We start from the raw sequence: 112,907 nt of genomic DNA, 5'->3' as shown, positions 1-112,907 counted from the left end.
CAAGCCGGACCAGATGATCAAGTCGATCGAGGACCTGGTTGCCAGGAACGTCGACGGCATCATTTCCGTTGGATACTGGTCGACAGGCGCCAAAACCATTCTCGCTGCGCAGCGCAAGAAGATTCCGGTCATCCTGACGGACTCGTATCCCGATTTCGCGCCACAGTCAGAAAAGTACCCGAACTATCTGGCCTTTGTCGGTCCGAGCGATGAAGACGCGGGCTATCGCATGGGCAAGGCCCTGTTCGCTGCGATCAAGCCGGGAGCTGATGGCAAGAAGGTCATTGGCGTCGTCAACGGCACAGCGGGTACTTCGGTCGCTATCGATCGACGCAAGGGGCTGGCAAGGGCGATCGGCGAGGAAGGGAATATCAAGGTTGCCGGCGAGGTTGACGGCAATTTCGTTCGCGACGCGTCTCAGACGGCGTTTGAATCGCTGTATCAGGGCAACCCAGATATCACGGGCGTCTGGTGCGGCAACGATGCCGAGGCGATGGGCGTGATCGCCGCACTCAAGAGCAAAGGCAAGGTTCCGGGCAAGGATGTCATGGTGTCCGCGATGGATCTCAATCCGGAGAATGTCGACAGGGTCAAGGCCGGCGAGCAGCTGTTCTCCATTGGCGGTCATTGGGTCCAGGGTGGCATCGGTCTGGTCATCATGTACGACTACCTCAATGGCGTTAAGCTGCCTGCGGCGGATGCGACCGTAAAGCTCAAGTTGCTGCCGATGGCTCAGAACCAGGTGGACCAGTACGTGAAGGACTATCCGGGTGGTCAGCCGGCGTACGACTTCAAGGCGCACTCCAAGTTTCTCAATAAGGATGCGCCCCCCGTTGCCCTCGAGTTGAAGTATTCCAACTGACGTTCTGATCAGTCTGGGTCGGTATGTCCGCTGCAAAGGCTGGGCATATCGACCTGCTTACGCCCTATTGCGGGTTGCGTCATGACCCTTGTTGCCGAGCATCTCAATAAACACTACGGGCGGACTCACGCTGCTCGCGATGTGTCGCTAACGCTGCATACGGGGGCGGTTCATGCGGTCGTCGGCGAAAATGGTGCCGGCAAGTCGACAACACTGCGCATGCTTGCCGGAGCCATATCCCCCGATAGTGGGACGATGAGGCTCGACGGGGCGCCCTACGCTCCCCAGTCCCTCGCCGAGGCGACGACGCGCGGCGTCGCGCTCGTCCATCAAGAGATCACGATCAACCGCGCGCTGGGCATCGCCGAAAACATCTTCATAGGCAATCTGCGCGGCTACGCGCGCCGCTTCGGCTTCATGAAGCGGAAGCAGATGGCAGACGCCGCCCAGGCAGTTCTAGATAGCATTGGCGTCAAGATATCTGTGTCGACCAACATCGACCGGCTCAATCTCGGTGAACTGAAATGCGTTGAGATCGCCCGCGCCATTTCGTCGTCCCCGAACACTCTCCTGCTCGACGAATCGACGGCCTATCTCGATCATCGCGAGGTGGACGCCGTGCTCAATGTGCTCCGTAAGCTCAAATCTCAGGGCCTGACGATAGGTTTCGTCTCGCATCACCTCCAGGAAGTTCTCGCCGCCGCCGACGATCTCACTATTCTCAAAGACGGACAATTCGTCGGCTCGTTCAAGACGGCGGAAATGACGCCGAACGAAATTCATCGCCTGATGGTCGGACGGGATTTTTCGCAAGGCACCTATCCCCCCCGTCCAGCTCGGCAATTGGACGACGTGCCACAGGCTCCGCCCACTCTTCGCGTTCGTGACGTGGCGGTCGGCCGCGAACTTAAGCGCGTGAGCGTCGAGGTCCGGCGCGGGGAAATACTTGGGCTTGCGGGCCTGAAGGGCGCCGGAGCTGAAGCATTGCTCGCAGGCATCGCCGGTGACGAGCCCTTGAGCGGCGGCGCCATGCAGTTGGAGGGACAAGACTACCGGCCCAGGAATCAGAGAGCGGGATGGCAGCACCGCATCGCGCATATGCCGGGAGATCGCGGCAATGAGGGCCTGATTACCGAATTCAGCGTCCTCGACAATTTGGTCATGGCGCGCCCGCCGTCTCGCGGGCCGTTCTTCGACAAGGTACACGCGCGTTCATTGTCTGAAGCGTTGATTCGACGGATCGGAATCCGCGCGGAAAGTCCTGACGCCCAGTGCCGCTCGCTGTCAGGCGGAAATATGCAGAAGGTATTGTTAGGCAAATGCTTGGCGATCGGTCCGCAATTGCTCCTATTGAACAACCCCACGCGCGGCGTCGATGTGGGCGCCCGTGTCGATATTTATCGGCTCATCCGCCAGAAGGCAGCGGACGGCCTCTCGATCATTTTGTCGTCGGAAGATATGCCGGAACTTATCGGCATGGCAGACCGTCTCATCGTTCTGCGGCAGGGTGTGATCGCTTACGAATTCCGCTCGATGGCCAATGTCGAAGAGCATGAGGTGGTGAGGTATATGACGTGAAGCACGATGTCGAACCAATCAAGATCAGCGAAGCGATTGGCGCAAGCACTTCAGACGATGTACCCGTGCGCGATGCCAGAAGCATCGTGCTGGTCGACCTGCTGAGGCGCTCGTTTCCGTTCCTGTTTCTCGTCGTGCTGATCGCAGTGTTTTCGGCGTTTTCTTCCCGATTTCTTTCGTTTGACAATCTGATGACGGTGCTCGAGCAGGGCACCGTTCTGCTTGTCGCCTCGCTTGGCATGACCTTCATCATCATGGCCGGGTCGATCGATATTTCGGTCGGGTCGATCGTCGGGATTGCGGCGCTGGTCGCGGCGGTGACCGCAGGCAAGCTTGGTGTCTGGGCTATCGTTCCAGCCGTCATGATCGGTGCCGCGTGTGGGACGATCAACGGCTTGCTGCTGGCGCTAGGGAAGGTTCCATCGTTTATCGCGACGATGGGTACGATGGTCGTCTATCGCGGATTCGTACTGCTTTTTACCCGTGGCGCGCCAGTCTCGATCGAAGATGACGGGTTCATGGCGAGCTATTCCGGCTATTCCATGGGCATTTCGCATGCGGTGATCGTCGGCCTCGCCCTGGCGCTCGTGGCCTGGGTCATCATCAACTATACTGTTTTCGGCCGTGAGGTTCGCGCTATCGGTGGCGGCGAGCGCGTCTCGATTCTCACCGGGATCGCGGTCACGCGCGTCAAGATCTGCATGTATGTCCTGCTCGGTGCGCTGTGCGGTATTGCCGGCCTGCTCCAGGGCGCGCGTACAATGGCGGCTTCCGCCCAGCTTGGAGCCGGGCTCGAACTTGACGTTATCGCCGCCGTCGTCGTCGGCGGCACGCCGCTGACCGGTGGCCTCGGCAGCATTGTGAACACCATGCTCGGGGTACTCATCATCACCCTGTTGTCGAACGGCATGAACATGACAGGCGTCGACCCCTATTTGCAGAGCATCATCAAAGGCATCGTGCTGATCTGTGCGGTCTTCATCACGATCGATCGCAAGAAGATCGGAATAATCAAGTGACACCCGTCAATCCCGCGCGCATGGCGCCGTGAGAGGAGGCGCCGATGGCCCAACCGCATCAAGTTCTAAGACTTCATCCCGACGACAATATCGCGATCGCGCGGGCAAGAATCGCCGCGGGCTCGCCTCTCGACGATACCAACACCATGGCAGCCGAGGAGATACCCGCGGCTCACAAGGTTGCTTTGACTGCGATCGCCCGAGGCGAGCACGTACGCCGCTATGGGCAGATTATCGGCTTTGCGACTGCTGACATTGCGCCGGGTCAGCACGTTCACGTCCAAAATCTCGCGATGGCCAGCTTCGAACGAGATTATGCCTATGGGCAGGGGGCCGTCGCGGTTGCGCCATCTTCCGAAGCATTGACTTTTATGGGCATTAGGCGCGCGGACGGTCGAGTTGCGACCCGGAACTACATCGCCGTCATCAGTACGGTGAACTGCTCGGCAACGGTGGCCAAGAAGGTTGTCCAGCATTTCAACAACTCGTCGATCTTGCGCGACTATCCCAACATCGATGGCATCGTGCCGCTTACGCACGGCTTCGGCTGCTGCATCGACCACCATGGCGAAGGCCTGCAGCAGCTACGCCGTACGCTGGCCGGCTTCATGACCCACCCAAACTTCGCCGGAGTTGTTCTGGTTGGGCTGGGATGTGAAGCAAATCAGCTGAAGCCGCTTTTCGCTTCAACAGGAGTCGGACCGAGCGTCAGCCTCGTTCCGCTCGTGATGCAGGAACTCGGCGGTACTCAGAGGACGATCGACGCGGCAATCACAGCGGTGTGCGCGATGTTGCCTGGTGCCAATGCGGTCAAGCGCGAGCCCCTTCCACTATCGCACCTGAAGGTCGCCCTGCAGTGCGGCGGATCCGACGGCTATTCCGGCATCACTGCGAACCCAGCACTCGGCGTTGCCGTAGACAAGCTGGTCGCGCATGGTGGTACCGCAATACTGACTGAAACGCCGGAGATCTATGGTGCGGAGCATCTCTTGACGCGGCGCGCTATCAATCGAGTCGTAGGCGAGAAGATCGTCGAGCGGATCCATTGGTGGGAGGCCTACGCTGAGCGGGAACGCGGCAGCATCGACAACAACCCAACGCCCGGCAATAAGGCGGGCGGTTTGACGACGATCCTCGAAAAATCGCTCGGAGCCGTCGCGAAGAGCGGTACGACCCCGCTGATGGAAGTGTATCGCTACGCCGAGCCCGCGACTACGGCAGGCTTGGTTTTCATGGATGCGCCCGGATACGATCCGATAGGTACCACTGGGCAGATCGCCAGCGGGGCCAATATTATTGCCTTTACCACGGGGCGAGGATCCTGTTTCGGCGGAAAGCCTGCGCCGTCCATCAAGATCGCGACGAACACGCCGATGTATGACCGAATGCGGGACGATATGGACATCAATTGCGGTCTGATCATGGATGGGAACGCCACAGTTGAAGAGAAAGGTCAGGAAATATTCGAGGCGATCGTCCGTGTAGCATCAGGCGAGCAGAGCAAGAGCGAAGCGATTGGCGTCGGCGACGAGGAATTCGTTCCGTGGATGATCGGCGCACAGATGTAACGCGATCTCATGCAGGTAACGCTTTGGTGCCAGCCGGAAATGGTGCTCCGGGCGTTGATTTGCTTGGCTGGTTGCGTTCTGGGGTCACTGTAGAACGTCATGACGCCGGCCGTCCGAAATCCGATTCGAGCAAAGCGAGGCGATCGTCAGGTAGTCGGAGACGATCGCGCGTTGGATACCAAGGAAATGCCGAATGTTTGACCTCAAGGGAAAAGTTGTCGCGATTACGGGCGCGTCCAGCGGAATTGGCGAGGCCGCCGCAAGGCTGTTGGCCACAGCAGGAGCCAAAGTCGTCCTCGGTGCGCGGCGGACAGACCGGCTCGAAGCTATTGTTGCCCATATTCGACGCGAGGGCGGAGACGTAGACTTCCTTACAATCGATGTCAGCAAGCGTAGGGATCTTGAACGGTTCGTGAAAAAGGCCGCGGATCGCTTCGGACGTCTCGACGTCTTGATCGGAAATGCCGGCCTGATGCCGTTATCTCCTCTCGATCAATTGAAGGTCGATGAATGGGAACGGATGATCGATGTCAACATCAAGGGTGTGCTCTATGGGATCGCCGCAGCATTGCCGATATTCCGCAAACAAGGGTGTGGGCATTTCATCAACGTCTCGTCCGTGGCCGGCCACCGGGTCAGTCCGAACGGGGCAGTTTACGCCGGGACTAAATTTGCCGTGCGCGCCATTTCCGAAGGCCTACGGCAGGAAGTGGGCGATAAAGTCAGGGTCACGGTGATCTCACCCGGCGCGGTCGAGTCTGAATTGTCATCAACGATATCCGACCCGGACGTCAAACAGCGAATTGACGATTATCGGAAGATGGCTATTCCCGCAGAAGCGATTGCTTCAGCAATGGCTTATGCCATCGGACAGCCGACCAACGTGGACGTCAATGAAATCCTCATCCGGCCGACGGCGCAACCCACGTAGCGTCTTTGCTATCTGCGACACCCAAACTATGCATTTCGTTCGAACCGTCTGATTGACGAATCACTCAAACAGGCCAGGCGGCCCGAGGGGTTTGGATGACCTCGTTTTGAAATTCGAGGCCTTAGCCGCTGCGGTAGACAACGCGCCTGTTCGTTGCTCTCGATCCGAGGATCTGGTATGCCAGATTTATGGACCAAACTGTAGATCTGAGCGCACAAGCGGAGAAGACGATCCGCGAAGGTATCATCCGTGGAACATTCGGATTCGGTGAGAAGCTGTCCGATCGCGTGCTCGCGTCGTCTCTGGGGATCAGCCGAACGCCGGTGCGAGAAGCTCTTGCCAGCCTCGCGCGGGAAGGACTGGTGGTGATCCGCCCCCAGAGCGGGACGTTCGTTATGGTCTTGGACGAGGAGTCCGTGCGCGCCTTGTGTGAGATGCGCACGATCCTCGAGCTAGGCGCCCTTCGCATTCTTAACGATCATCCCGAGCGGCTCGCCAGTGCGGTTTCGAAGCAGATTGCTGGCGGTGCGCTGGCAGTCGAGGAAAAGGACGTCGAAGAGGCCGAGCGAATGGACTCGGCATTCCACCAAGCTCTTGTGCGCGCGGCGGAAAATCCTCTCCTGACCCAAGCATATCAAATCATCACGCATAAGCTCGATGCCATTCGCCATCGGTTGCCTCCCGACCTCGCACGAATGCGCCGGGCTGTGGAGCAGCATCGGCGGATCGTCGATTTGACGGTGACGGGCCGCATCGCTGAGGCGAATGAAGAACTCGCCTCGCATTTAAAGATCGTCCAGCAACTTGCCATGCGCATCATCGGCCCCGCCGAAGAGAAGGCGAGCCGAGGCTCCCGGAATCGGGGAGCTGCGTAAATCTGGAATGACAGTTGACGCCAAATACCCAATTTGCCATAAACTGGAATGCCAGTTTGTGAGGTATTCGCGTGGCCAAGTTCGAGACAAAGGTCCTGATCATCGGTGCTGGACCCGCCGGCTATACGGCTGCGATTTACGCGGCTCGCGCAAATTTGAAACCGGTGCTGGTCAGGGATTCAGCCGGGCGGCCAGCTCACCACGACAACGGGCGTCGAAAATTTTCCCGGATTTGCCCAGGGGGTCCAAGGGCCGGAACTCATGGAGCAAATGCGGCAGCAGGCCGAGCACGTGGGTGCCGGCATCGTCTACGACACCATCACGTCGGTTGACCTCTCGCCGGATCCAATCGTCGCCGAAGGCGACTCGGGCGACGTATATCTGGCTGACACTCTGATCATCGCGACGGGCGCTCAGGCAAAATGGCTCGGGCGCCCGGGCGAAGCCGACTATTCTGGCTACGGCATCTCGGCTTGTGCCGTTTGCGATGGATTCTTCTATCGCGGCAAAGAGGTCGTCGTCATAGGGGGCGGCAACACGGCCGTCGAAGAAGCCCTCTATCTGACCAATCACGCTTCCAAGGTAACGCTGGTTCATCGGCGCGACAGTCTGCGCGCCGGGCCGATCATGCAGGATCGCCTCTTTGCCCACTCGAAGATTGACGTGATGTGGAATACCGAGGTCGTCGCTTTCCTCGGAAAAGATGGGCCGTCGCCCCGCCTGACCGGAATCCAGCTGCACGACAGAATAACGGGAGCTGAATCTGTGATCGCGGTCGATGGCGCGTTCGTGGCCATCGGTCATGACCCCGCGACGGCGCTCTTTCGAGGTCAGTTGGACATGACCGACGACGGCTACATCAGGATTGCTCCGTGGTCGACGGCGACATCGCGCAAGAACGTCTGGTCGGCGGGTGACGTGAGCGACGACCGTTACAAGCAGGCCGTCATCGCAGCTGGCATGGACTGCATGGCGGCGCTCGAAGCAGAAAAATATCTAGCTGATCGCGCGTCATCTACCGCGACCCGACCGCAGGTTCGAATCCCGCAACCGGTGGCCTAATCAGGAGACCCTCCTTCTCATCGATAATCCGGCATTCCGTGCAAGCAAACATCCAAGAGAAAGCTCCGATGACGACATTGCTCCGAAAGCTATCGAAGAATCTCACCGTGCAGGTCGTGCTGGCACTCTTGTTGGGCGCGACCCTGGGTGTGCTTTGGCCCGCTGTCGGGGTCTCGATGCAGATGTTGAGCGACATCTTCATCAAGTTGATCAAGATGGTCATTCCGCCAATCGCGTTTCTCACGATCGTTATCGGCGTTGCGGAAGTGCGTGACTTGCGTCGGTTGGGGCGAGTGGGCGGACAAGCGCTGATCTACTTTGAGGTGGTCTCGACGATTGCTCTGGTCGTCGGCATGATCGTTATGAACGTCCTGAAGCCGGGCGCCGGCTTCGACCGGGCAGCCGTCGGTAGCCAGCCCGTCGACATATCGAAATATAAAGCGGCTCCCGTCGGGTCTTATTTTTTCGACTTCCTGTCTGGCATCGTTCCTGACAATGCGGTGGCGGCCTTCGCGAAGGGCGACCTGCTCCAGATCGTCTTCTTCGGTGTCTTGTTCGGCTGCGCCGCGGTATTGGTCGGGGAACGGGCGAGGCCATTTGTTTCACTGGCCCAGTCAGCCAACGACATTCTCTTCAAGATCGTCGGGATGATTATGCGGCTTGCGCCAATCGGCGCATTCGGCGCCATGGCGTTTACCGTTGGCCGCTACGGCCTAGGATCAATCCTCGTCCTGGGCCATATGCTGGTCGCGGTCTACACGACCTGCATCATCTTCATGTTCGTCGTGCTCGGCGCGGCCGCCCGATTGAATGGCTTCAGCTTCGTTCGCTTTCTGCGTTACATGGCCGACGAGGCCCTCATCGTCCTCGGGACCTGCTCCTCAGAAAGCGTGCTGCCGCGGCTAATGGACAAGCTCGCCCACTTGGGATGCTCGCGGTCGAGCGTCGGACTCGTCCTTCCGATCGGTTACTCGTTCAATGCCGATGGCACGGCGATTTACCTTTCGATGGCCGCTCTCTTTATTGCGCAGGCTTATGGGATCGAAATGACCGTATTGCAACAGATCGGACTTCTGTTGCTGCTTCTCATCACCTCCAAGGGCTCCGGCTCGGTCGCAGGATCGGGGTTTGTGGTTCTCGCAGCGACACTCTCTGCCACGCATGTGTTGCCCGTGGAGGGGCTCACGTTGCTGATTGGCATCGATCGCTTCATGTCGGAAGCCAGATCCGTGACGAACATCATCGGAAATGGTGTCGCGACCGTCGTTGTTTCAAAAATGAGCGCAGAATTCGATCCGGTGCAGGCCGATGCTGCTTATGCGCAGCGGTTTGGTGCGGGGGTGAAATTTAACCTCAAACCCTTTGAGACTTCTGCCGACCAAGAGGTGGTCCCGGCGGCGTCAATGATATCGCCGCAGCCCGACTAAAAAATATTGTCGACTTTGTAATTGACCAAGGGCGGTGATCTTGCGGCAATCGCGAGTGGACACCCCCGATCTAAGAGTAGGGAGACCATGACCGTGGATATCAGCGAGCGACAGCAGGATGGTGTTTTGATCTTCGCCAAACGCGAATGCGAGACCTGTCAAATGGTCGAACCGGTATTTGGGCAGATTGCCGACAACCTACCGACCGTCATCTATACCCAGGACGACCCGACCTTTCCGTCGTGCGTCGCAGCAATTGACGATACATCGCTCGAATCGTCTTTCTCGTTCGATATCGAAGCCGTTCCGACACTCGTCCGCATGAAAGATGGCAAGGAGATCGCGCGAACCTACGGTTGGAACCGTCATGATTGGGAGACGATTACGGGTCTCAAAGCTCTCGGAGAGGGCTTGCCGGACATGCGGCCCGGGTGCGGCTCGAAATCACGGGAGCCGGGCGTTCATGACGCCCTGCGCGCGAAGTATGGCAAGCTTGATTTTAAGTCGCGGCAGATCCGGCTCGGCGAGTGGGATGACGATATCGAAGCTTGCTTCGATCGCGGTTTCAGCGATGGGCTGCCGGTAGTTCCACCGACCGACGTTCGCATTTTGCGCATGCTTGAAGGGACGACACGCAAGCCCGACGAGATCATCGGCGACGTTCCCCCGAATCTCTCACCCATCACCGTCGAGAAGGTCGCAATCAACGCGGTGATGGCCGGCTGCCGGCCCGAATATATGCCGGTCGTTCTGACCGCACTCGAGGCAGCGTTGGATCCGCTCTTCACGATGCACGGTCTGTTGTGCACGACATGCTTTTCGGGCCCTATTGTCGTTGTAAATGGACCGATCGCTCGCGAGATCGGCATGAACTCCGGCATCAATTGTCTTGGCCAGGGTAACCGCGCCAACGCAACCATCGGCCGGGCGCTTCAACTGATCATTCGCAACGTCGGGGGCGGCCGCCCGGGAGAGCTCGACCGTGCAGTGCTGGGAGGGCCTGGCAAATATACATTCTGCTTCGCAGAGGATGAGTCCGATCCAACATGGATGCCGCTCTCGGTCGCGCGTGGGATCGGACGTGATAAGAATGCGGTTACGCTCTTCCAAGGCGACGGCATTCAAGGGTTCCTAGACCAGCGATCCCGAACTCCCGAAGAACTCACGAAATCGCTGGCCATGTCCTTGCTGGCGGTCGGGCATCCCAAGCTGTGCGAATTCACAAACGCCATGCTGGTTCTGGTGCCCGAGCACTATGCCATTTTCCGCGAAGCCGGATGGGACCGCGGACGCATCACCGAGGAACTTCACAAGGCAATGATACGTCCCGGAAAGGATGTGATCCAAGGCGCTCATGGTGTCGGCGAAGGCATTGACCGAAAGCGGGTCGACGAAATGGTCAACAAGTTCTGGCCCGAAGGCCTTCTGATCGTCCAGGCTGGCGGACAGGCCGGCTTATTCTCAGCGATCTGCGCCGGTTGGACCGGCGGTCGCTTTCGAAATGAATCAAAGCCTGTCACCAGGGAGATTGTAATATGAAATACGGAGTGAGTTTTCGCGACCCCACGGCGGAGGCGACGTCAGCGTTGCGGGACCGCGTGGCCCCACTCGAAACCGTTAGCGGCAAGACCATTGCGCTCATGGATATCGGGAAGATGCGTGGCGACGAGTTCATCGACCGTCTCGAGCAGCTCTGCACCGAACGCGGCATCAAGACCCGCAGGTACAAGAAGCCCACGAATACCCGGGTCGCCCCTCGTGAAATGATCAAGGACATTGCCGAAAACTGTGATGCGGTCATTATTGCGCTGTCGGATTGTGGATCGTGCACGTCATGCTCAACGCATGATTTGAATGATCTCGATAAAAAGGGCCTCGCCGGCGTTAGCGTCCTGACGACTGAATTTCGGCAGGCGTTCGAGTCCCAGAAAGCATCGATCGGTCTGGATGGTGCCGCGGTGTACGTGGCGCATCCGCTTCAGAATAGAACCACGGCAGAGCTCCATCGGTGGGCCGATGCTGCTGTAGACGAGATTCTCCAGATGATTGCGTGTGACCAGTCCAAGAGGAAATGCGCGAAAACGGCCTAAGGGGGCGCGTGCATTGAAAGACTGCCATTTTCCGCACTCGGCTCCTGGCTGAGTTCGGCGGGCGGTCACCTGCTCTTTGAACGAAAAACGGCGGCCTCGGTGGCTTCTAGCGTGGCTGCCCATTGTTCCAGTTTCTGGAACAGAACCTGCCGGACAATGGCCATTCGGGGTGTGCTCAACTCGCATTAGCTTTGCTGCATCAGACGTGGACCGTCTGGCGGATGGTAATCACGTCGTCCGCTGAAAGGTGAGGCAGGCATGGGAACAGAGCAGAAGGTCGTCGTCATAACCGGTGCATCGCAAGGCTTCGGCGCCGGGCTCGTAAGCGGATATCTCGACCGCAATTACCGCGTGATTGCCAACTCACGCTCGATCAAGCCCAGCACGAATGCAGACGTCTTGACGATCGCGGGCGACGTGGCGGATCCGAAGACGGCTGATCGCATCGTCGAGGAAGGCTTGGCACGTTTCGGACGTATCGACACCCTAATTAACAACGCGGGTATCTTCATCGCCAAGCCGCTGATCAATTATACCGAGGAAGATTATGCTTCGGTCGTAGCGATCAATCTTGGAGGCTTCTTCCGGATTACCAAACGCGTCGCGGCCGAAATGTTGAAGCAAGGCTCCGGCCATATCGTGCAGATTACGACCAGCCTTGTCGATCACGCCAACAGCAACGTCCCCTCGGTCCTGGCCTCACTAACCAAGGGGGGGCTAAACGCAGCCACGAAATCCCTGGCGATCGAGTACGCAAAAAAGGGAGTCCGGGTTAACGCCGTTGCTCCCGGCGTGATGAAGACACCGATGCATGCCCCCGAAAAGCATGAGTTCCTTGCGAAACAGCATCCCATCGGGCGAATGGGAGAAATCAAGGACATCGTCGACGCGGTCCTTTTCCTAGAGAACGCTCCCTTCGTCACCGGCGAGATACTGCACGTCGACGGCGGCCAGAGCGCCGGTCGTTGATCTGTATCGAGTCGCGGCCGGTGGCAGTGCTCCGGTCCGCTCGCCTTGGCGGCGAGCCGGGCCTCGAGGATTATCGGCGGACTCAGGCCTTTCAATCGGACCGGTACTTCACCGGGCCGGCATCCGGGTTGGATGATTGAGGTTCGCCACTTTTGGCTGAAGAAGCCATCCGTTTGGCGAGGGCGACCGTTGATCGTTTCGCTGGCCAGAAGGCCGGAGCTTGAGCCGGCGCGAACGCCAATGGACCGGAATTCTCAGGGCTCGTTCGCGACTGCAGCGCGCCGGCCAATGTTTTGGGAGGAGCTATCATGCAGGGCGCAGCTGACCAGGCTCCGAAGAAGGGGCCCCTCGAAGGCATTACGGTCCTCGATTTCTCACGGGTATTGGCTGGACCTTATTGCACCATGGTCCTGGCTGATCTCGGTGCTCGCGTCATCAAGATCGAGAAGTTTGGCACCGGTGACGATACGCGCGCATTTGGTCCGTTCATCGACGGAGAGTCGGCCTATTTCATGTGCTTCAATCGGGGCAAGGAGAGCATTGTTCTCGATATCAAGTCACCGCGCGACAGGGAATTGCTTGAGCGGCTGCTGGACCGCGCCGATGTGGTCGTCGAGAACTTTCGTCCCGGCGTTATGGACCGTCTCGGCTATGGCGCCGAACGGCTCGCCAAAACGCACCCCCACATCGTCTATGCATCAATTTCGGGATTTGGCCATACCGGTCCGTTCAGTGACCTGCCTGGATACGACATGGTGGTGCAAGCCATGGGCGGCGTGATGAGCTTAACGGGATGGCCTGACGGGCCGCCCTCGCGCGTTGGGACCAGTTTTGGCGATCTCGGTGCCGCCCTATTCGCGACTGTCGGAATCCTCTCCGCGCTCTTCAAACGCGTGCAAAACGCTCAGGGAACACGTGTGGATATCGGTATGCTTGACTGCCAGGCAGCGCTGATGGAGACGGCGCTCGCTCGGTATGACGTGGAAGGTAAGATACCTGGCCGCACCGGCGACAGTCACCCTTCATTGGCTCCGTTCGAAAGCTTCGCGGCCAAGGATGGACGCGTCATCATAGCCGCGGGCAACGACACGCTTTTCATGCTGATGGCAGACGCGCTTGGATCGCCGGCGCTGGCACTGGATCGGCGTTTCATGAGCAATGATCTGCGGTGCAGCAATCGCCCTGCCATGATCGCAGCCATCGAGGCGATCACCACGCGCGAGCCTGTTGAGCACTGGGTCGCTAAGCTCAATGAGGCCGGCGTCCCCTGTTCACCGATCAACACGATCGACAAGCTGTTTGATCACCCGCAGCTCAAGGCCCGGAACATGATCGTGAAGGTCAGGGGTGAGGGGGGCCGCCACATCCGTACTGCCGGCAACCCGATCCGTCTAAGCGGATACGCCCAAAACGATATCGAAACGCCCGCCCGTTCGCCGGGCCTTAATCAGCACCGCGAAGCAATTCTGAACGAGCTCATGGCGACACACGGCGCTTATGCGACCGCAGTGGCCGGAGACGTCAACCCTGACGATGTCGATGGAGTCGGCTCGCTGCCGCGAGCGGCCGAATGACGCGGGCATCTCCCAAACGTAGGAAACAGGCCATGAGCAATACTGTCGCGCCCATCCGTAAGGACGACCCATCCTCCTCCGAACAGCCTGCCGTAACGCCCGGGACGAGCTCGCCGCAGACGATTATCGTGGAGCGCCGCGATCGTGTAGGTCTCATTACCTTGAACCGGCCAAAGAGTTTGAATGCCCTGAACGGTCAACTGGCGATCGAGACATTGGCAGCATTGAAGGCGTTCGATGCCGACGATCGGGTCGGAGCGGTCGTGATCACCGGCAGTGCGCGCGCCTTTGCGGCCGGGGCAGATATCGCAGAAATGGCCGAGAAGCCCTTTACCGATTTCTACATGAACGATTTTCTCGGACCGTGGGATGACGTCAAATCTATTTCCAAGCCCATCATAGCGGCGGTCGGCGGGTTTGCGCTTGGTGGCGGCTGTGAGCTGGCGCTGCTCTGCGATTTTATCATTGCATCGGAAGACGCACAATTCGGTCAACCAGAGATCAAGCTCGGTATCTTGCCGGGTATTGGAGGGTCACAGCGGCTAACGCGTGCGGTCGGAAAATCACTTGCCATGGATCTCGTTCTGACCGGCCGTACCATTGGAGCAGCCGAGGCAAAGGCTGTCGGTCTCGTTGCGCGTGTCGTGCCGAGCAGCGATCTTTTGCAGGTCGCTCTGGAAGCCGCGCATACGATTGCCGGCTACAATGCGCCGGCAGTCAAGATGGCCAAGGAGGCAGTCAATCGTGCGTTCGAAGGACCTCTTTCAGAAGGATTGCGACATGAACGCCTTCTGTTTCAGGCGGCGTTTGCGACCGAAGGGCAGAAGGAAGGCATGAACGCCTTCGTCAACAAGCGGGCGCCGATCTTTCGCCACCGGTGACCGCCCGCTGTTCCGGGCGGGTCTGCGGTCTGTGATCCGGACGCGCAAGGCCTACGTGGGCGCACCGCAAACCCCCAACAATGGAGAAAACGGTGGTTTCCAGCACTGAACTGGATGGCGACTACGACTACATTGTCGTGGGAGCTGGGTCTGCCGGCTGCGTCGTCGCCAACCGATTGTCGACCGATAAAAGGAAGCGAGTTCTTGTCCTGGAAGCCGGCGGCAAGGACAACTGGATCTGGTTTCACATTCCGGTTGGCTATCTGTTCGCGATCGGCAATCCGCGTTCGGACTGGATGTTCGAGACAGAAACCGAGGCGGGGCTGAACGGCCGTTCCCTTAAATACCCCCGCGGCAAGGTGATTGGCGGCTCGTCCGCGATCAATGCCATGATTTCCATGCGCGGACAGGCGTCAGACTATGATCACTGGCGCCAACTCGGTCTCACCGGCTGGGGGTGGGACGATGTCAGTCCGGTGTTCAAACGCCTTGATGATCATTTCCTGGGTGAAACTGAACATCATGGAGTCGGCGGGGAGTGGCGCGTGGAACGCCCCGGCGTGCGGTGGGATATCCTCGATAGCGTGGCGAAAGCGGCCGTCGAAATGGGTATCCCGGCAACGACCGATTTTAACACCGGAGACAACACCGGTGTGGGCTACTTCCACGTGAATCAGAAGCGCGGCTTTCGCTGGTCGTCAGCGCGCGGGTTCCTGAAGCCAGTCCTGCATCGCGCCAACCTACGGCTCGAAACAGGGGTTTTGGTCGAAAGAGTGCTGTTCGACGGCAAGCGTGCCGCGGGGGTCCGATTTCGGCAGCATGGACGCACGATCAATGTTCGCGCGAAAGGTGAGGTCATCCTATGTGCCGGATCTGTCGGTTCGCCCCAGATCCTTCAACTATCCGGCGTGGGGCCGGCTGAGTGGCTTGGCGAACTTGGCATTGCGACCGTAGTCGACAGATCTGGTGTTGGCCGCAATCTGCAAGACCACCTGCAGCAGAGAGCGATTTACCGGGTCCATGGTGTCAAGACACTCAACGAGACTTACCACTCGCCGATTGGGCGAGCGCTCATGGGCCTCGAATATGCATTGTTTCGTCGCGGGCCGCTTACGATGGCGCCATCGCAACTCGGAATCTTTACGACCTCATCGCCTGTCTTCGATCGAGCAAACATAGAATTCCACGTGCAGCCCCTCTCACTCAATAAGTTTGGGGAGCCGCTGCACCGCTTTCCTGCGATCACGGTTGCGGCCTGCAATCTTCGGCCGACATCCCGCGGTACCATTCGCTTGCGCTCGACGGACCCATCAGCGAAGCCTGTCATTGCGCCGAACTATCTTTCGACCGACGAAGATCGCCGGGTGGCGGCGGACGCCATTCGCGTTACGCGCCGCTTGATGAAGCAACAAGCGCTTCGCCGCTTTCGCCCGGAGGAGTATATCCCAGGGCCGTCGGTCGATGACAGCGAAGCCGCTCTTGCCAAGGCCGCCGGCGACATCGGAACGACCATCTTTCATCCGGTTGGCACCGCGAAAATGGGCCTAGAGCACGATCCGCTGGCCGTTGTGGATCGGCACCTGCGCGTCATCGGCTTGGATCGATTGCGCGTTATCGATGCATCGGTGATGCCGACGATTACTTCGGGTAATACGAATACACCGACAATCATGATTGCCGACAAAGGCGCGAACTTTGTTCTGTGGGATACCGCCTAGATTGCTGCTGACGGTCTTTCAAAAATGAACCAAGCCGAAGCCGGGTTCAGGTGCTCCTGGGAAAAGGTCATTCTTCGCGGAGAGGAGCTGCAAATGACCCCTGCCGAGAGCCGCCGCCCACGAGATCGACCGTGTCGATCTCGTGGGCGGCTCGGGCAGGTCATAAATCAGCTGTGAAGGTGGAACACCTTGTTCATAATTTGCCACTTCCCATCTGTCTTCAGCAACGTGAACATGTCGGTAAAGCGCGAGCCCTTCCAGTTGTCGATTTCCAGGCGCACGTTTGCGATCGTCCCGACGATGTCGATTTCCGAAATGCGGGATTGGATTCCAGTGGCGGCACCGTTCGAGTCGTTCCAGTCGAACAACCCCTGAATAGGTCCTGCAAACAAGTCGGATCCGACATATCCGAAGATCGTAGCGTCCTTGTGGAAGGCGGGCTTCATATCGCTTCCCTTGCCCGACTTGGCGCCGTCCAGATAGTGTTGAACGACCTTCGCGATGGCCTCATAGTCGCCCAAATTCGTAGCTGTGCCACTCATCTTTTGCTCCTTCGTGATATCTAGCAGCAGCGCCATGACGTAGTGGAAAATACCCGCCGGTGCTCCTAACTGCCGGCGCCGTCGCAGTAGGAGCTCGCCCGCAATTTCCAGCTATAAGCTAGTGGGACACGAGTGCGCCTCACAGCGCCGGTGCAGGCAAAGCGGATGGTACCGGTTCACGGCGAATGTTGAGCAAGTTAGCTCTCTCTCAGTGCAGTGCGCGACAACACGCGCGCAACCCGCTTCGCGTAACCGCGTCTAGCGGAGGAGCCAGAGATCATGGCCGGCTTCACTTCTTAGGGAGCGTTAAAGCACCTTGGCGAGCCTCGAAATTCCCTCTTCGATTGCTGGTTCCGACAGTGCCGCAAACCCAAGCAGAAGATATCTGTCGCAATTCTCGAGGTAATCTGCGTCGCCAATATTCTGGTCGCGCAACGTGTAAACACCGATCTGCTGCTTCAGCATGAGCGTCTGCAATTCGACGGCACTCGGTAGATCCGGCGGCAACTCCCATACCAAGTGCGTGCCGCAATGTACCGGGTTTATTTGGACGGATCCGATATGCTTTTGAAGCGCCAAGATCAGGCAGTCGCGCCGCGCCATGTAGGTTTTGCGGATCTTTCTCAGATGCTTTTCAAAGGCACCCGTTTCGATAAAATCGTTCAGCACCGCCTGCTCAAGCCAAGGAACGCCGGTGCACGGAAAGCCGTGATCGAGCAATGAAGCGGCGTGAACGGCTGGGTTAACCAGATGCGGCGGTAGGACCATGTAGCCCACTCTTAGCCCTGGGCCGATGGAAGCTGCAAACGAGCCAACATAGACGACCCGTCCGTAGGTATCGAGACTCTTCAGAGGTGGCGGCGGTGAGCCCTGATACCTGATCTCGGTGTCGAAATCGACTTCGACAATGTGAGAGTCCGTTTGATCGGCCCAGCTCAGCAGAATGTCGCGTCGGGAAGCCGACAGCATGACGCCCATCGGATACTGACGCGCTGAAGTGACAAAGGCGACGCCGTTCCGGGACTGCGGCAAGTGTCTTACAACGATCCCGCTTTGATCGACAGGAACAGGCGCGATATGTGCGCCATAGGCCCGAAAAAGGTCCGCTGTTGTCCGGCAGCCTGGTGCCTCCATTGCTACTGTCGTACCCGCGCGGACGAACAGGTGGGCGGCGACATTCAACGCTTGCTGAACGCCGGTAACGATGACGATTTGATCCGGGTTGCATGAAATGCCGCGCGAAGCGCCAAGATACGCGGCAAGCGTTTCACGCAGATCTCGAAGGCCCTTGGGCGTACCGGAATACGTCAAGTTGAATTTTGACGATTGCATGCGCCAATTTGTCAGGCGGCGCCATACGCTGCGCGGAAAGCAGGCCGGATCAGTGCTCTCGAGTGCAAAATCGCAAACGATTTCACTGGGGGCCGCGGATCGCTTTGCGTCGTCGGCAACCGGCACGAACAAGTGAACCGGCTTATGGTAGGAGGCATTGTGGTTCGTACCGCTCGCAACCGACAGGGAGTTGTCGGGAAGCGTCGTCGACACGTATGTTCCAGCGCCCTCTCGAGACTCCAGATAGCCTTCGGATGTCAGCGTTTCATAGGCGAGTATGATTGTATTGCGCGAGACCCCGAGTTGCTCACTGAGGGCGCGGGTACCAGGAAGGCGCGCACCAGGTTTCAGGCGACCAGATACGATCAAGCCGTGGATCTGCTTGAAAACCTGGTTTTGCAGAGACGCAGCGGATAGGTCAATTTCAAGAGCTAACTGCATCGGCTGCTCCATCGCTCGACAGTCGGTACTTTGCGAAGAGGCCTGTCTGAAAGTGCGTCTGTCAAACTGCTAGTTGCGATCAAAGCTCGTGGACAATGTGGGGCTGCGGCACTCCCGGGTAGCGGCCCTCGGTCGTCACCGCGGGAAGCCTACGGCCGGCCGGCGCTTACTGCAAGCATTTCGGAAATTCTCGTGAATTTCTCCCGCGGCTTGCCCAAGGGCGTGCCGCGGGCCTTCTCTGCCTGATCGATCATTTCCCATCCCTGAAACGATACCGACCGCGTCGTCCGCTGCGCCAAGAGGGCAGTGAATGCCTCCCGGCCCGGCTTCTGCTGAGACCTAAAGGTCGGCAAATCGGCAAGAAGGGTCGCAACAGTTGCCATGCTATCGGCCCGGTTGGTACCGATGATGCCGGTTGGTCCACGTTTGATCCAACCCGCGACATAAACAGGGCATTCGCTGGCTGGTGTCATTTCTGCGCGGCCATTCTTGTTGGGAATCGTGCCGCGCGCATCATCGAAGGGGATGCCCTCTAAAGCACGACCGCTGTAACCAACACTGCGGATCATGAGTCCGGCTCTTATGGACAGCGTCTGCCCGGTCCCGATCGCCTCCTGGCGGCCAGCAGCGCCAACGAGCCTCGTTCGCTCAAGAACGAGTTCTTCGAGCTTATGCTCTCCCCGCGCTTCTCTTGGGCTCAGAAAAAAGTGGATACGGCAGCATTTCGGTTTCTCCCGCTGACGCGAGGCGAAGCTCCGGAATGCATCGAAATTTCGTGCGCGGGTGGGTTCACGGACATCGGCCAGTTCAGATTGACAGGCGTCGCTCAAGAGCAGGTCATTGGGGTCTACAAACGGATCGCATTCAGAAAGTTGACCGAGTTCGCGCAACTCTTTGGTGGTGAAGCGCGACTGAACCGGTCCTCTGCGACCAATCAGATGGATTTCACGAATGCGGCTTTCAGCCAAAGCATCCAGCGCATGTGCTGCGATATCTGTCCTTCGCAGTTCATCCGGCGATTTGGCCAAGATGCGACAAACGTCGATTGCGACGTTACCTTGACCAATGATAATGGCGGAGTCGCCCGAGAAATCGAACACAAGATCGCGGTAATCGGGATGTCCGTTGTACCATCCGACAAAGGAAGTTGCGGCGTGACTTCCCTGAATATCCTCGCCGGGAATACCAAGCTTTCGGTCGGTTGCTGCCCCCGTCGCAAGGATTACTGCGTGGTAGCAATCTGCCAGCTCACGCAGGGTGAAGTCCTTGCCAAATGTGACGTTGCCGACAAACGAGAGGCGGGGATCCCGAGCGATCTCCGCATAGGTGTTGGCGACGTCCTTCAAGCGCGCATGATCAGGTGCGACACCATAACGAACCAAACCATAAGGGACCGGGAGCCGTTCGAGAATATCGACCTCGGTCGTGTGCTCGGACTGCAGCAACGCCTCGGCCGCGTAGAATCCGCTTGGTCCGCTGCCAATGATTGCTACCCGTAAGGGGTTGTCTGCTGATCCAATTGCGTTCACGGCGACCGGCTCAATGTGTCTAGCTGGGGCCATAGCCGAGGGCGGCGCGCCGCTCCTCGGCGCCCGCTAAGGGCGTTTGCTTACTCCGGATCACAGGTGTGCTGCCGGACTTGTCAGCGTTGATTTGAATCCACATCTGCTGATCCTGCGAAAGATCCGCGCTTTCGCTGATCGCGTGAACCGGGCAGGCCGGAACGCAGGCCGCACAATCGACGCATGCGATGGGATCGATATACATGCGGTGATCGTCTCCGTGAAAGCACGCTACCGGGCAGACCAGAACGCAATCCGTGAACCTACAGTCGCTGCAGTTCCCAGTAACCACATGGGGCATGGTCGTTCCTCATTCGAACGTCGTTTTTGCAGTGCATCAGCCGCCCGTCGCGGCCATGATTCGTGAAATCTTCTCAGGCTTCTCATTGAACTCGTGGCGTTCCGGCTTTAGGGTCATGGCCGAGCGAATTGCCCCCAATATCTCGTCGTCGCTGGCGCCGCGACGCAAGAGTGGGCCGAATGCCAGCTGCTCACGCTGACCCAGACAGAGATACATTGTCCCGTCGGCAGCCAGTCGCACGCGATTGCAGGTGGCGCAGAAATGTTCAGATAGCGGGGTGATAAAGCCGATGCTCAATCGTGCATCTGGCGTTTTCATGTACCGGGCCGGTCCGCCGCCCGGCACTTCGGCCGCGACGAGACCGCGCTCTTGCTGCAGGCGGCGCCGGACGGGTTGGAGGTCGAGGTATTGGGCATTCCGGCCCGTTGCGCCCATCGGCATCGCTTCGATCAGACGAAGAACAAATCCCTGCTCGATGCAGAAATCGATCATCTCATCGATTTCATCATCGTTCACGCCCCGCATCGCGACCATATTGATCTTGATCGGCGCGAAGCCGGCTTGCTTGGCTGCCTCCAGGCCGGCCAAGATCTTGGCGAGGACATCGCGGCCGCAGATCGCGGCGACGCGGTCGGCACGAAGAGAATCCAAGCTGACGTTAATGCGGTGCACCCCGGCCTCTCGCAGAGGGGCGGCCAGCTCCTGCAAGCGGGTCGCATTGGTGCTCAAGGATAGGTCGTCGATGCCTGGTATTGCCGCGAGTCTTGCCGCAAGATTTGGCAAGTCTCGCCGAACAAGCGGTTCTCCACCCGTGAGGCGGATACGCTTTAGCCCACGGGCAGCCATGATCGAGATAAGGCGTTCGATCTCATCGAATCGCAACCAGGAGGCTGGTTCCTGGAATCCGCGGAATCCGCTTGGAATGCAGTAGGTGCAGCGCAAGTCGCATCGGTCGGTCACCGAAAGCCGCAAATATTCAATGCGGCGCCCGAATGTGTCTACCAGAAGTGGGACTTGCGATCTCATATGATGCCGTCGCGATCTCATGTCGAAACGCAATGTGCACAAGCAAGGAGTCATCGACAATCGGCCCCGAGGCCCGGATTGGTGAAGTACCGGTGCAAATGAAAAGTCTGAGTCCGGACGGCCGGCACCAAGAGATTCGGGGCAACCGGTACTCAATTCAATTGAGTCGTTGGATTTAACTGCCAAAGGCCGCTCTTGGCGACCGTAAGTCCCAAGCGCAGATTCCCCTTAACCGGACGGTAGAAGGAATATGCCGATGTCTGCCAGCACCCAAACAACGAAGGCGAACGCGAAGGAATATTTTGGCGGTTGCCCACACGATTGTCCTGACACCTGCGCAATGCTTTACACCGTGGAAGGCAACAAACTCGTCAACGTCCGCGGAAATCCAAAACACCCAATCACCCGCGGTGGCTTGTGCGTCAAGCTCAACGACTACGCGGACCGGCATTACAATGCGGATCGCGTGTTGTATCCGCTGAAGCGCAATGGACCGAAGGGCAGCCGGGCTTTCGTGCGGATCAGCTGGGAACAGGCGCTCGCCGAAATCAAAGATCGCTGGACGAAGATCATTTCGAGCAATGGTGCAGAAGCCATTCTGCCAGTAAGCTATCTTGGCAACGAAGGCTTGGTGCAGGGTCTTACGGTCGGTGATGCCTTCTTCAACAGACTTGGCGCGACCGTGTGCGAGAAGACCTATTGCGCCTCGGGATCGTCCACCGCTTGGCTCCTCACGGTCGGACCCACGAATGCGCTGGATCCGGAAAGCTTCGCCCACTCAAAATACATCATTATCTGGGGTTGCAATTCCCTTAGCACAAACCTTCATCATTGGCCCTTCGTGACCGAGGCGCGTCAAAAGGGTGCGAAGGTCGTTGTTATCGATCCGTACCGGTCGCGTACTGCCAAGCAGGCCGATTGGCATATCGCGCCGAAGCCCGGTACCGATGGCGCTCTCGCCATGGCGATGATCCAAACATTGATCGCCGAAGACCTGGTCGATCACGATTATGTCGACAAGTATGTTCTGGGCTATTCGGAGCTCAAGGAACATGCCGCAACCTGCACCCCGGAGTGGGCCGAGAAGATCACCGGTATCCGCGCCGACGACATACGAAAACTGACGCGCGAATACGCCCAGTCGCGCAACGCCTCGATCCGGATCGGTGTAGCGCTCGAGCGTACTGCGGGCGGGACCCAGGCCATCCGCGCTGTCATCGCGATTCCTGCCTTGACCGGCGCCTGGAAGGACGTCGCCGGCGGCATCTATCAAGCACCGCTGTGGGAATTCCCCGTGAATTTCGGTGCGATCTGCCGCCCCGATTGGATCAAGCCCGGCACGCGTGTGGTGAATCTGCTCAAGTTGGGCGAAGCGCTGCTTGGCGAGACCAAGCTCGATCCTCCGATCAACTCGATCATGGTTTACAATACAAATCCCGTGACCCAGGCGATGGATGTCGACAAGATCGTCCGAGGGCTTCAGCGCGACGACCTATTCACCGTCGTCGCGGATCATTTCATAAGTGACACCGCGGCTTACGCAGATATCATCTTGCCGGCGACGATGGCCGCCGAACACGATGACATGATGTTCTCTTGGGGCCATTATTACCTCACGCTTAATCAGAAGGCCATCGAGCCGCCCGGCGAGGCTTGCTCGAATGCAGAAATTTTCCGCAGGCTCGCAAAGACAATGGGACTGACCGACCCTGAGTTCCTGAAATCGGACCTCGAGTTGGCCGAAAGCACCATCGATTGGACCGCGCCGCAGGTGGCGGGCGTCGATATGGATCTGCTGCGAAAGCAGGGCTTCGCCAAGTTGAACTTGGGACCGGCGGATACGCGAACGCCTCACGCAGAGGGAAATTTCAAGACGCCGTCGGGCAAGTGTGAGATCCTGCTGATCGGCGCGAAAAATTTCGTCGCACCGCCGTTTCGTCAACTTTACAACGAAATGCAAAGCGGCGAGCCGATCGAACCGCTTCCGGGCTATACCAGGCCCTATGAGAGTGCGGCTGACGAACCTGAACTTGCCAAGCTTTATCCTCTGAACATCATAGCCCCGAAAAGCCACGCATTTCTCAATACGAACTACGCCAATGAACCAAAGAAGCGGAGGCTTCAGGGAGATCAGTTCGTTCTCCTTAGTCCACAGGACGCCGCAGAGCGTATGATCGAGCATGGCGACAAGGTAAAGGTGTATAACAGGACGGGCGGCTTCCACGGCGTTGCCCACGTCACCGATGACGTTCAGGCCGGGCTGGTTGTTGCGACTGTCGGCTATTGGCGAACCCATAACGAGGAAGGCACCGTCAACAGTGTGTCAGCCGCTCGGTTTGGTGGGATGGGCAATTGTCCGACATTCTCGGACAATCTCGTTCAGGTTGAGCGGATTGTGGGCAGGAATGCCGCGCGGAGCATGCACGAGCCTGCGCCGGTCGCGTTGGTAACGGCATAGCCATTTGGCAACATGCGCTTGTGGGCCCGCTGCTTGATGGTCGCGGGCCTGCTGGCGGAATGATCAGCATGACACCGCACCCAACATGGCGTCGGCGGAAATGTTACTTGCCCAAGGTTTCGAAGTTGTCCGATCTCCGACCGTTTGGCCGGGATCGACCAACCGGCCAATGTTCCGTCAGAAGCAACAGTGTCTTTCGAGTAAGGACTCTTCAAGTCGGTGACAACCTGCATTAGCCTGAACGCTTGGATCTGCGTGTGCGTGGCTGCTCACGCCAACGGTTCGTGTGAGCGTCTGGAGGGCTGCAGTGCAGGAGAATGTGCCGCTAACGATCGGTGTCGATCACGTAGGCCTTACCGTAAAGGACCTTGCGCTGATGCGGAAGTTCTTTTGCGATTGCCTTGGCTGGCGGGTTGTTGGAGAGAATCCAAGCTATCCAGCGGCCTTTGTATCGGACGGAAACGCCATTGTAACGCTCTGGCAAGTCGAGGATCCGGAGACGTGCGTGCCGTTCGAACGCCGCCGCAATCTCGGCTTGCATCACCTTGCATTGAGGGTTGTGGACCACAACGCACTTGACGCCTTGCACGCGCGTGTCGCGGCATGGCCTGGTAATGAGATTGAGTTTGCGCCGGAAAGATCGGGCAAGGGTCCGAAATTCCACTTTATGATACGAGAGCCTGGCGGCATCCGGATTGAGTTTGCCTGTGTGTCTCCGGCCACCGGTTAGCCGAGCTCCGGTTGATGGCCCCCACAGCGGCGATCGATCAATGCCTCTCCAGTGATGCCCGTTCCGTTCCGTCGCGCCGAGCTCGTCGTGTCAAAAGGAAGATCTTCGTGAGTAGTCCTAAGATTCTGGTCCTTGGTGCCGGGGGAATTGGCGGCTATTTTGGCGGTCGCCTGGCCGAAGGCGGTGCCGACGTCACGTTCCTTGTCCGCGAAGGACGGCGCAAAATCCTCACCGAACAAGGGCTGCGGCTTGAGAGCCCATTTGGGGATGCGCAGTTGGCGGTAAAGACCGTGGTCGCGTCCGAAGTGGCACCGATCTACGATGGAGTAATTCTGACCTGCAAGGCATATGACCTCGATGCAGCCATAGCGACGATCGCGCCGGCCGTGGCACCGCGCGGTTACGTTTTACCATTCCTAAATGGCATTGCCCATATCGAGCTCCTGAACCAAAGATTCGGCCAGCACCGCGTGCTCGGGGGCACGGCTAAGATTCAGGCGACACTCACACCGGCCGGCGCAATCCGCCAATTCAACGATTGGCGAACGATCACTTTCGGCGAGCAATCTGGCGAGCTAACTGAACGCGTGACAACTTTGGCGGCCCTATTCGCCGCTGCGAAGGGCGTCGAAGCCTTTGCGGTAACCGACATCGTGCAACGGATGTGGGAGAAAATCGTTCACCTGTCGACGGCTGCTGCGATGACCTGCTTGATGCGCGCGAATGTCGGCGAGATTGTCCGCACTCCCCATGGTCGTGAGCTTTTCCTCGACCAGCTTCGGTGCGGTGCCGCTGTGGCAGCTGCCAGCGGCCACGCACCTAGCGATAGTTTCATGAAATTGTGGGAAGAGACGTTCTCGCAGCGAGATTCGCAATATGCGACGTCGATGCTGCGCGACGTCGAACGCGGTGGTCCGACAGAGGTCGATCACATCCTGGGCTTCATGCTCAACAAGGCGATCGATGCCAACATAGCGCATCGCACATTGATGCTGGCCTATACACACATCAAGGCCCTCGAACAGAGGCGCGCGGCAGGCCGTCTGCCGTGATTGCACGCGCTCACGCCACAATGGCGCACGTGAACCGCACTGCGGGTGCCGCAGCCGGTGCGCGGCAGAACCTCGCATTGAGTGAAGTCATCCGTGAAGCGACCAAAAGACCAATCGTTTTCGGCGATACGACGATCGTGCTTATTCGTTTGACCTTCGCGAGCATGGGTGATGAAGTTTATAACGGGGGCGTCTGTCACCACTGACGTCAGTTGAGCAGCGTTTTGAACCTAACGCCAGCTCCTAAGGGAGAGAACATGAAGCTCTTGGCGCGCCATCACCAATTTGCACGGTTCACATCGAGACTGAAATAAGCGGGGCGGCCGTCCCTGCACGCGTTGATTTGGTTTTGCTAATCGGAGCGTGGAGTAGCCAGACCAACACTATCTGTCCAGAAGGGGGATCACATGCAGGTTTCCTTGGATAACACGCCGTTGGGCCTTCATCGCGGCTGGCACGTGTCGGAGGTGCCCAACGGCCGCTTCATTGGAGGTTACGTCTTATGCCGATGACCATGGCCGGAGAGGTTCAACTTGCTGCGACCCGGGAAACTGTGTGGGAGAAACTGAATGATCCGGATGTTCTGAAGGTGTGCATTCCGGGCTGCGAAGAACTTGTGAGGTCGGAGGACAATCAGTTTAGTGCGGTTGCAAAGATGAAGGTCGGCCCGGTCTCAGCGAGATTCAGGGGGCGAGTCACTTTGAGCGATCTGGTTCCCCCGAGCAGCTACCGGATTTCGGGCGAAGGTGAGGGTGGGATCGCGGGATTCGCTAAGGGCGTGGCCACGGTCGCATTAGTGGCGAACGAGGAAGGTACGTTGCTATCCTATGGCGTAGAGGCGCAGATAGGTGGAAAGCTGGCGCAGTTGGGTCAGCGCTTGATCAGCGGTTCGGCGAAGAAGATCGCTGACGAGTTCTTTTCGCGCTTTGCAGATGTGGTCAAGGGTGCACCCCGCTAACTCTTCAGCGTATCTGCGCTCCGTCGTTCCAGGTGGGCCCGCAGAGATCGTGGAGGCCGCGCCCGGTCAGACGACTTCGGACAGGGCCTTGCGGATGGCCTTCTCGAACGCGTCCGGCGGCTGGGCTCCTGTGATTAGGTGGCGATCGTTGACCACCACGGCAGGAACACCGCTTATACCCGCTCGATGCCAATTCTCTTCGGCGTCGCGCACCTCGTCGGCGTAGCGCCCTGAGGTGAGCACATCGCGCGCAGCCGCGCCTTCAAGGCCAACAGATTCAGCAGCGGCGACGAGCACGCTGTGGTCACCGGGATTTTGCATGTTCGTATGGTAGGCGGCGAGCAGCGCGCGCTTCAGCTCTGCTTGTCGCCCCTCGATCCGAGCCCAGTGCAGCAGGCGGTGCGCATCAAATGTGTTGTAGAATCGGCTTTCGTCGGTGGTCACCATGTCGAAGCCCACTTGCGCGGCAAGGGCACGCTGGCGCTCACGGTTCGCGATCGCCTGCTCGCGCCCGACGTTGTATTTGCGTGCCACGTTGTCGAAACGGCTCTCACCCTCCGGCGGGATGCCCGGATTGAGCTCGAAAGGGTGGAAACGGATGTCAGCCGTCAATTGCCCTTCAAATCGCTTCAGCGCAACATCCAGGTTTCCTAACCCTATTACGCACCAGGGGCATGACACATCAGATATGAAGTCGATCTTGACCGTCTTAGTCATGGAAAGATCACTCGCTCTTCGCTTGGTTACGTTTGGCGACGCCACCGCGCCGCCGAACTTATTGGCTAGATAGGGTGACTTGACCATCGGATGAACCGCTCCTGGCAGGAACACACGTTTTCGTAGATCGGCACACTCATGTGCCTTCGGCCGGACGCATAAACGGGTTGTGTTCTTCGCGGGCGATTCGGTTCGTCGGGCACGGCTATCACCAATTTTGATATGCATATCGCTCTTGTTCGGTTGATCTCCCGTGAAACATGTCAATGCTCGCCGCGTGGCGTGCTACACCCTCAACTCCGCCGGACATCACCGACACAGATATTTTAACCACTTTCCGCGACGGCACCCAGCATCCAGAGAGGTAGTCTATGAAGGTCTCGCGCCTGCGTACCCGCGTCGCCCACCTGCCTGTCGCAAAGCCCTTTTCGACGGGAAGGTACGACGTGCGGTCGATCGACTGTGTGTGCGTATTTCTGGAGACGGACGAGGGTCTCGTTGGGGAGGGGATGTGTTATGTGACGAACGGGCGTCGACTAAAGGTGCTGCGGGAGATGATCGTGAGCCTCGAGCATCTTGTCGTTGGTCTCGAACTCGGCCGGAGCGGCAGCTTTGTTCTCAACGCGTTCAATGACGTTCGTGCCTTTGGGCGACAAGGGATTTCGGCTCTGGCAATTTCTGCCGTCGAGGAGGCGATTTGGGACCTGCGAGGCAAGCAATTTGGCGTCAACGTTTCTCATATTCTTGGCGCCTGTCGGACCACCGTACCCAGCTACGTGAACTCATTGTGGCTATCGGCAACGATCGACGAACTTCATAAGGAAGCAGAGGGCCTCGTGAGGCAGGGCTTTCGTGCGATCAAGATGCACGTTGGATTGCCGGATCCCGGCAAAGACGTCGAGCGCGTCAGGGCGGTTCGAGAGATGTTGGGTCCCGATGTCGTACTGCTGGTTGATGCAGCGCAACTAATTGCGTCGCCTGAGGCGTCTATCAAGCTCGCGCGTCGTATCGAGGAGTTCGATATCGGTTGGTACGAAGAGCCCGTCATGGGCAGCAATCCGCATTCAGAAGCCAAGGTTGCCGCAGCTATCGATATCCCCGTCGCCACCGGTGAGTACACCTATAATCACCAAGGCATCTTTGAACTGCTGCAGCTCAAGGCTGCGGATATTCTGATGCCTGATCTGCAAAGGATGGGCGGACCGACCGAGTTCCTCAAAGCCGCATCCATTTGCGAGGCATTCGATATCCCTGTGTCGTCCCATGTCTTTCCGCAAATGAGCCTCGCGCTCATGGCGTGCGTGCCCAACGCGAGCTATCATGAATATATCAATTGGTTTGACACGCTTTACCATGAGCCCTTAGTGAGGGACGAAAGAGGCGCAAGCATCGTGCCTAACAGGCCGGGTTGGGGCTTCGCCATCGACCCGTCCGTATTGACGGACTGATACTTCAGGCACTCATCCTTCATGCGCTGGTCGGAAATTAAATCCCATCCACCGGGGCGCAAATTGCCGCGCGAGTTTTGTTCGGGTTATTGGCGTCGTTGTGAGGACGTCGAGTGTCGGCGCGAAGTGGACATGCGGTGTAGCGCGGTGTCCGAAAGTGCTATTGGACCAAAACCGTTCGTGCGACGTCGAGAGTGTCAAGTAATCGGAATGAGAGATATGGCTATCTCGGAAAAGCGTTTGATGACGACGTCGGTCGGTGCCTAGCGTGAATTCGCTCGAGCGTAAACCTACGACGCAGACAAGCTAGTGCAATGGGGCGAGTGCGTACAAAACCACCGAAGTTGTTCCGTTGTTGGGACCGTCAGAGGGGCGGCGTGCGCGTCATCTAAACTGACGAATTGGCGACACGCCAAATGCAAGAAGCTGGAGCGATGTCCAAGCAAAAGGGAATAAAATGACTGGGATCGTTCTCTACGGTTTTGACGGCAGTACGTATGTCCGGACAGTTCGGATGCTGCTCGCAGAGAAAGGCGCGCAATACGAACAGGTGCCAGTGAATGTGCTCAAGGGCGAACCGCGCCAGTCCGAGCACATGGCCCGCCATCCGTTCGGTAAAGTGCCGGTGCTGGACCACGATGGCTTCCGCATCATCGAAACCGGCGCTATCGCGCCATATTTGGACGAGGTGCTGCCGGGCCCGTCGTTCACGCCGGATAGTTCAAAGGACCGAGCGCGAATGCGCATGGCGATGGGCATCATTGATTCCTATGGTTATGGCGCGCTAATCGCCGCCGCTGGATATCACTTGTTTCCCGACCTGATCGGCGGGCGAAATGAAGAAGCGAGAAAGGAAGCGATCGTGAGCAGCCGTCGTGTGCTGCAGGAGCTTATGAAAATTCGTGGCGATAGTGCCTTTACCGCGGGCGAGCGTCCCTCACTCGGTGATTTCTACGTCGCTCCGATCTGTTGCCTCGTTTCACTAACCCCGGATGCCGAGGAAGTCTTCGCGGTAGATGGTTTCGCCCGGTGGTGGGAGCAGATACAAACAATGCCGAGCTACAAGGAGACGGAACCCCGGTTCGGCTGGGATTTGTTGTTTGCTGCCGCAGCAGCGGGGAGGGGCGTGAGCTGAGGCGGCAAACCGACCTCAGAGGGGGCGGGTTTTCGCGCACGCCGCAACCGAGCTTCCGGCGCAGCAGCGCGCGCAAAGTCACACCTCAGCACAGCCGACTTCAGCGGCGATCCGGTCGACACTGGCCTGGCTGGTCTTGAGCAGATGCACGGCGCGTTGACGCATACAGAATCTATGATCATTTTCGATTATCAATCGCCGCAGGGCGATTTCGATGTCTCCCTCTGAACGAGAAATCCTGGGGCATATCGTAAAGCTCGTTCGGGGCTTAGCCCGTCGCGCCGCGAAGATGATTGTATCCTTCGTTCGCGCCCAAGTGGTTAAAATCGACCTGCGACTACGCTTGACTTGTTACAGCGCGGCGTCAGTGGATGTTCGTTCAAGAGTTGCGGGAACGGTGCCGCCGGCGCGCGCCCACCGCGAGCGACTACCTTCCAGTCATCAATTTGTCCTGCGTGTTCGTTTCAAAATCGCTGGCGTCATGTCGCTCATGCAGTTGACTTGAGGCGTCGCCGCAGACGCGGTTTACCATTCGTCCGCGTTGGACGGCCGGCCGCTCGGCGATCGCGTCTACCCAGCGCGCAATATTCCTGTACTCCTGTGCTTGAAGGAACTCAGCCGCTCCGTAAAGCCAACCCCTCGTCAGGCCAGCGTACCAGGGCCAGGTGGCGATATCGGCGATTGTGTAGTCGCTGCCAGCGACAAATTCGTTCGTTTCGAGCCGCCGGTCGAGCACGTCGAGTTGGCGTTTCGTCTCGATGGAGAATCGATCTATGGCATATTCGATCTTGGTCGGCGCGTGCGCATAAAAGTGGCCGAAGCCTCCGCCCACGTATGGCGCGCTCCCTGCCTGCCAGAACAGCCATGACATGCATTCGGCTAGTGCACCGGGTTCGGTCGGCAGGAAGGTGTCGAATTTCTCGGCCAAGTATATCAAGATGGCTCCGGAGTCGAAGACCCGGATCGGCGAGGATCCGCTTTGGTCCACCATCGCCGGGATCTTGGAGTTCGGGTTCAGCGCAACGAAGCCGCTCCCGAATTGATCGCCGCGGTCGATTCTGATGAGCCAAGCGTCGTATTCTGCGCGCTGTTGCCGAGCGCCAACAGCTCCTCGAGCATGACGGCCACTTTCACGCCGTTTGGTGTTCCCTGGGAATAGAGTTGGATGGGGTGGCGGCCGAGTGGGAGTTCCTTGTCGTGCGTTGGGCCGGCGATCGGTCGGTTGATGTTTGCGAACCGTCCGCCGTTCGGCTTGTCCCAGCTCCAAACTTTTGGCGGCGCATATTCGAACGAGGAAGTCATTCTCAAAACTCCAGGTCTTTCCTCACCGCAAGTCTAATCGCCAGTGCGAGACAAATCGCATTGATCATTTTAGCTTAAGTCTCCTCCGTACGAACGTGAATGCCCGTTGTCCGGTGCACACTGTTTCGTGGGCGATCGAGTGTGTGATCGACGTTGTATGTTTGGAAGCGATGGATCCGTCCTACCGTCGACTTACTTAGTTGGATCAGTCCGTTTCGGCCCGCTGACACGGTGGGATGCGCGTTCGCGGGCAGTTTTAACTTATGAGCACAGCCCGCCGGTCTGTTCACAATCTGCAGCCGAGATAGGTGCAATCTGAATTATTCGTTTTTCGGATTGACGTTGTGCCCTTACCAAGGAAACACGGCCTCAAAAGAGGACTGGATCGACGCAAGGACAGAAACCCACCACCCATCATGAACTGCAGCGTGGCACGCCGTTGGAGATCCGCTGGTTCTCCGAGGGGTAGTCCATCTCGGTAACGCTGTGGGAGTGGCGACGCCCCTTAGCTTGGCCATTGCCGATGTCCTCGCATTACGAGAGGCCGGCGCGCCTGCCGCATACGAGACGAGGTCAATGGAGAGCTACGGTGTCACTTGACCAGGAAACTGCGGACCGAGATGTGAAGATTGCAATGATCGAGGTCATTGTAGTCAGTATCCCGTTCGCAGGAGACAGTAAGTCAGCCGAATCGGCCTGGGGAAGAAAGAATGCCGGGAGCGCCGACTCATTGCTGGTCAAGGTAACGACCGAGGGTGGAATTATCGGCTGGGGCGAGGCGTTCGGCTTCACTGCAATTCCCGCCGTGAAAGCTGCGATAGAACAGGTTATTGCTCCCCTGTGTATCGGCCTCAGCGCGTTGAACATCGGATCGTTGATGCTCGACGTTCAGAAGCGCCTTCACATATTCGGGCGAAGCGGCGCCATTATGTTCGGGATTTCCGCGATCGATATTGCGTTATGGGATATCCTGGGAAAGGCAACCGGCCAACCTGTACACCGACTATTGGGCGGCGCAGCAGTGTCCGAGTTGACATGCTATGCAAGTCTCGTTCGCTACACCGATCCGCAGCCTCTTGTCGAGAACGTCAATCGAGCTCTGGCCGATGGCTTCTCTCATCTGAAGCTCCATGAAATCACCGTGGATGCAGTCCGTGAGGCGCGAAATGCCGCCGGCGACAACGTGGAGATCACGCTGGACGTCAACTGCCCATGGACCGTGCGCCAGGCCCTCGATATGAGCGCCAAGCTGCGGCAGTTTAATCTGCGCTGGTTGGAAGAGCCCATTTGGCCCCCAGAGAACTTTGGCGGACTGGCTCGATTGCGTCGCGAGGGTGCAATACCCATTGCGGCAGGAGAAAATGCTTCGACGTTGGTGGAGTTCCAGCAGATGCTTTCGGCTGGCGCGGTCGACTTCGTCCAACCCAGCCCGGCCAAGATGGGGGGCATCTCGGAACTTCAGAAAGTGTTCTCGCTTGCCGCGGCAAGTGCGACCACCGTGATGGTCCACTCGTTCTATGACGGCCCCGGCTTGCTCGCGAGTGTACACGCAAGCGCCGCGCTAGGCTCGAAAGACGCCTTGGTGGAGTGGCGGTACTTTGACCTCGAGGCACAGCTATATCGCGATGCAGTGCGGCCGAAGAATGGAACGATTGCAGTTCCTCAAGGGCCTGGTCTGGGATTTGACCCTGATGCCGATGTAGTTCGGAGCTTCCAAGTCCGAAGTTGAGTTCTTTTTCAGCGATCGACGGATAGAAACATGCTTCTCAGGCGCTACCTTGTTTACGCAGGTGTGTTGTTGCTTCTGGTACTATCTGTCTCCGTGGGTACCAAGAATGTTTCCTCGCGAGAGTTGCCGGACGCGAGTAGCGCTGGTTTCGTAGAGAAGCTCTACAGGCTGGATTGCGGGCACTCGCTTGCCAACGATCAATCGGTTTGGACTCCGGGCGAAAACCAGGGGCATAGCATCGAGTTTTCGTCAACCTGCTGGCTGGTTAAACGCGGCAACCAGTGGTTGCTCTGGGATACTGGAGTTCCGGAGGCGACGGTTAATGATCCGAACGGTTGGTCGACACTGCCTAAGCTGATCGTCTATCGCTTGGACAAGACTCTAACGGGTCAGCTTGCGGAGATCGGTCTCAAGCCGTCCGACGTCGCTTACGTGGCCATTTCCCACACCCACGGGGACCACATCGGCAATGTCGGACTGTTTCCTGATGCCAGGATCCTAATGCAGCGCGCGGAGTATGAGTGGATCCATGGAAGCAATGGGCTAAACGAAAACGTGAATCAGCTAATGGCGCTGGCGCGCCGCCTGCTTGGAAATCCTAGGGGTATGCGACTGATTGACGGAGATCTCGACGTATTCGATGACGGGAGTGTTACGCTCATATCCACACCGGGACATACACCCGGTAGCCAGTCGCTGCTCGTGCACCTCAGAAATTCCGGCTTCATCATACTGTCGGGCGATGTCGTCCATCTCGAAGAGAATTTCGCCAAGAGCAGGGTCCCTTCGCTCAACACCGACAAAAAGGCATCCGTCGAATCGATGGACAAGATCAGGAAGATCATCAAGACCTACAATGCCACCATGTTCATCAATCACGACAAGAAGCAGGCCGACGGCCTTAAGTTGCTGCCGGCATTTTATGACTGACTTGTTGTTAACCGCCGGCCCTTCAAGCTCGCAGACAGTTCTGCGATCGTTGATCGAAGGGTCGAAGGGTCGTTCCGCGGTCCAAGTAACGTTGACACGCACAACATGGCCGGCAGCATGCAAACATATCGCGGATGTGTACGGACCGTTCGTCCAGGTTTTTGGGCTGCGAGTGGTCGGCCGGTCCTGCCGTTGTTTCGCTCTACGGGACAGTGTCTTTCTAGCGGGAGATCTTCGAACCCGCAGCAATCGTCGTAAACTAGCGTCCTGAATCTGCGGCTGCGTCGGTACGCGCGTCGCCACTTGTCGAGCAGGTGATAACAATGTCCAGGAGGAAACGAATGACGGGCAGAAAGTTCATTGCGGCTGTTTCGATCGCCATTGGTGTGGCCGCCGCAGCGTCCGTTGCCGGTGCCAACGACTCGGTCGTCAAGGCCGTCGCGAACACCGATCAGTGGGCGATCGCCGGCCACGACTACGGCAATACGCGCTTCAGTCCTCTCAGTCAGATCAATTCGGACAACGCCAGCAAGCTGTCCCTGGCCTATTCGTTTTCGCTCGGTTCGCTGCGGTCGAACGAGTCGTCGCCGATCGTGATCGGAAACACGCTGTATGTCTCGACCTCATGGGGTCCGAAATATGTTTACGCGCTCGACGCCGCGACCGGCGCACGCAAGTGGACCTATGAGCCGGAGATTCCGGACGATGTGTTGCAGTACGCCTGCTGCGACGTGGACAACCGCGGCGTCACCTTTGCGGATGGAAAGATTTTCGTTGGCCGGCTCGACGGCAAGTTGACGGCGCTCAACGCAGAAACAGGTAAGGAACTCTGGACCACTGAGGTCGTCGACTACAAGCAAGGGTCTGTCATCACTTCTCCCCCGCTGGTCGTGCGCGACAAGGTGATTACCGGCTTTGGTGGCGGCGAATATGGTGTTCGCGGTGCGCTTCAGGCGTTCGCTTTGAATACCGGTACGCAGGTCTGGAAAACGTTTACCGTCCCGGCGCCTGGGGAGCCCGCAAGCGAAACCTGGAAAGGTGACACAGGATTGAGGGGCGGCGGAGTTCCGTGGTTGGTGGGCTCGTACGACGCCAAGACCGACACCGTCTATTGGGGTACCAGCAACGCAGGCCCGTGGAATACTAGCGTCCGTTCTACTGGCGACGGGAATTTCGGAAAACTGACAAACTTATACACATCCTCCACGCTTGCGCTCGATCCGAATACTGGCAAGATCAAGTGGCATATTCAGAGTACCCCAGCCGACGCGTGGGACTACGACGGCGTTAATGAGAATGTTCTGGCCGACCTGAGCATCGGCGGCAGCACCGTTCCCGCTTTGATGAAAGCTGACCGCAACGGCTTCTTCTTCGTCGCCAATCGCGAAACCGGCAAGCTTCTGTCGGCCGAGAAGTTCGTCTTCGCCAATTGGGCGGAAAAGTGGGACGTCGCAACGTTGCGTGCTGTCGAGAATCCCGACAAACGTCCGGGACCCGGCCATCCAGTCAAGGACATCTGTCCGAACGTGATCGGCGGCAAGAACTGGCAGCCGATGTCATTCAATCCGCAGACCGGGCTGGTCTATATTCCGTCCAACAATTTCTGCATGGACTTTTCAAACACCGATGTCTCGTACAAGCGCGGTCTGTTCTATCTGGGCGCCGATTTCCCAGCCAAAGAAGGACCGGGAGGTTTCCTTGGTGAGTTGATGGCGTGGGATCCGGTCAATAGCAAGAAGGTGTGGTCAATCAAGCAGGACCTACCATTCAACGGCGGCACGTTGACCACCGGTGGAAACCTGGTCTTCTACGGCAACCTGCACGGTGACTTCCACGCAATTGATGCCACAAACGGCAAAATCCTCTGGAAGAAGAATCTTGGTTCCGGCATCGGAGCTGGCCCCGTGACCTACGCTGTCGACGGCAAGCAATATGTCGCCGTCGTCGTTGGTCGTACGGCTTCCATTCCCGCATTCTTGGGAGAAATCGGAAAGAAGATGACGGCAGCTGCACCTGAAGGTGGTTCGCTCTTTGTATTTGCCGTTCAATAGCCAACCAAGCGGGCATCGTCCGTCGCACCAGCGCCCTGTGTGACGGACGAAAAGGATCCTGATCGTCGAACGAGCCTGCAGAACTGAGCTTCCGTTCCGTACATCGTGCGCAACAAAGAGGAACCGTGGATGTCAGTGAACGTCACGGGCAACGTCAAGGTCTCATGCTGCAAATTCTGCGTACTCTTGCGAGCGAGTCCTCTTGCGCTGATAACTATTCTTGCGCCGGTTGGTGCGAGCTCCAGCGTCGATGCGGACGACGTCAAGCCGCTACGTTTGTGCGCAGATCCGACGAATCTACCGTACTCCAGCGATGATGCTTCCGAGCCGGGATTCTACCTCGAGGTCGGCCAGGCGATCGGAAAGGCGCTGGGCCGTCCTGTGACTTACAATTGGTACAAGACCTATTTTGGCAAGCGCAGCGTGCGCGTCACCTTGCTCGGAAAGCAATGCGACGCAATGATGGGCTTGCCGCTCTCCGACGACTTCATGGGGCCTGCGGTTATCTTCTCTCGCAAGATTTCGGAGCAGGCCTACGCCCTCGTCACCGCAAAAGAGCTAGTCGTCGGAAGCATTGAAGATCTGAGGGGGAAGCGGGTGGCGGTCCAGTACCAAACGACACCACAAAACCTGCTCGCTCTTCGGGATGATATCGAGAAAGTCACCGTAATGAGCCCGGACGAAGGCATGAAGGCGCTGGATGTCGGTACGGCCGAGGTCGCCTTTGTCTGGGGGCCAACTGCCGGCTGGCTTAACAAGACGCAATACCAAAACCGCTACAAGATCCGCACCATCGAAGGGAAGGGCTTATCTTGGGACGCCGCGATAGGATTTGCAAAAACCTCGGTAGAACTCCGTGATCAGGTCGATGCGGTCTTGCTGGAACTCGATCAGACAATCGGCGATCTAGCCACAAAATATGGTTTGCCAGGTGACACGTCGACCAGGCTCCTGGTATCCGAAAATTCGCCGAGTCTCCTCGTCCCTCCGACCGCCGCGACAGAGGTTCCTTCTGCTCCGCACTCTCCTTCGGCTACATCGAAGGACTCGAAAGCGCATGCAGGTGACTCCGCCAGTATCGAGGAAGGCAGGGAAGTCTTCAATTCAACGTGCGCCCATTGCCACGGGACCAACGCCGTGCAGGGCGAGCGTCGGATCGATCTCCGAAGGTTGCAGCTTCGTTACGGCGAGAATGCGCGCTCGACGTTCTGGACAACCGTCCACGAAGGGCGTCCTTCGAAAGGCATGCCGGCCTGGAAAGACGTCCTTACCGACGAGGATTTCAACAACATATACGCCTACCTGACCACCGTGCAGGCTTCGGCCGGTTCGGCGAATTGAAGGGGCTCGCCAGAAAATCAGACCTAATTCGATCGACCGGTGCGTTCGGCTACCGCTTGAATGAGAAATGCTTCACCAACGCACGCGCGTGCCAGGAGACGAACTATGCAAGATAATGTTCCGTTGACGGCCGGAGTCGATCACGTCGGACTTGCCGTGAAGGATCTAGCGCTTGCGCGTGGCTTCTTTTGTGATTGCCTCGGCTGGAGAGTTGTCGGCGAAAACCAGAATTATCCAGCGTCGTTCGTGTCGGACGGAAGTGGAATCGTGACGCTCTGGCAAGTCGAGGATCCGGAGAAGTGCGTCCCATTCGACCGCCGTCGCAACGTTGGTTTGCATCATCTCGCTCTGAAAGTGGCGGACCGTAGCGCGCTTGACGCCTTGCACGCACGTGTCGCAGCCTGGCCCGGCATCGTGGTTGAGTTTGCGCCGGAACGATCAGGCAAGGGCCCGAAGGTGCACTTTATGGTACGAGAGCCGGGCGGTACCCGGGTCGAGTTCGCCTGCGTTTCCCCCGCCGTCGGATAGCGAATTTCGAATCCTGCAACGCAAGGGGCCCATACGGTTGGCATACCGCCGCAACGATGATCGGGACCGGCGTCTTCTGAAGATGATGAGCTTGGTTCATTTTCATGCTGTCACAGGGCGCATTTCGTCTTGTCAGTGTGTCCTAGGAGAGCCGAGGTTGATGGTCCGGATGGGCGTTCGCGGTCATGGTGGGGCCTCGGCGAGTGCGAGGTTCTTCGCTGGCGACAATACATACCCGCTGCCGGCAATCCACGCCGCGCGCGACCACGGAGAAGTTTATGACGACGCATGCAAGGTGCAACATCCTGATTACCGGCGCTGGCTCCGGGTTGGGGAGAGCATTTGCAACTGAGGCGCTTTCATCCGGACACTCGGTCGTAGGGACGGTGCGGAGCGAGGAGGCTGGGCTGGCCTTCGAAGCAATGCATCCGTCGCGAGCCCGGGCCTTGCTACTGGACGTCACCGACTTCGCGGCAATCGGTTCTGCGGTTGCGAAGGTTGAAAGCGAAATTGCTCCGATCGATGTTCTCGTGAACAATGCCGGATATGGGCACGAAGGTATTGTCGAAGAATCTCCGCTGGAGGAGATTAAGCGTCAATTCGACGTAAACGTATTCGGCGCAGTTGCGATGATGAAGGCTGTGCTGCCATACATGCGCGGGAGGCGTCGTGGACATATCATCAACATCACTTCGATGGCCGGATACGTAGGTTTGGCGGGCATCGCGTATTACGCGGGCAGCAAGTTCGCTCTCGAAGGTATCTCAGAGGTGCTGGCGAAGGAAGTTCGTCACCTTGGCATCCGGGTAACTGCGATTGCGCCGGGCTCCTTCCGAACCGACTGGGCAGGGCGGTCGATGGTTCGGAGTCCGCGGAGCATAGGCGATTACGACTCACTCTTTGATCCTGTCCGGCAAGCCCGCGCGGAAAAGAGTGGAAAACAATCTGGAGATCCCGTCCGGGCCGCCCGAGCGCTGGTGAGGGTCGTGGAAGCCGAGGACCCGCCGGTGCATCTTCTCCTTGGTACCGATGCCCTGAAGCTGGTCCGCCAAAAACTGGAATCGCTTCAGCAAGAGATCGATGCTTGGGAATCGATGACGCGATCGACTGAATATGCATAGGATGCCGAAGGTGACCTGCTCAAGCGGCGGGCCTCGCGACATATTTGTTGGTTGGGCTTCCAGTCTTATGGGCGGGGAACGCTTCCAACGAGTGGTTGAAGCGGTACACCGCCGCTATCGAGCAGTCTGGTACCACTGATTTCATATCGACCGGAGCTATGGCCGCCCTATGCGTTCGAATAAAACTGACGAACAGCTGCGGCTGTTGCGGTGTGGATTCGACGTGGAGCCGAGCCGACGCTCGCAAGGTTTTGGATGATGCGTAGCCCCAGACCGTATGTGCGAGGTGTCGTGGTCTACCTCGCACCTCGCGTGTTCGCGTCACGATAGTGACGCAGTGATACTGACAGTTTGTATCCGCAAACCAATGTGCGGACTTCCGTGTGCGATCTCGAGAGAGATGTTCGGAAGTGAAAGGGCGGGAGGTTCAGGCGTGCCGACAGTCGATTTGACGATCAACAGGAAGGCTGTATCTGTAGACGTTGAGGATAGAACACTCCTTGTTCACGTCCTGCGCGAAAACCTCAATCTGACCGGCACCCATGTAGGCTGTGATACCAGCCAGTGCGGCGCCTGCGTCGTCCATGTCGACGGGCGAGCGGTAAAATCCTGCACCATGCTGGCGGGACAGGCCGCAGGCTGCGACGTCACCACCATTGAAGGGATTGCCAACGGCGACGAGCTTCACCCGATGCAGGCTGCGTTCCGCGACAACCACGGCCTGCAGTGCGGCTACTGCACCCCGGGCATGATCATGTCGTCAATCGACATCGTGAACCGCTATGGCGGCAAACTGGACGAGGCGACCGTCCGGCACGAGCTCGAAGGCAACATCTGCCGCTGCACCGGATACCACAATATCGTCAAATCGGTGCTGGACGCGGCCGGCCGCATGAAGGTCTCGCAGGCGGCGGAATAGCTGCCGCAGACCATCGGCTTGAATTGATGACCGCTGCGTTTCGATGGAAACCGCAGAAACAATAACTCCGGTCGGGAGGACAGGACATGGGCGTTGAGGGCATTGGCGCAAGCGTCAAACGTAAGGAAGACCGCCGTTTTATTACCGGCATGGGCCGCTACGTTGACGACATCAAGTTGGTGGGCCTGGCACACGCGCATTTCATCCGTAGTCCACACGCGCATGCCAAGGTCAAGGGCATCGATTCGTCCGAAGCGATGAAGATGCCCGGCGTGGTCGCGGTGCTCACCGGCCAGCAAATCGTCGATGACAAGGTCGGCAATTTGATTTGCGGCTGGGCCGTCACGTCGAAAGACGGCTCGCCGATGAAGATGGGGGCGTGGCCGGCGATGGCGCCGGAGACCGTGCGCTTCGTGGGGCAGGCGGTCGCTGTCGTGATTGCCGAAACTAAGAATCAGGCCAAGGACGCTGCGGAGGCCGTCGTCGTCGATTATGAAGAGCTTGAGGCCGTGCCCGATATCCGCGCGGCCATCAAGCAGGGCGCGCCGCAGTTGCATCCGGAAGCGCCGGGTAATGTGGTCTACGACTGGCATATCGGCGATGAGGCAGCGGTAAAAGGCGCCTTTGCCAAGGCCGCGAACGTGGTGGAAATGGACCTCACCAACAACCGCCTTGCGCCGAATCCGATGGAACCGCGCTCGGCGATCGCCGACTACGACACGGCCGAAGAGCACTACACGCTCTACACGACTTCGCAGAATCCGCATGTCGCCCGTCTTGTTCTGTCGGCCTTCTACAACATCGCGCCTGAGCACAAGCTGCGGGTTATTGCGCCTGACGTCGGTGGGGGCTTCGGCTCCAAGATCTACATCTATCCGGAAGAGATGGTGGCGCTGTGGGCGTCGAAGAAGGTCGGCCGCCCGGTGAAGTGGACCAGTGATCGGACCGAAGCCTTCCTCACCGATCACCATGGCCGCGACCATATCTCGAAGGCGGAGATGGCGTTCGACAGGGACAACAAGATCCTGGGGCTTCGGGTCAAGACCCACGCCAATTTCGGCGCCTACATGTCGCTGTTCTCGTCAGCGGTACCGACCTATCTCTATGCAACGCTGTTGTCCGGCCAGTACATGATCCCGGCCATCTATGCCGAGGTGATGGGTGTCTACACCAACACCACGCCGGTCGATGCCTACAGAGGTGCGGGGAGGCCCGAGGCGAGCTATCTGCTGGAACGCATGATGGAAACCGCGGCGCGTCAGTTGAAGGTCGATCCGACCGAACTGCGCCGTAAGAACTTCATCACGACGTTTCCGTATCAGACGCCTGTGATCATGGCCTATGACATCGGCGATTTCGGCGCTTCGCTCGATGCCGCGATGAAAGCAATCGATTACGCTGGCTTCGCGGGCCGGAAGGCCAAAGCCAAGTCGGAAGGCAAGCTGCGCGGCATCGGCGTCTCCTGCTACATTGAGGCCTGCGGCATCGCGCCGTCAAAGGCGGTCGGCAGCCTGGGCGCCGGCGTCGGCTTGTGGGAATCGGCCGAAGTCCGCGTCAATCCGGTCGGCACCATCGAGATCCTCACGGGATCGCACAGCCACGGCCAAGGCCATGAGACGACGTTCGCACAGTTGATTTCGGAGCGCTTGGGCGTCCCGATCAGCCAGGTACAGATCGTCCACGGCGACACCGACAAAGTGCAGTTCGGTATGGGCACCTACGGTTCGCGCTCGCTCGCGGTCGGTGGCGCGGCCATCATCAAGGCGATGGAGAAGGTCGAGGCCAAGGCCAAGAAGATCGCAGCCCACGCGCTGGAGGCTTCCGAGGGCGACATCGTGATCGAGAACGGCGAGTTCAAGGTTGCCGGCACCGACAAGTCGATCGCGCTGCCGATGGTGGCGCTCGCCGCTTATACTGCGCACAACCTGCCTGACGGCATGGAGCCGGGCCTGAAAGAAACGGCCTTCTACGACCCGACCAACTTTACCTTCCCGGCCGGCACCTATATCTGCGAACTCGAGGTCGATGCCGGCACTGGAAAGACTTCGTTCGTCAACTTTGTCGCGGCCGATGATTTCGGCCGGTTGATCAACCCGATGATCGTCGAGGGCCAGGTCCATGGCGGGCTTGCGCAAGGTATCGGCCAAGCGCTGCTCGAGCACGCCGTCTATGATACCAACGGGCAGCCGGTGACGGCGTCATTTATGGACTACGCTATGCCGCGCGCCGACGACCTGCCGTCGTTCCAGTTGAGCCACACCACTACGCTGTGTCCTGGCAATCCGCTTGGTGTCAAAGGCTGCGGCGAGGCCGGCGCGATCGGCGCGTCTGCTGCCGTGATCAACGCGATCACGGATGCCATCGACAACAACGAGCTCGAAATGCCGGCGACGCCCAATCGGGTCTGGCATGCCATTCACGGCAAAGCGCAGTAGGGAGCATTGCCATGTACGAGACAACTTACCACCGCGCCTCCAGCGTTGACGAAGCCGCGACGATGTTCACTAAAGGATCGGAATCGAAATACCTTGCCGGCGGCCATACGCTGATTCCCGTCATGAAGCAGCGTCTAGCATCGCCCTCCGACATTATCGATCTCGGAAAGATCAAGGAACTCATCGGCATCGAAGCGTCGGGTGACGCGGTGACGGTCAAGGCAGCGACGACACACTCCGACGTGGCTACCAGCAAGACTGTGCAAACGGCGATTCCGGCTCTGGCGCACCTCGCCTCGCTGATTGGCGATCCGGCCGTGCGGCATCGTGGCACCATCGGCGGCTCGCTCGCCAACAACGATCCCGCCGCGGATTATCCGGCTGCGGTTCTGGCGATAGGCGCCACCATCAAGACCAACAGGCGCTCAATTGCGGCAGATGATTTCTTCGAGGGCTTGTTCACGACCGCGCTGGACGAGGGGGAGATCATCACCGCCGTGTCTTTCCCAATCCCGGCGAAGGCCGGCTACGCCAAATTTCCACATCCGGCCTCGCGCTTTGCATTGGCCGGTGTGTTCGTGGCCAAGACCAAGTCGGGCGAGGTTCGCGTCGCCGTGACGGGGGCTTCACAAAGCGGCGTCATGCGAGCGCCGGCGATAGAGGCGGCCCTGCAGGCGGACTGGTCGGTGGCCGCACTCGACGATGTGGCGGTCTCGGACGACGGCTTGTTGAACGATCTTCATGGCTCCTCGGACTATCGCGCTCACCTGATTAAGGTGATGGCGCAGCGAGCGCTGGCAGTTTGAATATATGATGTCTGGTAATGGATGAACTAGCATTTCGCACCGATGCAACCGCGCTTGCCATCGATGAAGTCAAGGTGGCGACGATACCCGGGGGCGGAATGATTGACATTGCTCCAACACCGTTGCCGCCTTTTGCCGGACTTACCAAAGCTTTGCCCTCCATTCGGCCAGTGCGAATGATTAGAAGGAGTAACGGAATGGATCAATCGATATGCAAGGGGCGCTGAGTGTGACCCCCATTCAGCGGACGGAAAGAGCTATGAAGGCCGCGAACGGGGCAGATTCGTTGGATGCCCCGGTGGAACTGGTGCGTACCTATATCGCGGTCGTCAACGCGATTACGGCGAATGTCCTTAATGCCCAGGCGGGGTCTGAATGGCTGAGCGCCGAACCGCAAAATCTCGAAGAGGTCCGACGTTCGCTCAACAGCATTGCCGACGATGGTATGCGAGCAGGAGAAGCCCTCGTTCGACTTCGATCGCTCATGGAGAAGGTGTCGATCGTGGATGGAGCCTGTGGACCTTAAGCTGAAACTGCTTCCCTTAGAGCACGCCCCTTACCTCAAGCCACGCGTGGAGATCTGCATTGGCGACGTTTAAGGCGATTAGGATTGACAAGGCGGACAAGGGCACCGTTGCCAGGCTCACCCAGTTCGACGAAGCGGACCTGATGGATGGCGACGTCACAGTGCGGGTGGAATGGTCGGCGCTGAATTACAAGGACGGTCTTGCCCTCACCGGCAAGTCGCCGGTCGTACGGCGTTTTCCAATGATTCCGGGCATCGATCTTGCAGGCACGGTCGAGCAGTCGTCGCATCCGCATTGGAAGGCCGGCGACAAGGTGATCTGTAACGGCTGGGGGCTGGGCGAGACACATCTGGGCGCTTATGCCGAGAAGGCTCGCGTCAACGGAGATTGGCTGGTGCGTGTCCCTGACAGCATGTCCGTGCGCAACGCGATGGCGATCGGCACTGCCGGCTATACGGCTATGCTGGCAGTACTTGCGTTGGAGCGGCATGGCATTACCCCGGCGAGCGGTCCGATTGTAGTGACCGGCGCGGCAGGCGGTGTCGGCTCGGTGGCCATCTCGGTGTTGTCGAAGCGTGGCTACGAGGTGATCGCATCGACCGGGCGCATGTCGGAGGCCGACTATCTGCAACACCTCGGTGCGTCCGAGGTGATCGATCGCAATGAGCTCACCGGCCCAGCCAAGCCGCTGGCCAGAGAACGCTGGGCAGGCGGGATCGATAGCGTGGGCTCAACCACGCTGGCTAATCTCGTGTCGATGACGAAGTACCGGGGGGCCGTCGCGGCTTGCGGCCTCGCGGGCGGCATGGATCTGCCGACCTCGGTGGCGCCATTTATTTTGCGGGGTGTATGTCTATTGGGTATCGATTCTGTGATGTGCCCAATTGAGCTGCGAAGGGCCGCATGGAGTAGTCTGGTCAGTGACCTGGATTCCAGGAAGTTATCCGAAATCACTCACGAGATTGGGCTTGATCAAGTGTTCGATAGAGGCTCCGAGATCCTCGAGGGGCGGATTCGTGGTCGGATTGTTGTAAAAGTTGCCTGAGAGATTGAGTATTCGTCCATGGGCGGTCGGTGAAACAGGCCGAACAGGCATATCGGCCCGGACAGCGCAACGGGTAGGCGTACCCGTAAGCCTCTTGGGCAACCTTGGGACGCTGTTCATGTGTCTTGGCAAGGACGGCCGGCTCCGGGCGTCTTCGTCAGATGAGCTGTTGAACGAAGCTATCGACACCGCCATGCGTCGAAAGCCTCTTGGGCATGATTTCATCTTTGACCGCCGGTCGGTCACCGACGAGCCCGCCACATGTTGATGACCGGTAGCTGATAAGAGCGACCGCCGCAATGCTCGAACCTGACTGTAAGGTGGCCGTGTGCGACAGCGAGATGTCCTGCCCCATTCTGGCCGCTCTCGTTTACAACGAGCAGGCCTATCCGGACGACATCTTAAAGGAAGTAGTTGACCGCTGTCGCGCGCGGGGTTTCCGTTTGGCGGGCGTCGTTCAGCATAGGTCACGTGAAGCCGGTCATCGATGTGACATGCTGCTCGAGGATCTGGCAACCGGGCAGCAGTCTTCGATTTTCGCTGGCCGAGGCCGTGGCGCCAAGGGGTGCCAACTGGACCAAGATGCCATGCTGCAGGTCGTGTCGCAGATTGAGCAGGCGCTGAAGGGCAACCCGAAACTCCTGATACTGAACAAGTTTGGCAAAGTCGAAGCCGAAGGCGCGGGTATGCGCGATCTGATCGCGAAAGCGGCCTGGATGGGCATCCCGGCGATCGTTGGTGTTCCTGTGTGCAATCTCCACGCTTGGAGGGAGTTTGCGGGAGAATTGTCAGCCGAACTGCACGATTCGCGCGACGTCGAGGGGTGGCTGGTTCGGACGGTAAGCGGCACACCTTTGGAAAAGGCAGCGATGATGGACCCGCCTCCTTAGAATCGTTTGTGTGTCGGGGACATATGCTTCAAGAGCTACCGTCCGCATACGAGGCGCCCGTCAACAAAACCTCAAGGACGTACTGGTGGATATTGCGCGGGGCGCGCTGGTTGTGTTCACCGGCATTTCTGGATCGGGGAAATTATCGCTCGCGTTTGGAACGTTGCACGCCGAGGCACAACGCTGCCACCCAGACTCGCTCTCATGCGAGGTGCTTGTTCCACCAGATGGTGGTACCGCAAGTCGATGTAATCGACGACTTGCTTGGCAGCTTCACTGCTGGAATAGCTCCGCAAAGTGTGCTCTGGCAGCCTAGAGACATTTTATTGGATGGCGGATCAGATAGTTCCCGGCCAGTTTCAGGGCGGGCAGATTGCGATCCGGGATAGCTGCCTCCCGGTTCACTACCGAATATGGCGTCCCTTCACTGGCAATGCTCCTGCGGCCTTGTAGGTGCGCATCGCAAAGCTTGATCGAATGTCGCGCACGGAAGGCAGCGACAGAAGGCGGCGCAACACCGTGCTCTCGTAGGTCGCCATGTCAGGCACGACCACCTCGATCAGGAAATCGACATCGCCCGATACCAGATGGCAGGAGACCACATCCGGCATCGCGACAACTGCGTCGACAAACGCGTTGGCACTCTCGTGCGAATGACGCTCGACCTTGATGCCTGCGAAAACGGTGAGGCCGAGATCGACCGCTGCCCGGTTGAGTATCGTGCGGTAGCCCTCGATCGCGCCGTTCTCTTCAAGCAGCTTAACTCGCCTTGAACAAGGAGACGGTGACAAGCCGACGCGGTCGGCCAATGTGATGTTGGGCAGTCTCGCGTCCGCTTGCAGCTCTTCTAGGATCTTCAGGTCGATCGCATCCAGCGTGATTTTGGCAGGATTACTCACTCTTCCTCCTCGCGATTACAATTGTGCTAATCGATGAAGTGCAGAATAGCGAGTTTAGCACCATTGATCGCCATTTTGTGGCATAAATCTCCAGATATTCCATCTCTTGGAGTGAATCCGTGCAAATGAGCCGCCGCAACCGTGGCTTTGCCACCCGCGCCATCCACGATGGCTACGATCCGCTCGACTATCATGGCGCCCTCAATCCACCGGTTTTCCTGACCTCGACCTACGCGTTCGATCGATCGGCGACCGGCAGCGACCGGTTCGCAGGGGCGGCCCACGGATACGTCTACAGCCGTGTCGGCAACCCGACGGTTAGTGTTCTGGAGAGCCGCCTCGCGAATCTCGAAGAGGGTGAAGCCGCACTCGCCACGTCATCTGGAATGGGCGCTCTGACGGCGGTGATCTGGACGCTGCTCAAGGCCGGTGACGAGATCGTTGCGGACAAGACGCTCTACGGCTGTACCTTCGGGCTGTTACATCACGAGATCGAGCGCTTTGGTATCGTTACGAGGTTTGTCGACCTCACCGACCCAGAAAACCTCAAAGCCGGGCTTACGACGAAAACCCGGATGGTGATTACCGAGACGCCGTCCAATCCCAACATGCGCGTGATCGACATCGCCGCGATCGCTCAAATCTGCCGCCGCGCGGGTGTCTTGCTCGTCGTCGACAACACTTACTGCACGCCTTATCTACAAAAGCCGATCACGCTTGGGGCGGACATCGTTGTGCATTCGGCGACGAAGTATCTCGGCGGGCATGGCGATCTGTTGGCCGGGGCCGTTATTGCACGCAAGGAGCATATCGATCAGTTCCGGTTCGTCGGAATCAAGGAGATGAACGGCGCCTGTATCTCGGCTTTCGACGCGTTCTTGATCCTGCGCGGACTGAAGACGCTGACCTTGCGCATGGACCGTCATTGCGAAACGGCCCTGAAGCTCGCTCACGACCTCGAGGCCCATCCGTCCGTGGATCGGGTCTATTTTCCTGGTCTCGATAGCCATCCCCAGAAGATGCTGGCGAGCCGCCAGATGAGCTCGTTCGGCGGCATGATCGCCATGGAGCTGAAGGGCGGCCTCGCCGCTGGACGCACCTTCATGGATGCGGTGCAAGTCGCCACCCGTGCCGTAAGTCTCGGCGACGCCGAGACGCTGGTGCAGCATCCAGCCTCCATGACCCACGCAACCTATTCCGCGGAGGAGAGAACCAAGCACGGGTTTACAGACGGCCTGATCCGCCTGTCTGTGGGTCTCGAAGACTACGATGATATCAAAGGCGATCTGATCGACGCGCTGGATCACCTGGCTCGCTGAAGGCCGCCCATCCGAGTCAAACTCGCCTTCAAACCCATTGGCGAACGCCATGCCGCTGGCCGGTGGCAGCGGATCACCATTTAGAAAAAATGCGAATGCTCAATACGTCTTGAGAACCCTCAACGCACCTGCGTCCGCGAGATTCTTTGCCGTGAGCAGCGATTTTTGGGTCGAGAATGCCCTTGCGTCCATAACGCCCACGCGCTGGCATGCCCGAGGATACGATCGCGTGGCTGCTGCGCGAAGCCGGCGCTGTCAAGCCGATCAGCCATGAGGTGACGTGTGCTGTATAGCGTCAAGTCGGCACGCTCAAGGCCTGAGCGAACGGTCCCGCAAGGTGATCTTTGGTCACTCGACGAAGACCAACGTTTCGGACGGTCAGCGACTTTGACTAGAGGATTCGTCGGTTGTCTCCAACGGCGGTGGGCTCAATCAGGTCCGGGTGGCCTTGGCGTCTCGATCACCGAACCAAGCGCCCCCTGCCCAGCGGCGCCTCTAGCCGCCGGGCGCGCGGGTGTGTTGACACTTGAGCAACGAAGTCGAACAAAGACTGCTATTGCTCTATCGGATGGTCGGCCTATTCTTTCTCCGCTGCCATCTACTGCGCAGCTGGGTTTCGCCGCAGTTTGACGCCGCCAAGCAAACCTCATTCAGTCAAAAAGCCTGTTTGATCAGATCGAGTCGCCTGCTGGCGGTCGTTGTCCTATCTCGAGCCGCCCAGCCGGAGGCGATCCTTGAAGACACGCCTCGTCGGACTTGGCCCGCACAGCACGCAAACGAGTTCTCCCGGCGGAGTAGAATATGACCAACACGTGCCACAGCAAATGCGAGACTTGCGAGACGCCAAGAGCAGCATCAAGGCCATGGGCCGTCGCAGACGACGATCAATTAAAGGAGCTGGCCGTCTCCGGCGCATCCTTCCTGACAATGGTTGAGCGGCTCGATCGAACCGAAGCTGCTATTCGCGCGAGGGCATATTTCCTCGATATTCCACTTCGTCGTGTCGGCGTACGACGGCGCGCCACGTTCAAGTAGTCGCGACAGGGGCGTTCTAGGCCGTCACCGTGGATGCCGTGGCGAGATGGAGCGGAACTGGGAGGGGCTCTGTTCTGCACTGTGAGACAAGAAGCGGGATCATCAAGACGGCGCCCGCTTCAATTTCTTTCCCGAGGCCGGGTGCGGACTGTGGTCTCGTTCTGTGAACGATACCGCGCTTCTTTCTCGGTAACGAACCTTGGCACCGATGGCTCGGACAAAGACCATGATGCAGGCACTCGTTAGCATCACCGCGGAGGGCGAGGCGGGATCATGCGCGTCATGACGATGATCTTGATGACCCGACAGGCGCGGGCTTGTTAAGCCATGTCGACCATTCCGCAGATCAATAACCGGGCGCCGAACAGTTTTTCAATGAAGGTGGCGCTTGTTGCTCGGTTTGCTCAGCACGGGCCTACCGTCGTCAATCTGAGGACCTGCGAACGCTCGGAATGGTTGTTGGTCGCCGTCGACCAAGCCCGGATCAAGATCGAGGTCCTGTCGGGCTATCTTTCGCTTTTCGGCCATAATCTCGATATGGTCGTCAGTGTCCACGAGAACGCTTACCTGACCGATGCCGAGCAGGTCAGGATCCAGGTCTTGAGCGAGGCGGGAGCCGACGTGATCGTCTCGCTCTTTCCAGGGGGCACGTTTAGCATTTCGGAGATCGCTCGCGTCTCGACGATCATGCGCGAAACCGGCTGACCGGGCTTTGACAGGTGCCTACGTGGCAGGCGTCGACGGAGGCGGCATCAAAGCTCGCTACTTGCCCTGCATAATGCCGAACGAGGCAAGCCGGTTTCGCATATTGCTCAATAGCTGCGCCGCCGCGGGCGACAATGGCCGGGCGCGGCGTGTAATCAGCCGTAGCTTGGCCTTGGCGCAAATGGCGTGATCAATATCCAGCATGACGACCTCACCGCGCGCGACTTCAGGGGCGGCGGCGGCGCCGGAGCCGAGGATCGCGACGCCTTGCGTCGCCCTGACATAGCGCCGCAGGGCTACCACTGAGCTGCTGATGAAGGTCGGCCGAAGCTTGACGTGCTCGGAATATTCTAGCGCATCGATCAATTGGCTGACGCCATAACCCTGCGGCATCGATGCAAACGGGAATTCCGCCAACTGGCTCACGGTGATCGGACGGCGGTGCCGCGTGAGCGGATGGTCGACGCGGACCAGCAATCGGGCTGGCGCAGGCACGCTTGCGATGAACTGAATGCGGGGATCGGCCTGCGGATTATACGCCAGCCCAATATGGGCGGCGTCCTCTCCGACCTGATTCATGATATCCAGGACGGGTAGCGGGTCGATCGCAATCGACAACTTCGGGTGCTGCGCACAGAAGGGGCCTACGATGTGCTCGATCAGATGATCGACATAGCCTTCGCTTAACACGATCCTGACATAGCCCTCGTCCAGTCTGTCGATGGCCTCCAGCCGCTCCGTCAACTGCTGGCGATGGGCCTGACAGCTGCGCCAATACTCCAGGACATGGGCCGCCGCATCATTCAGCTTCATGCCGCGCGCCTGCCGCTCGAACAGTTTTAGCCCGAGCTCTTTTTCGAGCAGCACGATCTGGCGCGTGATGACTGAGGGCGCCGTGTTCAATTGGTCGGCGGCACCACGGATCGTGCCGTGCCGGCAGACGGCCTCAAAATAGCGCAGGCGGCTTTGACTTGGTTCTCGCATGATCGGCCTCTGTTGCTATTTGGGCAACGAACCAGAACAAAGATTGCTGTTGCTCGAACGCAGGTCAAGCCTATTCTCCCACGCATCCAGCCGGTGCGGATTTCAATCGGCAACGACAGCGTAGGTCGGAAGGCCGGCCGTTCATCGAAATCGCGAGCCAAGACCAGCACAAACCGCCACAGCCTCCGTGCGGCAGGCAGTGAGCCCGCGCGCGGTCAACAAGGAAGAGGAAGCTCCGTTGAAGATTCTTGTCGCCGGCTTTCAACATGAAACCAACACGTTCGCGCCGTCCAAGGCCACCTACGAGAGTTTCGTCCGGGGCGAGGACTTTCCGAGCCTCGTGAGGGGCGAGGATGTACTGAGCCTGCTGGACGTGAACATTCCGATCGGCGGCTTCATCAAGCATGTCCAGGCGCATGGGCACGAGGTGTTGCCGGTGATCTGGGCAGGCGCCGGCGCGTCAGCTCACACCACTGAGGACGCCTACGAGCGGATCGCGGGCGAAATTCTCGAGGCGGTCAAGCGCAAGAATTATGATGCGATCTATCTCGACCTGCACGGTGCACAGGTGACCGAGCATCTCGATGACGGGGAGGGCGAGTTGTTGGCGCGGGTTCGCGCGATCGTCGGGCGCGAGATCAAGATCTCTGTGTCTCTCGACTCGCACGCCAACGTCACCGATCAGATGCTTGAGTTGGCCGACGCGGTCGTTGCCTACCGCACCTATCCGCACGTTGACATGGCCGACACTGGACGGCGCGCCGCCGAGCTGCTGCTTCATCTGGTGTCGTCGCGCGCGCCGCTCCACCGCGCAGCTAGGCGCATCCCCTTCCTGATCCCCGTCAACGCGATGTCGACCATGCTGCAGCCGGCGCGCGGCGTTTACGACTTGCTGGAGCAGCAAGAGGGTGCTGTGACCTCGCTATCATTCGCGCCGGGCTTTTCCGCGGCCGACTTTCCCGAATGCGGCGCCACCGTCTGGGGTTATGGCAGCGACCGCGATGCGATCGAACGTGCCGTGGAACGGATCTACCAGCACATCGTCGATGCCGAGCAGGCATGGAGCGTCGAGTTTGAAGATGCCGACAATGCCGTGGTGCGCGCCATCGCGATCGCACGGACCGCGAAGCGTCCGGTCATCCTTGCCGATACGCAGGACAATCCGGGTGTCGGTGGCAACTCCAATACAACGGGCCTGTTGAAGGCGCTGATCCGGCACGGTGCCAAGGATGCGGCGATTGGCCTAATCTGCGATGCCAAGGCCGCTGCCGCCGCCCATGCCGCCGGTGTCGGCGCCGAGATTTCTATCGACCTCGGCGGATGCGCCGAGGTCACTGGCGACAGCCCGTTGACCGCCCGCTTCCAGGTCGAAACGCTGTCCGACGGCAAGCTCATCTATGGCGGGCCGATGATGAATGGCAAGCAGGCCAATCTTGGCCCGACCGCCTGTCTGAAAATCGACGACATCCGCATCGTCGTGACCTCGGCGAAAGCCCAGTTGCTCGATCGCAACATGTATCGGACCGTAGGTATCGACCCGGAAAAGATGAGGATCCTGGTCAACAAGAGCTCGGTGCATTTCCGTGCCGACTTCGCGGCCATCTCCGAGGAGATCATCGTGGTGGCCTCGCCCGGACCGTTCCTGGCCGATCCGACCGCGCTGCCGTGGAAGCATCTGCGTGACGGCATTCGGCTCGGTCCGAACGGTCCCGTGTTCAAGGCCACAAGCCACGCTGCACCTGCCAAACTCTCGGCGTAGAGCCCCGATCAATCCGTCGGCCTTCCTGGTGCGAGCCTGGGAGGCGGACGATGGAGAAGGACAAGATGAGCGTCTATCAACGTCTTCAGACTATGGACATCGTGCTGCCGCCGATCACGGCGCCGGCGGCGTCCTACGCGCCCTATCTGCGTACGGGCCAAACCCTATATTTGTCCGGTCACCTCGCCAGGCGCAATGGTGCGGTCTGGATCGGCCGGCTCGGCGATGACATCGCGCTGGAGGAGGGCCGGTCGGCCGCGCGTGCCACTGCGATTGACTTGCTTGCGACGCTTCAGCATGCGACCGGCAATCTCGACTCCATCGCACGCATTGCCAAGCTGACCGTCATGGTCGCCTCGATGCCCGATTTCTTCGAGCAGCATCTGGTTGCCAACGGCGCGAGCGAGCTGTTCGGCGAGGTGTTTCCAGACATGGGACCGCATGCGCGAAGCGCATTCGGTGTCGTCCAGCTTCCGCTGCGCGCCTGTGTCGAGATCGAGCTGATCGCTGAACTTGGGGCTGCCTAGGCCGCACTCGACTTCAACCATTCGAACAAAGCAATAAGAGGGAGGTCAAATGACTGATAGGCGTTCATTTCTGGCGATGACTGGCGGCCTCATACTTGCAGCTGCAGCGCCGCGGAAAAGCTTTGCCGCGGGACCGAAGGTCCTGCGCGTCGTGCCGCAGTCCGATCTGAAGATTCTCGATCCGATCTGGACGACTGCGATCATCACGCGCAATCACGGCTATGCCATCTACGACACGCTGTTCGGTGTCGACGGCCAGGGCCAGGTCAAGCCTCAGATGGTCTCCGAATACAGCCAGAGCGACGATGGCAAGGTGTGGACCTTCACGCTCCGCAAGGGCCTCAAGTTCCATGATGGCGCGCCGGTGACGTCGGCGGACGTCATCCAGTCGCTCAAGCGCTGGGGGGCGCGCGACAATCTCGGCCAAAGATTGCTGGCGGCAACTGCTTCGCTGGATGCCAAGAGCGACGACACATTCGTCCTCACGCTCAAGCAGCGTTTTGGACTGGTCTTGGAAGCGCTATCGAAGCCGGCGTCGGTGCCTCCGTTCATCATGCCCAAGCGGGTCGCAGAAACTCCACCGGATCAGCAGATCACCAGCCAGATCGGCTCCGGACCGTTCGTCTTCAAGACGGACGAATATCGGCCGGGCGAACGGGTCGTCTATGTCAAGAACACGGACTACGTGCCCCGGGACGAGCCGGCGTCGGGAACAGCGGGCGGCAAGGTGGTCAATGTCGACCGCATGGAATGGATCATTCTGACCGATGGCCAAACCCAGACCAATGCCATTATCAACGGCGAAGTCGACCTGATCGAATGGGTACCGGCCGATCAATATGTGGCGCTGAGGAATAACCCGAAGATCGCGTTTGTGGATCTCGTGCCGAAGGGATCCTTCGCACTCCATCTGAACCATCTGTACCCGCCATTCAACAACCCGAAGATGGCACAGGCCGCCTATATGGCGATCAGCCAGGATGCGCTGATGAAGGCGCAGATGGTTCACCCCGATCTGTACAACACCAATGCGTCGCTTTATCCGACGGGCACAGTCTACCATTCCGAAAAAACCTCCTACTACACAGGCAAGCCGCAATTTGCCGGCGCTCGCGCACTTCTCAAGGAGGCAGGCTACAACAACGAGCCGGTCGTTTTGATGTATCCGGCGAGTTTCGCGATCCTCAACAAATTCCCGCCCGTGATGGCGGCATTGTTGAAGCAGGCCGGCTTCAACGTCGATATGCAGTCGATGGATTGGCCGACCCTGGTCGCGCGGCGTGCCCTGAAGACGCCTCCTGCTCAGGGCGGATGGGGTGCCTTCATCACTGGCTGGAACATCCCGGACAACATCAACCCGCTGTTCTACGCACCGCTCACCGGCAACGGCGAAAACGGCTGGTTCGGCTGGCCAACCGACGCAAAGCTCGAGGCGCTCAAGGACGAGTTCCTGTTGGCGACAACCAATGAGCAGCGCAAGTCGCTGGCCGATCAGATCCAGGAGCGGAACTACGATGCGGCAATCGTCGCGCCGATTGGCGAGTACAAGACCATCACGGCAGCGCGCAAGGACGTGATCACCGGCACCGTCAGCTCACCGGTGTGTGTGTATTGGGGCATCCAGAAGGGTTGATCTCCGATGGCCATTTTCCTCGTCAGGCGGCTGATCGCCACGATTCCGGTCTTGTTGGTCGTGGCGGTCATCATCTTCCTCATGACGCGACTTGCGCCAGGGGATCCTGCGGCTGCGATCGTGGGCAATGATGCCAGCGCTGCGGCACTTGAGGCGGTGCGGGCGCAGCTCGGATTGAAGGACCCGCTGCTGCTGCAATTCGGACGCTGGCTGCTCGGCGTGCTGCACGGCGACCTCGGCCAATCGTTCTTCATGAAGCAGCCTGTGTCGAAGCTGATCGGACAGCGCATCGAACCGACCATTGCGCTGTCCACGCTCACGATCATCGTCACGGTCCTGCTCGCCGTCCCGCTCGGGGTCCTGGCGGCATGGCGGCACGGTGGCTGGCTCGATCGTGGCTTGATGACGTTCTCGGCGCTCGGCTTCTCCGTGCCCGTGTTCGTGACAGGTTATGTCCTGATCTGGATATTTGCGCTCCGCCTGCAACTGCTGCCCGTGCAGGGCTATAACCGGATCGCCGACGGCGTGCTGCCCTGGTTGCGCAATTTGATCCTGCCGGCGGCGACCCTGTCGATCGTCTACCTGGCCCTTATCGCGAGGGTCACCCGCGCCTCTGTCGCCGAAGCACTCACCGAGGACTTCATCCGAACCGCTCGCGCCAAGGGTATCTCCGAATTGCGCGTCCTCATTCATCACGCCTTGCGCAATGCGGCCATTCCGATCGTCACGGTTATCGGCATCGGTATTGCGCTGTTGATCGGTGGCGTCGTGATCACGGAATCAGTGTTTGCCATCCCAGGATTGGGATCGTTGACGGTCGATGCGGTGCTGTCGCGGGATTTTCCACTGATCCAGGGCATCACACTTCTGTTCGCGGCGATCTATGTCGGGATCAATCTGCTGGTCGATCTCAGCTATCTGTTGCTGGACCCTCGCATCCGCCAATAAGGAGGCTCGCGTGACTGAGGCAACCATTGAAACGCTCGCTGCGGTATCGCCCGAGGCCTGCGCATTGCGTCGTCGGTCGATCTCGGCGCGACTGTTCAGCAATTGGTCGGTGCGGATATCGGGCCTGGTGCTCCTCGTTCTGGTGCTGATGGCGATTTTTGCGCCCTGGCTCGGCACGCTGGACCCGACCGCGATCGATCCATCGATCAGCAATGCGCTCCCGGGGACACACGCTGATTTTACGACGCTTGACGGCAATGTCATCCCGCATTGGTTTTTGATGGGAACGGACAGCCTCGGGCGCGATATCTGGAGCCGAACGCTCTATGGCGGCCGCGTGTCGATCGTCGTGGGGCTTTCGGTTGCGGTCTTCGCGGTCACGCTCGGCGTGGCACTCGGATTGATGGCCGGCTATTTCAAGTGGCTTGATAGCATTGTCATGCGGATCATGGACGGCGTCATGGCCATTCCGGGGATCCTGCTTGCCGTCACCCTGATCGCACTGTTCGGCGGGACGCTGACCAGCGTGGTGATCGCGATCGCTTTGCCGGAGGTGCCTCGCGTGGCACGACTGGTTCGCTCGCTGGTTTTGAGCATCCGCGAAGAACCTTATGTCGAGGCCGCAGTCGCGCTCGCAACCCCGACCTGGAAGATATTGGTCCGGCACGTGCTTCCCAATTCCTTTGCCCCGCTGATCATTCAGGCAACCTATGTCTGCGCATCGTCGATTCTGGTGGAGGCCATTCTGTCCTTCCTCGGCATCGGTTTGCCAGCGGATCTGCCGAGCTGGGGAAACGTCATGGCGGAAGGACGCTCCCAGTTCAATCAATTCCCACACAACGTGCTGTTTCCGGGAATCTTCCTCGCGCTCACCGTTCTCGCAGTCAACATGTTGGGCGATGGCTTGAGAGATACACTCGATCCCAAGTTCAACAAGCGTGGAGAGTGACATGACGACGACGCCAATCATGCCGCGCAACGAACCCGTGCTTGCGGTCAACGAACTGACGATTCCGTTGCCGCCGAGAGCGGATCGCCCATACGCGGTCGAGAATGCGTCCTTTCAGGTCGATCAAGGCGAGACGGTCTGTCTGCTTGGAGAGTCCGGCTCCGGCAAATCGATGATCGCGAGCGCGATCATGGGGCTGTTACCATCCGGGCTGCGCCCATCGGTCGGATCGATCAAGCTCGACGGCCGCGAACTGGTCGGATTGGGCGAGAGTGCGCTGCGGGGCTTGCGCGGGCCATCCATGGCCATGGTGTTCCAGGAACCGATGACCGCGCTCAATCCGGTGGTGACCTGCGGTGAGCAGATCGACGAGATGCTGCGCCAGCACGTTCGGATGAGTGCCGACGCACGCTTTCAGGCAATCCTTCGGATGATGGCACGCGTCAATCTCCCAGACCCCGAGCGGCTCTATCGCTCCTATCCGCATCAGCTTTCGGGCGGACAGCGGCAGCGGATCGTCATCGCGATCGCGTTGGTGCTGAAGCCCGCGCTATTGATCTGCGACGAGCCGACGACTGCGCTTGACGTGACGACACAGGCCGAAGTTCTTAAGCTGATCCGCGAGCTGCAGGCCGAGAACGGCACAGCGGTCCTGTTCATCACGCACGATTTCGGTGTGGTCGCCGATATTGCCGATCGCGTGGTGGTGTTGCGTCTGGGACACGTGGTCGAGGCCGGGCGCAAGGAAGACGTGCTGAGGCGACCTCAACATCCCTATACACGATCGTTGATGGCGGCTGTTCCTACACTGAATCCCAAAGCGCGTCCTACACGCGCTGATGCTGCTACGCTGTTGTCCGCAACGGATGTCTCGAAGAACTTCGTTCGAGGCCAGTGGCCTGCGCGCAAGACGACGGTTACAGCGGTCAAGCAGGTGTCCCTCTCGGTGGCGGCCGGCGAGACGGTCGGCATCGTCGGCGAATCCGGCTCGGGCAAATCGACATTTGCCCGCTGTGTCGCTCGCCTGGCTGAGCCGTCAGGCGGAACGATCGTCGTCAACTCGCGCAATATCACCTATCTTAAGGCCCGCCAGCTGGTGCCGGTCCGGCACGACGTGCAAGTGATCTTCCAGGATCCCTACCGTTCGCTCAATCCGCGTCAGACGGTGGGCGCCTCGATCGTGGAGGGGCCGCTGAACTTCGGTGTATCGGCGGACATCGCCTGGCAGCGTGCGGAAGAATTGATGAGGTTGGTCCGCCTGCAGCCGGACGCGCTTCGTCGTTATCCAAACGAGTTCTCAGGCGGACAACGGCAACGTATCGCCATCGCGCGCGCGCTTGCTTGCCAGCCGCGCCTGATTATCGCCGACGAGCCGGTGTCCGCGCTCGACGTGTCCGTTCAGGCGCAGATTCTTCAACTCCTGGAAGACATTCAGTCACAGACTGGCGTCGGCATCTTGTTCATCACGCACGATCTGCGTGTCGCCAGTCAGTTGTGCGACCGGATCGTTGTGATGAGAAACGCACAGGTGGTGGAGCAGGGGACGACCCTCGAGGTCTTTGGTAGTCCGAAAGAAGATTATACCCGCCGACTATTCGCGGCTGCGCCCGGCCAAGGCTTTGCTTTCGGTGGTGATCTGCCGTCGGAGAATGTCGAGGTCGTCGCTTAAACCGCCGATTGCTACATGAGCTTACAAGCGCGGCTCATGCGGACACAGTCAAGATACAAGCGCACCTCACGATAGAATCGGGAATTCCCGTTAACTGGAGAGACGATATGGAAGACGTAGATCCCAAGCGACGTTTGCTGGTTGCCGCGGCGGGCATTGCCGCCGCGCTGCCATTCACCCGGATCAGCGCTGCAACTGCGCAAGCCGCCAGCCAGTCCGCACCGGACACGATCCGCGGCACCCACACGTCGTTCGGTTCAATCAAGCAGATCGACGCGGGTGATCTGAACATTGGCTACGCCGATGTTGGTCCGGTGGATGGCAAGCCGGTCGTGCTGCTGCACGGCTGGCCCTATGATATCCATTGCTACGTCGATGTCGCGCCGCAGCTCGCCAAGGCGGGCTATCGCGTCATCGTTCCTTATGTGCGCGGCTATGGCTCCACCAAATTCCGCTCCGACTCCACGATGCGCAACGCGCAGCAAGGGGCGGTTGCAGCAGACGTGATCGCATTGATGGATGCGCTCAAGATCAAGAGTGCCGTTGTCGGCGGCTGTGATTGGGGTGCACGCTCGGCGGCCATCGTCGCAGCGCTTTGGCCCGAGCGCTGCGAGGCCTTAGTGGCGGTCTCTGGTTATCTGATCGGCAGTCAGGCGCTCAACAAGGCGCCGCTGCCGCCCAAGGCCGAGTTGCTCTGGTGGTATCAATATTACTTCGCGACCGAACGGGGCCTGCTTGGATACCAGAGGTACACTAAAGAGTTCGCTCGGTTGGTCTGGGAACAAGCTTCACCAAAGTGGGCGTTTGACGACGCGACCTTCGAGCGTTCCGCGACTGCCTTCGCCAATCCCGACCACGTTGCAGTCTCTATTCACAATTATCGCTGGCGCCTCGGACTTGCCGAGGGTGAAGCAAAATACGATGACATCGAGAAGAAGCTCGCGAGCTTCCCGAATATAAACGTTCCAAGCATCACTTTGGAAGGTGACGCAAACGGTGCTCCTCATCCTGAACCGAGCGTCTACGCGAAAAAGTTCAGCGGTAAATATCAACACAGGACGCTGACCGGCGGAATCGGTCACAATCTTCCGCAAGAGGCGCCGCTGGCATTCTCTCAAGCAGTCATTGACGCTGACAATCTTAAGTAATGGGATAGGTAACCAAAATCGCCGACCTGCGACCGACTTTCATGCCGGTCGCAGGTCGATCATACGGACAGAGGGCGTATCCCAAGCAAAAGAGCCCGCGTAAGACAGGAGATGACCGGCCCCAATTTTCGATCATTAGTGCATGAAAGTAGGAAAGCGTTTACCATTCGTTAGATTCAGCTTGAGCCGAACGGCTTGGTCCGGTACATACTGCCGGTACACACAACCCACCGCGGTTGTCCGAAACGCTGATTTTACTGCAGTTTTCGAGGTCCTTGGGACCCTGGCAGAGAATCCCTCCCTCTCCGCCAGTTAGCTCGGAAAACCCCTGAAACTACGGCTTAACCTACAAAATAAGGCTTTCCGAAAAGGGCCGGTGGTACACACGGGTGGTCACCGTGAGCCGTCTCCGCATGATCGAGCCTTGGGTAAATCCGCGCTCCGGATTCTACTGGTTCAGACGGCGCGTGCCGAAGGAATACCGAGCCTTCGGCATGCCGGCCGAGATCAAGTTCAGCCTGGAGACGGCCGACCTCGACGAAGCTCGCCATTGACGACGGCGAGATCGACCTCGCGACTGAAGCCTCGAAACTCTACGAAAGCGATGAGTGCGACCGATTGTTGCCTCGGCGAGGGAGCGGTTCCCCGGATACAATAACGAGCAGTCGCTCGATGCTCTCGACTACATCATCGAAGGCCTCGAAAACGCCTTCGCCGAGGGCTACATGGACGAGCAATGGCAGTCCATCGCAGAGCGTCTGTCCGAGCACGTTCAAAACGGCCTCACCTGAAGGTGGCTAGGCGAGCCGCAGCGCGTACGCACCGGTCGAAGGATACCTATCCGTCGCTGCGCTCGTGGACGATGGCCCAGGTCAGGTCGAAAAACACCACGCCGGAGATGGCGGTGCGCAAGGCCGCACATGCATTGGGACTTCGTTTTCGACTTCACCGCAAAGATCTGCCCGGAACGCCCGACCTGGTTTTCTCGTCGAGGCGCATCGCATTGTTCGTGCATGGTTGCTTCTGGCACAGACACGACTGCCGCAGGGCGAGCATGCCAGCTTCGAACGTCGAATACTGGACCGCCAAGTTCGATCGGAACATACGCAGGGACGCGCGCGCCGCTGTCGATCTGCGCGAGGTTGGCTGGCGATGTGTCCGCATTTGGGAGTGCGAGGCGAACGATCCCCGAAAGCTCGTTCGAATCCTCCGACGAAAAGTCGTCGCGAGGTCGCCCAAGACGCGCTGACTGCCGTCAAGACACCAACCGCCTCAACGGGTCAGAGCGTTGTCCTCCGGGCGGATTGCGGCGAATCTCAAGGCGTTGAGCGGCCGCCTCTCCAGGTCGAACGTGTCGACGAAGCAAAGCTGATTGCCGTCCGGGGCGATGCCGAATTCGTGCGCCGAGGCGGCATCCAGTCTCCAAAGCGGATGGACGACTGCGTAGCGCCTCTCGAGCCGTCCATCCACGGTGCGCTCCTCGATGCAGGGGATGCGTCCTTGAGTGCCGACGCGGACATAGCGAAGCGTCCTCGGTCGCATCGACGTGACGTCCTGCGCGAGAGAGTGGGCCTTCTCGAGCCAACCTCGAAGCTCGGGGTGTCCATCGAAATTCCCGTCGAGTCCGCACGTATAGTGCGGGTCCATCATTCCGCGAAGGTACGCCAGCGCCAACCGCCAATCGAGGAGCGGATGGTATCTGCGGTTCTGATATTGCTGAACGCACACATAGCAAGACGTCGAGCAGCGAGTGACGTGATCTTCCTTCAGAAAGTCCCTGAGAGGCCACTGTCGGTCATCTCCGAGGACATCCTCGACAAGCCGGACGATCTGAGGGCGGCCGTCGGTCCCGGGCTCGCCGAGCCGCCGGCAGAGCCCGGATCCGTTGATCAGCGTGTCCGCGATCTGAAGCATCGGGCTGTCGCCTCTGAGCCGCGGCTCCAGAGCCTCGAACTTGTCCGGAGCCACGTCGAGAACTAGGGCCGCCTTCTGCACCAGCAGATGTGTCGCGCTGACCGCTGCCGACCTGGCGCCAATTCTGGACCGAAGGCCGCGGCGGGCGACGAGATCCAGGTTGAGCCGGCGATTGAAGCCGGTCGTTTCGAGGAAGAGCGCGTCGGTCTCCTTGCGCGCGAGAAGCCCGAAACGCATGCCGAGGGGTGCCGTCAGCGTCCATCTCGGATTTCCCGCGATCCGTTCGATGTCCGGATCAATCGCCTGCTCCGGGACGGTGACGTTCTTCCAACCCATGACGTCATTGTCAGTGACGATGTCGGCGCAGAAGAATTTCGCCTGTCCGGTTTCGTCCTCGACGCCGCTGTTCAGGTTCATGATCGTGGTGCCCGCGCCTGCGTGCACCGTCAGACTGCCGACAGTGCTGGGGACGCCGTCGTGCTGGATCGTCGCGACCGTCCGGATCGCCATCTGCCCGGCCGTCTCGACATCCTTGGACGTGGCGCGGAAGTCGGTGCGGAAGGCGCTAGGCGAGACGTAGTAGTTGAAGGCGTCTTCCGGTACATCAACGCCGCAGTCGCTGCACGCGATAGGCGCGCCGGGCCGATCGGCCGTGTGGCTCGCTGCGCCACATGCGCCGCACCAGGCCACATGTGTGGCTTCGCCGAACCAGTCCGACTTGGGCGGATCGACGATGATGTCGGAGCCGCGTCGCTCCGGCTCGGGTAGGGGCCCCGTAAAGCCGATGACGCGGTGCCGCGCCTTGTCCTTAACGAGCACGGCCCCCGGAGCGAACTCGTAGATCCCCATCTCGAGGTCCCGATCCATCAGGCTCCAGTCGTAGTCCTCGGGCACGACGCCGGGCTCGCGCCTCGCGCCGAGATAGAGGTCCCTGACGCGCGTCGGCATGCCATACATCGGCAGCAGCCCCTGCTCAGCCAGGAACTGCGCAAGGCCCCCGCGTACCCGTGGCTTCTGCGCGGCGAGGCCCATTATCTCGCCTATCAGCGTGTCGGGCGCGGACATTTCGAGAAGCTGCTGGCGCTGCGCGGGCTTCAGCACCGCCGTCCGGATGAAGCGTTGACGGACTTCGTCCGTCTCGTCCAACGCCTTGCGGAGCTTGTCTGGCCAGGCGGAACCCACCCCGTAGAACTCCGTCGTCGGGACGTACTCGCCGTGAACGTCCGGCGGCGTGAGATCGTCCCCTGGATACGGCAGCCCGTCCCGTATGGCTTCGTTTCGCACCACCGCGAACGCCTGCCGGAGCCACACCTTTCGCAGCAGCCGCAGCGGAATGGGATTGTGGTCGACAGCCAGGAACGGGGCCGGTGGTGGGTCTCCCGTGATCGACTCCGGATGTCGGAAGTAGAATGCGTCGTGGCTGCGGCCGCGGCAGAACGTGGTGACGAACGAGAACGCCTGGCCTCTTCGGCCTGCGCGGCCGACGCGCTGCTGATAGTTGAATCGCTGGGGCGGCATGTTCGCCTGATAGACGGTCTGCAGAGAACCGATGTCGATGCCGACTTCCATCGTCGTCGTCACCGACATCATGTCGATCTCCTGCGCATGCTGGCCGACGAGGTTGTCGAGGCCCACGAATATGTCCTTGAACCGCCGCAGGCGGTCGGAGAAGTCGTCGGTCTGGCCGCTGAGCTCTTCGCACTTCAGCCTGAAGCGCGGAATGCCCTGCTCGGCGCCGCGCACGATCCGTCGCCCGAGGAAGTTCGAATCCCAAAGCTCCTCGACGCGTCCGGTCCGCGGCACATGCAGCGGAGCGTAGCAGCGCGTGCATCTGCCGACGCCCCGATGCATGTGCACCCGCTCGCACTCGGTGCACCGCCAGTACGAATCGTCCTTTCGCGCTATCTTGAGATAGAGCTTTCCTACCTGAATCGTGCCGCCGAGCTGATCCATCGCCGTTAGCCGCCTCAGCACGTCGTCCAGACCGATCTGCCATTGCGCGCCGAAGATCTGGTCCGCGAACCGGCGCACCCTGTTCGATTCCTGCACATCCTGCGCGGAGTGCCATTGCTTGTAGTCCGTAGGATCGAAATACTGACCTTCCTGGACCCGATTGCCGCTCGCGAACACGCGGAGCCATGCGTCCATTTCGTCCGCGGCGTCGCCCTCGTCCTCCGACAGAGACGGGTACGCGAGACCGGTCCAGGTTTCAGCGCGGGGCGCACCGCCCTGACCTCGATCTCGCCGTTTCTGCCGAAGAGGTTATGGGACGACGCCGATATGTCCGTGATCGCGCCTTCGATCGACTGCGCACGCACCTCGACGAAGGCCGACGGCCCCTGAGTTCTCGTGCAGACGCCGACCACGAAGTTGCTGTCGTTTGACACTTGGCACCTACCCAACCGGCGGCAACACGCGCGCCGCCTTTACGCTGTCGTTGATCCAAAGCAGGCGCGCCCCGTCGGGGGACCTGCGCACGGCGAGCGCCGCATCGTGCGCCGACCCGGGCGCATCGGCCTGGATGATGTTCGGAAGCAGGCTCTGGAGTCTTGGGAGGTCCGTCGCCGCCGCGGGATACGCATAGTGCCGCTTGCCGGACGAGCCTGCATTCGCGAAGTTCCGATAGCGGAGCCATGAAGAGATCGGCGCGGGAAGCGCGCCCTCGTTGGCGGACCGGACAAGTGTCCCTGCCTCGAAGCTAAACATCGCGGCGCCTCGAGTGACGTGGGCATACGCGATCGCCGCCTGCCTGGAGAGGAACCTGGCTTCCCCTCCTCGGGAGGAGACCACGTAGACGTCGTGATCACGGTCAGCGACGCTTTTCCAGCGGACCAGGCGCACAGGTTCGCGGTCGTCGTCGCGGGCCGTCACGAAATGACCGCGCCTCCATGACCAGAAGGACGCCGGAGCATAGAACTCGTGGCTGATCGGCGTCCGGACGAACGACGCCGGCGCTTTACCTGCCACCTTCGGCGAGTCCAGCATCCAGCGAAGGCGCGCGGCAAGCTCGTCGGGCTGCACGGACGCCGCGCCGAGGAGCGGCGGAGACCAACGCGCCACTCCGCCCGATCGGAACGGTTGGGCCCGGAGCACCGCTGCGTGGTGCCGTTAAACTCGTTCAGCGAGTTCAACAAGGGCGAGGGCGGCGACATCTAGTTCGCGTTCGACGAGACCCGGCCGCTCGCGTGCTTCGCCGGCATCTGGACGAACTGGACTTCGGTCCGGAAGGTCAAGGAAGGCGAGACCACCAATGACCTCTACGCGTTTTTGACCACTGAGCCGAACGCCGAGGTCAGGGCCATCCACCCGAAGGCGATGCCCGTGATCCTGACGACGCCGGACGAGGTCGAGACGTGGATGACCGCGCCGGCGGAAGAAGCGCTGAAGCTGCAACGGCCGCTTCCGGACGGGGCGCTCCGAATCGTCGCCCGGGGCGTGAAGGAAGATCCCGCGCCGGCGACGTAGCGTTCTGCACAAGCGCTGCGGAACACGTGGACAACCCCTAGCTCTGCCGATTCCGAATCCCTGACCCGTGCTGACTGCCGGAACACGCTGGCGACGGAAGGATTCGTCCCGGCAGGAGCGGTCTCGATGCTGATGACGAAGGGGAGGCGACCGGCGATCCGGACGCTGCGTGGATGGGCGATCAACGTGCTGCAGGAGGCCGGTGCCCTCCATGAATTCGAGGAGCACGGGTGGGCGAAGGACCGAGCAGATCCGCATGCGCGCGAGCGCGCCGTCGAACTTGCTCGCCAGGACCCGCCGACCGGGGTCTCGCCGGCGGACGCGGTCGCGAAAGTCCGCGAGGTCTTGGATTCGATCGGAGATACCTGTCCGGAGTGTCTGCCAGACGCTGATCAGTAGCGCCGAGGACCAGGCGTTTGCGAAGAACAGGGTGCGGGACGGGCGAGCTCGAGCCAAGCCTGTGCGACCTGAATCCGGCGCTGCCTTTCGGGGCTGTCGGCGCGCACGGCTTCCTTCATCGCCGCTTCGGCTTGTGTCTTCGGATCGAAATCGCCCATAGCGGAATATCTAGCGCGAGAGCGTAAAGGATAAATGGCTGTGTGGTCCGTACGAATCCGGTGACGCCAGTCTTCGTTCTCGCGGATGCGACAGCCTCGGCAGCCCGAAATCATTCCTCGCCAGGCGGGGCGGCATCTCCCGGCTCGAGCAAGCTGAGCGCGGTCTCGATCTGCGTCAGCAGCTGTTGGATTTCCTCGCGTTCGTTAGGTCCGGGATCGCTCTCCAGCCGCTCCAAAAGCACCCGTTTGCGCGCCAGCAGCTTCGCCACAGTCGACATCGTACCTTCCCTGCGTGGTGGGACACCTGCAAAGCAGGTGGTGCGTGGGCGACGAACTTGCCAGTCCTCGCTCCGCGGCGGCCAGATATCGATCAGGCGGAGCGCTGGCCGAGATCGGGCTGGCTGCCGCTTCGCTCTCCGAGCAACTTGCCGGTCGTGCAGTTGACGAAGTGCAGCGCCATGCAGGCGGGACACGGCACCGACACGTATGCGTTTCCCGGCGCGTCCGGCCGATCATCGTCCAGCCGATGCTGGACGTTCATGCCGGTGCGCGGACATTTGAAAACGATCTCGCGCTCCATGGCCAAATCATGCGCCCGGCCATCACCGGCAGAAATTGCCTTAAGTCCACCCAGGGGAGTTCGCTCCAGATGAGATGGGGTCAAGGCGGTCCTGCTGGCCGCAGCGGCGTTTGCAATCTATTGGTGGTTCTCAAAATCGCGCGGCGCTTTGCGCTTCATCGACCTTGTGAGCTTTGGCATCGGCTTTCTGGCTATCTGCGCAGGCTTCTTTGCGGTCTACGGCAACAAGAGCGAAAGCACGAAAAACCATCATCATGTCACCTTCAAGCTCGACGCTACGGAAGCCAGCCTCGACCCGCACCTCGACATGTTGGGAGCCTGTAGCACGCCGACGGACATCAGTTCATGACGGGGTACCGCTTTTCGGCATCGGAAGCGCGTGCGGCACGCAAGAGGGCAACGTTCTGAGGCTTGCAATGAGCCCGGCCGTCCATAAATCAGTGAACAGGCTTCCCACCTATGCCCTGTCGGTGGACATCGGGGTCTGTGTCTGTGATCGATGGAAAGTCCGGGGTGATGCCCCGTGCTGCCGGACGTTAAAAGGCGACATGATCTCTGGTGCTGTGACAAGCACGGCGTGGTGGGCCACAGGCTAGTATGCGGTCCTTGCGCGATACGTGAGGTCCGCTGCGACGCGGGCGGGATCGCCCAGCCTGCGCCACAACTCACGCGGATCGAGCGCCGACCTCAGGCATTCGAGGGCGACGCCGGATTCCTGGAGTCGCTCAGCGACCGCGGTCACGACGTCGCCCTCCGGAAAGTGGTCGATGTTGCGGGCATCGGCTATCTCGATGCATTCGAGGGCACCAGTCGAGGAGATAGTCCTGTTCGTTGTTTCGCGACCGTCCGATTTAGCACGCGGACGGTCGATGGAAGCCGCCACCGCGTAGTAGGCCCACGATTTTGCCGAAAGCTTCGACGGCGGCGCGGTGCGCGGCCGGCGCGGGGTCGGCCGCCGCCGGCGGCGGGGCACGCCAGCGGCCCGGGCTCCGTCGCTTCTGCGGCTGCGAAACGCATGGCGAGAAGGACATCGGTTGCAATCGGCGCCAAGATCCGGGGCCTCTCGGCGCCGCCTAGACCGCCCGACATCGCCGGGTGCCGGGCGCCGGCGCGGCGGGCCGCCGGACGTCGGTAGCCGCGCTTCGAGCGCAAAAATGTCAGTAATCAAAATTTCAAGGAATCGATTTCAAGGACTCGTCTGCTGAAATTCGAATCCTTGAAATCGAGTCCTTGAAATCGAATCCTTGAAAACTCGAGTCCTTGAAATTGAGTCCTTGAATTTCGTATTTTGCGAATGCATCTAGCAGCGCCGCTGCGGCTCGCGCCGGCAGCGTCGGCGGCCCTCGAGTGGCGGCCGGCGCAGGCGGTCCGGCGGCCCAGCGCCGGCACAGCTCCAGGAACGGTCGATGGAAGGTGGCACGAAGAAATCCAAGGCGTCCTGGATGACGGCTCGCCGCCGGACCCTGGTCGGTAGGTGCGCGACATGTCGGTCCGGCCGCCTAATGCAGGGTCCGCGAAGATCGTCTCAGCGCCGAGACGGTCTCGATCGCGACGAGCTCCAACCGCTTGCGCGCACGCCGCCGCGGCGTGGCGAGGCTCTCGTACCTTTCGAGTCGATTTTCGATGGCGCGATCGACGATGGTCGCCGCAGTCGAATCGCCGATCGTTTCGGTCGTATAGGGCAGCGAAGAGACAAGAAGATCCATCGTGGTCGCCGCGTCGTCGATCTTGGTGGACAGGCCTGCGGATCTGTATTGAGCGCGCCTATCTCGGGTCAAGCGTTCGAGAATGTCTCGCACGCCGTCCAGTCCGAGCAGACGGCTGCATGCTTCGCGATCGATGGTCGCGTACACGATGGCGTACCCGCTCGGTTCGGCGACCACGACGTGCGCCGGCTTCAGAGCGAGCGGGAAGCCCGCCTCGACGTCGGCCGCCTGCGAATAGAATTGAAGGTGGATCGAGATCGCCTCGAGCAGCAGACCTTCCCAGTCCGGCACCAGATCCGCCACGATTTCCTGCACGTCGATTTCGTCGAGCCGTTCGTCAGCCTGCGTCAGGCGCTCGGCTTCGACGAGTTCCTCGACCTTGCGCATGATGCGCTGCTTCATGACGGCTTCCCACTCGGAAACCTTAAGAGTCTGCATCGGCATCTGGACCTTCTTGTGCCCGGGCGGTGCGGGCGCATCTCGGTCCGTTCGTTTCTTCTCGGCCATCCTCTTCTCCACGCGGTGATCGCTTCCTTTCGGTTCGACCTGAACCGACGCGGAACTTGTCAGTCGAACAAGTCGGGGGTTTGATTACGGTCGGACCTGCCGCGCCGTTTCCCGCCCGCTCGCGTTTTGGGCGACGCCCAATGTTCGCACCAGGCGATATGGAGGTTGATGGGCACGGCATAACCGATCTGCTGCAGAGGCGGCAGTCCGTCGCGGAAATGCACCAGGCGGACGATGCGCTCGACGAAGCCGCCCTCGACGAGCATGTCCATCGTCTTGGCCGAGGCCTTCGGCCGATCGTTGCCGGAAGCGATCTCGTCGAAAACGCGTTTGGCGGCGGCGGGCAGACCTTCGCAGGGGTGCGGCTTGGTGCGGGACACGGTGGTGCTCCGTCGCTAGGTGAAGTCGTGCAGCGAGCGGGCGTACCGCGCGAGCGCGTTCATCTCGACGACGAATTTCCGGGCCCAGTCGACCTCGATGGCGTTCAGCCGCATGACGCCGGGCATGATGGGCTGCTTGAACAAGGGTTGCGTCGAATACAGGAAGCTGACCCGCTCCGTCTCCATCTCGAATTCCCCGTAGCCCGCGCTGCCCCAGCTCATCGTCAGCTTCGCGTTGCTCTCGTCGTCGGCGCAACGAGCAAGCACATGGGACAATTGGTCGGCAAATGAATCCTTGGACGGCCGGCCGGCTTCCCGATGACCGATCCAGTTCGCCCTTGCGAGTTCGCCGTGCTCCAGCTGGAACGTCATGCCACTCAACCGCACGATTTCTTCTGTGGAAGCTCGGCCGGTGGACACGGCGCCCACGCCGACGAGCAGGCGCGCTCCCAATTCGGCGACGCTCGCGGCCGCCGGCAGCTCCGACGATAGCTGCGCAGCGAGCAGCATGTCTTCCGCGGCGACGCCGAGCGCCGAGGCCAAGACGGCGATGGTATCGTCGTCGATCGTTCGATCAAGGATGACGCTCATGTTCGTTCCATTGGTTTGCTTTTCTACTCAGCGCTCGTGAGCGCTCGAGAGGCAAGATCAAAATCGAAAATCGTTTCGCTCTCCGCATTTTTCTCGCGCCATCGGCAAAATGTTCCTGCGAAAGGGAAGCTAACTCGCCTTAGCTTCCCAAAAATCTTAACCATTGCGGCGGTGGTGCGGCTTTCGACTGAAAAAACGGGGAGAGCGTTTTTCGTCCGTTGCAATGCGGCTCCGTTCGGCTCGATGATTGTCGCCGAAGGAGGCCGGTGATGCAGAGCTATACTTTCATCCTGCCCGAGAACGACATCGAGACCGACGATGTCGTCGTCGCTTCGGGGCTCTCGCGCGTGGAGATGGCCGAGCTTGTGCGCAAGCGCAACGGCGCCGGCGTGGTCTGGAGCGAGTTCGAGCACGAGGGCTTTCGCTGCTTCGAGATGGTGCAGCTCGCGACCCATAGCGGCTCGCATCGGCGCACCGTGCTGGAGCGGGATCGCGCTCTGGCGATGAGGCTCATCGACATCCAGACCATCGGCCGCCACGGCGAGCTGTGCGCAGGCATGGTGCTCACGGACCGCGCGGCTCGGGATGCACCGAATGTTCGGACGCGAACCGGGCTCCTTGGATTAGAATGCGTGCTTCCCTCAAGAGCACATTCCACAATTTGCCAGTGTCTCGGTTGAGCAATTCAAAGACCCGCTCCATCGCATCCCAGAACTGCTCGGACACCGCGCCAGGTGAACAGCCGGACATGTCCCAATCAGATTGCGACATCTGCTCAGGAAAATCCTCCAGCGTAGTGTACAGCTCGTCGAAGATCTCGTATCTCCAGCAGGCCTCGGCCACAGATCCTGCAACGGCCACCATAATGCGGGTGCTCGGATCGACGCCTTGCATCAGACATCGGGTCGACCCCACCCACTCCTTCTCCGTGTAGTCGTGGGGGTCAATCTTTCGAATTTCCGCCTGAACGGGTGATAGTCCGAGATACCTCGCAACGACCACGTGCCCAGCTTCGTGGATCGCAGCATACCGGCGATCCGCCGCGGAGAGTTTGGCCCGCCGCTCTGGAGACAGTCTATCCAAGGGGTAGTCGCTCATAACGTTCCCACTTGTGTCGACCGTTCATGAAAAACGCACGGTTTGCTGGCCGGTTAACGGGCGTGACGGGCTTGCTGCTGACGCCTTGAAAATTCGGCCTGTCCTTCCGGAGTGGGCGGCAATCCGGCCTCGATGAGCCATTTCCGGATGTGCGCCGATACGTAACCCTTCGATTTGAGGATATCGAGCGGCGCCTCCTCACGATCGCGGCGCTCGAAATACTCCTCGACCGTGAAATTCTTGATAAGGAAATTCTTGAATCCGGAAGCATTGGATCTCACGTATTTGAACCTGGCGATGAAGCGGCCATCGTACTCCAGGTACATGCCGTCGAATTTGAACTTGTGTTTCTCGAAAGCGGTCATGGCTTCTCTCGTTTTTCGTTCCGGCTACAGCTTGCCGCGATAACGCTCGCTGGCCCACTCGCACCACTGGATGTGGAGCGGCAGAGGAACGAAGTAGACGTCGGAGAGGCTCTTCCTTTCTTCCTTCTCGATTAGGCCGCGAGAAAGCAGCGCTTCTAACGTGCGCTTCGAGCAGCGTGGGGAGCGGTTGATCGCGATCGCCTCGAATGCGGCGATCTCGGCCCTCGTCATGCCTTTCCAGGGATGTTCTGCCGCGTTGGTCTTCATGTTGAACGGTCTCGGAGCGGTTAGGCCTCTTGGTCTCGATGCGAAAAGTATTCGGGGCGGCGCGGCAGATTTCAAACGAAATCAATTTTGTCAAAATGACAAAATGTGGAGAGCCGATTTCTGATTGTCGTTCAGAGCGTTAGTTAACCGAGATGCCATCATCCAAGCACGCGCGGGCTGGCTTTGGTGATATCGGAGAGATGGCTTCGAGCCTCCGGTCACGCGCAAAGCATAGCGGCGAACAGCACGACGCGCTCTCAACAGCTATAAGAACGCTCCTGTGGCGTCCTGGCCTACTGGTCGTCGCCCGTACTCAGCCGCGGAGCCACGAGCACTCCCTCGGATCCCGCGGGTGCCGACGGAGGACTTGGCAGGCGAGGGAGAACTTCAGCGTATTTCGGCCATACAAAGTTGTTTGATCCGCCACTCATAATCGCGCTCATGGTCGCGAGGTGTTCCTCGGCTCCCTCGACAATCTTGCGATAATGCTTCTCGGTGATCTTCTCGCTGTCGTGAATAGCCATGGCCGCCGCATGCAGGCTCCTGGTTTCCTTCCAGACCGAAGTAGCAACGATATGGCGCATGGCGTGCGAGCCGAATTCGCGAACGCCGGCCCAGCCAGCACCTGTACCGCGATTTTCCGCGATGTAGTCCCTTGTAAGCAAGCGGAATTCTCCGCCGAAGGTGTTCGGAGAGACATGTCCCTTGTTGCCGCGGGCGACGTAGAAAGCAGGGCTGTCGACGACAGCCAAGACCTTCGACCGCGCGTACTGGACGTATGTCGCTAGGTCCTCGTAAAGGCCCCATTGGTCGAGAAGCTTCTGCCGGAAGTAGCCGTCGACGACAAATTTTTCGAAGGCCTTCGTCCCCTCGTTCTTGAACACCTTCTCAGGGATGACAACCCACCAGTGACCATTCTCCCAACGCACCATTCCGCTATTGTCGGCGCTGTAGGTAAGCGCGCAAAAGGTGGCTCGACGAAGAGGGAGCTGAGCGTGGAATTTGAGCGTGACAGCGCTGCGAACCGCAGTCGCCCAACGCGCCCGGCTGGAAGGCAGGCTGTCAATGTATTCTTTTAGCCGGATTGCTCCGAATTCGATCGCTTCCAGCGGAGTTTTCAAAGCAAGAATAGTCGAAACACGTGCAGTGCTGTCACTGCTCGTATCGTTGCCTTCATGCTCCTTTCGCCAAGAGCGATACTTCCTTGCGGTTTTATCGAGACGATCTGCCCAGCTCGAACTGGCCTTCGCAATACTCTTCGCGGTCAGAATAGGCCTGACCTTATCCCTGACCCCTCGCTCGACGTCCAGTTCGTCGCGACGGCGAGGAATTGAGATCGGGGCCAACCTATCCAGCAGTCTGCGCTTGCTCCTCAGCCAACCCACTGGCTCCGCCGCATCGCTGTCCTCATCGTCCTCATCGTCCGCGTCGTAACCGCCGAGGGGGCCGCGGGTGAGGCTGGCTGCGAATATGTACCACTCGCGCGCAATTGCAGAGAAACCTTTCTTGAGGCCGACATCCTCCTTACGCTCGACGAGGTGGAGCATGTACTCGTTGAGAACTTGCGGGAAAGCCAGATAAGCGATCGAAAGATTCTCGAGCGGGACGCCGATTAGATTGTGCATCCATCCGAAGAGCAGGCGAAACCTTTGATGATAGATTCCAACGGTATTCGAATCCCAGCCGCGGTTTCTGTTTTCCACGATGCCCATCAACAGAACGTGTTGACGCTGCCGCGTAAGCTCGTCGAATTCGTCCTGAATCTGAGGCGGCAACTCGGGGAGAGCATATTGCATGTCCTCCGATCTCAACTTGGCCCGCTTGATATCGTCAGTGTCGCGGCTCTCGTACAAGATCTTCAAGGTTGTCTGCATCAACTCTTCGACTGCCTCATCGGAAAGCGCGCACAAATTGATAGTCGGATCAACCAGGCGTCTGAATTCCTTTTGGAGGCTCGGCGACATCGCACGAACCTCCTTCGGCAGGTGATGCTGCTTGACGTTGGAAGGGCCGCTGCGGTGCTCGACGCGTACCTCCGAAAGATAATCATGCCGCAAGCCTAGTGCTTCTTCGATCTTCGTAACATCACCATAGAACTTCTTCGTTGGCGATTTGAGACCGGAGCCCCAGTTGATTACAGTTTGAGTGGCCGCATCTGTAAAATTGGCGAGCGCTCCAACCCCAAAGCCCCTTAGGGCGGCCTCAAGCTTGAGCCGGCCGTGGAAGAATTGAAGCTCCAGTTCACCGCGCGTGGCCCTCAAACGAATGCTGTCGATTTCGGATAGCAGAATGCGATCGTCATCCGAGTATTCCAACCTGCCAGCGGTCGATTGAATTGCTTCGCCGCAGTCGTGCTCCAATCCGTTCTCGCAGGTGCGAGCGACGCGCCGAAGCAAGGCTTCTACCTTCCTGCATTTTTCGCGGTGATCCAATTTGGAAGCTTCGCATTCTTCCTGAAAGACGGCGGCTGCGATGTTGATCATCTCGTCGACAGTATAGATTGTGCGCTTTCGATCCTTCATTCTTACCAGGATCGGGATGCGGCGCTTCTCGTCCGGGGCATTCGCCGCGGCCTCAACGATCTCACGACACCTCGAATTCGACCGCGTTAGTGAGATGAACTTCACGCCACTCTCGTCAGAAACCAGTTGCATCGCCAATTTCTTGGGTCGCAGCGTGTTTGCCGGCAGTCCGCGTCCGGTGTCGCGCAATCTCCTCAAGTAGATTTTGATCCGCCTGACGTTAGCCAGGTGCGCGGCCCGGGTGTCACCACCATGGCCCGCGAGCCAAGTCGGTTTTCGCGCAATGTGAGTAACGGTTTGATGTTCTGTGTTCATGGTAATCAAATTTGATATTTGACGTCACTCATGACATAAATGACGCCGCCGATGTGGCGAGATTCAAAGCGATGGTTAATTTCCTCTGTTGTATCAATAATATCCGAAATATCGTGATGCTCACTTAGGACAAAGGATCAAATTTGATATGTCCGGCATCGATCTGGAATTCGAATTCGAACGTACGGGGTTGCCACGTACCGCGCTTGCGGCGTTCTTGGGATTGGACAATGCCCTCATTAGTCGTCTGTCTGATGGCCGACGATCATGGAAGCCTCACGAATACAAGAGAGCGCGCTCGTTCTTTGACTTGGTCCCGCAAGGAAGTGGTCCGCTGGTCAAACGGCTTCGGCGCCGCGATACGCGGCAGCTAATTGGCCCCACACTTGCCGAAGCATTGATCAACCTGGGACATCGCGCCGCATTCGGAATCTTGTTTCGGGCAGTCTCCGAGGGGGCCGCCGAACTGCGCGCTGATCAAATCGTCGCCCTTTGTCGCAAGTTCAATATTGACCTCGCTCACCTCATGACGGGGCGTGGGATAAGAATGGGCGCTTGGCCTGGAGACGAATTAACACTCATTAACTACGAGGAAGCCTGCCGTAGAGATGAAGGTAATGCGTTCGCGAACAGTGACGTCGGCGGTGATCGAAAGCGGTCGCGGAGGGCAAAGGTCGCCAAGTTTGCTGATCGGGAGAGTCTCGCCGACCGGATCACTGCTTGCGAGCCATTCATCGTCATGGACGATGAACTCGAGCCGCGATATCGCCGTGGTGAGACTATCTACATCGACGGCTCTGCCCGCGAATGCCGCTACGGCGACGACGTCGTCATGTCGCGCGACGGCGGCGACGCCGTGATCGGAATGCTGTCCGCGGCCGACTCCGAAACGGTGCTGATCGAGACGCCTAGCCGGGGAAGGATCTCAGTGCCGGTCGCGGAAATCGTCTCAATGCGGCGGATATCGTTCACGGAGCGGTAGTGAACTGACCATACTCAACGCTGCCCACCTTCAAAGTACACTTCTAAGAAGTCGGTTATTATTGCGTGACCGGTATGGCCATCATGGCCGCCCAAGGCCGTTCTCTGGGTTTTTCGCTGGTCTTTGCGACCCAGGACATTCCGGCGATGCTACGCGAAAACGACAAGGAAGCCAAATCCATCATCGCCAACACCACGACGAAGATCTTCATGCGGGTGGAGGAACTGGAGCAGACCGCCAAGCTCGCCCAGGATTCGGGCGGCAAGGGCATGAAGGCGCAGGTCGGCGGCTTCTCGGGCCGCGCTGGCGAGTTCAACACCGCCTACGCGGACAACATGGAGGCGCGGCTCGAGATGGTCGACCGCATCTCGACCCTCGACCTGCGCGCGCTCGGGGTCGGCGAGGCCTACGTCACCTGGCACGACCAGTATTTCAAGGTGAAGACCTTCCACGCCTTCCCGGAAGGCCAGTACGGCAAGGACCTGCCCAAGCTTCAATTGCGGGTCAACCATTTCATCCCGGTGCAGCGGCCGAACCCGGCCGACGTCAAGAAGGAAGAGACGCTTCCGCTTATCGCCGAGAAGCTGGCCGATCCGCGCTTCGCCCAGATCGTCGAGCAGCGGGCGCGCGACGCGCGCGGCGAGATCGAGAAGGCGGTCGCCAACAAGAAGGACCCGACCAAGCAGCGCGACGAGATCGCCTGCGCCGCGATCGCCTACGGGCGCGCCAACAAGAAGACCGGCCCCGGCGGCGACTACCTGACCGCGGCCTGCGCGGCGATGGCCGCGATCACGACCGCGCAAGCCAACGACGCCAACATCTTCGCCCGCGACGTGCGCAAGATGGAAGGCCTGCCGGAGCTGCCGGGCACGGCGCGGAGCGGCAAGGCGCGGGTGCCGAGCGACGTTCCGGGCATCGTGCCGCCGCGGGATGCGGCCTCGGCCAGGGCCGCGGCGATCGCCGACCTCGAGCGGTCGCGGGATGCGGCCGCCAGAGGCGACGTGCCGGCTTCCGACCCGATGGCGGCGTTCACCGCGCCGGCGAGCCGGGGCACGACCAGGCCGGGCACGCTGCCGGGCAAGCCGGTGCCGGCGGACCTGCGCCGCCCGATCACCGACGATCCGCCGCCGCCCTCGATCGACGAGGACGATCTCGGCTTCGAGACCGAGCCCGACTTCGACGAGGCCGCGTTCGCCAATTTCGGCGTGCCCGAGCTGCCGACCGATCCGGAGCGGCTCGCCGCCCAGCGCTCGGACGCGCCCTCGACGATGCGGAAGATCGACCACGGCGTCACGGTCGACGGCCGCGACACCGTCAAGATGGCCGAGAAGCTGCAGAACAACGACGCCACGCTGCGCTTCCTGGAGGCGCTGAACTTCGACGCCGAGGAGGGCGCGGAGCCGGGGGTGGAGGCGGTGGATGCCGACATCCAGAAAGCGGTGCTGTTCCAGGACGACGAGGCGGCCCCGCCGCCGCCGAAGGCGGCGCCCGTGCCGGATCGGGTCGAGATCGACCGCGCCGACGTCATGAGCGCCAAGGCGACGCAGTGGACCGACCGCGCCAAGCCGGCGGCGCCGGTCGCCGCCAGGACCGCTGCTACGGAGCGGGACATCGCCGCCGACGCCAACGTCGGCGATGTCGACGAAATGACGGCGTCCTTCCTGGCGAACCTTCTCGCCGACGATTGACAATGGCGGCGATCAAGCCGTGCCGTCTTTCTGGTTTACCCTTGGAATCCATAGAAGCGTCCTCGTTTTTGTCGGGAATTTTGGCGGGGCGCTGACACAGGAGGCCGAATCTGCTCACAGTGTCAGTGGCGAATTGAGGCTCCGATGCCATTGCGAGAAGGAGGACCCGGCCCCGATGCAGCTTATCCGACGGCTCACCCACGTTCAGCATTATATCTAGGCGTGTGTCGGTGGGTGGGATGGCCTGCTCTCGCGCAGAACGGCGACCGCAAGGGGGGGCGTTGTGGTTGGCGCCCCAATGGATATCGACTGATTCAACAACTTAGATAGTTAACGCTCAACGAATCCGGTCGTAGTCGATCAAGTTGCAATTCGATTGAAAGCGAGGACGTTGGGGATGCGGTGCTCAGACCTACCCCCGTTGGAGGCTAAGCTTCACCTATCCGAGTAGCGCTCGAAGGCGGTCAACCTGACTACCGAGATATCGGGATTCGGTTTTCTGTAGACGCGCTCCCGAAGGAAGGCGATCTCCGCCACGACGTCTTCTTCGCCAAGCTCGACGAACCAGCATTTCGATCTATCGGACGAGCCGGGATGCCATCTGTACCCTCGTTGCTTAAGAACTTCCCGTGCGGCGAACGGGGTGTCGCCGGCCGATATGCGTGCGGTCGTCCTCCGCGCCGAGGCGAGCAGCGTCGCAAACGCCGTCGAGCCGCTCCGCGGTAGCTTCTGTCGGAGGATCTCGACGCCGGCGTAGCAGTCGTCCGCGGCCCTGTGCGAATCGAAGTAGAACCCGAAGCCGGCGGCGATCTGCCCTAGCTTCGCTCCCTCGAACCCCTCGGCGGACCAGTCGATCTCCTTGAGCGAGCAGGCCCAGGGCTTGTCTCTGAAGACGGGCCAAAGTCGCTCGCAGAAGGCTCGGTCGAAAGCACAGTTGTGTGCGACGACGACGGCGCACTCGCGTGCGGCGGCCTCGACGGTGGCGGCGTCGATCGACATGCCCTTCACGGCGTCGTCGGTAATGCCCGTAAGGCGCGACACGGCCTCGGGGATGGGAAAACCGGGATCGCGCAAGCCCGAGTAGGCTTGGCCTACCCAGACGATCTCGCCGTCGGCGCGGTAGCCGAACGGCACCATCGCGAGCTCGATGACGGTATCCTTGCCTGAGTCCAGCCCGGTCGTCTCCACGTCGATGAATAGCCCCCGTCGAAAGAGGTCGGCCGGCATCGGAGCGGGGACGGGCTCCGCCAGCCGCCTCAGAACCCGAAACCGGCCCGAGGATTCCAGCAAGGCAGCGATCGCCTCCAGGTCGGGGTCGCCCATGTCGATCGGAAAATGCTGGCTCATGACCGAATCCTCCACCTCGCGAGGAGATCGGCAACGGCGAGCCCATCGATGCGGCGCGCCTGCAGCAGGATCTTCACAATCTCTTCGAGTACGGGACGATGCGCGGTCAGCTTGGCGAGACAGCTTTCGGCCGCCTTCTGAAGTTCTTCGTGCGCCGCCCGTCTGACCTCGGGATAGCTCATGAGCTCCTCGGTGTCGTCGAGCGGTCCGAAGAACAGCAGAGGTGCAGGCCCGGCCAGGCCGAGCGAGCCGACCATCGCGGCGGCGGTGGTGGTCAGGAGGTGGAGATCCGATCCCCGGCGTCCGCCGGAACCGTGCGAGTGCTCCGGAAGCAATAGGCTCTCCGCGGTGCGCCCGGCGATCAGCGTTTCCAGCCGGAGACGATAGTCAGAGTAGGTGCCTGCGAAGGGCGGTGATTTGGTGCGCACCGTGGCGCCGCCGCGCTGGCCCACGGGCGCGATGTTCGCGAACACGCTTTCCGGCGCTCCGAAATTGAGCACGTCCATGAGGATGTGGCCGGCTTCGTGGATCGCGACCCGCCGTTGCGTGTCGAAATCGCGGTCCTCCTCGGGCGAGACTACTGCGCGCAGGTCCGACAACATCAGATCTCGCGAGGCATGGCGCGCGATGCGCAGCGCATCCTTGACGATGCGTTCGACGTCGGCGCCGGTGCTGCCGAGCGAGAGCATGCAGATCTCCTGCAGGTCGTCGTGGACGAGCCGCCCGCCGAGCCTGAAGCGATACATCTTTTCCAGATCGTTCAGGTCGGGCAGACCGATCCTGATGATGCGGTTGAGCCGGCCCGAGCGGAGGATCGCGGGGTCGCATCTGCTGAGATCGTTTGACGCTCCAAGCAGTATCAGGCCCTCGCGAGACGATGTCGCGCCCTCGCGGCCGCTGGATATACCGTCTAGCTCGGAAATCAGCCCATTCACGCAAGCGGTAACGTAGTCCGCGTGAGAATGTCGTAGTTTGGATCTGTCGGCAAAAGAATCGCATTCGTCGATGAAGACGAGAACGGGCCGGGGTTTTGCCCTGGCGGAGGCGAAGAAATTGGTCATCTCGCGTAAAAAGTGACCAAGGTGCCCTTCGCCTGCGCCCTGAAATTGGCTGTGCGAACAAGACGCCACCTCGAGCTTGATGCCCTCCTCGGCGGCCGAGCGTTGCATGGCCATCGGAAGCGTTGTCTTGCCGACGCCGGGCGGTCCCTCCAGGCACGCGCCGGCATCGATCGCCGACCAGGGCATACCGGCTTTCCACATTTTCAGATCCGTGATCACCGATTTTGCCCAGCTCACCGCCTCGCTCATGCCGTGCAGGTCGTCGAGCGAGATGTCCCGGACGGACGCCGGCACCCGCTTCAGGCCGACGAGGCGTTTGAGTTGGGCGAGGCATTCCTCCGGCGACCGGTCGAACCGGATGCCGATCGAGAGATCGGTGGCGGTAAGCAAGCGTGCGGCGTCCTCCTCCAGCAGTTCGCGACAAGGTTTGCCGGTGACGATCCGGATCGCCAGCGCGACGATGCGCGCATCGATGGACGGCAACACGAGCCTGATCGGGGCCGACTTCAGCAGCACGGCCGGCAGGTGCGTTTCCGCATCGGGCGTTATCGCGACGAACGGAAGCCCCAGGCACAGTGCAGAGAGTGCCTCCTTCTCGAATTCGCTCGTGTCCTTGGTCTTCCGGGGCTGGGTCATGGTCAGGCTGACCATGTCGAAATCTTCCCGCCGGCCCAAGTTGCCGGTATGCATCACCCGCACGCCGTCCGGAAAGAGGACCTTCTGCCAGTTGCCGATTACGGCCTGCAGCAGGTCGCGCTCGGCGACGTCGATGGCGACCACCGGCGCCGCGAGCTTCAGCCGATCGAGCGCGTCTTTACGACCGTCGAACAGACGGGCGAGGAGGAGGCGCGCCGCGACTTTGACGGCGGTCACCGGGTACGCAGGACCGGGCGCGGGCCTGTCGGGAAGCGTCTCCACTTCGTCGTTATCGAGCAGCTCGATGGCGTGGCGGCGGCTGAGTTGCGAGAACGACAGCCGGTCCGAAGCCGTCGACGGCGCCATCCTTCGGCCCTTGCCCCCATTCTTCGGAGGCGTGCCACGCCGTTTCATCGCCTTCAGGAAGGTGGCGCGCAGCCTGAATTGCGCGGCGTCCCGCCAGTCGTCCCGATAGACCTCGAGCTCCAGCGGACCCATGCCCGCAACGTCCTTGGACGGCGTCGTGTCGTCGGAGGCGGCGACGCCGTCCGACTCCGCGGCGATCTTCGGCAGGGTAGGAGACATCGTCAGGTCATCACCTTTGGGTTCAGTTGAGGTTTGAGTCGGTGTTGTTCGCCGGCGATGTCCAACGACCTGCAACCCGACGCCAGCGGCATCCAGGTCACCGACGACGCGAAGTGGGAGGCTGGTCGCAAGCCTTTGACGCTCAGGTGTCATGCCCCTCGCGCGGCGGCGCGGACCGCTTGAGGGACGACAGCATGTTCACCACCAGCCACGAGGTCGCGAGCCGTTTGCGCAGCCGGGGCGAGATGGGCATCTGTCGGAGCTTGTGGGAGAGCACGAGGGCCGCGGTGGGGTCGTCGAAGGCGCAGGCCAGCAGAGCCGTCATGGCGAAGTCGACTTTGATGCCGATGGTGTCGGGCGACTTGCAGTCGATCACCATGGCGATCGCGGCCGCGGTGTCGCCAGCGATCGCGCGGCGCCACTCCGGGATCGTGGTGGTCGCACCGCGCAGGAACGCCTTCACCTCGGCCTTTGCGTTGTCGTCGAACAGTTCGGCGGGGACGGACCGCCAGTAGCTCAGCGCGGGCGGCCAGGCTAAGCCTCGGCGCCGGCGGGGATCGCCGTGTTCGTTGTCGTCGTAGAATTTCAGGTCAGCCTCCATCGGTCGCGCAGCTTATGCTGCGCGTGAGGTTTGCGATTGATGATGTTGCGCGGATCTTTCTCCTGAAGATCCACGGCGGGCCATGCCATGCCTCGCCGGGCCACGCCCCGGCACGGGGAGCTATTTGACCATTTCTTCGACCTGGAAGCGGCCGAACTCGGGGGTGTAGTCGCCGAGGCCGTACAAGCCGGCCACGCGGTAGAATGCGACGATGTCTTCGCGGTCAAGCAGCGAGGTCAGGAAGGTGCCGTGGATGACGGCGCTCCAGCCGTCGAACTTGGGCCGGGTCCTGACGGTGAGCGAGCCGGTCCTACGGATTCGGACGGTCGTGCGGTACCGGAACCGCTCATCCTTCCACAACTCCGGCGCGGTCTTGGGACCGTCGTAGTGCAGGAGGGCCGGGCCGTCCGCGCGGAAGGCGGCCTTGGTGGTGTTGCCCATCTTCGTCGGCTTGGCGCCGTCCACGCAGACGCTCTTGATCATGTTCGCCGGGAGGCACGGCGCGCCGTTGTGCAGATACAGCGAACCGTGGAATTCCAGCTCCGCCACCCGCAGATGATCGGCCTCGGTCCTCTCGCTTTTGCCGGTCACGGCCTCGATCTGCTTGGCCAAGGGGTCGAGAGGATCGCCCAGGCGCGAATTGCGCATCAGCATGGGGCCGATGCCGATGAGGCGGAGGGAAATGTGCTCGATGCTCATTAGGCGATCTCCAGGGGCGAGCGGTAGTCGAAGAGGGCGGGAGGCGGCGGCGGGGCCGGCGTGGGCGGCGGCGGCTTGAAGGGCGACCGCGCGTACTTGCGGAAGCGCTCCATGCCGGTGACGCCGAGGTGGCAGGGATGGCAGAGGGTCGTCAGGTCCTCGGCGACTTCGCAGCGGAAGTTCCGGTAGGTGCGGTGGTGCACCTCCAGCCTCGCCTCCCGGCGCGAGGCGAAGCACAGCCGGCATCGGTGTCCGGACGCCTCGAGCTCGGCCAAGCGGGCCGGGCTGGTTTGCCAGGCGGCGCTGCTGATGTAGCGTCCGTACGCCGATGCGCGATCGGCGGCAGATTCGGCAGGAGCCTCGGAGCAGATGGCGGTGATGGGCGTGTCGTCGGCGGAAATGGCCTGCGCAGGAGTGATCGGTTGCGGCTGGCCGTCGGCGTCGGGGAAGGTCATCAAGGTCCTCGTTCGTTGCGTTGATAGGACCGTAGCATCACTGGCGCACAGGTGCACCAGGAACGTACAATAATGGTTAACGGAAGGCAAATTGCGTCTGCACGCGTTTGGCTGGAGATCTCTCAGGCTGAACTTGCGCTCGCCTCCAAGGTGGCGAAGCGAACGATCGCGCACATCGAGAATGGCGGCCGCATTCCCCACGACCGTACTCTCAAAGCACTCGTCGATTGTCTGCAGGAGATGGGCGTCGAGTTTCTGATGGACGAGCACAACACCGAGCGGGGCGTCGGCATCCGCGTAAGGGAGGCCAAGCTGCATCCTTTGATCCAGGAAAGCCGCGACGAGACGCCTTCGTGATCGTTGGAGGTTGAGGCGTAAGCACGCTGCCCAAGCCCACGAGCTTCTTGTTTCTGTCGCCTTTGCGGCGAGATGTCTTCGAAAATTCAGCTTGTGGCTGCGTACTGCCAGAAATGTTAGCCGTTAAAGGGAGGCAACTGCGGGTCAAGGTGCGACAGCTCAGGTCGAGCAAATCTGATGCGCTCTACCGCGATGAGCGGATCTCCGGCAGACCTGACCCAACTTCGCAAAGTCGACCCCGGCGTGCAAGTTCTCTTGCCGTCTGTTGCGGTTTACTAAGCGGCCGACGCGTTGGTGCAAATCTGCAGGCATTCCGATTTCCGAAGAATCTTGCCCACGCGCAGGCCCAAACATTCATCCTCAAAACGAGTGATCTCAGGGCCGTCGATCAGGCGTACGAAGTCAGCTTACTTGACGGCTCCTCCGGTGATACCGGCGATAAACCGATCGAGAAAGAGATTGTAAGCGATGGCCACCGGGATCGCGGCGATCAAGGCACCCGCCATGATCTCACCCCAGAAGAACACGTCGCCGCGGATCAAGTCGATCGAGAAGTTGCGCGCACAATTTGACGGTGCGGACAAAGCCACGTCCACTATCGCTTCGGCCTCGAGTGCCCCGGAACTGGTTTCGTTTGCGCTACTACTCGTGCGGTGATTCTAAACGGAAAGGACCCTGGAAACTCCAGAGCCCTTTTTGTTGTTAGACCTTCACGCCGGCAAGAGCCGACCGGAACGCCTCAAGCGGCCTTCGCGATGGCAGCTCAAAACCTTTCGGCATAGTGATCGTCGTCTTCTCACGCTCTCTCTTACACGACAGCGAGAGCAACCCCGCCTCGTACTTTCTTCGCTTCGCGTTATCGTGCTCATTTGCCAGCTTGCAAATGGCAGCCAACGCAGCAGGCTGGAAAAAGTCCTCTACTTCGCGGAGCGTGTCGAGGATTGCTTCAGTCCGCTTGGCCAAGCCTTCCATCTTGCTCCGGATGGCGCCAATGAGCTTTGCAGCCTTCTCGGGTTCTCCGGCAAGCGTGATCTGCGCGGCCGCGAAATCCGCCATCAATCGACTGAACTCTTGGCGCACATCCAGACTTGGAGCACACAATCTCTTCGGCAATGACGCGCCGATGATGTGTCGATCCATCGAAGCGGCGGCAGGCAGCGTATCGAAAACCCAGGGCATCTGGGTCTCTAGCTGACCGCGGACTCTGTTGAAATGTCGGAATACTTCCGAACTCGAGATCGCATTCAGGTACTCGACGAAAGGGTGGATTGCGACCTTGATCTCAAGAACGCGCCTGAGCGCTTCCTGTCTACTGACCGCCGCGTCGAAGTCGGCGGTGTACTTCTCGAAGTCTTCGCCATAGATCGTCTTGGCGCAAATCCAGCCGACCAAGAAGCGAGACTCGCCCTTGCGCATTACGAAGCCGGCAAGGTGCTGATGGTGGCCGTGTACGCAGGAAAACATCTCCCTTTCTGATTTCCTGAGATCGTACTTGTACTCGACGTATGGCTCCTCGTCGCCGGCCGGAAGTTCATAGACGAGGTAGGGTAGGCTTTCGGGGTCATCAGTCATTAGCTCCGTATCGAGGAGCTGGTCGTCGCTCAATGTTTCCCAGTGGCGCCGCGGGGTGCGGGCCTTCGGTCTCAACATTCAATCTCCTATCGCTGGTTGCGGGACGCGACTCAGTACCACCGCCAGGATTATACCCGGTTCCGCTTATGTTCCGGCAATAAGTTCCCCTATCCCCAATTATTCACAGCCTTGTTCTGCTGGATGGCCCGCCGCTTTCCGCCCCGCCTTTGTTCCTAGTGAAGGACAGCAACGGCGTCGGGGTCGCGTTGGTCCACCACCGGAATGACCCGCAGAAGTGGTCGTTCAGATACCCACCGTCTCACGACCACCAACTCCGAGATGATGCCCGTGTTCATGAGTTCCCGGTTGAAGCAAATGGGTCTCGGCTTCCTGATGCAACGCCGGTGTGCCGGGAACTAGCCGCCCGAGCCGATTTCCGCCGTTGGCCGGGCCGCGCCCCGTCGCATCCGTGAGATGCGACTCGACCCATATGTTCATGTTATGTTCTAAAACCTCATGACCGACCGCCCTGCCAGCTGGCGCTTTCCCACCATGAAGCAAATCCAAAAACTTGCATCCGACCTCAGGGTCGACCAAAAACGCCCGCCAGCGCCCGCGGTAGGACCGGCAGACGACCTTCCTGTCGAATACTGGCAGGCGCTCCTAGACGACCCTCGCGCCGACGGGGCCAATTTGCGAGGCCGCCCGCCCGAGCGCTCGCTGCGGCTGGACCAAATTCCTAGTCACCTACTGAGGGTGGGGTGCCGGCGCTGCGGTCGGACCGTCGAGATTCAGAAAGTCGACGCCGTCCGTTTCTACGGTCCGGACGCGGCCTGGCGGAACGTCGGCCAGCGCCTGCTTGAGAACACGTGCTCGGAGAGAACCGGCCGCCATGAGGAAGACGGCTGCTGGCCGCTATTCGAGTAGGCGCGGCGATGGCGCCGAAACACCACCCTATGCCGCTCTCTGGGGGCGACCGCAAAGCCCTCGAAAGAGCTCGGTCGCGCTCACGCCATGACTTCGATCCTGGCCGCGCAATCCGCCGAGGCCAGGGCCAAGGGCGAGGCCTTGATCCGCCAGGCCGACAAGCTCCTGTGCGAATCCTGGAACGAGCGGATTTGGAGCGATGGCAAGCCGATCGACCCGTCGCCGACGATCGACCAGGCGCTGAACGGGAGCTACGCGTGGCTCGAAATCGAGTGCTCCACAGGCTGCCATCAGCGCGCTGTTCCGCGTCGTCAACCGGTACGTCGGCAACCTCGCGCCGATGCCCGGCGTATTTCCGGACTATAGGGCGCCGATCGTCCGGGCGGGCGCCGAGGGCCGCGAGCTCGCGACCGCGCGCTGGGGCATGCCGTCGTCGTCCAAAGCGTTGATGGACGCGACGAAGAAGCGGGCCGAGAAGCTGCAAGCCAAGGGCAAGACCGTCGACTTCAAGGAATTGCTCCGGATGGAGCCAGACGGCGGCACCACCAACATCCGGAACGTGAAGTCCAAGCATTGGGCGCGGTGGCTGGGCGTCGAGAACCGCTGCGTAGTGCCGTTCAACAGCTTCAGCGAATTCAACAAGGCCGAAGGCGGCGACATCTGGTTCGCGCTCGACGAGACCCGCCCGCTCGCATGCTTCGCCGGCATCTGGACAAACTGGTCGTCGGTCCGGAAGGTCAAGGAAGGCGAGACCACGAACGATCTCTACGCATTTCTGACCACGGAGCCGAACGCCGAGGTCGGCGCCATCCATCCGAAGGCGATGCCGGTGATCCTGACGACTCCCGAAGAGGTCGAGACCTGGATGACGGCGCCACCGGAGGAGGCCCTGAAGCTGCAGCGGCCGCTGCCGGACGGGACGCTCCTGATCGTCGCCCGGGGTGCAAAGGAAGATAAGGTCGGCTAGACGAGTCCTCATGACCGACATACGCGAAACCCTCAGATCTCAGCCGCTGCGAATAGGCATTTCGACCCGTGCCCTCTTCAATCTCGAGGAGGAGCACGCCGTTTTCCAGAACGATGGAGTGGAGGCTTACTCGGCATTGCAGCTCGAGCGAGAGGACACCCTCATCGCGAAAGGGCCGGGCTTCGAAGTCGTAGAGAGACTTCTGCGACTGAACGAACCGGACCAGAAGCCGTACGTTGAGGTCTTCCTCCTGTCCCGGAATTCACCCGACCTCTCCCTTCGGGCGTTCAATTCCATCGACAGGTACGGGCTCGGGATAAAGGCCGGCAGCTTCACCAGCGGCCGGTCGCTCGGCCCGTTCATCTCCGCGTGGGAATTGGATCTCTTTCTCTCCAATGAGATCACCGACGTGAGGGCGGCAATAGATGCCGGCGCCGCTGCTGCGAAACTCGGCACGGCCCCCGACGCTCGCCAAGAGGATCCTGGCGACGAGGTCCGTATCGCCTTCGACGGGGACGCCGTCGTGTTCAGCGCCGAATCCGACGAAGTCTTCAAGATTCACGGGTTGCAAGCGTTCCTGAAACACGAACGAGAGAACGCCAAAACACCGATGTCCGGCGGTCCATTCGGCAAATTCCTGAGGAAGCTCTCGATCCTGCGGCAGATCTTCATGGACGATAAGGGTGTCAGCAGGGTTCGAATTGCGATCGTGACGGCACGCAACGCGCCGGCCCACGCCCGTGTTGTGCACACGCTGCGGGACTGGGGAACGCCGGCTGACGAAGCACATTTCGTCGGTGTCCGCTCCAAGGCGCCGATACTGAAGGCGCTGGGCGCGCACATCTTCTTTGATGACCAATTGAAACACGTCCTCGGCGCATCCCAGGTCGTTCCCTCAGGCCACGTTCCCGGCCCACATGATCCCGACGACCCGATAATCCCCGCAGGGCTCTAGAGCTGCGGAACACGTGGACAAGCCCAGCCCTGCCGATTGCGAATCCCTGACCCGTGCTAACCCCCCGGAACGAGCAGGCGGGCGAAGGATTCGTCCCGGCAGGAGCAACCTCGATGCTGATGTTCAAGGAAAGGCAGCCGGCGATCCGGACGCTCCGCGGCTGGGCGATCTCGGTATTGCAGGAGGCCGGCGCCCTCCGCGAGTGCGAGGAGCACGGCTGGATGCAGGACCGCGCAGACCCGCATGCGCGAGAGCGGGCCTTCGACATCGCCCGCCGGCATCCGCCGGCCGGCGTATCTTCGGAGGAAGCGGCTGCGGAGATCGGCGATGTGCTGGACTCGATCGGCGATACCTGTCCGGAGTGCCCGCCCGATTGAGGACGCGCCCTATCGGTTCGCCAGCCACACGATCACGCTTAGCACCACGGAGATGATGAGCGAGGTCGTCAGCGGAACGTAGAAGGTAAAATTCGGCCGTTCGACGTAAATATCGCCAGGTAACCGGCCAAGCCCGAACTTGCCAAGGACAGGCCAAAGCAGCCCGGCGGCGACCAGCACAAGTCCGAAGATGATGAGCGTGCGCGACATCTCGCACCTCCATCGGCCCTGCGGCCCTTATAGTGACATCGCGAAACTTCGCTGCGTCAGCACTGCGATTTTAGTCGCTTAACCACAAACAGGAGCCGCTTACCTGAAGAATAACATCCCGGCTCCTGCGGCGACGCAAGCAACGCCGACGGCACGCGCGATCCACCGTCCGAACGGGACCAGCTTTTCCAGAAGAACAAGCAGCGCCAGCAAAGCGATCCAGAGTACGTTCATGACCCCGCCCACGAACAATAGCGCCATCAGAGCCCAGCAGCAGCCGATGCAATATGCACCGTGTCGAAGGCCCAAGAGCAGGCAGCCCGGCAAATCGCGGCGAAAGCCGCCATAGCGCATCAGGTAACCGATCGGGCTCTGGCATCGGGCGAGACATACGTCCTTCAGCGGGCTCCATTGGTAGACGCCCGCCGCAATCAGCACGATGCCTCCAAGCACATTGCTCGCGCTTGCCATCCGGGAATCGAGCAAGGCCGCCCGTTCGATCATCCATTGGACCAAAGTGGCCGCCATCGAAAAACCCATCCAGGCCAGGAAATAGCCGACGGCAAACCAACCCGTCGCCGCGAGTGGCTTGCCATCAACGTTTCCCTGTCGGCCCACGCGCGCGTACATGAGGATCATGGGTGCTGCCGACGGCGCCATCATGCCGATCATCATGACGGCCCACATGACAAACACGAATGCGAACTCGATCACTCCCCAGGGCGCGCTCACGGGTGCCATGAATCCCAGCCCCGCCGGAATCATGCGGAACCCGGTCATGTCCATGCCGCCCATATCCATGTCGGCCGCGAGCCAAAGCACGTAGCCCCAGGCCAACGCGGCGGTCGCGCCGAGCGCACCGGCAACGAGCAGGCGATCTCGCCGCAATACCGCTTCCAATGCGCTGTCGGTCATTTGTTGTGAATGTGTTCGTCGCCGCCGAGGGGCTGCGTCACGGCATCACGACTAACTTGTCCACCGGATCGGCGCGTAGTGGCCGTTCTTGCCGGAATTGTCCCACCGCATGCCATGATCGGTGAAGCTATTCCCCGATGCTCCCATGGCGAGCGCCAGTTTATCGGGGCTAATCGGATGACCAGTGTTTGCCCACATCTCGCCGCTCGGATGCGCGGTCGGCAGCGGATCGACCGACATCTGCAGGATACCCGGAATCTCCGCGGATCGCGTCTTGCCCTCCACGCGGTATGTGATCGGGACCTTCTTCACTCCGAGATTTTTGCCGATCAGCGGCGCAAACGCCGCCATCGGTCCTCCGGCAGCGCCAGTGAAGATCGCACCGAGGGCTTCGGTCTGCTTGTCGTCGGCACGTTCATCAATATAGGCGGCCACCGACCAGTTGCCTTCTGCCATCGGTCCCGGCGTCTGGATCGCGAGGGCAACATTGAGGCCGTCGAGCGCGACGCTGCCATACTTGCCGCTTTCGATGTGGAAGACGACCGGCACGTTGCACACGCCTTCTGTTGGCCTCGAAGTCAAAGGGGCCGCCTTCGACACCAGGCACGGACAGACGACGCTGCAACTGCAATTCTCGAAATAATCGCCGGAAAGCTGCCATTGAACCTGGTCTGTCATAACTCCCTCCCTGTCAGCTCGGAAGCAGGATCAAACGTGCTCAGATGAGTCTTTCTTGGACGCCCTAGGCTCTTGCGGACACTATCATGTTTTCATGCGCCCGAAAGACTGGATGCGGATGCTGGCCGCGCCGTGCCCAACGTCTCCGCGGGTCAAGAGCGACAATGGTCCGGCCTATGAGACTTGCGGGTAGCCTCGCCTGATCAAGCGGGCGGGCTGAAGCTCACTGAGGTACCGTCATGAGTTCGAGCACATGGCCGTCAGGGTCGCGAAAATAGACGCCGCGCCCGCCGTTCCAGTCATTGAGCTTGCCGTCCTCGAGGCTCCAGGGTGCGCTGCCATAGGCGAGCTTCGCCTCGCGAATGCGGCCGAAGATGGCATCGAACTCGGCATCACTGACGTGGAAGGCGTAGTGATGGCTCTCGAACTCCTCGTCGTCATCGAAAAGGAGCGTGAGCGTGTCGTTGATACGTACCGGCGCGAAATGGCCGCCTTTCGTATCTGCATGGAGGCCGAAAATGCGCGCGAAAAATTGCGCCGCTGCCTCCTTGTCGCGCGCAGGGACGATGGTGTGGTTGAGGGTGACGGTCATCGGAAGACCTCTTGCTAACGACTGCCGCAGACTTATCGGCTCGAGACCAAAACCAGCAATGCTCCGGTCAGGCGCAGATTTCTTAACCTCAGAAACCCGACATCGACGCCTTTGCACGCCCTAAGCCGACTTCCGCTGCGCCTTTGCCCCCGGCTTCTTGGCGGCCGTTTCCTTTGGTTTCTTCCCTGCGATCGGCAGCAACATCTCCTTCTGCCCGGCGGCGGCCTTCTTCGGCTTCTTGGCGGGCTTGCCGGCTTTCGCCGGCGCGGCTTCCTGGCCGACGCTCCGGCGCAGCGCCTCCATGAGGTCGACCACGTTTCTCGCGGCAGGCTTCTCCTTCGGCGTGATCGGCTTGCCGGCCCGCTTCTGGTTGATGAGCTCGATCAGCGCGGTCTCATAGTGGTCTTCAAATTTCTCGGGGTCGAAGCGACCAGCCTTCTGGTTGACGATGTGCTTGGCGAGGTCGAGCATGTCCTTCGTGACCTTCACGTCCTGGATCTCGTCGAAGTATTCCTGCTCGCTGCGCACTTCGTAGGGATAGCGCAGCAGCGTGCCGACAAGGCCCTTGTCCATGGGCTCGAGCGCGATGATGTGCTCGCGGTTGGTCAGCACGACCCGGCCGATCGCGACCTTGTTCATCTCACGGATGGTCTCGCGGATCACCGCAAAGGCGTCGTGACCGACCTTGCCATCCGGCGTGAGGTAGTACGGGCGGATCAGGTAGCGCGGGTCGATGTCGGCCTTGTCGACGAACTCGTCGATCTCGATGGTGCGCGTGGATTCCAGCGCGATCTCCTCCAGCTCCTCCTTGGTGACCTCGATGAACTGGTCCTTCTCAAGCTGGTAGCCCTTGACGATGTCCTCGTTGGGCACCTCGTCGCCGGTGTCGGCGTCGACCTTCAGGTACTTGATGCGGTGGCCGGTCTGCCGGTTGAGCTGGTTGAAGCTGATCTTCTCGGACTCCGAGGTCGCCGGATAGAGCGCGACCGGACAGGTCACCAAGGACAGACGCAGGAAGCCTTTCCAGTTGGCGCGCGGGGCCATGTACGCGGTACTCCGACAAACGAGGCGGCTCGGATTCAAGACGAACGGCAGGTGGCAGTTCCGACAGGCGGGGCACGCCTGGCGAAGATTCACCCGCTGGCCTGGAGGGCGCGCTCGGAATCCTCCACGAGGCCATTGACTCCCGCGGAACAAATGAAGAACATGCGCCATGCCCGCTGCACCCGACCCCGCCGCGCCCACCGTGGGCGACTTGGAGTTCGCCGCCGACCAGGCCATCGCAGCCTGCGGCGGGGACGCCAGGGAGGCCGTGAAGGCCCTGATCGTCGCGAACGACTTTCTCGAGGCCCAGCTCGACGACCTCCGGAGGAAGGTGTCCACCGGCTATGCCCGCGGGCGGCTTCCAGGGGCCCGCGAACGCAAGGATGAAGCAGATGTCTGAGGTGACCTATTACGTCGCTCTGCCGTTCGTTTTCTCCGACGACGGCGTAGCCGCCGGCGAGCCGGCGGAATGCATGAGCGCCAACGCCGCGGTGATGCGGGCCGAAGCGCTGTCCCGGAAGCCGGGGCATGCCGGTGCCGTCGCGTTCTCGCGGACAGGAGACCCATCGAGCGGCGACTTCAGCGACGCCACATTGATCCGGAAATTCGGTGAGGTGCCGGACGATCTGAGCGCGCTGTGAAACCTGCGCCTCGTGATGGCAGGTTCATGAGGACCAGGTCCGCAGCGAGGTGATTCAAGGAACATGCGCTGGAACCCCGGCGTTAGCGCAGATGGAAGGACTGCTGCTCCGCCTGATCGTCGTTACGCCCCGATACCCGGTGTGGGTGCGATACCTTCTGACGCTCGGCCTGGTCGGAATTACGTCCACCGCAAAGCTCCTGCTCTTTGATGCGCTGGACTCCCATCCTTTGCTGCTGTTTGTCCCGGCCGTATTCCTTGCATCGGTGATCTTCGACCACGGGTCGGGCGTGCTGGCCACCGTGGCGAGCGCGGTCATCGCCGCGGCCTATTTCCTGCCTTCGCCGCCGACCTTGGCGATAGTCCCACTGACAGTCTTCCTGATAACGGGCCTGGTAATTGCCGCGGTCACCGAGACCTTGCGGGAGACCCTGGTCAAGCTTTCGCAAGCCAAGTCGGACGGCGATGTCCTCCTGCAGGAGCTCGCGCATCGGACCAGGAACGACCTCGCGACCATCATCTCGCTCCTTCGTCTGCAGGCGCGCTCGGATTCCAATCCCGCGGTGCAGGCCGCGATCGCCTCCGCGGTGGCGCGGGTGGAGGTGGTCGCGAAGGTGCACGACAGGTTGCGCGTGGCCGACAGCGACCTCGTCGATCTCGCACCCTACGTGGAGCGACTGTGCGGGAGCCTGGCGGACTTTCATCGCGGAGTGCGTCCGATCGCAATACGGGTGCATTGCGACTCGATCTCCGTGAAGAGCTCTCAGGCGGGATCCATCGGGCTGATCGTCAACGAACTGGTGACGAACGCGTTCAAGCACGCCTTTCCGGAAGGACGAACCGGCACGGTGGAAGTGAACATCAGAGGAATGGACGGTAAGGTCATGATCACCGTGCGGGACGACGGAATCGGCTGCCCCGACGAAGCGAAGAGCGGCTTGGGGACCCGCCTCATCAACCTGCTGACAGGGCAGATGAACGGAAGCATGACCAGGGCCCCTATGCCCCGCGGCTGCGAAGTGCAGGTGGTGGTGTCAGTCGACAGCTGACCGCCCCTCTCCGAGATTGACCGAGCACAAACGAGCCGTCCCCTCGAAAACTCGACTGGGTTCGCAGCGAGATCGAGCGCGTGCGCGGCCAGATGCGCGCTCAGGAGCGTGAGCTCCGGATGCTGCAGCGCGCGGGAATCCTGACGGCCTCAGCCGAGATGCTGCTGTCCGGCATGCGGGCGAAGGTGGACGATCCCTGCTGGGAGCGCGAGGCCCTGCGTGCGCATCCCGCAGCGCATCGCGCGCGATCTTGAGGTGGGTCAAAGCGAACCGCCGGCACGGACGTAGAGTCGCATTCGTACCGAGTGGCATGAGCGCGCTCAGGTGCTGTTACGGTTGCGGGGCCCCGGACTCCTAGGCACTCCGGGGCGCCGCTTCTCGAAGCGCTGCGTCGAGCGACCGCGAGCAGGGAGTCGGCTCCGGAGAGCGGCTCCGCCGGAACGAAAGCCGGCATCGCGGGTTGCGATCTCACAGCCCCGGGAAACGGACGTAGTGAACAATCGGCCCCGGTCCTCCCATCGGAGGTCGGGGCCGATTTCCGTTTGCCGGATCATGCTTTCCGAAGGCCGCAAGCGGAGTTCGAGCGTGGAGCTCACGGCGCTGGAGCGCGATTCCCTGAGCAGCCTTCTGGGCGGCCCCTGGATCAGCCCGCCGACGTTCGACCATGAGATCGTCGCGCGGATCATCGAACTCGGCCTGGTCGAGAGCGAGCCGCGCCAATCGGGAGAGATCGAATACCGGCTCACCGATGCCGGTCAGGCGGCGCTCGGCTGAGCAGGCCGGGCGGCGACATCGGCGGAAACGCTTCGGCGCGGATCGAACGGGCGTAGCCCCGCCTTTGGGGGCTTTTGGGGGGCTTGGGGCGGAGCCACGCAGGCCACGCATTTGCGTGCGGACCTGAGGAATCAACCCGGGTCGAGCGGGCTCGTTCCTCACGTCGGGGACATCATGAAAATTGAAGACTCCGGCTGCCGGCGGCGTATGATCCGCTGCGGGGATTTCAGGGATGACTGCCTCGATCAACGAGCGGCCGATGTGCCCGGTGTGCAAGCACCCGATGGCGTTGGCGCGCATCTCTCCCGGCCAACCGGGATTCGAGGAGCGCACCTTCGAATGCTCGACCTGCGAGCGCACCGAAACGGTCTCCTTTGTGGTGGATCCGATGAAGACGGACGCGGTCGGCTGGCTCGCCGGCGAACTGAAGCCGCCGCGATGATGTCCGACGAAAACCTGCGTGAACGCGCCTCGGGCCCCATTGGTTTCGGGTCTATTTCTGTCCGGCGACGGTCCCGCATCTTGACTCTCCGGCCACGGGCTACTCAACTCGGGCGAGTGATGTTGCGGGGGTGCGTCATGGAGCAGCAGGAGTTCTACAGGGGTCTGGCGCAGCGCGTGCGCGACCTGGCCGAGAAGGCCGATCCTTTCACCAGAAGGCGTTTGCAGAAGCTGGCCGAGCAGTACGACGTGAAGGGCGGTAGCGTGGTGCGGCCGGCAAGAGCGGCCGAGCGGCCCCTGCCGATGCCCCGCACGACGCCGCCGGCCTCGATCTTCTCCGGAGCCGGCGAGGCCTGACGCCTAGGTCAACAAGGCTCGACAGAACGTCAGGCTGTCGACCTCTGAAGCCGACGTTCCCAGGGAAGCCGGAGCGTCTTCAGCGCAAAGGCGCCGTCGCCAAGCAGCGCCTGTGTCAGCAGCATGATCGCCCATACGAACGGCATTTCCCATCCGCCTTCCACGAACCAGAAGCTCTTCCTCACCATCCAGAAGTGAGTGGCTCCAAGCATCATCGGCAGGGTGTAGAGACTGACCCATCTGGTGTAGAGGCCCAGCAGCAGCAGGATGGCAGAGGCGAATTCCGCACTGAGGGTGTAGGCCAGCACCCACTCGGGGTAGCCTGCTTTGAGAAGACCATTCCACCATAGGCCGATCGGCTTGAGAACGAATTTGCCGTACAGGGCGGCGATGAACAGACCGGCAATCGTCACGCGAAGCAGTAAAGCCGCATAAGGCGCAGTACGTTCGTCAATCATTTGGTCGCTCCTTGAAATACCACGAAGCGCCGCCAGTCTGGTCCGACGACGAAAAATTGCAACGTTGCGGACGACCTGCGCCCGTCGGCGTGATGTCGTGTTCTTGGCTCCGGCTGAGACGTGGATCATTTACCGAAATCGCGGCCGCAGCGACGTCGATGGCACCGGGCCGCCCTGCGAAGGCGGCCGGTACAAGCCCAATTGCGCCGATACGCGCCGAAAACGCCGTGAATTGCTCGTCTTTCCGGTACCTCGTGGCTGGCGCGGTCGGTATGGTGCGGCACCCGGCACGTCCGGAGCCCGCAGCGCGTTTCGAGCAGAGATGTTTCAGGACATGACGGACATGGCCGCCTTGGCCGAGGCACTCGCCGGCTCACCGGACTACCGGGTGCTGCGGCGACTGGTACCGCGGCCCCTGTCCGCGCCCCCCGGCGGACTGGAGACCAGGGTCGGCATTTTGCTGGACACCGAGACGACCGGCCTCGATCACGCGAAGGACGAGATCATCGAGCTCGGGATGGTCAAGTTCGACTATACGCTCGATGGCAGGATCGTCGGCGTCCGCAACACCTTCTCCGCCTTCAACGAGCCGAGCGCGCCGATCTCCGCGGAAGTGACGGCACTCACGGGCATCACCGACGAGATGGTGGCTGGTCACAGATTCGACGATGCGGCCATCGCGGCCTTCGTAGACGACGCAGTCATCATCATAGCGCACAACAGCGGCTTCGATAGAAAATTCGCCGAACGGTATTGGCCTGTGCTTGAGCACAAGGCCTGGGGCTGCAGCATGAGTGAGGTCGACTGGCGCAAACACGGCTTCGCGGGCACCCAACTCGCCTATCTGCTGCACGGAGCCGGTTATTTCCACCAGGCCCACAGGGCCGTGGACGACTGCCACGCGTTGCTGGAGATCCTAGACTTCACGCTGCCGACGACCGGCGCGCCGGCACTCGCCGCGCTACTGGAGAACGCCCGCAAGCCAACGGTGCGGGTATGGGCCGAGCAGTCGCCGTTCGAGTTGAAGGATTCGCTGAAACGCCGCGGGTACCGCTGGAGTGACGGCACTGACGGCCGGCCCAAGTCCTGGTACGTCGACGTCGGCGAGTCCGCCGTCGACGACGAACTCGCGTTCCTGAAGGCGGAGATCTACCTGCGCGACGTCGAGCCGCGCCTGCAGACGTTGACGGCTTTCACCCGGTTCTCCTGCAGGGTCTGAAAGCACCTCCGCGGCGCCCGGAAATGGATCTATCTGCATGTTGAGTAGGCCGCGGATGGGGGCGGGTCGAACTCTTGCCTGGGGCGCCCTGGTCGGCCACCATTGATTGCGATTCGCTCGATCGTTTCTTGATTGACGGCATCTCGAGCGATTGGTGATCAGATGGCCTTCACGTTGAACCAGGCATTCCGGATTCTGCGCGAGCGCGGCATAACCGAGATGAAAGTGGGCCTGCCGGAGAATGAGATCTCCGTGGACCACGCCGACAAATGGACCGTCTACAGCTACAAAAAAGACTTCTACTTTTGCGTAGATTTGGACGGGAACGTCGTCGGCGGTCGGAAGACTTTCGAGGAGAGGCTGTCTCTACTAAAGCCGAAGAAATCCAAAGCGCGCTAGGGTTGGCCCCTGTAGGCTTCAGGGCCGACGCCGCACGAACTAGGGAGGCCGTGCATGAACGCCGACCGCCGGTATGCAGTGGCCTCGCTTTTTTTTCGACTATGTGAAGAGCCCCTCGTTGCGCCATCTGCGCGACCCCTACAGCGTGCACAAGCTTGCGCGGGACATCGTCAACGCCGTCGATCGGGCAGGCTCGGTCTGGGGCAAATGGGATGCGGACCGAGAAGAGGTGGCTAAGGCTGCTGCTCCATGTTGGATTCCGACGGAGGACCTGCTCGCCTCCCTCAATAATTTGCCGGGTCCGCAACTGACCAAGACGGACGTGGAGCAGCGTCTGCGTGCAATCTGGGAAGAGCCCCACACCAGCTATCCGAAAGAAGACCTCAAGGATGGTTGCCTGGCGCTGTACCTTGCCGAAAAGGCGCAAGGTACCGAGATGCGCGCAATCATCGGAGCGCTTCAGGAGCATCTGGAGCGGGAGGATGAGAGGCTTCGACGGGAGCAGGACGAGCGATATCGCAAGCTGAAGGAAGAAGAGCGGACGAAGCTCGAACAACGCTTTCTATCGGGAGCGGATTGCGGTTGGACATCAGTCGCCAAATCTGAGGCCTTCTATTGCCGCCGCAACGGTCGAACCTTTCGCATTGTACAGGGCAAAGACAAGCGTTGGACTCTCTTCCGCGTCAAGTCGGTCGACGACAAAGGCGACATGCTCGGCGTTTATCAGGGGCGGGGAGATGCAAATAAGGCGCTAAAGACGATCGCCTATGCGAACGAGCAGTAGGTCTAGTCTGCGCCGGGGGGAGTGTTGCGCACTAGGATTCCCGCTTCGGCGGCTTTTTCGGTCGCTCATTGCGGGCGGGGCCAACGATGCTGCGATATTTCGGCGACAACGGCGGTTGTTCGCCGCCATTAAACCAGACATCGTCCGGCTGTCCTCTCAGAACGATCCGCCAGATGTCGACTTCGCCGCTCTCGGAAATCCGTTTCATGGCCCGTAGAACCGATACCCGATGCTTCTTCTCGACTTCGTGCGTTCCGAACACTTCGCAGCAGACGTCGTACGTGGAGAGAATGTTGTTGCGCTTCTTCCGTTTGAACAGATCGACGATCTTGCGTTCGACATGACCTGGGCCTCTGCTCACGCCAAATCCCTCGGAAGTTAAGTGTTTCCGATATTATCGGAGCCTTGGTATAACTGGAAGCACGAAAGGTAGCTCGCTCGTCGCGCTCCCGGTCGTCGGACATCGTCCGAGATCACGGCTTCCAGCGGAGAATCCATGTTCAGCAAACACACGTTCGGCGCCCGCAGCTACAGCCATTATCGCGGATATCGAGAAAAGGGCGAACCGGGTCCCGGCCTGACGAAAGCCTGGCGCGCCGCGCAGAAGGAGCGCCGGCTTCGCGCCGAAGCGCGAAGGGCCGTCCATGAGGCCTCCGCCAAGCGTCCGCGATGGGGAGGATGAGCACGCGATAGGGAGCGATCCACATGCCGCAGCACCCCGAGCCCCACGTTCGAAGGGCCGTCCGCCTCCTGGCTATGGTCGGCGAACTCCACCGGCGCGGATACCAGAAGCTGAGAGTGATGCCGTTCATGTCGCCGAGCGGCAATCACTGGCGCTGCTGGATCGGCCCGGACACCCTGTTCTATCGCGACCACGGCGCCTACTTGCGCGATTTCGGTTTCAGCGAGACGCAGCGCGACAGTTCGAGTGCCCGCTACACCTCCGGAGAGGAAGCACGCTATTTCGGTTGGACGGATGCGGAGCGCGACGACGCGAGATCGCTCGCCGACAAGTTCGTCGGTCGCTTCGTCCGGCTGGCCGGAGAAGGCAAGGGGTGGAGCTACACCTACGCCGGCTGGTATCAACGACTTCTTGGCCTCGCCGAGCGCGGATGGCTACCCGTCGTCATGCACGACGGGCCGTCATCTTCGCTTAAGAAGATCAACCTCTCCGATCTTAGGCCGGCGGAATGGCGGACCGAAGGCGAACAGCAGCCCTCTCTACCGCTTCCTCCCGCAGGAAAGTCTTCCGAAAACTTGCGCTGAGCAGCGGTTCGGAGCGCGCATGGAACGGTGAATCCTTCGTTGCTTCAATCGCCCCGAAATGGCTCGACATTCAGCGCCGAATCGACCGAACAGGTGGTACACAGCGGTGGTCACAGATCGCGGCCGGGCTATTTAGGAATCCTTGTTTTTCGGCGGTTTTCGCGCATACGGCGCTTTGAGGAAGAGAGTCCCACTTTCTCTTCCACCCGCTCTCGGCTTGATACTATCCGGCAATTCGAGCCCGCGATGCGCGTGCTGCCTTGCGCTTCTCCTTTGCGACCTTCGCGACCGCGACGTCGAAATTGGTGCGCCGACGCCGCTTGTGAGGAGCAGGCGGCCCATCGAAGGCGGCGAGCTCGTAACGCGGATACTTCTCGATCTCCTTGGACATGGTCAGCATCCAGTGGTCGCCGTAGTCGTTTCCCGAGTTGGCGTCTTTCGGCCGATAGCCGGTGATGAAGCCTTCCACTTCGCGGTCCATCTCCACGTGCCGTGCCATGCTCTTGAACACATGACGCCAGCCGTGGTTCGGCTTGACGTCGTACGGAATGCCCAAGCTGTGCACCCACTGCCCGATCCGTTCGGCGACCTTGTGGAATTGCGGGTGCCGCGCTGTACCGCCGCGATGACGTTCGGGGTCGTAGAACAAGGGCTTGTTCAGCTTGCGTCGTTCTTCGACGTAATCCAAGAATCTCTGTCCGAACTGTTGGTCGATGACATGCGAATGGATCGGCACGGGGCGCCACTGCGCTGTCTTCTCCCGGTACGGCTTGATCATCATGCACCAGATGCCGTAGCCCCGAGGCTGGATGTCGTCCGGATGCAGACTGGTGAGTTCGTTGACCCGCGCGCCGCTGTAGGCGCACAGCCACGGCAGCCAGCGGCGGGCCGCGGCCATCTCGACCGAGATGAAATCGCTCGGCGCGACGAGAGTGGCCGTCAGGATCTTTCTAGCTTCCTCCCGTGTGAAGCCCTTCCGCGGCGGCTCCTTCTGTTCCTTTTCTTTTTCGGCGTTCTCCGAGGCATCCTCGTCGCGGACGCGCATGCCGAGGAAAGGATTCTGATCGAGCTTGCGGCGTTCGACCATGAAGCCGGCGGTGGCGGAAAGCGCCGCGATGAAGACCTTGCGGATACTGTCCCGCGGGACCTTGTTCGCGATCAATTCGTCGACCCAATCGTAACCATGAGACGTCTTGATTTGCTTTAGGTCCCGAAGCCCCGTGAAATCGCAGAATTCCTTCACCTTCTTTCGCCAACGGGTCGCGGTACGTCCCTCGGCTCCGCCCTTTAGCCCCCCCTTCTTTGCGTACTCTTCGAACGCCGCGAGGAAGTCGAGCGCGGGAGTGGTGCGCTTCGGAAAATTGTCAAGATTCGCGAGTTCATCGAACTCACCGATCCTGGCATGCTCGACGTCGGCGGCGGCCTCCCGTCTGGCCCGGATCAGGAGGGGCACGAGACGCTCGACGTTGGCTGGCGAGGTCTCGTACCCTCCAGCTTCGAGGATTTCGATGGCGTCAAGCTCGAGTGACTCGTCGTCGCCCAGGGTCATCCTCAGCTTGTTGAAGCCGGTCGGCGGCTCCGGCATCCACCGGTTTCGGACCCGCCTATGCTCCTCCCCGCGCAGGGCGTGCAGGTCCAGATGGGTCAGCTTGAACGGCTCCGGGACGAAGGTCTTGGCCGGGGCCGGCGGGCCCGCTCCCTGGGCGCGCAGGCGAGCCCAGTCGGCTTCGATCGCGGCGTTGAGCGCGCCGATCTTTATGTTGGCCTGTCGCTCGTCCTTGGTGCCGAGACTGGCCCATACCTCGGTTTTGCCGACGAGGGCGCGGAGCTTTTCCGGCACCTTCTTCCGCATCCAGTAGAAATCGCTGGTCGGGCGCTTGATCGGCTTGGGCATCTTGATCGACGGCATGGTGGAGCACCTCGGTGTAGCACCGGCCGTTCAAGAACCCCTGAAATCGAAGGATAAACTTGTAGACAAGGGATCTTCGACACCCGTCGGGGGCGAGTCCCACTCTCTCCGCCAGCGAGCCATTATCAGTGAAGTTTGTGGATGGCGGACCTGGAGACCACGGGCGGAGAAGGCAAGAGTTTGTTTGCGGGGGCGAGCACCTCGACGCGTCCGGCGCGCTTAGTTCAGTGGCCATTTTGAGGCGGCGGCAACGCCGGACGTCGCGGCTTACGGACGAGCGCCTTCCGCTCTTTTTGGCAAGCCGCGAGCAAAGCTTGGGTCCAGAGCGCCATCCCCTCCGCTTTCAACGCGATGCGTTGGGATGAGTTGTAGTGGATTTCCGTAACCGGGGTCATCCGCTCCCTTTCAGGCATATCGTCCCGAGGAAGCTTATGACCAAGGATCGCGGAGGCCGCGCCACCCAGACGCTTATCGTCTAGAAACTCTCCGAGCGTCCGGCGGATGTCGTGGAGCGTCCAGGGCCGAGTGCCGTAGTACGCGAAGAGGTCAACGCGCACCTTTGCTTTCTTGGCCGCCTTCGGGCCGGGCTTGCCGGGACGGTCCGGCTTGTTCTTGCTGCGATGGTCGAAAACTCTTCCCTGCAGGCGATACATGAGAAGGTTGAGCGCGGACTGAGTGATGCGCTCGCTCGACTTGCGGCCCGAGAACAGGCGACGCGACGGTTCGCGGGCATCGTGGTGGCTCTCGCGAAAGCCAAAGCGGCGGGAGCCAACGAACGCCTCCGGGGCAAAAGGCCTCGGAACCGAGCCGAACGTCGCCGCGGCGGTCGATGGAGCGGATCGTTGGGTCGACGCGACGCTATCTGGCTCGCGTTCAGACCCAATCCGCGGGCGCCGGCTTCCTTATGATGCGCTTGCTCCGCCAGCCGTACTCCCGTGCGACGTGGAGAATGTTAGCCGCACGGTGGAATGCCGCGCGCGTCAGCGTCCTCTTGCGTGGTCTCGCCGTAGTCGTTCCCGTCCTTGTCGACGATGTTGACGATGTTCGAGTCTCCAGCTTTCATGTAGCAAAGAGAGTTCGCGGCCCTCGCGAGGGTCGAATCGGAACTGCCGATCGTTCTCCGGAACTTGAGGACCGCCTCGCCATGCCTGACCACAGCGCCGATATCCTCACCGTGCAGTGAGGTAATCTTCAATTCCTTAAGGTAGGCCCAGCGCGCCCGTTCGCTTTTGGGCCGTGCAGCGGGCTTGAGGCGGGCAGGAGGCTTCGGCGGCCTCGCTTTCGCCGCGCCCTTCTTTGCGGCCGACGTTCGGACCTTTGCCTTCAGTCCTGCCTTGGACGACTTCGACTTGCCTTCGTTCTTCTTCGCCATTGCCTGCCTCTATCGTGGTGCAAAGCGGGTTTCCCGAAGCCCCGCCCTGAGCTGCTCGTTGACATGGAACGCCTGAGCGAGAGACGACAGCGATTGGCCGCCGCGGGCCAATCGACCGAATGTGAACACGACCTGATGGGTACGCATCCGGTTCGCACTCAAGAACGTGCCGGCTGGATTCACCGTCCCGGTCGAGAATTTCCAGGTAGGCGAAATGTCGCCCGAGATCGTCTCCTTGATGGAAACCGTCTGCGTAAGCACATTCTTTTCCCCGGCGATGATGTTTCTGTCATCGTCTGGGCTATCGGCGAGGCCGATCGTGACGAGTTGGATCCTCGATTCGAGCAACGGCAGAATCCTCAGGTCGATGTCGACAAGCGGAGAGCCTTGCTGGCCAGTCGACGGATGCCGGCAGGGGCGTTCCTGATTGTTGGTGCGGAAGAGGTCCGGTTTGTAGAGTGCCGACAAGGGATAGAAGACATTGAACGTATTGTCGTTGGTGGCGACCGACGCCCCTGAAACTCCGCCGGTCAGCGTGAACACCGGGGACAACGGCGATAGGGGCGCCCACAGGCCCGTCGGATTCACGGTGGCCGACTCCGACACGGTCAGGTCGGTAGCGACTTCGACGCCCCAATTGACAAGATAGTCACTGTAGGTACGTCCGCTTCGCCTCTTGCGAGCCAGCTCCAAGTCGTTCTGGACCGCCACTGTGACGGCATAGCTCAGTTCGCACACGATGCTGCGGACAAGCGTGCGGTTCATCCTCTCGACGTCCTTCGTCTCCGAGTTCGGCCAGTCTCGCTGGCTGGGGATGTAGGTCCCGCAAGCGACTTGCAGCAAGCACAACGAGAGACCGGTGAGGAATCGAAGTCGCATCGGGGGCCGCCTCCAGCAGCGACGCTGAATCGAATTTCGACGCCCTCGCGCAGATCAAACGAAAGGAGATTCGAGAGAAGGCGCCCCAAAATAGGCAGGTAGCAATAAGGAAAGTTATCCGAGCCTAGTGGGCGTCGTTGCGAAAGTCTGTCGCCGAACTACAACACCAAAGCAATTTTTGGTTGTGTTTTTGCACGGCACCGGGCGGGCTACCGTCTCTGGGTACCACGCCGGGAATGGCCTCGGTGCGCAACCGTCCTCTAGAACCGCGTGTCCAAGCAATCGACAATTTCGTGGCGAGCCGTCCGTCTAACCACGGCGACGAGGCTGCCGAACACAAGCAACTGACCTGGGAGACGCCGCCGTCCGAGAGGCTTTGAGAAGTGGACAAGCACGGCCTTCAAGGGCTCCCACCGCATGACATGCCGGATCGTGAAGGACGGGCGCGTCCAAGCGGAGACCTCCTCACATCGTGAAGGTAGCGCCCGGACGTTGGTGGAAGCGCTAGACGTCGAAGGAACGAAAGATGGTCAGCACGATAGCCGTTCAGACCGCAAGCGTCAGCGACGCCATGGCCGCCTACACGATCGGCTTTGCCAAACTGGAGGTCCACCGAAGATCCGATCGGCGCTGGCTCCGGGTCTCGGTGGGCATGGGCATCGCGCCGGAAGTCGGAATGGGCGCTATCCGCTTCAGTCTCGGGCGCGGTACGACGCCCGGCGAGATCGATGAGGTCGTGGGCGTCTTCGAGGGATCGTCTAGCCCTTCTCGCGGCTAGGACCGCAGCCGCCCCTCGACGCCAGCGGGAACGGCGGTGCAACTCATCGCGCTCGGATCGGGCCGGGCCACGACAGGGACCTCTGACGTCGGTGGAATCGCCTGCCTGAGCAGTTTGCCATGGCTTGCAGCCACCTTCTCCCGGGGTCGGTCGTGGAAAGCTCTATAGCTTTTGTTTTCTCCGACGAGGGGTGCCGCCTAAGCCCGCAGCTGCGGGAAGGCAGGGCGCTCCGGAAATCGACTCAGGCACGCCCATTGGTGGCATTGCATTTGGTCAATCAATCTTGACTTCGAAAGTTGTGATATTGATAGTGCTAAACCTTGAGGAATCTATATTTGATTTTGCGAATTGTTGCTCGCCACTAGCACTGTTCAACGGCTGTTGGTCGCCCGAAGGACCAATTTTGAGGGTCGGCCTCCCTATCGACTTGAATGGCGTCCGGCTGCTTCATTGGAGGATTGCCCCTTGAGGCGTCAAGATCGCGTTTGCGCAATGCGGAAGGACCTGGCCGTGGCGTTCGTTACGAGCCCATAAATGAAGATTGCGGCGACAGTCACAACTGTAAACCTGAGGGCTACGATGGACCAGCTTGTATTCGTACACGGGGTTAATACGCGCAAAGGAAGCAGTTATGATCTCGAGGTTGAGAACCGCGATAGGCTGTTCAAGAAGACGGCTTGGGCCGATGCACCTCTGAACATACGCAACGTCTACTGGGGTGATCTGGCTGCGCAGTTCGGCTACGATCTCGCTTGCCTGCCAAGCAACGGCCCGAAATCGGCGAGCTTCGGCTTGCTTGGTGGTATCGTAGCGCCCGGGGCGGTTGGGCAGGCTCAGCCTTTAAGCGGACTCGCGTCGACCGACTTCGGAGCCATGATCGATGCGATCTTCGTAGCCTTGGTCGAGGAAGCCGAAGCGGCCGGGAAGCAGTTGACGGACGAACAGATAGAGAAGTTTCGTGTCGCCGGCGAATACGCAGTGAATAACGCTGCCCTTCCACCTTCTTGGGCTACTGGAGCAGCGTCGGATCAGACGGTCGTTTCGGAGCTACGCAAAAGGGTCGAGCCGACCGCGACAGCTTCGTTTGGGCTTGGCGACGACATAGTCAGTGCAGCGAAATCGCTTGCCGACCGGGCACGCAACTTAGTGTCATCAGGTATCGCGCCGATAATTCGCGATGGAGCAAGTCCGCTTGTGGCGCGGTTTCTCGGCGATATCTTTGTCTACCTATACGACCACGGAGCGGCGTCGAAACGAACGAAAATACGCGAGATCATTGCAAACGGTGTGAATGAAGCCGCGCTTGAAGCAAAGCAGCACGGCGGCAAGCTCGTCCTCATCGGGCACAGCCTAGGCGGCGTTGTTCTGCGCGACATGCTTGGAGACGCGTCGTCTGGCATCGACCAAAACATCAGAATAGATTTGCTGGCCACGGTTGGTTCGCAGCCTGGTCTTTTTCAGGAGATGAACCTGCTTGGAAATTCGACGAAGGCGCCGCAGAAGGTCCCGCTTGTGGCGGCGATCGGCTCATGGTGGAACGTCTACGACCCGGTTGATTTGCTATCGTTCCGCTGCGCGCCGATGTTTGAGGATGTGACCGACTTCGAATTCAGCTCGGCGACTGGCCTCATAGACGCGCACACGACTTACTTCAAGCGGCCACGTTTTTACGCGCGGCTGCGCGAGCGGCTTCAGGAAGTCGGTATTGGCGCATGAGTCTCGTCTACGAAAGAAAGATTAATGGTCCGGCGACCCATGCATTCGTCATCGGCGTTGGCGCCTATCCTTACGCGAAGCCGGGCGCATCGCCGTTTGGTCCTAATACGCCATTGCCTCTTTCCAACGTCCCCGACCTGGATAGTGCGCCAGTAGGCGCCAAATTGTTCTGCGACTGGGTCATTAGCCATGCGGACGGTCTGCCGGCTCCGCTCGGGAGCGTGCACATTGCGCTTTCAGCGCCGCCGCCGGCGCCTTCGTCTGCTACTCAGTACGAATGGAAAAGCAGATTTGCGACGGGATCGGCGGTCGATCCCCGTGGAAATTCGATAGCAGTCTCGTCGACGGATGCCGTCTCGATTCAGAAGGACGGAACCGATTGGTCTCAGCGGCTCCTCAGCGTTCCAAACCAAGTCGCCATATTTTACATTTGTGGACATGGAGCCGCGGTGCCTACGCGCTCAATTGTTTTGCTATCGGATGTGGCAGGGGGCCCTATTGCGACCAAAAGTCCTTGGGAGTCTCATATCGATGTACAGTATCTTGCCGGCATTATGTCCCGCCAGCCCGAACTCCAGGAAGGCTATCTATTCGTTGACGCCTGCCAGGAAGTGATCACCGACGTTGTGCTGGGCCAGATCGATTCGTCCGTAGGCATCGGTGACACGCTGCGATTTTTCCCACCGAGTCTTGCGATGACGAAGAATAAGGTGCTGCTGCTGGTGCCAGGGCCGATGGGACAATTGACCTACGATGACGGCAAGGCAGGTGGAGGGCGCTTCACGCAAGTTCTTGTGGAGGCGCTGAACGGAGCTGGGGCAAGAAACTACAGCGGTGCTGGACAGTGGGGCGTGCTCTTGGACGGCCTGCCGCGTGCCATGAACATACTCTATCGATTGCGCGGTTGGCCTCTGGACGCATTTAACCCGACGCCTGTCAGGTCGTTTGTTTCTTCCGGTCCGATCGTTAGATACCAAACACCGCCCGAGGTTCCGTTCGCCGTAATGCTGGATCCGGCCATTGCAATCAATCAAGCGGATCAGGTCTGTCTGAGGGATGCTGCCGACAACGTTATCGCCGCTCGCGCCGATCGAGCTGAACAGTGGATAGGGAGGGCGCAGGCACGCATGGACTTGTGCTACCTTCAAGCGACTTTCGCGAAGGAAAATGCAAATTATCGGTCCCAATCGATCACGCGGGTCGACCTATCAGAAATGCGCGTCGATCCAGTCTTGCTCCACCGGGTCACGTAATGCCAAGAATCACTATTGAGCCGCCAAAGGACTCCGGGGCCGTTCGCATAGGGGTGTTCGCCCCAGACGGGCAGGTGCTGGTAGTTCCTCGATTGGTCCTTCCGCCGGCTGGCACGTTCGAGTTCGACGCGCCACAGGTAGGAACATACACCGCCAGTCTGGAATCGCTCGGCGCAGGGCAAGTACTGTGGAGCTTCCCCGTAGCGTCGGACACCTCAAAGTTGGAGGCCCCTTCGCTCGATTCTCTCCGAGGGCGAGGTGCACTGAGCTCGGCCAGGCACAGCACGTCAGGGGGGGCCAACGCGGAAATGGCGGGGGAGTTCGCGGCAATCGAACTCTGGAGCGAAAACCATCTCGGGGCATTGCCCGATATGCTCCAGACGCACGCCGTCGCTTCGCAGCGGCGACTCGACGTAGGCAACATGTCAACGGGCGCCACAATGAGCTTCAATCCCGGTCCTGGGTCCGCCTATAGTCTCGGGCTATCGTACGACAGCCAGCCGCTACGTACCGGGGGATGGCGGCCCTTCACGGCGAGCAACGTCAGCACTCGCCGAACTACATCGGGAGATGTAGAAGTTGAATTTGATCGCGGTGGCGAACTTCCTCCAGCTAATTCAGGAGCCCGCTTAAGACTTTCGTTTGCGATCGAAGCAAACCGCGTTCAGCGTGTACTTGTTCCTTTGTTCGCTGGGGGCGTCAAAGTCAGAGTCCGCACTTCGGAGGCGCCCTATCTCAGCGGCGATACCCTGAGTATCGTTCCGTCCCGCCCGGAGACGCATGCTCTGCTCCAAGCTCTTACCTCCACTTCGACTGAAACCGCGACGGGCATCTGGAACGAAATCGGTCATGGTCCCGCCCATCTGGCCCGCTACGCGAGCGCCGATGTGGGCGACGATCCTTGGGTCTCGGCGGCGGTAGGCGTGTTGATGCTGCGATTGGGCTGGCTCCACCACAACGATCACTGGGTAGAGGATTTGGCACAAAGGCACCCTTGGCTATCCGATGCGTCTATCCTCGCGGCGCATCAACGTCTCGCGCAAACGCCGCCGGACGTAGATGGGGCAATAGAGCATCTGCAGCAGGCCCGTCGTGTCGGCGCTGTTTACTTTTTCGAAGCCAACAGATTACAGGGGGATCTGCTAGTCGCGTTGGCTGCCGACAGTCCCCAAGAGAATCACCGCAAGCTCGCCGCCGTGGAGCTCGCGCGCTGGCGCAGCAATCTGGCGAACCAAGTTCAAGTCGGAGCATTCTTCTCTTGGCTCATGACGCGTGGCGCGCGCACTCGCGGGGGCCTCGATCAACGTTACAGCAACATTCTCGATAGTGGTCATTTGACGAGTCAATCTCCCCGAATCAGCACGCTATCGCGCCTTACGGTGCTCGAGGCTGCGGATTTGGCAAGGCGTCTGGAGGAGAAGTGGGGCGTTTCCGCCGTTACCCCGACTGCGACGACCAGTCGAATCCCTGGCGCAGCCTCTGCCTCGGCGCAAGAGAAGACCGAGTTTACAGTCGTTCTCGCCAAGGCGGGTAGTAACAAGATCGAAGTCATTAAGGAGGTTCGTGCGATCACTGGCCTCGGCTTGAAAGAAGCAAAGGATCTGGTCGAAGGCGCGCCTCGACCACTGAAAGAGGGCATCGACGCGAACGAAGCGGAAAGACTCAGGGTGCAGTTGGAGAAGGCGGGCGCAAAGGTTGAGCTCAAATAGCACCGGCGCAGTATCAGCAACGCCTATCACGGACTTCCAACAGCTGTGAGCTCAATGGTTAGTTTGGTGGCAGCAACGCTGGTCGCGGCTTGCGGATGAGCGACTTCCGCTCTCTTTGGCAAGCCGCGAGTAAAGCTTGCGTCCAGAGCGCCATCCCCTCTGCTTTCAGCGCGATGCGTTGGGACGAGTTGTAGTGGATCTCCGTGACCGGGGCCATTCGCTCCCTCTCGGGCATATCGTCCCGAGGAAGCTTATGCCCAAGGATCGCGGAGGCAGCACCGCCCAGGCGCTTGTCGTCTAGAAACTCTCCGAGCGTCCGGCGGATATCGTGGAGCGTCCAGGGCCGAATGCCGTAGTACGCGAAGAGATCGACGCGCACCTTTGCCTTCTTGGCCGCCTTCGGGCCGGGCTTGCCGGGGCGGTCCGGCTTGTTCTTGCTACGATGATCGAAGACTCTTCCTTGCAGGCGATACATCAGGAGATTGAGGGCGGACTGAGTGATGCGCTCGTTCGATTTGCGGCCGGAGAACATCCATTCGGACTTTCCGCCGGAAGCCTTGTAGTAGCGTTCCAGCACCTTGAGCGCTTCAGGCGGTACGGGGAGAGCATGCGGCCTGCCGCCGTCCTTGCCTCCTTTCATCTCCTCGGCGGTCCAGTTCGCGATCTTCCACCCGGGGAGCTTCGCCTTCTTCTCCGGAGCAAACAGGCGATCAGGCCGCAGAACCAGAAGCGATCCGGTCCGCTGTGCCATGAGCGCCGCTGCCCACAATGCGCCGATCGTACCCGGATAGGTTTCGTGTTCGTTGTCGGACAGATGCGTAAACATGTCGGCGATCACCATCGTGCGGGCGATCTCTTCGATTTTGGGCGTGTGGTGTCGGACCTTCCACTTGTACTTGACCGACCACCTCTCCCACCACGCGTGCTGGACCTGGTCAAGGCCAGCCTTAGCGGGGTGATAACTCCATGCCCAAGTCAACATCTCCCGCCCCTGCCGAACGGCGCGATGCACGGTCGAGGGTCGGTATGCCGCAAGCATTCTGTCCCTGACTATTTCGAGGTCGGCAGCAGCCAGTTCGGACACTGGGCGATCAATGAGCAGGGCGAATTCGGGCAATCGAAGGTACCGCGCGTAGCGATCCCGATATCCCTTCTTGAGCTCGGGCAGCTTTTCCGAGAGAAACTGCTCGGTCAGTTGCCCCCACGTCCAAACGGAGTGGATTTCACCCTTGAGGCGGCGCCGGCCAAGCTCCGAGTTGTCGTCGGCGATCTCGTCCGCGGTCTCCCATTCCAAACTATCGTCGTAGCTCTTGTGCCCGTTGAACCCATGCGAGCGGAGCTTGACCAGCGTCTCCACGAAGACCTTCAGGTCGCGCCCTCGTTTGGCTGCTTCGCGTGTCCTATGCGCGATGTACCTTGCGGTCGGCAGGGAAATGTCTACGCAACGTCCAATCTTGATGGTACGGTCGCGTCGACGGATCAACCAGGCGGCGTCGGACTTGGTAATACGCAGCGTTAGGCCCACGCACTCGGTGTCCCGCCATTCGATTTCCCGAGCTTTGGCTTCGGGCGTGCGAGACATCTTGATCGCGACCGATACGTCGTGAGGGGCGATCGCCTTGCTCTTCCGTTCGTAATGCACCCCGGCCATAGCCTAACCTCTACAACAATTCTACAACACGTCCTGAAAACACTGAGATTTTGCCTCTGGTAGCTGAAGTAGCCTTAAAATGCAATTAATTGAGGTTTTTCAGTTGCTTGAGATGAGGCTCCGACCGTCGAGAAAGGTCGGAATGTCCCTTCCCAAGCTGCATACGAGGGTTCGATTCCCTTCGCCCGCTCCAAGCTTTTCCAGTTCCGGCGAATCTCGGCCGCTGCACGGCTAGTTCGGCAGGCTTCGCAGGAATTCCACGAGCGCCGCGTTCACCTCCGCCGGCCGCTCCTGCTGCGTCCAATGTCCGCAGCCCGGCAGCATCTTGATCTCGCGTAGCTGCGGCACCCATTGTCTCATGTTGGCGAGATGCTCGGCGGCGCCGGGGAAGGCAAGGACCATGTCATGGTCGCCGGCGATGAAGAGCGATGGCACGACCACCTTCACGCCCTCGAAGGCGCCCATCAGCTCCCAGTTGCGATCGATGTTGCGGTAGTAATTGAGCGGTCCGCGAAATCCGCTGCGGGCAAATTCGGCGCCATAATGGTCGAGGTCGGGGCCGTTCAGCCATGAGGGCAGCGGCACCTGCACCTTCGGCAACATGCCGTCCTTGCGCGAGACCATCCCGACGCCGGCGGTCCTGCCGGCGCGCTCGGCATTGGCGCGGATCGCCGCCACCCCTTCGCCGGAACCGCCAAACAGCATGGCGCCGAGTGTTGCGCGCGGATCCCTTTCGAATTCCGCTTCGGCGACACCCGGCTCCTGAAAGTACAGCTGATAGAACTGCGCATCCGCCGTCTGCGGCATGACGCTGGTCGGCCGCACCGGACTGCGTGGGCGATAGGGTACGCTGAGGATGGCGGCGGCACGGAAGCGATCGGGACGCAGGCGCGCCGTGTGCCAGGCGATCGTCGCGCCCCAGTCATGCCCGACGATAACGGCGTCCTTGGCCTCGAACGCGTCGAGCACGCCGACGAGATCGCCGATCATATGGAAGATCGTATATTGGTCGATCGCTTCCGGCCGGTCGCTCTTGCCGTAGCCGCGCATGTCGGGCGCGACAGCGTGGTAACCGGCCGCTGCCAGCGCCTCGAGCTGGTGGCGCCAGGAGTACCAGCCTTCCGGAAAGCCGTGGCAGAGCAGCACCATTGGCCCCTCGCCCTGCTCGGCGATGTTGAGGCTGATGCCGTTGGCCTTGATCGTCCGCTGCGTCGGCTCGCCCATGTCGTCGCCTCCCTGACATGATTGTTGGGAGCATCCTAATCGGGCCTCCAGGCTGCGCAAAGATTCTAATATATTGCACCGTCGCTCCCGGCGTTCGCCTCTCGCCCAGTTTAGGCTCTTGCCCAGGCGGCATGCAGTCGTTGCGCCGGGCAACGCTTGGATGAAGGCCAGGGCTGAAAAAATGGACCAGCAGAAACTCGATCGCGCGATCGGTCGGCGCCTGAAGACGCTGAGGACGCAGGCGGGCATGACGTTGAACGAACTTGCGGCGCGGTCCGGCGTCAGCCGGGCCATGATCGGGCGGGTGGAGCGGGCGCAGAGCAGTGCGACGGCCGCACTGCTCGGAAAACTCTGCGCGGCGCTGGATGTGTCGCTGAGCGATGTCGTCGCGCTGGCCGAGAAGCCGCCGGAGCGGCTGGTGCGGCTTGCCGACCAGCCGCATTGGCGCGATCCCGACAGCGGCTACCGGCGACGTCATGCCTCGCCGCCGGATGCGGCAAGCGGCATCGAGATCATCGTCGTCGACCTGCCGGCCGGCGCCCGCGTTTCCTACAGTCCCTGGGGCCGCAACGCCTTCACCCAGCAACTGTTGATGCTGGAGGGCGCGATCGCCGTGCATATCGACGCCAAGGCGGTGCGGCTGCGCGAGGGCGACTGTCTGGATTTCGACGTGATGCGCGCGGTGATGTTCGAGAACGAGACCCGTCAGGATGCACGCTATGTCATCATCACGCGGCGCGGCGCCTCTTACGGAAAGATGTGATGGCACTGACGCGATCCGAGACGCTGGAGTGAAGCCTTGACGATGCAGATCCGCACCGGCGACACCTTTGATCCGCGCGTCATCGCGCTGCTCGATCATCACGTCACGGCGGCGCGGGCGCAGACTGCGCCTGGCAGCGCCCATGCGCTCGATCTCGCGGGGCTTCGCGCGCTTGATATCGCGTTCTGGACAGGTTGGGACGGCGAGACGCTGGTCGCCACCGGCGCGCTGAAGACGCTTTCGGCTGACCACGGCGAGGTGAAGTCGATGCACACGCTGCAGACCACGCGCCGGCGCGGCTTCGGCGGCCAGATGCTCCGCCACATCATCACGCAAGCCCGCGTGCGCGGCATGGCGCGGCTCAGCCTAGAGACCGGCTCCTGGGACTATTTCAAGCCGGCGCACGCCCTCTACCAGGCCCACGGCTTCGTCGCCTGCGGCCCATTCGAGTTCTATGTCGAGGACCCCAACAGCCTGTTCCTGACGCTCGACCTGACCACCGGCTGAGCCTGCGACCGGTGCGAGGCGCATCCAGCCTCAACCTGTTCGCACTGTTCGCGGGAGCGGTGGCGGGGAGGAAAATGACCAGCATTCCTCAAAATGAGTTGCGTACCTCAAAACACCTCTGCTAGCCTTCAGCCATGGCCGAGACGCTCACCCCGACTGCGCTGACGCTGAAGGATATCGCCCGCGAGGCCGGCGTCAGCCTCGCCACGGTCGACCGCGTCCTGCACAACCGTCCGGGCGTCCGGCCGGACACGGTCCGGCGCGTCAGGGAAGCGATCGAGCGCAATGCGTTCCAGCCACACGTCGCCGCCGCCGAGCTCGCCCGCAGCCGCGTCCGGCGCTTCGCCTTCGTGATGCCGTCGGGGCCGAATCCGTTCATGCAGCAGATCGAAGCCTATCTCGGTGAAATGTCGGCCTGGCTGTCGGCCCGCCGCCTCAGCGTCGAGATGGTCGCAACCGACGTGTTCGACCCCTCCGCGCTCGCGGCCTCGCTGGAGTCGCTCTCGGGCGATTACGACGGCATCGCCGTCGTGGCGCTGGACCATCCCGGCGTCCGCGCCGCCATCAACGATCTCGTCGATGCCGGCACCAAGGTGGTGACGCTGGTCTCGGACGTGCCGTCCTCGGGCCGCCACCATTATGTCGGCATCGACAACATCGCTGCGGGTCGCACCGCCGGCGCGCTGGTCGGGCGGCTGGTCGGCCAGAGGTCCGGCAAGGTCGCGATCGTCGCGGGCTCGCAGGGCCTGCGCGACCACGCCGAGCGCATCTTCGGCTTCAACCAGGTGATGGCGACGGAATTCTCCGATCTTAGCGTGTTGCCGGTGCTGGAAGGGCGCGACGAGGACGAGCGTTCGGAGCAACTGCTGGCGCAGCTGTTCGGCAGGCATGCCGACATTGTCGGCCTTTATAACGTCGGCGCCGGCACGCAAGGCGTGGCCAAGGCTTTGACCGATGCCGGCCGCGACAAGCAGGTGGTGTTCGTCGGACACGACGTCACCGCGTTGACACGGCGGCTGCTGTTGCAGGGCGTGATGGATGCGGCGATCTCGCAGAATCCCGGCCACGAAGCGCGTGCTGCCGTGCGCGTTCTGCTCGCGCTCGCCCGCGGCGAGCCGATCTTGCGCGAACAGGAGAAGATCAGGATCGACATCGTGATGCGGGACAATCTGCCCTAGCGGCAGTGGATTTCGAAATGGTCCGCTGCGGTGAACGCGACGTCAAGATCGCGCACCGCGACAGGCAAAAGGGAGGATGGCGTGTATCTCGGCGTGGACATCGGCACGTCCGGTGTGAAGGCGGTGCTCGTGAGCGAAGCCGGCGCGATTGTCGCGACGGCCGCGCGCGAGCTTGCGCTGTCGCATCCCGCGCCGCTGTGGTCCGAGCAGG

Annotated in this window: 113 protein-coding genes and 5 pseudogenes (2 of these 118 only partly in view); 77 read left to right on the top strand and 41 right to left on the bottom strand. The window is 60.5% G+C overall.

The genetic code is table 11. The features are described 5' to 3' along the window. The 14 genes and pseudogenes from LRP30_RS41080 to LRP30_RS41010 all read left to right on the top strand — a co-directional run. Positions 1-862: the 3' portion of an ABC transporter substrate-binding protein gene (locus LRP30_RS41080; RefSeq protein ID WP_249758496.1), read on the top strand. 233 nt of this gene lie to the left of the window's left edge; the window shows 862 of its 1,095 coding nt (coding positions 234-1,095); its start codon lies beyond the left edge, outside the window; it ends in the stop codon at positions 860-862. A gap of 81 nt (positions 863-943) precedes the next feature. Continuing rightward, entirely contained in the window at positions 944-2,440 is a 1,497-nt protein-coding gene (locus LRP30_RS41075) for a sugar ABC transporter ATP-binding protein (protein WP_249758495.1), read from the top strand. Positions 2,441-2,505: 65 nt separating this feature from the next. Then, positions 2,506-3,459, top strand: a complete 954-nt coding sequence (locus LRP30_RS41070) for an ABC transporter permease (protein ID WP_249758494.1) — start codon at positions 2,506-2,508, stop codon at positions 3,457-3,459. A gap of 44 nt (positions 3,460-3,503) precedes the next feature. Further along, positions 3,504-5,027 (top strand): altronate dehydratase family protein, encoded by a 1,524-nt coding sequence (locus tag LRP30_RS41065; RefSeq protein WP_249758493.1) that lies wholly within the window; start codon positions 3,504-3,506, stop codon positions 5,025-5,027. Between the two features lie 193 nt (positions 5,028-5,220). Then, positions 5,221-5,958 carry an SDR family oxidoreductase gene (locus LRP30_RS41060; RefSeq protein ID WP_249758492.1) on the top strand — a complete coding sequence of 246 codons (738 nt, stop codon included), beginning with the start codon at positions 5,221-5,223 and terminating at the stop codon, positions 5,956-5,958. A 188-nt stretch (positions 5,959-6,146) separates the two neighbouring features. Then, positions 6,147-6,833 carry a GntR family transcriptional regulator gene (locus LRP30_RS41055; protein WP_249758491.1) on the top strand — a complete coding sequence of 229 codons (687 nt, stop codon included), beginning with the start codon at positions 6,147-6,149 and terminating at the stop codon, positions 6,831-6,833. A 71-nt stretch (positions 6,834-6,904) separates the two neighbouring features. After that, positions 6,905-7,895 (top strand): annotated as a pseudogene (gene trxB, locus LRP30_RS41045) (thioredoxin-disulfide reductase). A 68-nt stretch (positions 7,896-7,963) separates the two neighbouring features. Next, positions 7,964-9,322, top strand: a complete 1,359-nt coding sequence (dctA, locus tag LRP30_RS41040) for a C4-dicarboxylate transporter DctA (protein ID WP_249758490.1) — start codon at positions 7,964-7,966, stop codon at positions 9,320-9,322. Positions 9,323-9,409: 87 nt separating this feature from the next. Next, positions 9,410-10,861, top strand: a complete 1,452-nt coding sequence (locus tag LRP30_RS41035; protein WP_249758489.1) for a thioredoxin family protein — start codon at positions 9,410-9,412, stop codon at positions 10,859-10,861. Next, positions 10,858-11,412, top strand: coding sequence for a hypothetical protein (locus LRP30_RS41030; protein ID WP_249758488.1), 555 nt, complete (start codon positions 10,858-10,860; stop codon positions 11,410-11,412). The genes LRP30_RS41035 and LRP30_RS41030 overlap by 4 nt, the downstream gene beginning before the upstream one ends. A 258-nt stretch (positions 11,413-11,670) precedes the next feature. Further along, positions 11,671-12,381, top strand: a complete 711-nt coding sequence (locus tag LRP30_RS41025) for an SDR family oxidoreductase (protein WP_249758487.1) — start codon at positions 11,671-11,673, stop codon at positions 12,379-12,381. Between the two features lie 308 nt (positions 12,382-12,689). Beyond that, the gene (locus tag LRP30_RS41020) at positions 12,690-13,955 is read left to right on the top strand and encodes a CoA transferase (RefSeq protein ID WP_249758486.1); all 1,266 of its coding nucleotides are present in this window, start codon (positions 12,690-12,692) and stop codon (positions 13,953-13,955) included. Between the two features lie 32 nt (positions 13,956-13,987). Then, positions 13,988-14,836: an enoyl-CoA hydratase gene (locus LRP30_RS41015; RefSeq protein WP_249758485.1), complete on the top strand. Its 849-nt coding sequence runs from the start codon at positions 13,988-13,990 to the stop codon at positions 14,834-14,836. A gap of 92 nt (positions 14,837-14,928) precedes the next feature. Next, positions 14,929-16,554 carry a GMC family oxidoreductase N-terminal domain-containing protein gene (locus LRP30_RS41010; protein ID WP_249758484.1) on the top strand — a complete coding sequence of 542 codons (1,626 nt, stop codon included), beginning with the start codon at positions 14,929-14,931 and terminating at the stop codon, positions 16,552-16,554. Positions 16,555-16,721: 167 nt separating this feature from the next. Here LRP30_RS41010 and LRP30_RS41005 read toward each other — a convergent pair whose 3' ends face one another. From LRP30_RS41005 to moaA, 5 genes are all read right to left on the bottom strand, one after another. Beyond that, the gene (locus LRP30_RS41005; protein WP_249758483.1) at positions 16,722-17,096 is read right to left on the bottom strand and encodes a nuclear transport factor 2 family protein; all 375 of its coding nucleotides are present in this window, start codon (positions 17,094-17,096) and stop codon (positions 16,722-16,724) included. Positions 17,097-17,402: 306 nt separating this feature from the next. After that, positions 17,403-18,869: a PLP-dependent aminotransferase family protein gene (locus LRP30_RS41000; RefSeq protein ID WP_249758482.1), complete on the bottom strand. Its 1,467-nt coding sequence runs from the start codon at positions 18,867-18,869 to the stop codon at positions 17,403-17,405. Positions 18,870-19,018: 149 nt separating this feature from the next. Then, positions 19,019-20,398 carry an FAD-dependent oxidoreductase gene (locus LRP30_RS40995; protein ID WP_249758481.1) on the bottom strand — a complete coding sequence of 460 codons (1,380 nt, stop codon included), beginning with the start codon at positions 20,396-20,398 and terminating at the stop codon, positions 19,019-19,021. A gap of 19 nt (positions 20,399-20,417) precedes the next feature. Continuing rightward, positions 20,418-20,636 (bottom strand): 4Fe-4S binding protein, encoded by a 219-nt coding sequence (locus tag LRP30_RS40990; RefSeq protein ID WP_244549599.1) that lies wholly within the window; start codon positions 20,634-20,636, stop codon positions 20,418-20,420. Positions 20,637-20,768: 132 nt separating this feature from the next. Next, positions 20,769-21,758, bottom strand: coding sequence for a GTP 3',8-cyclase MoaA (gene moaA / locus LRP30_RS40985; protein WP_249758480.1), 990 nt, complete (start codon positions 21,756-21,758; stop codon positions 20,769-20,771). 256 nt (positions 21,759-22,014) lie between these two features. Here moaA and LRP30_RS40980 point away from each other — a divergent pair, with 256 nt between their 5' ends. The 5 genes from LRP30_RS40980 to LRP30_RS40960 all read left to right on the top strand — a co-directional run bounded on the left by LRP30_RS40980 (position 22,015) and on the right by LRP30_RS40960 (position 26,956). Further along, positions 22,015-24,216, top strand: a complete 2,202-nt coding sequence (locus LRP30_RS40980) for a molybdopterin-dependent oxidoreductase (RefSeq protein ID WP_249758479.1) — start codon at positions 22,015-22,017, stop codon at positions 24,214-24,216. A 307-nt stretch (positions 24,217-24,523) separates the two neighbouring features. Beyond that, positions 24,524-24,946 (top strand): VOC family protein, encoded by a 423-nt coding sequence (locus LRP30_RS40975; protein WP_249758478.1) that lies wholly within the window; start codon positions 24,524-24,526, stop codon positions 24,944-24,946. Positions 24,947-25,053: 107 nt separating this feature from the next. Continuing rightward, positions 25,054-25,998 carry a 2-dehydropantoate 2-reductase gene (locus LRP30_RS40970; RefSeq protein ID WP_249758477.1) on the top strand — a complete coding sequence of 315 codons (945 nt, stop codon included), beginning with the start codon at positions 25,054-25,056 and terminating at the stop codon, positions 25,996-25,998. A gap of 29 nt (positions 25,999-26,027) precedes the next feature. Then, on the top strand, positions 26,028-26,204 hold the full coding sequence (locus tag LRP30_RS40965) for a hypothetical protein (RefSeq protein ID WP_249758476.1): 177 nt from the start codon (positions 26,028-26,030) through the stop codon (positions 26,202-26,204). Between the two features lie 296 nt (positions 26,205-26,500). After that, positions 26,501-26,956: a carbon monoxide dehydrogenase subunit G gene (locus LRP30_RS40960; protein ID WP_249758475.1), complete on the top strand. Its 456-nt coding sequence runs from the start codon at positions 26,501-26,503 to the stop codon at positions 26,954-26,956. 66 nt (positions 26,957-27,022) lie between these two features. On the opposite strand, the gene LRP30_RS40955 is transcribed toward LRP30_RS40960, so the two are convergent. Then, a complete protein-coding gene (locus tag LRP30_RS40955; RefSeq protein WP_249758474.1) occupies positions 27,023-27,760 on the bottom strand; it encodes a DsbA family oxidoreductase in 738 nt (245 codons plus the stop codon). A 284-nt stretch (positions 27,761-28,044) separates the two neighbouring features. Between LRP30_RS40955 and LRP30_RS40950 the strand changes: the two genes are divergently transcribed. Both LRP30_RS40950 and LRP30_RS40945 read left to right on the top strand, forming a co-directional pair. After that, entirely contained in the window at positions 28,045-29,121 is a 1,077-nt protein-coding gene (locus LRP30_RS40950; RefSeq protein ID WP_249758473.1) for a mandelate racemase/muconate lactonizing enzyme family protein, read from the top strand. A 457-nt stretch (positions 29,122-29,578) separates the two neighbouring features. Further along, a complete protein-coding gene (locus LRP30_RS40945; protein WP_249758472.1) occupies positions 29,579-30,256 on the top strand; it encodes a glutathione S-transferase family protein in 678 nt (225 codons plus the stop codon). A gap of 427 nt (positions 30,257-30,683) precedes the next feature. Here the strand turns inward: LRP30_RS40945 and yghU are convergent. Further along, positions 30,684-31,558: pseudogene (yghU, locus tag LRP30_RS40940) on the bottom strand (glutathione-dependent disulfide-bond oxidoreductase). Between the two features lie 634 nt (positions 31,559-32,192). On the opposite strand from yghU, the gene LRP30_RS40935 reads away from it, so the two are divergent. The 11 genes from LRP30_RS40935 to LRP30_RS40885 all read left to right on the top strand — a co-directional run bounded on the left by LRP30_RS40935 (position 32,193) and on the right by LRP30_RS40885 (position 44,990). Continuing rightward, positions 32,193-33,287 (top strand): mandelate racemase/muconate lactonizing enzyme family protein, encoded by a 1,095-nt coding sequence (locus LRP30_RS40935; RefSeq protein ID WP_249758471.1) that lies wholly within the window; start codon positions 32,193-32,195, stop codon positions 33,285-33,287. A 30-nt stretch (positions 33,288-33,317) separates the two neighbouring features. After that, a complete protein-coding gene (locus LRP30_RS40930) occupies positions 33,318-34,217 on the top strand; it encodes an N-acyl homoserine lactonase family protein (RefSeq protein WP_249758470.1) in 900 nt (299 codons plus the stop codon). 341 nt (positions 34,218-34,558) lie between these two features. Next, the gene (locus tag LRP30_RS40925) at positions 34,559-36,268 is read left to right on the top strand and encodes a PQQ-dependent dehydrogenase, methanol/ethanol family (RefSeq protein ID WP_249758469.1); all 1,710 of its coding nucleotides are present in this window, start codon (positions 34,559-34,561) and stop codon (positions 36,266-36,268) included. A gap of 129 nt (positions 36,269-36,397) precedes the next feature. Further along, complete coding sequence (locus LRP30_RS40920; RefSeq protein ID WP_249758468.1) at positions 36,398-37,609, top strand: transporter substrate-binding domain-containing protein; 1,212 nt, start codon at positions 36,398-36,400, stop codon at positions 37,607-37,609. 105 nt (positions 37,610-37,714) lie between these two features. After that, positions 37,715-38,137, top strand: a complete 423-nt coding sequence (locus tag LRP30_RS40915; protein ID WP_249758467.1) for a VOC family protein — start codon at positions 37,715-37,717, stop codon at positions 38,135-38,137. Positions 38,138-38,415: 278 nt separating this feature from the next. Beyond that, complete coding sequence (locus LRP30_RS40910; protein ID WP_249758466.1) at positions 38,416-39,258, top strand: oxidoreductase; 843 nt, start codon at positions 38,416-38,418, stop codon at positions 39,256-39,258. A 433-nt stretch (positions 39,259-39,691) separates the two neighbouring features. Further along, complete coding sequence (locus LRP30_RS40905; RefSeq protein WP_249758465.1) at positions 39,692-40,177, top strand: (2Fe-2S)-binding protein; 486 nt, start codon at positions 39,692-39,694, stop codon at positions 40,175-40,177. Positions 40,178-40,263: 86 nt separating this feature from the next. Beyond that, positions 40,264-42,612, top strand: a complete 2,349-nt coding sequence (locus LRP30_RS40900; protein WP_249758464.1) for a xanthine dehydrogenase family protein molybdopterin-binding subunit — start codon at positions 40,264-40,266, stop codon at positions 42,610-42,612. Positions 42,613-42,623: 11 nt separating this feature from the next. Then, positions 42,624-43,418, top strand: a complete 795-nt coding sequence (locus tag LRP30_RS40895; protein WP_249758463.1) for a xanthine dehydrogenase family protein subunit M — start codon at positions 42,624-42,626, stop codon at positions 43,416-43,418. A gap of 259 nt (positions 43,419-43,677) precedes the next feature. Beyond that, positions 43,678-43,944 (top strand): hypothetical protein, encoded by a 267-nt coding sequence (locus LRP30_RS40890; RefSeq protein ID WP_249758462.1) that lies wholly within the window; start codon positions 43,678-43,680, stop codon positions 43,942-43,944. A 59-nt stretch (positions 43,945-44,003) separates the two neighbouring features. Continuing rightward, positions 44,004-44,990: an MDR family oxidoreductase gene (locus LRP30_RS40885; protein ID WP_249758461.1), complete on the top strand. Its 987-nt coding sequence runs from the start codon at positions 44,004-44,006 to the stop codon at positions 44,988-44,990. A 157-nt stretch (positions 44,991-45,147) separates the two neighbouring features. Here the strand turns inward: LRP30_RS40885 and LRP30_RS45320 are convergent, their stop codons facing one another. Further along, positions 45,148-45,345, bottom strand: coding sequence for a hypothetical protein (locus tag LRP30_RS45320; RefSeq protein WP_346016244.1), 198 nt, complete (start codon positions 45,343-45,345; stop codon positions 45,148-45,150). Between LRP30_RS45320 and LRP30_RS40875 the strand changes: the two genes are divergently transcribed. Beyond that, positions 45,290-45,880 (top strand): DUF2478 domain-containing protein, encoded by a 591-nt coding sequence (locus LRP30_RS40875; protein ID WP_346016196.1) that lies wholly within the window; start codon positions 45,290-45,292, stop codon positions 45,878-45,880. The genes LRP30_RS45320 and LRP30_RS40875 overlap by 56 nt on opposite strands. Position 45,881: 1 nt before the next feature. Beyond that, a pseudogene (locus LRP30_RS40870) lies at positions 45,882-46,137 on the top strand (hypothetical protein); the annotation flags it as partial. Between the two features lie 147 nt (positions 46,138-46,284). Here LRP30_RS40870 and LRP30_RS40865 read toward each other — a convergent pair. After that, positions 46,285-46,779: an Lrp/AsnC family transcriptional regulator gene (locus tag LRP30_RS40865; protein WP_249758460.1), complete on the bottom strand. Its 495-nt coding sequence runs from the start codon at positions 46,777-46,779 to the stop codon at positions 46,285-46,287. A 125-nt stretch (positions 46,780-46,904) separates the two neighbouring features. Between LRP30_RS40865 and megL the strand changes: the two genes are divergently transcribed. Together megL and LRP30_RS40855 are read left to right on the top strand one after the other, a co-directional pair. Continuing rightward, positions 46,905-48,098 carry a methionine gamma-lyase gene (gene megL, locus LRP30_RS40860; protein ID WP_249758459.1) on the top strand — a complete coding sequence of 398 codons (1,194 nt, stop codon included), beginning with the start codon at positions 46,905-46,907 and terminating at the stop codon, positions 48,096-48,098. Between the two features lie 1,362 nt (positions 48,099-49,460). Continuing rightward, entirely contained in the window at positions 49,461-49,838 is a 378-nt protein-coding gene (locus LRP30_RS40855) for a hypothetical protein (RefSeq protein WP_249758458.1), read from the top strand. A gap of 57 nt (positions 49,839-49,895) precedes the next feature. Here LRP30_RS40855 and LRP30_RS40850 read toward each other — a convergent pair whose 3' ends face one another. Beyond that, positions 49,896-50,822, bottom strand: a complete 927-nt coding sequence (locus tag LRP30_RS40850; RefSeq protein WP_249758457.1) for a LysR family transcriptional regulator — start codon at positions 50,820-50,822, stop codon at positions 49,896-49,898. A 238-nt stretch (positions 50,823-51,060) separates the two neighbouring features. On the opposite strand from LRP30_RS40850, the gene LRP30_RS40845 reads away from it, so the two are divergent. The 10 genes from LRP30_RS40845 (at position 51,061) to LRP30_RS40800 (ending at position 60,704) form a co-directional block, all read left to right on the top strand. Next, complete coding sequence (locus LRP30_RS40845) at positions 51,061-52,581, top strand: M81 family metallopeptidase (RefSeq protein ID WP_249758456.1); 1,521 nt, start codon at positions 51,061-51,063, stop codon at positions 52,579-52,581. Positions 52,582-52,631: 50 nt separating this feature from the next. Continuing rightward, entirely contained in the window at positions 52,632-53,108 is a 477-nt protein-coding gene (locus LRP30_RS40840; protein WP_249758455.1) for a RidA family protein, read from the top strand. Between the two features lie 49 nt (positions 53,109-53,157). Continuing rightward, positions 53,158-54,741: an ABC transporter substrate-binding protein gene (locus LRP30_RS40835; protein ID WP_249758454.1), complete on the top strand. Its 1,584-nt coding sequence runs from the start codon at positions 53,158-53,160 to the stop codon at positions 54,739-54,741. Positions 54,742-54,747: 6 nt separating this feature from the next. Then, the gene (locus LRP30_RS40830; protein ID WP_249758453.1) at positions 54,748-55,689 is read left to right on the top strand and encodes an ABC transporter permease; all 942 of its coding nucleotides are present in this window, start codon (positions 54,748-54,750) and stop codon (positions 55,687-55,689) included. A 10-nt stretch (positions 55,690-55,699) separates the two neighbouring features. Then, on the top strand, positions 55,700-56,638 hold the full coding sequence (locus tag LRP30_RS40825; protein ID WP_249758452.1) for an ABC transporter permease: 939 nt from the start codon (positions 55,700-55,702) through the stop codon (positions 56,636-56,638). Between the two features lies 1 nt (position 56,639). After that, entirely contained in the window at positions 56,640-58,307 is a 1,668-nt protein-coding gene (locus LRP30_RS40820; protein ID WP_249758451.1) for an ABC transporter ATP-binding protein, read from the top strand. A gap of 107 nt (positions 58,308-58,414) precedes the next feature. Next, positions 58,415-59,455: an alpha/beta hydrolase gene (locus tag LRP30_RS40815; protein ID WP_249758450.1), complete on the top strand. Its 1,041-nt coding sequence runs from the start codon at positions 58,415-58,417 to the stop codon at positions 59,453-59,455. A 398-nt stretch (positions 59,456-59,853) separates the two neighbouring features. Then, positions 59,854-60,009 (top strand): DUF6538 domain-containing protein, encoded by a 156-nt coding sequence (locus LRP30_RS40810; RefSeq protein WP_249758449.1) that lies wholly within the window; start codon positions 59,854-59,856, stop codon positions 60,007-60,009. A 54-nt stretch (positions 60,010-60,063) separates the two neighbouring features. Continuing rightward, complete coding sequence (locus LRP30_RS40805; RefSeq protein WP_249758448.1) at positions 60,064-60,246, top strand: hypothetical protein; 183 nt, start codon at positions 60,064-60,066, stop codon at positions 60,244-60,246. Further along, complete coding sequence (locus tag LRP30_RS40800; protein WP_346016195.1) at positions 60,192-60,704, top strand: very short patch repair endonuclease; 513 nt, start codon at positions 60,192-60,194, stop codon at positions 60,702-60,704. The genes LRP30_RS40805 and LRP30_RS40800 overlap by 55 nt, the downstream gene beginning before the upstream one ends. A gap of 23 nt (positions 60,705-60,727) precedes the next feature. On the opposite strand, the gene LRP30_RS40795 is transcribed toward LRP30_RS40800, so the two are convergent. Further along, entirely contained in the window at positions 60,728-63,517 is a 2,790-nt protein-coding gene (locus tag LRP30_RS40795) for a helicase-related protein (RefSeq protein WP_249758447.1), read from the bottom strand. Positions 63,518-63,763: 246 nt separating this feature from the next. Beyond that, on the bottom strand, positions 63,764-64,390 hold the full coding sequence (locus LRP30_RS40790) for a hypothetical protein (protein WP_249758446.1): 627 nt from the start codon (positions 64,388-64,390) through the stop codon (positions 63,764-63,766). Positions 64,391-64,447: 57 nt separating this feature from the next. Here LRP30_RS40790 and LRP30_RS40785 point away from each other — a divergent pair. Continuing rightward, positions 64,448-64,834: pseudogene (locus tag LRP30_RS40785) on the top strand (SOS response-associated peptidase family protein); the annotation flags it as partial. 126 nt (positions 64,835-64,960) lie between these two features. Continuing rightward, entirely contained in the window at positions 64,961-65,233 is a 273-nt protein-coding gene (locus LRP30_RS40780; protein ID WP_249758445.1) for a hypothetical protein, read from the top strand. A 268-nt stretch (positions 65,234-65,501) separates the two neighbouring features. On the opposite strand, the gene LRP30_RS40775 is transcribed toward LRP30_RS40780, so the two are convergent. Together LRP30_RS40775 and LRP30_RS40770 are read right to left on the bottom strand one after the other, a co-directional pair. Continuing rightward, positions 65,502-65,669 carry a hypothetical protein gene (locus LRP30_RS40775; RefSeq protein WP_249758444.1) on the bottom strand — a complete coding sequence of 56 codons (168 nt, stop codon included), beginning with the start codon at positions 65,667-65,669 and terminating at the stop codon, positions 65,502-65,504. Positions 65,670-65,761: 92 nt separating this feature from the next. Further along, the gene (locus LRP30_RS40770) at positions 65,762-65,971 is read right to left on the bottom strand and encodes a hypothetical protein (protein ID WP_249758443.1); all 210 of its coding nucleotides are present in this window, start codon (positions 65,969-65,971) and stop codon (positions 65,762-65,764) included. A gap of 148 nt (positions 65,972-66,119) precedes the next feature. Between LRP30_RS40770 and LRP30_RS40765 the strand changes: the two genes are divergently transcribed. Beyond that, positions 66,120-66,320, top strand: coding sequence for a hypothetical protein (locus LRP30_RS40765; RefSeq protein ID WP_249758442.1), 201 nt, complete (start codon positions 66,120-66,122; stop codon positions 66,318-66,320). A 243-nt stretch (positions 66,321-66,563) separates the two neighbouring features. On the opposite strand, the gene LRP30_RS40760 is transcribed toward LRP30_RS40765, so the two are convergent. The 4 genes from LRP30_RS40760 to LRP30_RS40745 all read right to left on the bottom strand — a co-directional run bounded on the left by LRP30_RS40760 (position 66,564) and on the right by LRP30_RS40745 (position 69,155). Further along, positions 66,564-66,944, bottom strand: coding sequence for a hypothetical protein (locus tag LRP30_RS40760; RefSeq protein ID WP_249758441.1), 381 nt, complete (start codon positions 66,942-66,944; stop codon positions 66,564-66,566). Positions 66,945-67,470: 526 nt separating this feature from the next. Further along, entirely contained in the window at positions 67,471-68,184 is a 714-nt protein-coding gene (locus LRP30_RS40755; RefSeq protein ID WP_249758440.1) for a hypothetical protein, read from the bottom strand. Positions 68,185-68,243: 59 nt separating this feature from the next. Then, positions 68,244-68,564, bottom strand: coding sequence for a hypothetical protein (locus tag LRP30_RS40750; protein ID WP_249758439.1), 321 nt, complete (start codon positions 68,562-68,564; stop codon positions 68,244-68,246). Between the two features lie 15 nt (positions 68,565-68,579). Beyond that, positions 68,580-69,155 carry a hypothetical protein gene (locus LRP30_RS40745; protein WP_249758438.1) on the bottom strand — a complete coding sequence of 192 codons (576 nt, stop codon included), beginning with the start codon at positions 69,153-69,155 and terminating at the stop codon, positions 68,580-68,582. A gap of 269 nt (positions 69,156-69,424) precedes the next feature. Between LRP30_RS40745 and LRP30_RS40740 the strand changes: the two genes are divergently transcribed. Next, complete coding sequence (locus tag LRP30_RS40740) at positions 69,425-69,835, top strand: hypothetical protein (protein WP_249758437.1); 411 nt, start codon at positions 69,425-69,427, stop codon at positions 69,833-69,835. Positions 69,836-70,306: 471 nt separating this feature from the next. On the opposite strand, the gene LRP30_RS40735 is transcribed toward LRP30_RS40740, so the two are convergent. The 3 genes from LRP30_RS40735 to LRP30_RS40725 all read right to left on the bottom strand — a co-directional run bounded on the left by LRP30_RS40735 (position 70,307) and on the right by LRP30_RS40725 (position 73,722). Further along, positions 70,307-70,618 (bottom strand): hypothetical protein, encoded by a 312-nt coding sequence (locus LRP30_RS40735; RefSeq protein ID WP_249758436.1) that lies wholly within the window; start codon positions 70,616-70,618, stop codon positions 70,307-70,309. A gap of 24 nt (positions 70,619-70,642) precedes the next feature. After that, the gene (locus LRP30_RS40730; RefSeq protein ID WP_249758435.1) at positions 70,643-70,885 is read right to left on the bottom strand and encodes a hypothetical protein; all 243 of its coding nucleotides are present in this window, start codon (positions 70,883-70,885) and stop codon (positions 70,643-70,645) included. Between the two features lie 293 nt (positions 70,886-71,178). Further along, complete coding sequence (locus tag LRP30_RS40725; protein WP_249758434.1) at positions 71,179-73,722, bottom strand: hypothetical protein; 2,544 nt, start codon at positions 73,720-73,722, stop codon at positions 71,179-71,181. A gap of 148 nt (positions 73,723-73,870) precedes the next feature. On the opposite strand from LRP30_RS40725, the gene LRP30_RS40720 reads away from it, so the two are divergent. Both LRP30_RS40720 and LRP30_RS40715 read left to right on the top strand, forming a co-directional pair. Further along, positions 73,871-74,704, top strand: a complete 834-nt coding sequence (locus LRP30_RS40720; protein ID WP_249758433.1) for a hypothetical protein — start codon at positions 73,871-73,873, stop codon at positions 74,702-74,704. A gap of 74 nt (positions 74,705-74,778) precedes the next feature. Then, positions 74,779-76,392, top strand: a complete 1,614-nt coding sequence (locus tag LRP30_RS40715; RefSeq protein ID WP_249758432.1) for a TraM recognition domain-containing protein — start codon at positions 74,779-74,781, stop codon at positions 76,390-76,392. Between the two features lie 435 nt (positions 76,393-76,827). On the opposite strand, the gene LRP30_RS40710 is transcribed toward LRP30_RS40715, so the two are convergent. The 5 genes from LRP30_RS40710 to LRP30_RS40690 all read right to left on the bottom strand — a co-directional run bounded on the left by LRP30_RS40710 (position 76,828) and on the right by LRP30_RS40690 (position 81,776). After that, positions 76,828-77,739, bottom strand: coding sequence for a 3'-5' exonuclease (locus LRP30_RS40710; protein ID WP_249758431.1), 912 nt, complete (start codon positions 77,737-77,739; stop codon positions 76,828-76,830). Further along, on the bottom strand, positions 77,736-80,174 hold the full coding sequence (locus LRP30_RS40705; RefSeq protein WP_249758430.1) for an AAA family ATPase: 2,439 nt from the start codon (positions 80,172-80,174) through the stop codon (positions 77,736-77,738). The genes LRP30_RS40710 and LRP30_RS40705 overlap by 4 nt, the downstream gene beginning before the upstream one ends. Next, complete coding sequence (locus LRP30_RS40700; RefSeq protein ID WP_249758429.1) at positions 80,164-80,622, bottom strand: hypothetical protein; 459 nt, start codon at positions 80,620-80,622, stop codon at positions 80,164-80,166. The genes LRP30_RS40705 and LRP30_RS40700 overlap by 11 nt, the downstream gene beginning before the upstream one ends. A gap of 120 nt (positions 80,623-80,742) precedes the next feature. Beyond that, a complete protein-coding gene (locus LRP30_RS40695) occupies positions 80,743-81,321 on the bottom strand; it encodes a hypothetical protein (protein ID WP_249758428.1) in 579 nt (192 codons plus the stop codon). After that, positions 81,321-81,776, bottom strand: coding sequence for a hypothetical protein (locus LRP30_RS40690; RefSeq protein WP_249758427.1), 456 nt, complete (start codon positions 81,774-81,776; stop codon positions 81,321-81,323). Before LRP30_RS40690 ends, LRP30_RS40695 begins: the two co-directional genes overlap by 1 nt. Positions 81,777-81,827: 51 nt before the next feature. On the opposite strand from LRP30_RS40690, the gene LRP30_RS40685 reads away from it, so the two are divergent. Further along, on the top strand, positions 81,828-82,133 hold the full coding sequence (locus tag LRP30_RS40685; protein WP_249758426.1) for a helix-turn-helix transcriptional regulator: 306 nt from the start codon (positions 81,828-81,830) through the stop codon (positions 82,131-82,133). A 407-nt stretch (positions 82,134-82,540) separates the two neighbouring features. Here the strand turns inward: LRP30_RS40685 and LRP30_RS40680 are convergent, their stop codons facing one another. Together LRP30_RS40680 and LRP30_RS40675 are read right to left on the bottom strand one after the other, a co-directional pair. After that, positions 82,541-82,717 (bottom strand): hypothetical protein, encoded by a 177-nt coding sequence (locus LRP30_RS40680; protein WP_249758425.1) that lies wholly within the window; start codon positions 82,715-82,717, stop codon positions 82,541-82,543. 118 nt (positions 82,718-82,835) lie between these two features. Beyond that, a complete protein-coding gene (locus LRP30_RS40675; RefSeq protein WP_249758424.1) occupies positions 82,836-83,783 on the bottom strand; it encodes a hypothetical protein in 948 nt (315 codons plus the stop codon). A gap of 857 nt (positions 83,784-84,640) precedes the next feature. Here LRP30_RS40675 and LRP30_RS40665 point away from each other — a divergent pair. The 4 genes and pseudogenes from LRP30_RS40665 to LRP30_RS40650 form a co-directional block, all read left to right on the top strand. Continuing rightward, positions 84,641-84,911, top strand: a pseudogene (locus tag LRP30_RS40665) (hypothetical protein); the annotation flags it as partial. 61 nt (positions 84,912-84,972) lie between these two features. Then, positions 84,973-85,599, top strand: coding sequence for an SOS response-associated peptidase family protein (locus LRP30_RS40660; protein ID WP_346016194.1), 627 nt, complete (start codon positions 84,973-84,975; stop codon positions 85,597-85,599). Between the two features lie 10 nt (positions 85,600-85,609). Beyond that, positions 85,610-86,554, top strand: a complete 945-nt coding sequence (locus LRP30_RS40655; protein WP_249758422.1) for a 5'-nucleotidase — start codon at positions 85,610-85,612, stop codon at positions 86,552-86,554. A 113-nt stretch (positions 86,555-86,667) separates the two neighbouring features. Continuing rightward, positions 86,668-86,931 (top strand): hypothetical protein, encoded by a 264-nt coding sequence (locus LRP30_RS40650; RefSeq protein WP_249758421.1) that lies wholly within the window; start codon positions 86,668-86,670, stop codon positions 86,929-86,931. A 9-nt stretch (positions 86,932-86,940) separates the two neighbouring features. Here the strand turns inward: LRP30_RS40650 and LRP30_RS40645 are convergent, their stop codons facing one another. From LRP30_RS40645 to LRP30_RS40625, 5 genes are all read right to left on the bottom strand, one after another. Continuing rightward, positions 86,941-87,141, bottom strand: coding sequence for a DUF2905 domain-containing protein (locus tag LRP30_RS40645; protein ID WP_249758420.1), 201 nt, complete (start codon positions 87,139-87,141; stop codon positions 86,941-86,943). A 99-nt stretch (positions 87,142-87,240) separates the two neighbouring features. Continuing rightward, the gene (locus LRP30_RS40640; protein ID WP_249758419.1) at positions 87,241-88,056 is read right to left on the bottom strand and encodes a DUF2182 domain-containing protein; all 816 of its coding nucleotides are present in this window, start codon (positions 88,054-88,056) and stop codon (positions 87,241-87,243) included. A 51-nt stretch (positions 88,057-88,107) separates the two neighbouring features. Beyond that, positions 88,108-88,734, bottom strand: coding sequence for a DUF1326 domain-containing protein (locus tag LRP30_RS40635; RefSeq protein ID WP_249758418.1), 627 nt, complete (start codon positions 88,732-88,734; stop codon positions 88,108-88,110). Positions 88,735-88,957: 223 nt separating this feature from the next. Beyond that, positions 88,958-89,326 (bottom strand): VOC family protein, encoded by a 369-nt coding sequence (locus LRP30_RS40630; RefSeq protein WP_249758417.1) that lies wholly within the window; start codon positions 89,324-89,326, stop codon positions 88,958-88,960. Positions 89,327-89,446: 120 nt separating this feature from the next. Next, positions 89,447-90,370: a Ku protein gene (locus tag LRP30_RS40625; RefSeq protein WP_249758416.1), complete on the bottom strand. Its 924-nt coding sequence runs from the start codon at positions 90,368-90,370 to the stop codon at positions 89,447-89,449. 169 nt (positions 90,371-90,539) lie between these two features. On the opposite strand from LRP30_RS40625, the gene LRP30_RS40620 reads away from it, so the two are divergent. The 7 genes from LRP30_RS40620 to LRP30_RS40590 all read left to right on the top strand — a co-directional run bounded on the left by LRP30_RS40620 (position 90,540) and on the right by LRP30_RS40590 (position 93,631). Beyond that, positions 90,540-90,770: a hypothetical protein gene (locus LRP30_RS40620; protein WP_249758415.1), complete on the top strand. Its 231-nt coding sequence runs from the start codon at positions 90,540-90,542 to the stop codon at positions 90,768-90,770. Next, positions 90,763-91,011, top strand: coding sequence for a hypothetical protein (locus LRP30_RS40615; RefSeq protein WP_249758414.1), 249 nt, complete (start codon positions 90,763-90,765; stop codon positions 91,009-91,011). The genes LRP30_RS40620 and LRP30_RS40615 overlap by 8 nt, the downstream gene beginning before the upstream one ends. A 91-nt stretch (positions 91,012-91,102) precedes the next feature. Further along, positions 91,103-92,059 (top strand): histidine kinase dimerization/phosphoacceptor domain -containing protein, encoded by a 957-nt coding sequence (locus tag LRP30_RS40610; RefSeq protein WP_249758413.1) that lies wholly within the window; start codon positions 91,103-91,105, stop codon positions 92,057-92,059. 80 nt (positions 92,060-92,139) lie between these two features. Beyond that, positions 92,140-92,313, top strand: a complete 174-nt coding sequence (locus LRP30_RS40605) for a hypothetical protein (protein ID WP_249758412.1) — start codon at positions 92,140-92,142, stop codon at positions 92,311-92,313. A gap of 331 nt (positions 92,314-92,644) precedes the next feature. Continuing rightward, positions 92,645-92,833, top strand: coding sequence for a hypothetical protein (locus LRP30_RS40600; protein WP_249758411.1), 189 nt, complete (start codon positions 92,645-92,647; stop codon positions 92,831-92,833). Between the two features lie 232 nt (positions 92,834-93,065). Beyond that, on the top strand, positions 93,066-93,275 hold the full coding sequence (locus LRP30_RS40595; RefSeq protein WP_249758410.1) for a response regulator: 210 nt from the start codon (positions 93,066-93,068) through the stop codon (positions 93,273-93,275). A gap of 137 nt (positions 93,276-93,412) precedes the next feature. Beyond that, positions 93,413-93,631 carry a hypothetical protein gene (locus tag LRP30_RS40590; protein ID WP_249758409.1) on the top strand — a complete coding sequence of 73 codons (219 nt, stop codon included), beginning with the start codon at positions 93,413-93,415 and terminating at the stop codon, positions 93,629-93,631. Between the two features lie 29 nt (positions 93,632-93,660). Here the strand turns inward: LRP30_RS40590 and LRP30_RS40585 are convergent, their stop codons facing one another. After that, complete coding sequence (locus LRP30_RS40585; protein WP_249758408.1) at positions 93,661-94,089, bottom strand: DoxX family protein; 429 nt, start codon at positions 94,087-94,089, stop codon at positions 93,661-93,663. A 322-nt stretch (positions 94,090-94,411) separates the two neighbouring features. Between LRP30_RS40585 and LRP30_RS40580 the strand changes: the two genes are divergently transcribed. The 3 genes from LRP30_RS40580 to LRP30_RS40570 all read left to right on the top strand — a co-directional run bounded on the left by LRP30_RS40580 (position 94,412) and on the right by LRP30_RS40570 (position 96,491). Next, a complete protein-coding gene (locus LRP30_RS40580; protein ID WP_249758407.1) occupies positions 94,412-95,308 on the top strand; it encodes a 3'-5' exonuclease in 897 nt (298 codons plus the stop codon). A 162-nt stretch (positions 95,309-95,470) separates the two neighbouring features. Further along, entirely contained in the window at positions 95,471-95,707 is a 237-nt protein-coding gene (locus tag LRP30_RS40575; protein WP_249758406.1) for a hypothetical protein, read from the top strand. Between the two features lie 73 nt (positions 95,708-95,780). Next, complete coding sequence (locus LRP30_RS40570; RefSeq protein WP_249758405.1) at positions 95,781-96,491, top strand: hypothetical protein; 711 nt, start codon at positions 95,781-95,783, stop codon at positions 96,489-96,491. A gap of 31 nt (positions 96,492-96,522) precedes the next feature. Here the strand turns inward: LRP30_RS40570 and LRP30_RS40565 are convergent, their stop codons facing one another. Next, positions 96,523-96,852, bottom strand: a complete 330-nt coding sequence (locus LRP30_RS40565) for a hypothetical protein (RefSeq protein ID WP_249758404.1) — start codon at positions 96,850-96,852, stop codon at positions 96,523-96,525. A 135-nt stretch (positions 96,853-96,987) separates the two neighbouring features. Between LRP30_RS40565 and LRP30_RS40560 the strand changes: the two genes are divergently transcribed. Beyond that, entirely contained in the window at positions 96,988-97,173 is a 186-nt protein-coding gene (locus LRP30_RS40560; protein WP_249758403.1) for a hypothetical protein, read from the top strand. Positions 97,174-97,196: 23 nt separating this feature from the next. Next, on the top strand, positions 97,197-97,757 hold the full coding sequence (locus LRP30_RS40555; protein WP_249758402.1) for a hypothetical protein: 561 nt from the start codon (positions 97,197-97,199) through the stop codon (positions 97,755-97,757). A gap of 223 nt (positions 97,758-97,980) precedes the next feature. Here LRP30_RS40555 and LRP30_RS40550 read toward each other — a convergent pair whose 3' ends face one another. The 4 genes from LRP30_RS40550 to LRP30_RS40535 form a co-directional block, all read right to left on the bottom strand. Beyond that, positions 97,981-99,666, bottom strand: coding sequence for a DUF6538 domain-containing protein (locus tag LRP30_RS40550; protein WP_249758401.1), 1,686 nt, complete (start codon positions 99,664-99,666; stop codon positions 97,981-97,983). A 224-nt stretch (positions 99,667-99,890) separates the two neighbouring features. Then, positions 99,891-100,319 carry a hypothetical protein gene (locus LRP30_RS40545; RefSeq protein WP_249758400.1) on the bottom strand — a complete coding sequence of 143 codons (429 nt, stop codon included), beginning with the start codon at positions 100,317-100,319 and terminating at the stop codon, positions 99,891-99,893. A gap of 299 nt (positions 100,320-100,618) precedes the next feature. After that, on the bottom strand, positions 100,619-101,038 hold the full coding sequence (locus LRP30_RS40540; protein WP_249758399.1) for a hypothetical protein: 420 nt from the start codon (positions 101,036-101,038) through the stop codon (positions 100,619-100,621). Between the two features lie 9 nt (positions 101,039-101,047). Further along, on the bottom strand, positions 101,048-101,803 hold the full coding sequence (locus tag LRP30_RS40535) for a hypothetical protein (protein ID WP_249758398.1): 756 nt from the start codon (positions 101,801-101,803) through the stop codon (positions 101,048-101,050). A 640-nt stretch (positions 101,804-102,443) separates the two neighbouring features. On the opposite strand from LRP30_RS40535, the gene LRP30_RS40530 reads away from it, so the two are divergent. The 4 genes from LRP30_RS40530 (at position 102,444) to rplL (ending at position 107,373) form a co-directional block, all read left to right on the top strand. Then, positions 102,444-102,695 carry a hypothetical protein gene (locus LRP30_RS40530; protein ID WP_249758397.1) on the top strand — a complete coding sequence of 84 codons (252 nt, stop codon included), beginning with the start codon at positions 102,444-102,446 and terminating at the stop codon, positions 102,693-102,695. A gap of 534 nt (positions 102,696-103,229) precedes the next feature. Further along, positions 103,230-104,411, top strand: coding sequence for a hypothetical protein (locus tag LRP30_RS40525; RefSeq protein WP_249758396.1), 1,182 nt, complete (start codon positions 103,230-103,232; stop codon positions 104,409-104,411). Next, positions 104,408-105,664, top strand: a complete 1,257-nt coding sequence (locus LRP30_RS40520; RefSeq protein ID WP_249758395.1) for a hypothetical protein — start codon at positions 104,408-104,410, stop codon at positions 105,662-105,664. Before LRP30_RS40525 ends, LRP30_RS40520 begins: the two co-directional genes overlap by 4 nt. 1,334 nt (positions 105,665-106,998) lie before the next feature. Continuing rightward, a complete protein-coding gene (rplL, locus tag LRP30_RS40515; protein WP_249761938.1) occupies positions 106,999-107,373 on the top strand; it encodes a 50S ribosomal protein L7/L12 in 375 nt (124 codons plus the stop codon). 58 nt (positions 107,374-107,431) lie between these two features. Here the strand turns inward: rplL and LRP30_RS40510 are convergent, their stop codons facing one another. Together LRP30_RS40510 and LRP30_RS40505 are read right to left on the bottom strand one after the other, a co-directional pair. Then, entirely contained in the window at positions 107,432-109,024 is a 1,593-nt protein-coding gene (locus LRP30_RS40510; RefSeq protein WP_249758394.1) for an integrase arm-type DNA-binding domain-containing protein, read from the bottom strand. Between the two features lie 231 nt (positions 109,025-109,255). Next, a complete protein-coding gene (locus LRP30_RS40505) occupies positions 109,256-110,248 on the bottom strand; it encodes an alpha/beta hydrolase (protein WP_249758393.1) in 993 nt (330 codons plus the stop codon). Positions 110,249-110,429: 181 nt separating this feature from the next. On the opposite strand from LRP30_RS40505, the gene LRP30_RS40500 reads away from it, so the two are divergent. The 4 genes from LRP30_RS40500 to xylB form a co-directional block, all read left to right on the top strand. Beyond that, entirely contained in the window at positions 110,430-111,011 is a 582-nt protein-coding gene (locus LRP30_RS40500) for an XRE family transcriptional regulator (RefSeq protein ID WP_128942033.1), read from the top strand. A gap of 42 nt (positions 111,012-111,053) precedes the next feature. Next, positions 111,054-111,518 carry a GNAT family N-acetyltransferase gene (locus LRP30_RS40495; protein WP_164935111.1) on the top strand — a complete coding sequence of 155 codons (465 nt, stop codon included), beginning with the start codon at positions 111,054-111,056 and terminating at the stop codon, positions 111,516-111,518. Positions 111,519-111,652: 134 nt separating this feature from the next. Then, positions 111,653-112,696: a LacI family DNA-binding transcriptional regulator gene (locus tag LRP30_RS40490; RefSeq protein WP_249758392.1), complete on the top strand. Its 1,044-nt coding sequence runs from the start codon at positions 111,653-111,655 to the stop codon at positions 112,694-112,696. An 81-nt stretch (positions 112,697-112,777) separates the two neighbouring features. Further along, a protein-coding gene (gene xylB / locus LRP30_RS40485) for a xylulokinase (RefSeq protein WP_249758391.1) crosses the window boundary here: on the top strand, positions 112,778-112,907 show its 5' end (the start). The gene runs 1,325 nt beyond the window's last position; the window shows 130 of its 1,455 coding nt (coding positions 1-130); it begins with the start codon at positions 112,778-112,780; the stop codon falls past the right edge of the window.

The sequence above is a fragment of the Bradyrhizobium sp. C-145 genome (assembly GCF_023375135.1).
Lineage (GTDB): Bacteria > Pseudomonadota > Alphaproteobacteria > Rhizobiales > Xanthobacteraceae > Bradyrhizobium > Bradyrhizobium zhanjiangense.
This window is presented reverse-complemented; position numbering and strand designations above follow the sequence as displayed.

Excerpts from the sequence above, each read along its gene's own strand:
- LRP30_RS41075 (WP_249758495.1), top strand. The coding sequence starts at position 944 with ATGACCCTTGTTGCCGAGCATCTCAATAAACACTACGGGCGGACTCAC.
- LRP30_RS41065 (WP_249758493.1), top strand. The coding sequence starts at position 3,504 with ATGGCCCAACCGCATCAAGTTCTAAGACTTCATCCCGACGACAATATC.
- LRP30_RS41060 (WP_249758492.1), top strand. The coding sequence starts at position 5,221 with ATGTTTGACCTCAAGGGAAAAGTTGTCGCGATTACGGGCGCGTCCAGC.
- LRP30_RS41055 (WP_249758491.1), top strand. The coding sequence starts at position 6,147 with ATGGACCAAACTGTAGATCTGAGCGCACAAGCGGAGAAGACGATCCGC.
- dctA (WP_249758490.1), top strand. The coding sequence starts at position 7,964 with ATGACGACATTGCTCCGAAAGCTATCGAAGAATCTCACCGTGCAGGTC.
- LRP30_RS41035 (WP_249758489.1), top strand. The coding sequence starts at position 9,410 with ATGACCGTGGATATCAGCGAGCGACAGCAGGATGGTGTTTTGATCTTC.
- LRP30_RS41030 (WP_249758488.1), top strand. The coding sequence starts at position 10,858 with ATGAAATACGGAGTGAGTTTTCGCGACCCCACGGCGGAGGCGACGTCA.
- LRP30_RS41025 (WP_249758487.1), top strand. The coding sequence starts at position 11,671 with ATGGGAACAGAGCAGAAGGTCGTCGTCATAACCGGTGCATCGCAAGGC.
- LRP30_RS41020 (WP_249758486.1), top strand. The coding sequence starts at position 12,690 with ATGCAGGGCGCAGCTGACCAGGCTCCGAAGAAGGGGCCCCTCGAAGGC.
- LRP30_RS41015 (WP_249758485.1), top strand. The coding sequence starts at position 13,988 with ATGAGCAATACTGTCGCGCCCATCCGTAAGGACGACCCATCCTCCTCC.
- LRP30_RS41005 (WP_249758483.1), bottom strand. The coding sequence starts at position 17,096 with ATGAGTGGCACAGCTACGAATTTGGGCGACTATGAGGCCATCGCGAAG.
- LRP30_RS41000 (WP_249758482.1), bottom strand. The coding sequence starts at position 18,869 with ATGCAGTTAGCTCTTGAAATTGACCTATCCGCTGCGTCTCTGCAAAAC.
- LRP30_RS40990 (WP_244549599.1), bottom strand. The coding sequence starts at position 20,636 with ATGTATATCGATCCCATCGCATGCGTCGATTGTGCGGCCTGCGTTCCG.
- moaA (WP_249758480.1), bottom strand. The coding sequence starts at position 21,758 with ATGAGATCGCAAGTCCCACTTCTGGTAGACACATTCGGGCGCCGCATT.
- LRP30_RS40980 (WP_249758479.1), top strand. The coding sequence starts at position 22,015 with ATGTCTGCCAGCACCCAAACAACGAAGGCGAACGCGAAGGAATATTTT.
- LRP30_RS40960 (WP_249758475.1), top strand. The coding sequence starts at position 26,501 with ATGCCGATGACCATGGCCGGAGAGGTTCAACTTGCTGCGACCCGGGAA.
- LRP30_RS40955 (WP_249758474.1), bottom strand. The coding sequence starts at position 27,760 with ATGGTCAAGTCACCCTATCTAGCCAATAAGTTCGGCGGCGCGGTGGCG.
- LRP30_RS40950 (WP_249758473.1), top strand. The coding sequence starts at position 28,045 with ATGAAGGTCTCGCGCCTGCGTACCCGCGTCGCCCACCTGCCTGTCGCA.
- LRP30_RS40945 (WP_249758472.1), top strand. The coding sequence starts at position 29,579 with ATGACTGGGATCGTTCTCTACGGTTTTGACGGCAGTACGTATGTCCGG.
- LRP30_RS40935 (WP_249758471.1), top strand. The coding sequence starts at position 32,193 with ATGATCGAGGTCATTGTAGTCAGTATCCCGTTCGCAGGAGACAGTAAG.
- LRP30_RS40930 (WP_249758470.1), top strand. The coding sequence starts at position 33,318 with ATGCTTCTCAGGCGCTACCTTGTTTACGCAGGTGTGTTGTTGCTTCTG.
- LRP30_RS40925 (WP_249758469.1), top strand. The coding sequence starts at position 34,559 with ATGACGGGCAGAAAGTTCATTGCGGCTGTTTCGATCGCCATTGGTGTG.
- LRP30_RS40920 (WP_249758468.1), top strand. The coding sequence starts at position 36,398 with ATGTCAGTGAACGTCACGGGCAACGTCAAGGTCTCATGCTGCAAATTC.
- LRP30_RS40915 (WP_249758467.1), top strand. The coding sequence starts at position 37,715 with ATGCAAGATAATGTTCCGTTGACGGCCGGAGTCGATCACGTCGGACTT.
- LRP30_RS40910 (WP_249758466.1), top strand. The coding sequence starts at position 38,416 with ATGACGACGCATGCAAGGTGCAACATCCTGATTACCGGCGCTGGCTCC.
- LRP30_RS40900 (WP_249758464.1), top strand. The coding sequence starts at position 40,264 with ATGGGCGTTGAGGGCATTGGCGCAAGCGTCAAACGTAAGGAAGACCGC.
- LRP30_RS40895 (WP_249758463.1), top strand. The coding sequence starts at position 42,624 with ATGTACGAGACAACTTACCACCGCGCCTCCAGCGTTGACGAAGCCGCG.
- LRP30_RS40890 (WP_249758462.1), top strand. The coding sequence starts at position 43,678 with ATGAAGGCCGCGAACGGGGCAGATTCGTTGGATGCCCCGGTGGAACTG.
- LRP30_RS40875 (WP_346016196.1), top strand. The coding sequence starts at position 45,290 with ATGCTCGAACCTGACTGTAAGGTGGCCGTGTGCGACAGCGAGATGTCC.
- LRP30_RS45320 (WP_346016244.1), bottom strand. The coding sequence starts at position 45,345 with ATGGGGCAGGACATCTCGCTGTCGCACACGGCCACCTTACAGTCAGGT.
- megL (WP_249758459.1), top strand. The coding sequence starts at position 46,905 with ATGAGCCGCCGCAACCGTGGCTTTGCCACCCGCGCCATCCACGATGGC.
- LRP30_RS40855 (WP_249758458.1), top strand. The coding sequence starts at position 49,461 with ATGTCGACCATTCCGCAGATCAATAACCGGGCGCCGAACAGTTTTTCA.
- LRP30_RS40850 (WP_249758457.1), bottom strand. The coding sequence starts at position 50,822 with ATGCGAGAACCAAGTCAAAGCCGCCTGCGCTATTTTGAGGCCGTCTGC.
- LRP30_RS40840 (WP_249758455.1), top strand. The coding sequence starts at position 52,632 with ATGGAGAAGGACAAGATGAGCGTCTATCAACGTCTTCAGACTATGGAC.
- LRP30_RS40835 (WP_249758454.1), top strand. The coding sequence starts at position 53,158 with ATGACTGATAGGCGTTCATTTCTGGCGATGACTGGCGGCCTCATACTT.
- LRP30_RS40830 (WP_249758453.1), top strand. The coding sequence starts at position 54,748 with ATGGCCATTTTCCTCGTCAGGCGGCTGATCGCCACGATTCCGGTCTTG.
- LRP30_RS40820 (WP_249758451.1), top strand. The coding sequence starts at position 56,640 with ATGACGACGACGCCAATCATGCCGCGCAACGAACCCGTGCTTGCGGTC.
- LRP30_RS40815 (WP_249758450.1), top strand. The coding sequence starts at position 58,415 with ATGGAAGACGTAGATCCCAAGCGACGTTTGCTGGTTGCCGCGGCGGGC.
- LRP30_RS40800 (WP_346016195.1), top strand. The coding sequence starts at position 60,192 with ATGGCAGTCCATCGCAGAGCGTCTGTCCGAGCACGTTCAAAACGGCCT.
- LRP30_RS40795 (WP_249758447.1), bottom strand. The coding sequence starts at position 63,517 with ATGGACGCATGGCTCCGCGTGTTCGCGAGCGGCAATCGGGTCCAGGAA.
- LRP30_RS40780 (WP_249758445.1), top strand. The coding sequence starts at position 64,961 with ATGCTGATGACGAAGGGGAGGCGACCGGCGATCCGGACGCTGCGTGGA.
- LRP30_RS40775 (WP_249758444.1), bottom strand. The coding sequence starts at position 65,669 with ATGTCGACTGTGGCGAAGCTGCTGGCGCGCAAACGGGTGCTTTTGGAG.
- LRP30_RS40770 (WP_249758443.1), bottom strand. The coding sequence starts at position 65,971 with ATGGAGCGCGAGATCGTTTTCAAATGTCCGCGCACCGGCATGAACGTC.
- LRP30_RS40755 (WP_249758440.1), bottom strand. The coding sequence starts at position 68,184 with ATGGCCGAGAAGAAACGAACGGACCGAGATGCGCCCGCACCGCCCGGG.
- LRP30_RS40745 (WP_249758438.1), bottom strand. The coding sequence starts at position 69,155 with ATGAGCGTCATCCTTGATCGAACGATCGACGACGATACCATCGCCGTC.
- LRP30_RS40740 (WP_249758437.1), top strand. The coding sequence starts at position 69,425 with ATGCAGAGCTATACTTTCATCCTGCCCGAGAACGACATCGAGACCGAC.
- LRP30_RS40735 (WP_249758436.1), bottom strand. The coding sequence starts at position 70,618 with ATGACCGCTTTCGAGAAACACAAGTTCAAATTCGACGGCATGTACCTG.
- LRP30_RS40730 (WP_249758435.1), bottom strand. The coding sequence starts at position 70,885 with ATGAAGACCAACGCGGCAGAACATCCCTGGAAAGGCATGACGAGGGCC.
- LRP30_RS40725 (WP_249758434.1), bottom strand. The coding sequence starts at position 73,722 with ATGAACACAGAACATCAAACCGTTACTCACATTGCGCGAAAACCGACT.
- LRP30_RS40720 (WP_249758433.1), top strand. The coding sequence starts at position 73,871 with ATGTCCGGCATCGATCTGGAATTCGAATTCGAACGTACGGGGTTGCCA.
- LRP30_RS40715 (WP_249758432.1), top strand. The coding sequence starts at position 74,779 with ATGGCCATCATGGCCGCCCAAGGCCGTTCTCTGGGTTTTTCGCTGGTC.
- LRP30_RS40710 (WP_249758431.1), bottom strand. The coding sequence starts at position 77,739 with ATGAGCCAGCATTTTCCGATCGACATGGGCGACCCCGACCTGGAGGCG.
- LRP30_RS40705 (WP_249758430.1), bottom strand. The coding sequence starts at position 80,174 with ATGACACCTGAGCGTCAAAGGCTTGCGACCAGCCTCCCACTTCGCGTC.
- LRP30_RS40700 (WP_249758429.1), bottom strand. The coding sequence starts at position 80,622 with ATGGAGGCTGACCTGAAATTCTACGACGACAACGAACACGGCGATCCC.
- LRP30_RS40695 (WP_249758428.1), bottom strand. The coding sequence starts at position 81,321 with ATGAGCATCGAGCACATTTCCCTCCGCCTCATCGGCATCGGCCCCATG.
- LRP30_RS40690 (WP_249758427.1), bottom strand. The coding sequence starts at position 81,776 with ATGACCTTCCCCGACGCCGACGGCCAGCCGCAACCGATCACTCCTGCG.
- LRP30_RS40675 (WP_249758424.1), bottom strand. The coding sequence starts at position 83,783 with ATGTTGAGACCGAAGGCCCGCACCCCGCGGCGCCACTGGGAAACATTG.
- LRP30_RS40660 (WP_346016194.1), top strand. The coding sequence starts at position 84,973 with ATGCCCGGCGTATTTCCGGACTATAGGGCGCCGATCGTCCGGGCGGGC.
- LRP30_RS40655 (WP_249758422.1), top strand. The coding sequence starts at position 85,610 with ATGACCGACATACGCGAAACCCTCAGATCTCAGCCGCTGCGAATAGGC.
- LRP30_RS40650 (WP_249758421.1), top strand. The coding sequence starts at position 86,668 with ATGCTGATGTTCAAGGAAAGGCAGCCGGCGATCCGGACGCTCCGCGGC.
- LRP30_RS40645 (WP_249758420.1), bottom strand. The coding sequence starts at position 87,141 with ATGTCGCGCACGCTCATCATCTTCGGACTTGTGCTGGTCGCCGCCGGG.
- LRP30_RS40640 (WP_249758419.1), bottom strand. The coding sequence starts at position 88,056 with ATGACCGACAGCGCATTGGAAGCGGTATTGCGGCGAGATCGCCTGCTC.
- LRP30_RS40635 (WP_249758418.1), bottom strand. The coding sequence starts at position 88,734 with ATGACAGACCAGGTTCAATGGCAGCTTTCCGGCGATTATTTCGAGAAT.
- LRP30_RS40630 (WP_249758417.1), bottom strand. The coding sequence starts at position 89,326 with ATGACCGTCACCCTCAACCACACCATCGTCCCTGCGCGCGACAAGGAG.
- LRP30_RS40625 (WP_249758416.1), bottom strand. The coding sequence starts at position 90,370 with ATGGCCCCGCGCGCCAACTGGAAAGGCTTCCTGCGTCTGTCCTTGGTG.
- LRP30_RS40620 (WP_249758415.1), top strand. The coding sequence starts at position 90,540 with ATGCCCGCTGCACCCGACCCCGCCGCGCCCACCGTGGGCGACTTGGAG.
- LRP30_RS40615 (WP_249758414.1), top strand. The coding sequence starts at position 90,763 with ATGTCTGAGGTGACCTATTACGTCGCTCTGCCGTTCGTTTTCTCCGAC.
- LRP30_RS40610 (WP_249758413.1), top strand. The coding sequence starts at position 91,103 with ATGGAAGGACTGCTGCTCCGCCTGATCGTCGTTACGCCCCGATACCCG.
- LRP30_RS40595 (WP_249758410.1), top strand. The coding sequence starts at position 93,066 with ATGACTGCCTCGATCAACGAGCGGCCGATGTGCCCGGTGTGCAAGCAC.
- LRP30_RS40590 (WP_249758409.1), top strand. The coding sequence starts at position 93,413 with ATGGAGCAGCAGGAGTTCTACAGGGGTCTGGCGCAGCGCGTGCGCGAC.
- LRP30_RS40585 (WP_249758408.1), bottom strand. The coding sequence starts at position 94,089 with ATGATTGACGAACGTACTGCGCCTTATGCGGCTTTACTGCTTCGCGTG.
- LRP30_RS40580 (WP_249758407.1), top strand. The coding sequence starts at position 94,412 with ATGTTTCAGGACATGACGGACATGGCCGCCTTGGCCGAGGCACTCGCC.
- LRP30_RS40575 (WP_249758406.1), top strand. The coding sequence starts at position 95,471 with ATGGCCTTCACGTTGAACCAGGCATTCCGGATTCTGCGCGAGCGCGGC.
- LRP30_RS40570 (WP_249758405.1), top strand. The coding sequence starts at position 95,781 with ATGCAGTGGCCTCGCTTTTTTTTCGACTATGTGAAGAGCCCCTCGTTG.
- LRP30_RS40560 (WP_249758403.1), top strand. The coding sequence starts at position 96,988 with ATGTTCAGCAAACACACGTTCGGCGCCCGCAGCTACAGCCATTATCGC.
- LRP30_RS40555 (WP_249758402.1), top strand. The coding sequence starts at position 97,197 with ATGCCGCAGCACCCCGAGCCCCACGTTCGAAGGGCCGTCCGCCTCCTG.
- LRP30_RS40550 (WP_249758401.1), bottom strand. The coding sequence starts at position 99,666 with ATGCCGTCGATCAAGATGCCCAAGCCGATCAAGCGCCCGACCAGCGAT.
- LRP30_RS40545 (WP_249758400.1), bottom strand. The coding sequence starts at position 100,319 with ATGTATCGCCTGCAGGGAAGAGTTTTCGACCATCGCAGCAAGAACAAG.
- LRP30_RS40540 (WP_249758399.1), bottom strand. The coding sequence starts at position 101,038 with ATGGCGAAGAAGAACGAAGGCAAGTCGAAGTCGTCCAAGGCAGGACTG.
- LRP30_RS40535 (WP_249758398.1), bottom strand. The coding sequence starts at position 101,803 with ATGAACCGCACGCTTGTCCGCAGCATCGTGTGCGAACTGAGCTATGCC.
- LRP30_RS40530 (WP_249758397.1), top strand. The coding sequence starts at position 102,444 with ATGGTCAGCACGATAGCCGTTCAGACCGCAAGCGTCAGCGACGCCATG.
- LRP30_RS40525 (WP_249758396.1), top strand. The coding sequence starts at position 103,230 with ATGAAGATTGCGGCGACAGTCACAACTGTAAACCTGAGGGCTACGATG.
- LRP30_RS40520 (WP_249758395.1), top strand. The coding sequence starts at position 104,408 with ATGAGTCTCGTCTACGAAAGAAAGATTAATGGTCCGGCGACCCATGCA.
- LRP30_RS40510 (WP_249758394.1), bottom strand. The coding sequence starts at position 109,024 with ATGGCCGGGGTGCATTACGAACGGAAGAGCAAGGCGATCGCCCCTCAC.
- LRP30_RS40505 (WP_249758393.1), bottom strand. The coding sequence starts at position 110,248 with ATGGGCGAGCCGACGCAGCGGACGATCAAGGCCAACGGCATCAGCCTC.
- LRP30_RS40500 (WP_128942033.1), top strand. The coding sequence starts at position 110,430 with ATGGACCAGCAGAAACTCGATCGCGCGATCGGTCGGCGCCTGAAGACG.
- LRP30_RS40495 (WP_164935111.1), top strand. The coding sequence starts at position 111,054 with ATGCAGATCCGCACCGGCGACACCTTTGATCCGCGCGTCATCGCGCTG.
- LRP30_RS40490 (WP_249758392.1), top strand. The coding sequence starts at position 111,653 with ATGGCCGAGACGCTCACCCCGACTGCGCTGACGCTGAAGGATATCGCC.